Annotated in this window: 78 protein-coding genes; 31 read left to right on the top strand and 47 right to left on the bottom strand. The window is 46.1% G+C overall.

Translation table 11 applies throughout. The features are described 5' to 3' along the window. Positions 1–182: 182 nt before the first annotated feature. Complete coding sequence (locus IKW96_RS11655) at positions 183–1,838, bottom strand: FAD-binding protein (RefSeq protein WP_296574937.1); 1,656 nt, start codon at positions 1,836–1,838, stop codon at positions 183–185. Between the two features lie 155 nt (positions 1,839–1,993). Between IKW96_RS11655 and IKW96_RS11650 the strand changes: the two genes are divergently transcribed. Continuing rightward, positions 1,994–2,437, top strand: a complete 444-nt coding sequence (locus tag IKW96_RS11650) for a flavodoxin (RefSeq protein ID WP_296574933.1) — start codon at positions 1,994–1,996, stop codon at positions 2,435–2,437. Positions 2,438–2,469: 32 nt separating this feature from the next. Beyond that, positions 2,470–3,372 carry an alpha/beta hydrolase fold domain-containing protein gene (locus tag IKW96_RS11645; RefSeq protein ID WP_296574931.1) on the top strand — a complete coding sequence of 301 codons (903 nt, stop codon included), beginning with the start codon at positions 2,470–2,472 and terminating at the stop codon, positions 3,370–3,372. A 111-nt stretch (positions 3,373–3,483) separates the two neighbouring features. On the opposite strand, the gene IKW96_RS11640 is transcribed toward IKW96_RS11645, so the two are convergent. The 6 genes from IKW96_RS11640 to IKW96_RS11615 form a co-directional block, all read right to left on the bottom strand. Then, entirely contained in the window at positions 3,484–6,351 is a 2,868-nt protein-coding gene (locus tag IKW96_RS11640; RefSeq protein ID WP_296574928.1) for an immunoglobulin domain-containing protein, read from the bottom strand. Between the two features lie 277 nt (positions 6,352–6,628). Further along, the gene (locus IKW96_RS11635; RefSeq protein WP_296574926.1) at positions 6,629–8,782 is read right to left on the bottom strand and encodes a glycoside hydrolase family 11 protein; all 2,154 of its coding nucleotides are present in this window, start codon (positions 8,780–8,782) and stop codon (positions 6,629–6,631) included. Between the two features lie 285 nt (positions 8,783–9,067). Further along, entirely contained in the window at positions 9,068–9,220 is a 153-nt protein-coding gene (locus IKW96_RS11630; protein WP_296574923.1) for a cyclic lactone autoinducer peptide, read from the bottom strand. 20 nt (positions 9,221–9,240) lie between these two features. Beyond that, positions 9,241–9,825, bottom strand: a complete 585-nt coding sequence (locus IKW96_RS11625) for an accessory gene regulator ArgB-like protein (protein ID WP_296574920.1) — start codon at positions 9,823–9,825, stop codon at positions 9,241–9,243. 256 nt (positions 9,826–10,081) lie between these two features. Next, positions 10,082–11,350: a sensor histidine kinase gene (locus IKW96_RS11620; protein ID WP_296574918.1), complete on the bottom strand. Its 1,269-nt coding sequence runs from the start codon at positions 11,348–11,350 to the stop codon at positions 10,082–10,084. After that, positions 11,350–12,057 carry a LytTR family DNA-binding domain-containing protein gene (locus IKW96_RS11615; RefSeq protein WP_296574915.1) on the bottom strand — a complete coding sequence of 236 codons (708 nt, stop codon included), beginning with the start codon at positions 12,055–12,057 and terminating at the stop codon, positions 11,350–11,352. The genes IKW96_RS11620 and IKW96_RS11615 overlap by 1 nt, the downstream gene beginning before the upstream one ends. 349 nt (positions 12,058–12,406) lie before the next feature. Between IKW96_RS11615 and IKW96_RS11610 the strand changes: the two genes are divergently transcribed. Next, positions 12,407–13,366, top strand: coding sequence for a glycosyltransferase (locus IKW96_RS11610; RefSeq protein ID WP_296574911.1), 960 nt, complete (start codon positions 12,407–12,409; stop codon positions 13,364–13,366). Between the two features lie 293 nt (positions 13,367–13,659). Next, positions 13,660–14,715: a hypothetical protein gene (locus tag IKW96_RS11605; protein ID WP_296574908.1), complete on the top strand. Its 1,056-nt coding sequence runs from the start codon at positions 13,660–13,662 to the stop codon at positions 14,713–14,715. 140 nt (positions 14,716–14,855) lie between these two features. Here IKW96_RS11605 and IKW96_RS11600 read toward each other — a convergent pair whose 3' ends face one another. The 6 genes from IKW96_RS11600 to IKW96_RS11575 form a co-directional block, all read right to left on the bottom strand. Continuing rightward, positions 14,856–15,395 carry a hypothetical protein gene (locus tag IKW96_RS11600; RefSeq protein WP_296574902.1) on the bottom strand — a complete coding sequence of 180 codons (540 nt, stop codon included), beginning with the start codon at positions 15,393–15,395 and terminating at the stop codon, positions 14,856–14,858. A gap of 206 nt (positions 15,396–15,601) precedes the next feature. Continuing rightward, complete coding sequence (locus IKW96_RS11595; RefSeq protein WP_296574899.1) at positions 15,602–16,756, bottom strand: proline-rich domain-containing protein; 1,155 nt, start codon at positions 16,754–16,756, stop codon at positions 15,602–15,604. Between the two features lie 63 nt (positions 16,757–16,819). Beyond that, positions 16,820–17,734 (bottom strand): PP2C family serine/threonine-protein phosphatase, encoded by a 915-nt coding sequence (locus IKW96_RS11590; RefSeq protein WP_296574894.1) that lies wholly within the window; start codon positions 17,732–17,734, stop codon positions 16,820–16,822. 40 nt (positions 17,735–17,774) lie between these two features. Next, on the bottom strand, positions 17,775–18,650 hold the full coding sequence (locus tag IKW96_RS11585) for a VWA domain-containing protein (RefSeq protein ID WP_296574891.1): 876 nt from the start codon (positions 18,648–18,650) through the stop codon (positions 17,775–17,777). Between the two features lie 44 nt (positions 18,651–18,694). Beyond that, on the bottom strand, positions 18,695–20,038 hold the full coding sequence (locus IKW96_RS11580) for a serine/threonine-protein kinase (RefSeq protein ID WP_296574887.1): 1,344 nt from the start codon (positions 20,036–20,038) through the stop codon (positions 18,695–18,697). A 20-nt stretch (positions 20,039–20,058) separates the two neighbouring features. Then, positions 20,059–21,102: a leucine-rich repeat protein gene (locus IKW96_RS11575; protein ID WP_296574884.1), complete on the bottom strand. Its 1,044-nt coding sequence runs from the start codon at positions 21,100–21,102 to the stop codon at positions 20,059–20,061. A gap of 524 nt (positions 21,103–21,626) precedes the next feature. Here IKW96_RS11575 and IKW96_RS11570 point away from each other — a divergent pair. From IKW96_RS11570 to IKW96_RS11550, 5 genes are all read left to right on the top strand, one after another. Then, positions 21,627–22,991 carry a substrate-binding domain-containing protein gene (locus IKW96_RS11570; protein WP_296574881.1) on the top strand — a complete coding sequence of 455 codons (1,365 nt, stop codon included), beginning with the start codon at positions 21,627–21,629 and terminating at the stop codon, positions 22,989–22,991. Between the two features lie 15 nt (positions 22,992–23,006). Continuing rightward, on the top strand, positions 23,007–24,206 hold the full coding sequence (locus IKW96_RS11565; RefSeq protein WP_296574878.1) for a GGDEF domain-containing protein: 1,200 nt from the start codon (positions 23,007–23,009) through the stop codon (positions 24,204–24,206). 141 nt (positions 24,207–24,347) lie between these two features. Further along, a complete protein-coding gene (locus IKW96_RS11560; protein WP_296574875.1) occupies positions 24,348–24,926 on the top strand; it encodes a hypothetical protein in 579 nt (192 codons plus the stop codon). Between the two features lie 198 nt (positions 24,927–25,124). After that, entirely contained in the window at positions 25,125–26,213 is a 1,089-nt protein-coding gene (locus tag IKW96_RS11555; RefSeq protein ID WP_296574873.1) for a plectin, read from the top strand. Between the two features lie 43 nt (positions 26,214–26,256). Beyond that, positions 26,257–28,011, top strand: coding sequence for a [Fe-Fe] hydrogenase large subunit C-terminal domain-containing protein (locus IKW96_RS11550; RefSeq protein WP_296574870.1), 1,755 nt, complete (start codon positions 26,257–26,259; stop codon positions 28,009–28,011). A gap of 60 nt (positions 28,012–28,071) precedes the next feature. Here the strand turns inward: IKW96_RS11550 and IKW96_RS11545 are convergent, their stop codons facing one another. From IKW96_RS11545 to IKW96_RS11525, 5 genes are all read right to left on the bottom strand, one after another. Further along, on the bottom strand, positions 28,072–29,583 hold the full coding sequence (locus IKW96_RS11545; RefSeq protein WP_296574868.1) for a DUF4153 domain-containing protein: 1,512 nt from the start codon (positions 29,581–29,583) through the stop codon (positions 28,072–28,074). Positions 29,584–29,650: 67 nt separating this feature from the next. Continuing rightward, positions 29,651–30,073 carry a hypothetical protein gene (locus IKW96_RS11540; protein WP_296574852.1) on the bottom strand — a complete coding sequence of 141 codons (423 nt, stop codon included), beginning with the start codon at positions 30,071–30,073 and terminating at the stop codon, positions 29,651–29,653. Positions 30,074–30,205: 132 nt separating this feature from the next. Then, positions 30,206–30,412 (bottom strand): helix-turn-helix transcriptional regulator, encoded by a 207-nt coding sequence (locus tag IKW96_RS11535; protein ID WP_294750186.1) that lies wholly within the window; start codon positions 30,410–30,412, stop codon positions 30,206–30,208. A gap of 14 nt (positions 30,413–30,426) precedes the next feature. Next, positions 30,427–30,894, bottom strand: coding sequence for a DUF2975 domain-containing protein (locus IKW96_RS11530; RefSeq protein ID WP_296574849.1), 468 nt, complete (start codon positions 30,892–30,894; stop codon positions 30,427–30,429). Between the two features lie 166 nt (positions 30,895–31,060). Next, positions 31,061–32,254: a glycoside hydrolase family 5 protein gene (locus IKW96_RS11525; RefSeq protein ID WP_296574846.1), complete on the bottom strand. Its 1,194-nt coding sequence runs from the start codon at positions 32,252–32,254 to the stop codon at positions 31,061–31,063. 272 nt (positions 32,255–32,526) lie between these two features. Between IKW96_RS11525 and IKW96_RS11520 the strand changes: the two genes are divergently transcribed. Together IKW96_RS11520 and IKW96_RS11515 are read left to right on the top strand one after the other, a co-directional pair. Then, a complete protein-coding gene (locus tag IKW96_RS11520; RefSeq protein ID WP_296574843.1) occupies positions 32,527–33,630 on the top strand; it encodes a metallophosphoesterase in 1,104 nt (367 codons plus the stop codon). A 4-nt stretch (positions 33,631–33,634) separates the two neighbouring features. Further along, positions 33,635–34,432 carry a TIGR02452 family protein gene (locus tag IKW96_RS11515; protein WP_296574840.1) on the top strand — a complete coding sequence of 266 codons (798 nt, stop codon included), beginning with the start codon at positions 33,635–33,637 and terminating at the stop codon, positions 34,430–34,432. Between the two features lie 90 nt (positions 34,433–34,522). Here IKW96_RS11515 and IKW96_RS11510 read toward each other — a convergent pair whose 3' ends face one another. The 7 genes from IKW96_RS11510 to IKW96_RS11480 all read right to left on the bottom strand — a co-directional run bounded on the left by IKW96_RS11510 (position 34,523) and on the right by IKW96_RS11480 (position 39,643). Continuing rightward, the gene (locus IKW96_RS11510) at positions 34,523–35,269 is read right to left on the bottom strand and encodes an exodeoxyribonuclease III (protein ID WP_296574837.1); all 747 of its coding nucleotides are present in this window, start codon (positions 35,267–35,269) and stop codon (positions 34,523–34,525) included. Between the two features lie 120 nt (positions 35,270–35,389). Continuing rightward, positions 35,390–36,754, bottom strand: a complete 1,365-nt coding sequence (locus IKW96_RS11505; protein WP_296574834.1) for a hypothetical protein — start codon at positions 36,752–36,754, stop codon at positions 35,390–35,392. Then, entirely contained in the window at positions 36,741–37,238 is a 498-nt protein-coding gene (locus tag IKW96_RS11500; RefSeq protein ID WP_296574831.1) for a sigma-70 family RNA polymerase sigma factor, read from the bottom strand. The genes IKW96_RS11505 and IKW96_RS11500 overlap by 14 nt, the downstream gene beginning before the upstream one ends. 216 nt (positions 37,239–37,454) lie before the next feature. Continuing rightward, entirely contained in the window at positions 37,455–37,772 is a 318-nt protein-coding gene (gene trxA / locus IKW96_RS11495; protein ID WP_296574828.1) for a thioredoxin, read from the bottom strand. 17 nt (positions 37,773–37,789) lie between these two features. Further along, on the bottom strand, positions 37,790–38,236 hold the full coding sequence (locus tag IKW96_RS11490; protein WP_296574826.1) for a GNAT family N-acetyltransferase: 447 nt from the start codon (positions 38,234–38,236) through the stop codon (positions 37,790–37,792). A gap of 2 nt (positions 38,237–38,238) precedes the next feature. Then, the gene (locus tag IKW96_RS11485; RefSeq protein ID WP_296574823.1) at positions 38,239–38,442 is read right to left on the bottom strand and encodes a ferredoxin-thioredoxin reductase catalytic domain-containing protein; all 204 of its coding nucleotides are present in this window, start codon (positions 38,440–38,442) and stop codon (positions 38,239–38,241) included. Positions 38,443–38,485: 43 nt separating this feature from the next. Beyond that, entirely contained in the window at positions 38,486–39,643 is a 1,158-nt protein-coding gene (locus tag IKW96_RS11480) for an FprA family A-type flavoprotein (protein ID WP_296574821.1), read from the bottom strand. A gap of 192 nt (positions 39,644–39,835) precedes the next feature. Between IKW96_RS11480 and IKW96_RS11475 the strand changes: the two genes are divergently transcribed. Further along, on the top strand, positions 39,836–39,961 hold the full coding sequence (locus tag IKW96_RS11475; protein ID WP_367112959.1) for a DUF3789 domain-containing protein: 126 nt from the start codon (positions 39,836–39,838) through the stop codon (positions 39,959–39,961). Between the two features lie 167 nt (positions 39,962–40,128). Here the strand turns inward: IKW96_RS11475 and serS are convergent, their stop codons facing one another. The 12 genes from serS to rpmH all read right to left on the bottom strand — a co-directional run bounded on the left by serS (position 40,129) and on the right by rpmH (position 51,568). Beyond that, the gene (gene serS, locus IKW96_RS11470; RefSeq protein ID WP_296574815.1) at positions 40,129–41,421 is read right to left on the bottom strand and encodes a serine--tRNA ligase; all 1,293 of its coding nucleotides are present in this window, start codon (positions 41,419–41,421) and stop codon (positions 40,129–40,131) included. A gap of 12 nt (positions 41,422–41,433) precedes the next feature. Beyond that, positions 41,434–42,285: a ParB/RepB/Spo0J family partition protein gene (locus IKW96_RS11465; protein ID WP_296574810.1), complete on the bottom strand. Its 852-nt coding sequence runs from the start codon at positions 42,283–42,285 to the stop codon at positions 41,434–41,436. A 17-nt stretch (positions 42,286–42,302) separates the two neighbouring features. Further along, complete coding sequence (locus IKW96_RS11460) at positions 42,303–43,130, bottom strand: ParA family protein (RefSeq protein ID WP_296574807.1); 828 nt, start codon at positions 43,128–43,130, stop codon at positions 42,303–42,305. Between the two features lie 156 nt (positions 43,131–43,286). Further along, a complete protein-coding gene (locus IKW96_RS11455) occupies positions 43,287–44,102 on the bottom strand; it encodes a ParB/RepB/Spo0J family partition protein (RefSeq protein ID WP_296574804.1) in 816 nt (271 codons plus the stop codon). Between the two features lie 119 nt (positions 44,103–44,221). Continuing rightward, positions 44,222–44,926 (bottom strand): 16S rRNA (guanine(527)-N(7))-methyltransferase RsmG, encoded by a 705-nt coding sequence (rsmG, locus tag IKW96_RS11450; protein WP_296574801.1) that lies wholly within the window; start codon positions 44,924–44,926, stop codon positions 44,222–44,224. Further along, positions 44,916–46,805, bottom strand: a complete 1,890-nt coding sequence (gene mnmG, locus IKW96_RS11445) for a tRNA uridine-5-carboxymethylaminomethyl(34) synthesis enzyme MnmG (protein ID WP_296574797.1) — start codon at positions 46,803–46,805, stop codon at positions 44,916–44,918. Before mnmG ends, rsmG begins: the two co-directional genes overlap by 11 nt. 33 nt (positions 46,806–46,838) lie before the next feature. Continuing rightward, positions 46,839–48,200: a tRNA uridine-5-carboxymethylaminomethyl(34) synthesis GTPase MnmE gene (mnmE, locus tag IKW96_RS11440; protein ID WP_296574794.1), complete on the bottom strand. Its 1,362-nt coding sequence runs from the start codon at positions 48,198–48,200 to the stop codon at positions 46,839–46,841. Between the two features lie 237 nt (positions 48,201–48,437). Beyond that, positions 48,438–49,541, bottom strand: coding sequence for an RNA-binding cell elongation regulator Jag/EloR (jag, locus tag IKW96_RS11435; protein WP_296574791.1), 1,104 nt, complete (start codon positions 49,539–49,541; stop codon positions 48,438–48,440). 21 nt (positions 49,542–49,562) lie between these two features. Further along, on the bottom strand, positions 49,563–50,708 hold the full coding sequence (locus IKW96_RS11430) for a YidC/Oxa1 family membrane protein insertase (RefSeq protein WP_296574788.1): 1,146 nt from the start codon (positions 50,706–50,708) through the stop codon (positions 49,563–49,565). 12 nt (positions 50,709–50,720) lie between these two features. Continuing rightward, the gene (yidD, locus tag IKW96_RS11425) at positions 50,721–51,002 is read right to left on the bottom strand and encodes a membrane protein insertion efficiency factor YidD (protein WP_296574785.1); all 282 of its coding nucleotides are present in this window, start codon (positions 51,000–51,002) and stop codon (positions 50,721–50,723) included. Then, a complete protein-coding gene (gene rnpA / locus IKW96_RS11420) occupies positions 50,999–51,367 on the bottom strand; it encodes a ribonuclease P protein component (RefSeq protein WP_296574781.1) in 369 nt (122 codons plus the stop codon). The genes yidD and rnpA overlap by 4 nt, the downstream gene beginning before the upstream one ends. A gap of 66 nt (positions 51,368–51,433) precedes the next feature. Further along, a complete protein-coding gene (gene rpmH / locus IKW96_RS11415) occupies positions 51,434–51,568 on the bottom strand; it encodes a 50S ribosomal protein L34 (RefSeq protein ID WP_009986162.1) in 135 nt (44 codons plus the stop codon). A gap of 537 nt (positions 51,569–52,105) precedes the next feature. Here rpmH and dnaA point away from each other — a divergent pair. The 10 genes from dnaA to IKW96_RS11365 all read left to right on the top strand — a co-directional run bounded on the left by dnaA (position 52,106) and on the right by IKW96_RS11365 (position 63,232). Beyond that, positions 52,106–53,476, top strand: coding sequence for a chromosomal replication initiator protein DnaA (gene dnaA, locus IKW96_RS11410; protein WP_295084834.1), 1,371 nt, complete (start codon positions 52,106–52,108; stop codon positions 53,474–53,476). 462 nt (positions 53,477–53,938) lie between these two features. Beyond that, entirely contained in the window at positions 53,939–55,042 is a 1,104-nt protein-coding gene (gene dnaN, locus IKW96_RS11405; protein ID WP_296574779.1) for a DNA polymerase III subunit beta, read from the top strand. A 31-nt stretch (positions 55,043–55,073) separates the two neighbouring features. Next, positions 55,074–55,283 (top strand): S4 domain-containing protein YaaA, encoded by a 210-nt coding sequence (yaaA, locus tag IKW96_RS11400; RefSeq protein ID WP_296574777.1) that lies wholly within the window; start codon positions 55,074–55,076, stop codon positions 55,281–55,283. Beyond that, positions 55,280–56,428, top strand: a complete 1,149-nt coding sequence (locus IKW96_RS11395; protein WP_296574775.1) for a DNA replication/repair protein RecF — start codon at positions 55,280–55,282, stop codon at positions 56,426–56,428. Before yaaA ends, IKW96_RS11395 begins: the two co-directional genes overlap by 4 nt. After that, a complete protein-coding gene (remB, locus tag IKW96_RS11390) occupies positions 56,406–56,666 on the top strand; it encodes an extracellular matrix regulator RemB (RefSeq protein WP_296574773.1) in 261 nt (86 codons plus the stop codon). Before IKW96_RS11395 ends, remB begins: the two co-directional genes overlap by 23 nt. A 1-nt stretch (position 56,667) precedes the next feature. Next, the gene (locus tag IKW96_RS11385; RefSeq protein WP_296574770.1) at positions 56,668–57,027 is read left to right on the top strand and encodes a transposase; all 360 of its coding nucleotides are present in this window, start codon (positions 56,668–56,670) and stop codon (positions 57,025–57,027) included. A gap of 173 nt (positions 57,028–57,200) precedes the next feature. Further along, entirely contained in the window at positions 57,201–59,171 is a 1,971-nt protein-coding gene (gene gyrB / locus IKW96_RS11380) for a DNA topoisomerase (ATP-hydrolyzing) subunit B (RefSeq protein WP_296574768.1), read from the top strand. 12 nt (positions 59,172–59,183) lie between these two features. After that, positions 59,184–59,756 (top strand): YcxB family protein, encoded by a 573-nt coding sequence (locus IKW96_RS11375; RefSeq protein ID WP_296574765.1) that lies wholly within the window; start codon positions 59,184–59,186, stop codon positions 59,754–59,756. Between the two features lie 38 nt (positions 59,757–59,794). Further along, on the top strand, positions 59,795–62,425 hold the full coding sequence (gene gyrA, locus IKW96_RS11370) for a DNA gyrase subunit A (RefSeq protein ID WP_296574762.1): 2,631 nt from the start codon (positions 59,795–59,797) through the stop codon (positions 62,423–62,425). A 6-nt stretch (positions 62,426–62,431) separates the two neighbouring features. Then, positions 62,432–63,232 carry a metallophosphoesterase gene (locus IKW96_RS11365; protein ID WP_296574759.1) on the top strand — a complete coding sequence of 267 codons (801 nt, stop codon included), beginning with the start codon at positions 62,432–62,434 and terminating at the stop codon, positions 63,230–63,232. A gap of 2 nt (positions 63,233–63,234) precedes the next feature. On the opposite strand, the gene IKW96_RS11360 is transcribed toward IKW96_RS11365, so the two are convergent. After that, the gene (locus tag IKW96_RS11360) at positions 63,235–63,849 is read right to left on the bottom strand and encodes a manganese efflux pump (RefSeq protein WP_296574757.1); all 615 of its coding nucleotides are present in this window, start codon (positions 63,847–63,849) and stop codon (positions 63,235–63,237) included. A gap of 358 nt (positions 63,850–64,207) precedes the next feature. On the opposite strand from IKW96_RS11360, the gene IKW96_RS11355 reads away from it, so the two are divergent. Genes IKW96_RS11355 through IKW96_RS11345 form a run of 3 tightly spaced genes read left to right on the top strand, consistent with a single transcriptional unit; the run spans position 64,208 to position 65,875 of the window. Further along, positions 64,208–65,011 (top strand): sugar phosphate isomerase/epimerase, encoded by an 804-nt coding sequence (locus IKW96_RS11355; RefSeq protein ID WP_296574754.1) that lies wholly within the window; start codon positions 64,208–64,210, stop codon positions 65,009–65,011. Beyond that, the gene (gene nrdR / locus IKW96_RS11350; protein WP_296574751.1) at positions 65,008–65,499 is read left to right on the top strand and encodes a transcriptional regulator NrdR; all 492 of its coding nucleotides are present in this window, start codon (positions 65,008–65,010) and stop codon (positions 65,497–65,499) included. Before IKW96_RS11355 ends, nrdR begins: the two co-directional genes overlap by 4 nt. Positions 65,500–65,503: 4 nt before the next feature. After that, the gene (locus IKW96_RS11345; protein WP_296574749.1) at positions 65,504–65,875 is read left to right on the top strand and encodes a DUF4870 domain-containing protein; all 372 of its coding nucleotides are present in this window, start codon (positions 65,504–65,506) and stop codon (positions 65,873–65,875) included. 1 nt (position 65,876) lies between these two features. Here the strand turns inward: IKW96_RS11345 and IKW96_RS11340 are convergent, their stop codons facing one another. Then, positions 65,877–66,281, bottom strand: a complete 405-nt coding sequence (locus IKW96_RS11340) for a DUF4830 domain-containing protein (protein ID WP_296574746.1) — start codon at positions 66,279–66,281, stop codon at positions 65,877–65,879. Between the two features lie 82 nt (positions 66,282–66,363). On the opposite strand from IKW96_RS11340, the gene IKW96_RS11335 reads away from it, so the two are divergent. The 3 genes from IKW96_RS11335 to IKW96_RS11325 all read left to right on the top strand — a co-directional run bounded on the left by IKW96_RS11335 (position 66,364) and on the right by IKW96_RS11325 (position 69,803). Beyond that, on the top strand, positions 66,364–67,140 hold the full coding sequence (locus IKW96_RS11335; RefSeq protein ID WP_296574743.1) for a pseudouridine synthase: 777 nt from the start codon (positions 66,364–66,366) through the stop codon (positions 67,138–67,140). A 115-nt stretch (positions 67,141–67,255) separates the two neighbouring features. Beyond that, positions 67,256–68,374 carry an ABC transporter ATP-binding protein gene (locus IKW96_RS11330; protein ID WP_296574740.1) on the top strand — a complete coding sequence of 373 codons (1,119 nt, stop codon included), beginning with the start codon at positions 67,256–67,258 and terminating at the stop codon, positions 68,372–68,374. 127 nt (positions 68,375–68,501) lie between these two features. Next, positions 68,502–69,803, top strand: coding sequence for a Sapep family Mn(2+)-dependent dipeptidase (locus IKW96_RS11325; RefSeq protein WP_296574737.1), 1,302 nt, complete (start codon positions 68,502–68,504; stop codon positions 69,801–69,803). Between the two features lie 346 nt (positions 69,804–70,149). Here the strand turns inward: IKW96_RS11325 and IKW96_RS11320 are convergent, their stop codons facing one another. Next, positions 70,150–70,509 (bottom strand): hypothetical protein, encoded by a 360-nt coding sequence (locus IKW96_RS11320; RefSeq protein WP_296574733.1) that lies wholly within the window; start codon positions 70,507–70,509, stop codon positions 70,150–70,152. 417 nt (positions 70,510–70,926) lie between these two features. On the opposite strand from IKW96_RS11320, the gene IKW96_RS11315 reads away from it, so the two are divergent. Then, the gene (locus IKW96_RS11315) at positions 70,927–71,679 is read left to right on the top strand and encodes a DUF2461 family protein (protein ID WP_296574731.1); all 753 of its coding nucleotides are present in this window, start codon (positions 70,927–70,929) and stop codon (positions 71,677–71,679) included. A gap of 226 nt (positions 71,680–71,905) precedes the next feature. Here IKW96_RS11315 and gpr read toward each other — a convergent pair whose 3' ends face one another. Beyond that, complete coding sequence (gpr, locus tag IKW96_RS11310; RefSeq protein ID WP_296574729.1) at positions 71,906–72,751, bottom strand: GPR endopeptidase; 846 nt, start codon at positions 72,749–72,751, stop codon at positions 71,906–71,908. Between the two features lie 227 nt (positions 72,752–72,978). Here gpr and rpsT point away from each other — a divergent pair, with 227 nt between their 5' ends. Then, positions 72,979–73,239 (top strand): 30S ribosomal protein S20, encoded by a 261-nt coding sequence (gene rpsT, locus IKW96_RS11305; RefSeq protein WP_296574726.1) that lies wholly within the window; start codon positions 72,979–72,981, stop codon positions 73,237–73,239. Between the two features lie 113 nt (positions 73,240–73,352). On the opposite strand, the gene IKW96_RS11300 is transcribed toward rpsT, so the two are convergent. From IKW96_RS11300 to IKW96_RS11275, 6 genes are all read right to left on the bottom strand, one after another. Further along, on the bottom strand, positions 73,353–73,559 hold the full coding sequence (locus tag IKW96_RS11300) for a hypothetical protein (protein WP_296574721.1): 207 nt from the start codon (positions 73,557–73,559) through the stop codon (positions 73,353–73,355). A 97-nt stretch (positions 73,560–73,656) separates the two neighbouring features. Beyond that, the gene (locus tag IKW96_RS11295) at positions 73,657–74,166 is read right to left on the bottom strand and encodes a flavin reductase (protein ID WP_296574718.1); all 510 of its coding nucleotides are present in this window, start codon (positions 74,164–74,166) and stop codon (positions 73,657–73,659) included. Between the two features lie 93 nt (positions 74,167–74,259). Next, positions 74,260–75,015 (bottom strand): sporulation transcription factor Spo0A, encoded by a 756-nt coding sequence (spo0A, locus tag IKW96_RS11290; RefSeq protein WP_296574715.1) that lies wholly within the window; start codon positions 75,013–75,015, stop codon positions 74,260–74,262. Positions 75,016–75,203: 188 nt separating this feature from the next. Beyond that, positions 75,204–76,511, bottom strand: a complete 1,308-nt coding sequence (locus IKW96_RS11285) for a hypothetical protein (protein ID WP_296574712.1) — start codon at positions 76,509–76,511, stop codon at positions 75,204–75,206. Beyond that, positions 76,508–78,163, bottom strand: a complete 1,656-nt coding sequence (locus IKW96_RS11280) for a glycosyl hydrolase (protein WP_296574709.1) — start codon at positions 78,161–78,163, stop codon at positions 76,508–76,510. Before IKW96_RS11280 ends, IKW96_RS11285 begins: the two co-directional genes overlap by 4 nt. Before the next feature lie 18 nt (positions 78,164–78,181). Continuing rightward, positions 78,182–80,500 carry a glycoside hydrolase family 95 protein gene (locus IKW96_RS11275; protein WP_296574707.1) on the bottom strand — a complete coding sequence of 773 codons (2,319 nt, stop codon included), beginning with the start codon at positions 80,498–80,500 and terminating at the stop codon, positions 78,182–78,184. 346 nt (positions 80,501–80,846) lie between these two features. On the opposite strand from IKW96_RS11275, the gene IKW96_RS11270 reads away from it, so the two are divergent. Further along, positions 80,847–82,187, top strand: a complete 1,341-nt coding sequence (locus tag IKW96_RS11270) for a hypothetical protein (protein WP_296574705.1) — start codon at positions 80,847–80,849, stop codon at positions 82,185–82,187. Positions 82,188–82,325: the final 138 nt, after the last annotated feature.

The raw sequence follows: 82,325 nt of genomic DNA, 5'->3' as shown, positions 1-82,325 counted from the left end.
CAATTACTCTCTGACAAACGTATTTATAGCTCTTGCAGCATTCATGATGATTATTTTTGGTGCGGCAACCGCTAAATCCTCAAGAGTTTTTGATATTCTCAGAAATATCGGAAAGTAAATAACAAAAATGAGCTCTGTTGCTGAAACAGAGCTCATTTTATATCCGATGCCGGATCAGTATTTTATTTAAGCATTCTCAGTGCGTGCTTTGCTGCTATCATTCCGAATGTGTAGCAGCGACCGAGCGATAGTCCCGTCTGGTGGAACGGATAATCAGCTCCGCCGTAGAACGGACCTCCGAGATTGCCTGCACAGTAAAGTCCTTCTATCGGCTTGCCACCGGAATCGAGAGCCTGTGCGTTCTCATTGGTGATAACTCCTGATACTTCGGCAGAAACACGGATATGCTTCCTTGCTCCCCAGAAGGGAGCTTTTTCAATTTTATGCATATACTTCGCCGGCTTGCCGAAGTCCGTATCGCAGCCCTTTTCGCAGAGCTCGTTATACCTGTCTACCGAAGCCTTCATCTTATCATACGGAATGCCAAGCTCCTTTGCGAGCTCCTCAAGAGTATCGCACCTGTGAAGGTCGATGAGGTTCTTGAAAACGCCCTGAGGCTCCTCGACAGCTCCCGGGATAAACTTCTCCATAACGAAAGGCGGAACGCAGCCGTCCACGAACTCGTCCTTGCTCCATTCGGTGTAGCTGCTGTCATAAACAGCGCAGTACCAGCCCTTTGAACCGTCCTTGTGGTCTGCGTCCAGCATCGTTCCCTTGAATTTCGGCTGATATTTCAGCAGATTTCCCATATATACGAAGCCTGTGTACTCGTTTGTAAAGCGCTCACCGTCCATGTTGAGGTAGAGGAAAGGCTCCTCGAACATAAGGGCAGAGTCAAAATCGTGCATCATTTTTGTATGACCAAGGTTCTCCATTTTCGCACCTGCGCTTATGGCAAGGATATGTCCGTCGCCCGTCTTGCCGAACTGCTTCTTGTCAAACTCTGCGATATCCGGACACCAGCGCCTTACCATAGCGGCGTTGTTTGTATAGTCGCCGGTAGCGAGTATGACCGCCTTTGAGGCGTTGAACTGTATATACTTTCCGTCCCTGTCTCTTGCGATAACACCTGCAACTCTCTTTCCGTCCATGACCAGCTTTACCGCAGGCGTTGAGAAATAAGCGCGGAGATTGTCATGCTTTGCCATTATGTTATTGAGGACATTGTGAAGGGCATTTCCCACGTTGAGAGGCTTGGGACCTATCCACGGAGCCCAGAAATAGCAGTGGTCGTCACCGTAATCGTAGCTGTTCATGCGGTCTCTCCACACGCCTGTGAAGTCGCCGCTGGTACTTCTGAAAGCACAGAGCTTGTCCCCGTCGTTGAGGAGCTTTGCGCTTTCGGCGTTGTTGTCCACCTTGCTGCCGTCGCCGTATTCGGTCTCCTTTGTAAGTCCCGCACGGTTGAGGAACCACATCATGGCTTCCTCGGAATACTCGACATATGCGCGGAGCTGCTTCGTATCGGCTCTCCAGTCGCAGAGGCTGTTGGTATGGTGTATCCACTTGGAAATACCTGCCTCGGTGGAGCGCGACTTTATAATAGCAGAGCCGCAGTTGCCCTGTGATATGACAGTTGCTTCCTTTTGCAGGAGCACGGTATCGGCACCAAGCTCAGCCGCCCAGCCTGCCGCAGGGACTCCCGAAGCGCCTGCACCTACGACTACTATTTCGTGGCCTTCCGTGCGGTCGGGGACTATATTTCCCAGTTCGCAGCAGGAATCGCCTACTTCCGCCGCAGTTATTCCATCAGGTACTGCAAATGTTGTATTATCCATGATATATCATTCCTTCCGTAAAAAACTGTATGATTAAATTATACCACTTCTGACCGAAAAGTCAATTCATTTATGAAAACACCTTGAAATAAAAACGCAGTTGTGGTATAATCATTCCATAAGATACCTATTTTTCTGAAAGGCAGGGATACACCATGAAAACATTAGTAGCATATTTCAGCGCAGAAACAGGCAAGACACGAAAGATAGCAGAGGAACTCGCGAAAAAGCTCGGCGCAGATATCCACGAGATAAAGCCTGTTGAACCCTACAGCGCTGCCGACCTCAGGTGGATGAATCCGCTTGCGCGCTGCAACCGCGAGAAAATAGGCAAAAAGGACGTTCCCGTCGCCGACAGGGTGCAGAACTGGGAAGAATACGACACTGTTTATCTCGGCTTTCCCATATGGTATTATGCAGCTCCCAATGTGGTCAATACCTTCTGCAAGGACTATGACTGGACAGGCAAGACTATCCGCATTTTCGCCACATCGGGCAGCAGCGGCATCGGAAAGACTGCCGAGAAGCTTGAACCCTATGTCAGGGGCGGAAAGATAGAGGACGCAAAAAGAGTCACCTCCGCTGATGAGGTGCTCTGATATCAGGAAATTCTTACAAAAGGACGCTATTCATGAATTTTATATTAAAAAAGCTGATACGTTTTTCCATGAGGGACTTCATCGCGCTTACAAAACTCGATAATCCCGAATTTGCCGAAGGACTTGCAAAGCTGAAAAAAAAGCTCCCTCAGAACTCTGCTCCGCCCAAAAGCGTAAAAGCAAAAATGGACATTAAAAAACGCAGAGTAAAAGGCGGTTTATACTACATAGTAAGAGACAAAAACAACAGGAGCAATAAAAAGGTCCTGTTTATACACGGAGGAGGTTTTTTCCTCGAAGCCCTGCCCCTGCACTGGAGACTTTGTCAGCGCCTTGCAAGAGATACGGGCTGTGAGATAATATTTCCCGAGTACCCTATGGTCCCCGAGAGCAACGCCAAGGAGTGCCATATAATGCTCATGGAGGTCTACAGGGAACTCATGAAAAACAGCCGTCCCGAAGATGTGACCATAATAGGGGACTCCGCAGGCGGAACTCTTTCCCTTTCCTTGTCAATGCTCGCAAGAGACAGGGGACTCCCACTTGCAAACGAGATAATTCTTATCTCTCCGGGCTTCATAATCGGAGAAATGAACGAAAAAGAGCAGAAAAGGGCGGAATATATAAAAAAGAACGACGCTATCCTGGGACTCTTCCCCGTAAGCAAGATAAGCGAGCTGTGGCTCGGCGACCTGGACGTGAGCGAATACAGGGCTGACGCCACAAAGGGCAGTATCAGGGAGCTCCCGCATATAACAATGTTTTCTGGAACTCATGATATGATGAACATTCCCGCAAGGCGTTTTGCCGCAAAAATGAAAAAAGAGGGACACCCTTTCACTTATTTCGAGAAAAAGGGCGGAGCTCACGACTATGCTTTATTAAAAAAGAGCCGTGAGGAATACGACATCATGGTATCGAAGATAAAAGGTTAATCAGCAAATACGCATGATATATCGCCCTTAGGCAATAATACAGCTAAAGACATAAAAACCTCTCCCCGGACCATTGCGGTTCGGGGAGAGGTCATTATTGCTGTTTGATTATCAGTTGAATATGCTTGTGCTTACATAGAATTCCGAAGTTTTTACAGTCGTACCTGTTGCATCTGTTATTTCACAAGTGTACAGGTCAAAATTATCAGCTTTATAGGATTTTTTTCCGTAATCCCATATCGAATTGAAGTAATCTACGTAATATGTATATGTTCCCGATGTTGTCCTGCTCTTATATACCGTGTAGTTGATAGTTGAGATATCGTTTGCGTAAGTTGTCGATATAAGCTTTGCCGCCTTGTAGTTTTCTCTGTCCTCCGCAGTTCTCTTGTACCACTTGACGGTATAAGGACCGAAGCCTTCCTTGCCATTTACTGTAAGGAAACCGTATGTGCTGCCGAACCATGTCTTTGTTGTAATAGTCATAGGATCGGCAATGTATACTCTTGGTCCCCAGAGATATGCATATCCGGGTTCGTAAGAATGCTCGCAGGTAATGCAGCATCTGTAGATATCACCCTTTGATGTGCCTGCATATACGTAGAGCTCGGGGTCGTGACAGTCTGTGTATACCCACTCATTCGTGCCTGCTGCCATTTTCTGCCAGTAGTAGTAATAATAATTACCGGAGCCGCCTGCCGCACTTGCCTTGAGGTGGTAGTAATTGCCTTCTCTTACTGCATATACGGGGAAAGTGTTTGTAAATCTGAGGTAATCCTTTTTAAGTGTAACTGTGTCGCTTGTGAGCGTCTTGCCGTCTGCGTCAACGATAGTGCAGTAGTACTTACCAGGCTCATATGCTGTGAGGCCAGCTGTATTGCCTATATAGCCGCCGTCCTTTCTCCATGTGTACTTATACGGAGTCTTACCGCCTGTTACTCCTACTGAGAGCTTGTAGCCCTTGTCGGAAGCGATAACGCCGCTCTTAGGCTGTGATGTGATACGGTATGTGATAACTGTTACTGTCTTGTTTGCTGAATATACTGTCTGATTTGCCTGGTCTGTTATCTTGCAGTAGTATGTTCCTGCCGTACCTGTGGTGTAAGTTCTTGATGTAGCGCCGCTTATAGCCGTACCATTGCTCTTGTACCACTGATACTTGAGAGTTCCGTAGCCGCCTGTCATGATAACTGAAAGTGTAGTACTGCTGTCGCTGTTGATACTTACGTTTCCTGACTGTGAAGAGATAGCAAGCTTGTTTACTACGGTGATATTGCTTGAATACTTATACTGTCCCAGTTCGTCCGTTATCTTGCAGTAATATATGCCTGCCGCTGTTGCGCTGTACATATAGCTGTCAGCTCCGCTTACAGCTGTGCCGTTGCCCTTGTACCACTGATACTTGAGAGTTCCATAGCCGCCGCTTGCATATACCTTGAGTGAAACTGTTCCGCCCGGTGAAAGTACGGGGTAATTCTGAGTCTGTGATGTGATGGATATAGCGTTTGCAACTGTAACTATAGCTGTATTTGTAGTAATGCTCTGTCCTGAAGCGTCCTTGATAAGGCAGTAGTAATTGCCCGAAGAAGAAGCATTGTAAGTACTTGAATTTGCTCCGCTTACAGCCGAACCGTTCCTGTACCACTGATATGTATAAGGTGTTTTGCCGCCGCTTACGCTGACTGAGAGGGCAGCTGTCTTTCCGCTAACCACTGTCCTTGACTGAGGCTGTGAAGTAACAGCAAGCTTTGCAATGACCTCGCAGGTCCTGCTCTTTACGGACTGTCCCAAATTGTCGGAAACGATACAATAATAGCTTCCTGCTGTTGTAGTGCCGTAGCTCTGACTTGTTGCTCCGCTTACAGCTGAACCGTTCTTGTACCACTGATAGGAGTATGTTCCGTATCCGCCCTTTGCAGCGACCTTTAGCACTACTCCGCTTGCAGGCATGATCTCCTTATCACTGAGATCGGTGGTGAGGACCAGATCCTCGGCAACATAGACCGTTCCGTATCTTCCCGTTATCTCCTGACCGAGGGAGTCAGTTACCTTGCAGTTGTACCTGCCTGCGGCTGTAACGGTATATGACGCGGAATCGGAATCGGCTATCTCTGCGCCGTCCTTGTACCACTGATAGGTATACGGAGCAAGTCCGCCCGATATCTCTACCGACATCTCTCCGCTTCCGCCCTTTGCGATGAAGATATCATCGGGAAGCTTTGTGAATGACAGTGTTGATACGATATTGACAGCCTTTGATGTGGCTTTGAAGCCGATATAATCGGTAACCTTGCAGGTGTAACTGCCGACCTCTGAAGCTGTATATACTGCGGAAGTCGCGCCCCTTACCGCCGAACCGTCCTTGTACCACTGATAAGAAAGTGTACCGAAGCCGCCCGTTACTTCAACGCCGAGCTCCACGGACTCGCCGTATTTCAGTATGTACGCGTCCTTATCATTGGTAACGCTTACAGAAATGTTGCCTTTTCTTCCGACTATCTCAAGCTCGTAATCACGGGAAAGGATAGTGGCAATCTTTTCTGCGTCAGCTTCTGTGACACCCACACAGAAGAGAACAGGACCATTTTCGAGAGCGGCGTCTATCTGATTGCACAGCTCTTCATATTCTTTGGTCTTTTTCTTTCCTAAGCCTGCCTCATGCTCTATCTCGGGTTCAAACTTCTGCTTCTTCTTCCCTGTTATAACGATAGCGTAAGGACCTCTTTCAGCGGAAGACGGCATTGTGAAGATAGGCTCCGTGTTCAGACCGTTTACGGAAGAAGGTCTGATACCGCCATTTTTGAACAGCATCTGTTCGTCCTCGGAAAAATCAGGTTCGGTTTCTTCAAATGCGACTGTTCTTAATTCTGATTGGCGTGAAATTGTTTCAGCTGCACTTGCCGAAACAGTTGTGATACCATTCTGCAGAGTCATAGCTCCCAGTAATAATGCCAGCATTTTCTTTGAATACTTTTTCATAATAACAACCTCCGTTAAAATAAATTTTTGATATCCACCTGTGAACGTTACCGGATAACAGTTACCCCCTGAGTTTTCACCTCCTTTTTTGAATTTTGTTATCCGTGTTCTTCACTGTCATTATGATATCACATACGGAAGCCGTTTGGAACGTGTCATTTGTCACTTTCTGCGTGAGATTTGTCACCTATCAAGTGAGTATTGTCACTATCAAAAGAAAAAAGGCATAAAGAAGTAAATTCTTTATGCCTTTTCCCGGTATAGGGTAAATTATGTCTTATAAGCTTTTGATAATACCAAGCAGGAACTGCTGTATCTTGAGAGCGTCATTTGACGTAAGTCCCTTGGATTCGGTATAAACGTCACCGTTTACCTTGCCCTGCTCTGTGAGAGCGTTCTTGTCAGTACCGCCTACGCCGTACTTGTTGGGGTTTGCAAGTGACTGCATGATGAGGACTGCGTCGCCCATATCGAGCTCGCCGTCGCAGTTTACGTCGCCTGCCTTTGTCATCTTTAATTCAGGCTCTGCTGTAGTTGTAGTAGTTGTTGTTGTAGGTTCTGCGGTAGTTGTGGTAGTAGTTGTTGTCGTTGTTGTAGTTGTAGTGGTAGTAGTTGTGGTTGTAGTCGTAGTAGTTGTTGTTGTAACTACAGGTGCAGAAGCTGCTACATAATCCTCGATGACTCCTGCGAAGAAGTTGCCTATCTTCTTGTAGCCGCCGCCGTTGGGGTGGAGCTGGTCGCCGCCGATATCGTTCATGCCGTCAAGACAGCCGTGAACGTCTGCGAACTTTACGTTCTTGCCCTTGCCTGCGTACTCCTCAGCAACCTGCTTTACGGTGTTGTTGTAGTTGCCTATTTTCTGAGTATTTCCGCCGTAAGCTGTATGCTCGGGAACTGAGCAGAGGAAGATCATGCCGTCAGATGGCATATCTGCAAGCATATAATCAAGCATTGCGCGGAGGTCGGAAGCACAAGCGTCCATTGAGCGGTTAGCTGTCAGGTCGTTTGTACCGATCATGAGAAGTATGATATCAGGCTGAGCCTGTTTAACAGCATTGGCGTTCTTGAGCTCGTTGTATAAGCTGCCCTTGCCGCCCTGCTGCTGTCCCCAGCTTGGAACTTCCTTTATCTGATATCCGCTGTAGCCTGCGTGATTGTCGTCATATGTGATTCCGTTGGCTGAAGCGCTGTTTCTGCCGTTGGGACCTACCATATCTATCTTATAGCCCTTCTTTGTGAGAGCGTCGTAGAGGTACTTTCTGTAACCGCCCTGCTCTCCGTCACCGTTGGTGATAGAGTCGCCGACGGGCATTATCTTTATGAGCTTGTCTGTAGCTGCAGCACCGCCGCCGTTATTGCCGCCCTGCTGCTGGCCGCCGTTGTCGCCGCCGAAGCCGCCCTGCTGGCCGCCTCCCTGTCCGAAATCAAAGCCGCCCTGCTGACCGCCGCCCTGGAACTGGCTCCAGTCGAAGCCGCCTTGCTGGCCGCCGCCCTGTCCGAAGTCAAAGCCGCCCTGCTGACCGCCGCCCTGACCAAAGTCAAAGCCGCCTTGTCCGCCGCCGCCCTGGAACTGACTCCAGTCGAAGTTGCCCATGTCGAAGCCGCCCTGCTGGCCGCCGCCTTGTCCGAAGTCGAAGCCGCCCTGTCCGCCGCCTGCATTGCCGCCGCCCTGAGACTCCTGACCCATCTGGTCATCGCCTGCATTCGTGGTAACTGTTACGCTCTTGACGTTAGCCTGTCCGTTTGATCTGTAACCCTCGATATTGAGAGATACTTCGTAAAGAGTACCTGACATATCAAGTCCTGCCTGCGACCATGCGTCGAAGTGCTTGGATACGTCGATAGTGCCCTTCATATAGTTTGTCTGATTATTTGCAGAACCGCTTGTGGTCCTTATGCTCCAGTACTGAGGGAAAGTAGCTGTACCATCGAGAGAGGGCTGGTTGTAACGCATTGTCTTGGCGATCTCATATGTGTTGCCGTTGAGGGTCACGTTGCCTTTTCTCTCGCCGTCGTTTCCGGGTGGACGCCAGTCGCCCCAGCCTTCAACTATGTAGTACTCCATGAGAGGGTTCCTTGTCCAGCCGTATACGCACATATATGAGTTTCCGCGAGGTGTGTACTCAACGTCGTAAGTGAGGACAATGTTTCCGAAAGCCTTGTAATTTTTCTTCTGGCTGTCGAAGTTCTTGCCCATACGTGCAAGGAAGTTCTCAATGTTGCTCCATGAACAGGTGAAAGAGCCTGCCGAAGGATTCATCTGAGCGTTGCCCTGACCGTTCTGGTTCCACATTTCGTAGTCATAGCCGCCTATGTTTCCTCTTGTCTGCTGATCGGCAGCATTTACTGCTGTAGCTGCAGGTAAGCTTGCTGCGACCATAAGCGCGGAAACTGTGCCGCTGACTGCCCTTTTAAAGTTTTTAAAATTCAAAAAAATCACTCCTCATTATACATTTGTCTGTTTTCTCTTTGCCTATCAGTGTTTTGGGCTTTCCTCCTTTTTTAGTTAAAGTAAGATAAAAAATCTCCCGTTTTCCCGTTCTATATTATTCGTTTTCAACTACAATATACACCATTTGTACAGATTTGTAAAGATTATACAGTGAAAAAAGCAATTTCTGTACACAAAAAAGCAATAATTGACAAGTCAAAATATCAACTCAACCCAATAAACCTTATAAACAAAAAATGCGCGGATCAATTCCGCGCTTTTGCTTTATTCTTTTATGTATTTCTTCATACTTTCGGGAACCTTAGGCTGATTGAAAATGAACCAGCAGGCTTGATTTGCCGCGTATTTTCCCGTTGTGAGTGCAGCGACTGCGATGATTGTACCGTATTTCAACATGAACGATCTCAACAATTTCATGATCATGACCTTCCTTCCAATTATTTTTCTCTCATCAATGACACTTTTATCTTTTCAGCAAGCATTGAAGCAGCTGAAAGTGAAACTCCCGACACTGTATAAAACGCCAGACCGGGACGTATAAAAAATAATAAAATACAGAGCGCAGACCATATACACAAAAGTATAATTGATCTTTTCCTGAGTTTATGTCTTGATTTGTTGGAAAGAGGATTGTTGGGATGTTCAACGGGCGCAAACTTGAAAATGATAATTATGGAGATGATCAGGGACATCGCCGCTGAAATAGTCTTTGCAGTGGCAGGCATGAACCTCAGCGCCGCTATATACAAAAGAAGCGCCGCAACGAGCACTGCAGTACAGCCTTTATGAGTCTTTGCGTGAAATCCTCCCGCATTCAACCTGAAAGGTATGAATGAAGCAAAAAAGACCGCAAATGCAAGAAATTCCCTTGTGAGTACCGCAACAGCAAGCACCACAGCAAAATTAATGACAGTGGAGAACAGTATCTCCAGTCCGAAAGCACAGGCTTCCACATCATCTGAATCGATGATCCTGTTATTTGAAAAGAAAACCGCAGTTTTCAAGGCTAATTTCTCTATCACGGATACTCCTTCTTTGTCAGCAGGGGTGGGGTAGTTTTCCCGATGACAATACCGAAGCTCCGCGATAATAAGCGGAGTATCCACGGCATTTGCCGTGGATAGATGTCTGCATTCAGACGGAGCAGACTACTTCTAATAATATCGTATCGGGGCGTTCAAATCAAGATTAAAGCGTGAAATGTGATTTTTTAGACGTGAAATGCGATTTTTGTTCATATTTTGTTAATACTTTGTAACAGAATGTGCAGATTTCATATTATTTGTATGCTATCATGATATCAGCTGTAAATATACCGTTAGCCCACTTGAAGGAGAATATCCCGTCAAGCTGCTTCACCGCCTCTTTGACGCTGTTTACGCCGATACCGTGACCAAAGCCGCTTTTCTTTGTTCTCAGATGATCCGCGTCCACCTCGTCTGAGGAGTTCATAACGCAGATACGCAGCTTGTTGCTGTTCTGAATAAGGGCGATATACACGAATTTATCCTCCGCCGAGGAGTTTTCCGCGCCCTCTATGGCGTTATCGAGGAGATTTGCGATTATCCTGCACAGCAGGAGCTCGTCTATGTCCATTTTGTCGGGGAATACCACCTTGCAGGTAAAGGGGAGCTCCAGCTGGAGCGAACGGTCCCATTTCATATTGACGATAGCGTCAATGGAGGATATTCCCGTATAGCAGACGCCGCCTGCCGACATTACCGAGGAATAAAGCTTGTCCAGATGATCGAGAGCCTCGGGACTTTCGCCCTGACTGAACATTCTCTTGGCGGCAGCAAGCTGATTGCTGAAATCATGCTTGAGCTGGCGTATCTCGGTATATTTTTCCTCTATGAGCTTGTAGTTCTCTTCCTCCGACTTCAATCGCTGCTCCATGAGCTGGAGCTTGATAGTATTGGCATAGGTGTCGAAAAAGTCGAAAACGAATATATTCAGCAGTAATATTCCTGCAACCGACACCAGATATATCACGGTTTTACGGGGATCAAGCTCTTTTGAGACATAAATGCCGTTGAGCGTGATAATGCTAAGAAGCGGAACAAATATGATAAGAAGCCAGTTCTTGAAGGGGATCTCCCTTTGTTTTGGCTTGAGATACTCGGAAATGTACATTGCTATCCAGAAGCAGAAGAGCTTAGAGGCAGCCATGCCGATAATACGCCCCATGCCCAGTATAGACACATTGCCGAAATTCAGCAGCATAAGGGCTCCTGCCGCCAGTACCTCCGCAGCTATGATACCTATGCAGAACAGGAGGGAATAGAAGATGACGTCCCGTAATCTGCTCTCAAACAGTATCAGCGACATGATTATCATTGCCACCAGCGTTATTCCTATACTCACCCATTCGTTGGTTCCGAGAAGGGTAATACTGTTTATGATTCCGAACATAGCGGCAACAGCAAGCGCCAGGAACACAGGCTGATACCTGAACTTGTGCTTCATGATCTTATAAAGATAAAAAACGATTATTCCTGCCTCGCAAAGCGAATTAACAGATTCAATGATTATATCCGCTATTTTCATCAGCTCCACCTGCTTCTGCTGTATTCCATAAAACACTGTTTTATGTTTTTTATATGGTTACGGCTCGCAAACAAGGTAGTACCATTGGTGAGTATAACTTCATTTTTCCGTATATAGTCTATATTTGCGATATTGACAAGACTGCTCTTGTCAAGCCTTACAAACATAAGATCGGCAAGTTGTTTTTCACACTCGGAAAGAGTACCTTTGGTGAAATAATCCCCGTTTTTCGTATGTATCAGCAGCTTGTGCGAAAATACCTCTATGAAATACACGTCGTCTGTGGAGAGCTTTTCCTCCTTATCGCCGTCCGAGGCGATGATATACCGCGTGGTCCTGTAGCATTCGCGTACTGCGTCCTCGAGCTGCTTCATGTAAACGGAGCGCGGCTGATTTTTCAGTATATACCTGAAAGCTCTTACCGCATAGCCCTGACAGGCGAATTTTTCATATCCCGTAAGGAAAACTATGATGACCTTTTCATCGATGTCGCGCAGGAACTCGGCGGCCTCAAGGCCTGTCATGCCTTCCATTTCGATATCGAGGACTATGATATCATACTTTCCCTTGTAAAAGTCTTCAAGCAGATCCTTTCCGCTGCTGAATTCATCGAAACTGAATTCGTTCTCATAGGACTGTAATGAACAAAGCTCTTCCTTAACTTTGGAAATATACTTCTGTTCATCATCACATATAGCTATATTCACAGGCCGTCCCCCCTGACTGTCATCATGTTTTTTACTCGGCTGACTATGTTTCGGATGTTGAACGACGTATTATTGCGGCTGCTTGAACATATCATTGCTATTTGATTATACTATATTATTCATAATTTGTCAATCGGTTTTCAACTATTTCTAATAATAAAATGAATAAACTATGAACAAAATTAGGCACTTCGCGCTTTTTTTTTACACTTTACGCATTTTTTGTTGCATTTATCCGACCAGTATATTATAATAAAAATATAGCGCAGGGTATGCACCTCCTCAGCGAGCAGGTGCGCCTTAGAGCGCGGTATGGGATATTAGGTTTCAAAAAGGAGAAGGGAAAAGTATGAAATGCAGTGTTATAATTCCCTACGCCTTTTCTACTGAAAGGGCAGTAAGACTTTTTCATTCACTGGAAAACCAGGACTTCAGCAAAAGCGATTTTGAGCTTATCTTCGTAAATTACGGCAAGCAGGACAGCTTTGAGGAGTATATCGAAAAGAGTTCGCCTAATCTCAGAGTCCGCTGTATACCGTTCTACGGCAAAAGCGTGGGCGAGGCAAAAAACCTCGGCATAAGAAAAGCTTCGGGAGAACTGGTGATATTCTTGAACGGCGACGAGATCGCCACAAGAACTTTTATATCCGGTCATTACAACACCTATAAGGAAGTCGGCAGGCCTGTAATGCAGTTTGGTCTCACAAAGCAGGTCTTTGAGGACAAAACAAGAACCTCAGACGACAATTCCGATATTTTCAGGAACGGTATCCGCTACTGGCTCACAGAGCCCGAGAAATACGGTCTCGACAAGAACAAGAGCTATTACTACATAAAGGATATCCGCATAAAGATGATGGAGCCCTACCGCTATGAATTCGATAAGGTTCATTATAAGATGATATTCGCTCAGACCTCTAACCTCTCCATTCCTATGGAATGTATCAGGCGCTTCGGTGGACTTGACGAGGAATTCTGCGGACAGGAGATAGAGGACTGGGAGTTCGGCTACAGAATGATGAAAAACGGCATTGAGCTCATGTATAATCCGCAGGTTGCAGTGCTGAAACTCTACGAAAAGGAAAAATTCGACAACAAGCGCTACAGCGAGTGGAAAACGAACCTCGAAACTCTGCTCACAAAGTACAACGACAGGCTTCTTGACGGACTTACCGAGTTCAAGACCTTTTTCGACCCTGTTCGCAGGGAACGCCTCAGAAAAGCCGAACCTGGCAAGAATATCTGGCTTGAAGTATACAAGCATCTTGAATTATCCGCAGGAAAGAATTCCTTTGCGGAAGCTAACTAACGCTTTCCCCCCAATACAACCTCCTGTCCCTTCCCTGTGTTCATGGGGTTAGTATTCTTCATTAGTAAAAGTCTGGGGGAGTTATCTCTCAGACTTTTACCTCTCTAACAAACGCTCCGTAAACCGCTTTGATAAGCGCAGCTACGGGGCATTTTTTATTGATATGTGAAAGGTTTGTCTGTCCCTTTTGTGTCTGATACCGCAAAAAGGGACTTGATTTTTTTATTGGATACTGATAAAATGAAATCAGCAGCTATAGTCTGAACGACCATAATAAGACAGGAGGCTAATAAATGATTGCTAAGCTACAGGAATATATGAACGGCAGCCGTATCCCACTGTTATTTCGCAGGAGGAATGGTATTGTTTACTTTCAGTCGCAGATTGAAATAGCAAGAGAAGATGGTTTATGTGCAGGAAGATATTGCGAATTTGATAAAATAAGCGCTGACGCTCCTCTTGAAGAAATAGGCATGATCGCTAAAAGGATGCTCGCTCGGTTCCATGAGCTGTCTGACCTTACTATTGACGAATTCAAAGCACTTACGGGCTGTGATGATATTGAAGCTTTTGAAGATGAGCAACGTCAGCAAATATGCCGGTTCATCGGCGCTAAAAATGGCAAAGAGCTTCGTCTGAGCTATGATGAATGTTCTGTTGATTACCTGGTCGTAAAGGATCATTATGCTTTCGTTCTTGATTATGTCTATCAGGAGGGCAGAAAGAAATGGAACGACAGCTCGCTGTCAACAGGTGAAAAAGGCGTACTGACATTCAGCGCCCCCCTTGAATTTGACAATGATGTTGCTCCTGAACGCCTCGGAGAAATGATATTGGAAGCCTTTGACAGAAGCCGAAAAATGGCTGAGGTAAAGTCAAGCGGAGTATGCCCGCCAAAGGAGATCGATCTGTTTGAAGGTACCATAGTCGAGGTCACTCCGCCAAAAGACAAGCATTTTGCGGATTACGACGACGCAGGCGTTGGCGAGATATACCAGGACTATGCGTACATAGCAAGGGAAGGCTCCGAATCATCAGCGGACTTCTTATTAACGGCAGCTCCTGAAATATATGAAGACCTAAGCTGTGATAATATCCGTTCCGCATGGCTCGAAGCTTTCGGCAAAGCCGACGAGCTTGATGTAACTGAAACGGAATATGGCATATTCCGGTACCGTGCAGAGTTCAGAAACAAGAAGATGTACCGCATAGCATACTTCCGCGAACTGAACGACGGTACTGCCCTCGAATGCTGTTTGGAGCTCACGTCACCTTCAAAGAAGAAGAAACTGACAGAAAAGCTCCCCGAAATATTTGAAAAATTCGCACTTGACTGCAAAATAAAGTGAGTTTTATCCCATGACGCTCAAACGCCCCTTCAAGCCGTAACTTGAAGGGGCGATGTATTACTTCCTAAGCTATAAGGGAAAGTGCGTAAAGTGTTATTATGTGATGAAGCATAACGTTTTACGGTATGAAATAGGGGTGTTTATTCAAAAACTACGCCCCAGCCTGCACTTACCTTTCGGTAAAGGCGCATTTTTTCCTTCTTCTTCTGGACCTTGAGCAGATAAACAGCTCCGATAAGCACAAGAAGAGTAAGGACAGCACCGATTATGATTCCGATAATAAGATTATCCTTGAACATAAGCAGAGCCAATACTACCCATATGATAATTGCAGCTATCAGAATGATAGGAAGGCAGAATGAAGCAAAGTTCCTGTTCTTGACCTTTATGTAGTGCTGTATATCTCTTATACTGAAGCATTCATAATTTCGAGCGATGAAGTTGTCAGGCTGACACCACTTACAGAACGCAGAAAGATTTTCAAACTTTGCTGTATAGTCCTGATAATCGTGGAATTTTTCATTATATCTTGTAACTCGGTAATATACTATCACAGCCTGTCCCTGCTGCTCGGCGTCCATTACATGGATAATTGTGCCGACCTCAGCCTGACCGCGCATTGCCTTTGTTACAAGAAACTTTCGGTCAACCGCTTCATCAATATTGAGCAAATAATTCATAGCTATCCCTTTCCTTAACGCAAAATATATTCTGCTGCACCCTGGGAGTGTGCAGTGTCCGTTCAAAGTAATGGTTTAAAGTACTGTCGCAGTGATACAAAGTAATTATAACACATAAATACAGAAAATGCAATACCCAAAACTTTGGTAATAATTGCCAAGCATTAAGACCGTTTGTCATTAAAATGACCAAAACAAATCAAATCTTATTTCTTTAAGTTGAGATTTGCCTTTGCGATCTTCTTTCTGTCCTTTGCCTGCTTGAGCATATCTTCTTTAGACATACCTGCGTCAGCGGATGAATCTGCGCCTGTTGACATATCATCATCGTCTGTGTCAAGGAAGTTGCTAAGTCTCTTCTTGAAAGCGCTTTCTCCGCCCGGCTTTGAGGTGAGAGTAACGCTTACGCTCTGGGACTGCTGATACACGCTATTTCTGATAGGTGCTGCACCGCCATGAACTGAATGGCCTGTATATCCCTGTCTGTAAGGAGCAGCATTCATGCCCTGCGGGAAACCGCCCTGCTGTGGATAGCCCTGCTGCGGGTAACCCTGCTGCGGATAGCCCTGCTGTGGGAAACCGCTCTGCTGAGGATAACCCTGCTGCGGGAAGCCCTGCTGAGGATAGCCCTGCTGCGGGTAACCCTGCTGCGGATAGCCCTGCTGTGGGAAGCCCTGCTGCGGATAACCCTGCTGTGGGAAGCCCTGCTGCGGATAGCCCTGCTGCGGGAAGCCGCCCTGCTGTGGATAACCCTGAGGGTAGCCGTGCTGCTGGTTCGGGTTGATGTTCGGAAATCCGCTTGCTCCCTGCTGCTGAGCCTCCTCGGGATGCTCATAGAGAGAATTCGGAACGCCGTCCTGACTGCTTGTCTCATTATTGAACGGGTTAGTGGAATCAACGTCTATGCTGTTTGCAAATTCGGCAGGTGCGCCGAGCTCAGCCTCGTCGTAGCCGCTGAGGAAATCAGGTGCCTCTGAAGCGGGAACAAGACTTGCGGCAGTAACTGCCTCTTCGGGTGAGAGAACGACCTCACAGCTGCTGTTGTCGACGCTTGAATTAACGAGAATGCCTAATGCCTCGTCATCGGGTCTGATATAGATGAAATCGTCAAGTGAGATGACGATAAGCTGCTTTGCGATAACGTGCTTTGCAGTAGCGATGGACATTACTGCAATCTTTTCAGCTGAAACGTCCTCAACTGCGCCTTCGTTTATGGATACAGTCGATACGCCTGAAAAGATATCCCCCGTATCTGCGATGATAAGGCAGAGATTTGCGTCATACTGTGTCAGCTCCGGCCTCTTCTGCTTTAAAGTTTCTGCAAAGTTTTTGGCTGTATTATATAATGAGCCTATTTCCATAAAAAACACCACTTTTCTTTAAATATTGAACGCAGTTAATGCGTTTTAGCCTGATTATCGAAGTTATTCGACTTCGACCTGCTTGCTGAGAGCAGCCGCCTTTCTTTCGGCAGCCGACTTCTTGTTTTCAGCTACGCGCTGATTGATAAGATCCAGCTTTTCTTTGAGAAGAGTGTCGTCATAGATACAAGCGAGGGATATATCGTCCTCTGTACCGAAATGCGACCTCTTGCTGAGATTGTTTTTTATGACTGTCTTGAATGTCTCAAGATTTACGAGCTGACTTGTGATTATGGTATGATAATCGAGGAAATCATGCTCGCTTCCGAATGAAGTATAAAGTCCGTCGGTAGAACCATAGAGCGCTATGAGCCTCTTGTTGGGAGCGTAGAAGCTGCTGAACATTCCCGCCGCATTTGAATTGCACACGGAAGCTGTTACGTTTGCAGGTGCAGCCTCGTTATATTCCATTGGCATTACCGCCTTGCCGTCCTCAAAGATAGCTACAAGGCTTCCGTCACCTATCTGCACGCCGAAGGTATAGCCCTCGCCTGCAACAGCGACAACGAGAGTAGAGCCGTAGTAGGATTCGGGGAGTATAGCCTCGAATTCCTCCTTTGTGAACTTACTCTTTTCCTCTTCGGTAACAGGATTTTCCGCAAGGTGCTTTTCGATCTTCACATTCCAGTTTGAAATGATCTGCTTCTCTATATTCTTCAGTATTAATTTGTAGTTATCGGGAAGATTAGCTTCCAGTGCCTCGCGGTCCTCATAATATCTGTCTACAGCCTCTATAGCGGCTTCGACAGCGAATTTTGAGCCAAGGTGACTTCTGAAGTGCTTTTTGCTTCCGTGTCCGTCGGCAACGACAGCGATAGCATAATGATCTTCTGCCTTGAAAGCAGAACTGTCCTGACAAACCAGGTTCGTTTTTTCATGACTTGCGCCCATTACCGAATGGCTGAAGCCGTTGAACATATTATTTCAGTCCTCCTCAGGAATAATTTCTGATAGTTTATTACCAGCCTGTATCGAACGGTACATCGTCGCCTTCGCCGTTGGTATTTACGAGCTCCTGGATCTGCTGACCGAGAAGCTTCTGCTTAGCGGCGAATACATTTTCTTCACCGAGCTCCTGTCCTGTATCATCAGAGAGCGTCATACTCTTACTGCCTATCTGAGCTGATGTTACAGCGATGATCTTGATCATCTGAGCAAGCTGACCGCCTGAGTATGCGTGAACGACTGTATCCTTAGAGCCTGTGAACTCTGCAAGGATATTATCGTTTGCTTCCTGACCGATACCCAGTGCAGCCTTGAGGCCGAACTTGTACCAGCTGTTCGTCTGGAGCTCTCTGAGGCCTTCCTTGTAATCATCGGAAGGATATCCGTCTGTCATAAGGAATATAACAGGTGCGAATGAGAGTGAAGGCGAATTGAGGAAGCTGTTTCTTGACATTCTGTGGTTGAGCTCCTTGAATGCAGCGCCCATGCTGGTAACGCCGCTCGCACGGAGCCTTGCCCACTCGAAATCCTCTATCGGGATAGGATTTGAGTACATCCATCTTACCTCTGTAGAGAAGGTAAGAACAGCGACTTTTACATCTGTATCAGCTTCGCCGACTCTGCGTATCTCGGGGATGAGCTCTTCCATAACGGTATTGAGCTCGCCCATCTTCTTTCCTTTCATACTTCCCGAAGTATCTATCAGGAAGAATACTACAAGGCTCTTTTTGGAAACGCTTGTAGCGCTGAGGGGATCGTCGTCAAAATCGAGAATGCTGTCGTCTGTTTCAGGAGCTGAAGATACAGATACATTGTTATTCAATTCATCCGAAGGAGTAACGCTCTGGTTCTCATTTACTTCGGGTTCTGTAAAACGTTCATTGCTCATAATTTACATACATCCTTTCAGTATTACTGCTCTGGCTCAGCAGATTATATCTGTGCTTTAACTTCGCCGAAATCGATCTCGAGCCCCTGCCATACGGGGAAGCCCTTACCGGGAGCGATATCGTAGAAAACTCCGTCAGGCATCTTTGCCTTCCACTGTCTGTCGGAGCAATTCTTGATTCCGAGGACGCCCTGCTTGACTTTATTCTCAACAAGCTCGCCTGCAACAGACGTGAAGTCGTCGGATTCGGGAACTATCTCGCAGGTGTAGAATTTACATCCGAGATAGAGGGGCGTGCGGTATTCGCGGTTGCTGAAACCTATCGTTACAAATTCCATTCCGCATTTCGGACACTTGAACGTCTTTTCGTTATGCTGGATGAACATCGAGCTGAAATTCGTTCTTCCGCAGCCGCACTGGATTATTTCTGCTCTGAGGCGTATGAACAGCTTTTGCCATTCGTTCTCGATGATACGCTTTGTAGGATCGGTAACGCCCGTTGTAAAGGAACGTATGAAAGCGTCCTTTATGTAATCGGGGTAGATCCTCCAGAATTTGATGATGTTGTCATGGATACCTCTTACGGGGCGGTTTGAATCGTCGTTGGGGTCATATACGAATACTGCGTTCTGACCGTAGTGCTTTAGCTCTGACGATTCTGTAAGGCATACGTCCCTTACGACCTTTTCGCCCTCCATCGGGTCTCCTCTGAAGAGGAGCTTGAAGAGTACGACCGCAAGAGAATACTTATCTGTCTGTACGTTCGGCTTGGCGATTCCTCTTACGACTTCGGGAGCCATATATCCGGGTTTACCGCCGATACCGAAGTTGCTTCCGTCAGGTGCGATATTATCACAGTCGCAGACGAGGACAGCTCCTGTATTCACATTGATGAAGAAGCCTCCGTCGTTAAGATCCTGATAGCTCTTACCTGCACGGTGGAGCTGTCGGAAAGCGTTTACGATATTGATGACGCAGGTCACCATAGCGCTGAGAGTGTTGAACTTGACGGGACGTTTTACACCGCGTCCCGTGAGCGGATCAATCTCAAGCTTATAGGTATTCAGTATATCAACGAAGGAGTCGAAGCCCTCGGGCTTGAGCTCCATGATATATCCGAAGGTACCGTCCTCCGCTTCTTTTGTAAGGTATTTCGGCCACAGAAACTTATTGCTCGGGGGGCCGTCGTTTATATTGTTCTGGAGATTCTTGCGGAATGCGGCAGGCTTGCTCATCTTATTGATGTCGTACCATTTCAGCGCCCATTTCTGACCGTTGAAACGAACGAGGTAAACGATACCCTGACCACCGCTGCCAATGACGCTGAGTACCTTGGCTTTGCCGCCAAATTCCATCTCGACCTCCTGACCTATTTCAAGCTCTATCATATGATCTCATCCTTTCTTTCTTAGTCAAGCTCATATTCTTCAGCCGAGGTCACGAGGATGAACCTTATTCCAGTGGCTAAACAGTATTTATGAACGTATGAATTTTCAATGCAGTAGATTACAAGATTGGGGCAGTATGAGAAAGCGTTCGCGTCGATGAACTTGATGCTTTCGGGGAGGAAGAGCTTTCTGAGCTTATCACAGCCCGAGAACGCCTCCGCGCCTATACTGCTGACGCTCGGCGGTATCTCGATGACTTCGAGGCTTGTACAGAATGAGAATGTACTGTCCTCGATCTCAAGAACGCCGTCCGGTATCTTAACTACCACAAGGTTTGAACACTGACTGAATGCGCCCTGCTTGATTATCCTCAGTCCTTCGGGGAGCTCAAGTCCTCTCAGTCTCTTACACGAGGAGAAGGCATATTCTCCGATAGCAAGGAGGGTAGAGGGCAGCTTGATAGTTCTCAGCGAACCAAACTTATCGAAGCAGAAAGCTTCGAGCTTGGTATATCCGTCGGGAATGACGATATTTCCGCTGAGTCTGTATCTCAGAGCGTTACGCGGCATGAACACCATCTCGTTGATATCCACAGGTCTCTTCTTGGCGTTTTCTTCCTTCCTGTCCGCGTCGTTCTCGTCCTCGGGAAGGACCTTCAGATGCGATTCGTAGGGCCAGCCGAGAAGGTAGGTATAGCAGGCAACTACAAATTCCGAAGCGCTTTCCGAGAGGAAAAGGTCGCCGAGCATGAAGCTTTTGGCTTTCATTATGGATATTTCATGGTTTTTGTCTTCAAGAAGTATCTTGAGGATACCCATTTTGTACATATTAATAAGAAGCCGGCGCTCCTTATCGTAATCCGGTATATGATCGCTGAGCAGACCTATAAATCTGTCCTGATTGGCTACAGCGCGTGTTCCGTCATTTACAACGATCGCACGAAGCTCATGCTGAAACTCCATTGTATTCTCAAATCCCTCGATATTCTGCGGAACAGGGGCACCGCAGTTGGGGCAGGCAGACAGCTTCGGGTCAAGTGGTGCGTTGCATTTTTCGCATTGCATGGTCTCTCCTCCTGACATAAGAATATAGCAGCGCAATTAAAATATTTGCGTATTTATATTGTTATCACGATTAGTATAACACTTTTCCATATTGATGTCAAGGGAAAAAAGGGGTGTTATACAAAATTGAATTATCTTTTACAAAAACAGCGTACTGTATTTGTGCAAATTTTTTAAGTTCATTACAGAGCGTAATATCGGCAAAAAATATCAGCGGCAGATTTGGTCGTACCAATTTTTGTATACTTGATTTTCGATTAAACCACAGGTATAAAATTGATTAAAATGCATAGATTTTTTTGATTAATTTTGTTTATCACGCGGACTATTGATTTACAAAAAGTTGTTGAAATTCTTAAAGAAATGTGCTAAAATGAATTATGGATATCAATAGTGGACTTGTACAGGGGTAATGCCGCAGGCTTACGGTTCATGATACATGAATTACAGAGACATGAAAAAAGAAGCGTTTGCAGATATCCGGCGGCAGTATAAGGTCTAATTGATCAAAGGAGGTTCGAATAATGAACAGAAACAAGAAAAATGGCGTTTTCAGAACCGTCGCTGCTTGTACGCTGTCAGCTGCAATGCTTCTGAGCGGCGGTTGTGGACCACAGGGAGGCCGGCAGGGCGGAAGACCGGGCGGCGGAAAGATCGCAGTTATCACCAAACAGCCGATCGCATTCTGGGATGACGTAAAGCTGGGTGCTATGGACGCAGGAAAGGAACTCGGCTATGAGATCATTTACAACGTTGCCGAGGGCGATAATGATTACGCTTCACAGGTAGACTATATCAAACAGGCAATGAATGCCGGCGTCAGAGCGATCGTTATCGCACCAAACAGTCAGACAGACCTCAATGATGTTCTTCAGCAGGCTGTTGACAAGGGTATCAAGGTAATCGCTATCAACTCTAACGTTATATCGCCTGATTCCAACAATCCTCTTACACTTTCACTGATAAATTCGTCAGACTTTGACGGCGGCGTAGCTGCTGCAAGAAACGTTGTAAAGGGCTGGAGAGAAAAAGGCAAGGACGTAGCCGATATCAAGAAGATCGGTATCATCGGAAGCACAGCTTCCACATCTGATATGCGTGTCCTCGGATTTACCGATACTCTCAAGAGATCCATCGGTAAGACAAGAGGCGTTGAATTTGACGCACTCAACATGATGGCTATCATCATGGGCGGCGCAGGTGCTGCAATGGGCGGCGGAGCTCCCGGCGGTGAAGGCGACTGGGGCGGAGCTCCTGACGGTTCAGGTGCAGAAGGTGCTGCTTTCGGCGATGCAGAAGGTGCAGCCGCAGGCGGAGACGCTGCTGCATACGGTGCTGACGGCGCAGCTGCAGCCGAAGAGCAGAACACAGAAGAACTCACACCTGCTGAGCTTGAGCTTCTCGCAAAGCAGAAGGAAAAGGACGCTGCCGATGAGCGTATCCGTCAGGATATCATGATGAGCTTCGTACAGTCCGAGCCATGCTCAAAGCGTAAGGAAGCAAAGGAACAGGCTATGAAGCTTCTCGGAACCGACGGAAACGGTTTCTCTGTCCTTTTCGGCACAAACACCAATTCAACACTCGGTATCTGTGACGCTATCAATGAGCTCGGCCTTTCAGGCAAGGTATTTGCTGTAGGCTTCAACTCCGATGACGAGATCATCAGTAACATCAAGAACGGCGTCCTCTACGGAACTGTTGTACAGAATCCTTATGTTATGGGATATGTTGGCGTTAAGTTTGCTACAGCAGCCATAACGGGCGAGCAGCTGACCAATCACCTGAATACAGGCGTTTCATTTGTTAAGGCCGACAACATGAACGATGACTTCATCAAGCTCATGCTTGATCCGGCGTCGGCAAGTTCGTCTGCAGGAAACAATTCATAATGGAGGTGCGGATATATGGCAAAGAATAAGAAGAAAGGCGCCTCGAGCGGATATGTATTTGCTGCGATCCTCGTTGCGATAATCTATGTTCTGGATACTATCCTCGTTTGGAACATCTACAGCAACAATATGGATCTTAACAACATGACTTCAACAGCTAACCGTGCTATAAACAGTATCAACGGTGAGCTACAGAAGGTAAGTACAAACTCTGTTGGTCTTGCTGCCAACCTTTATGATAACCCCCTTGAAATAGTTGCCGATACAGAGCGTATCTACGCAAATATCGAAGCAAACGAGAAACTGTTTGAAAGCCTTGACCTGCCTGAGTCGGTCATGACCAGATATAACTATGCTAAGTCTATGATCGCTACTTTCAGAACAAGACTTGAGTCCCTCGGTACCAACCAGCTCGAAAGCGGCGACGAAGCAACAATGACTGAAACACTTAAACAGGACCTTTACCCTCTGCAAATAACGGCTGCACAGATGCTTACAGCTACTATAAGCATCGTTAATGCAGAAACTCAGAAGCTCCTCAGAAGAAACGCTATGAGAGCTTATATCCTTATGGGACTTATGGCGCTCATCGCTATCCTCTCCGAGCTCGCTATCTGGCTCTTCGCACGCAGAGCCAAGAAGGCAAGAGCAGAACTCGAAGAGCGTGAGTTGCGTCTTGCCGAGGTTGACGCTAAGCTCAAGAATACACGTCAGAAGGCAAGCGACCTCGCTGTAACAAACGTTCTTACAGGTATGAAGAACCGTTACGCTCTCGATAACGATATCAGCGAAAGACTCGAATCAGGAAGATTCCAGATCGCAGTATTCGATATGGATAACTTCAGAAGTATCAACGATACCTACGGTTATGACTTCGGTGACGAGTACCTTGCTGCTGTTGCTGAAAAGCTCAAGGAAGAGTTCGGCGATGTTGCAGAAATCTACAACATCACAGGTAACGAATTCTGCTTCGTATTCAACAAGAATATCTCCGAGAGCCAGGCATCAGGCATCGCTCAGAACATCCAGCGCGTAATGAGCAGTCCTTACGAGGTACTGAACCTCAACGTTCAGCTTCCTTGCTCAGGTGCGGTATACCACTACCTCCCCGGCGACTGCCTCAACGTAAACTCACTGCTTGTTAAACTCGATACAGCTATGAGAAATGCTAAGATGAACGGCGGAAACATGATCAACAATGTTATGAATATGTAATATTGTAAAAATATGGCGGCTGTCAACACTGACAGCCGCTTGTTTTTATGGCAAATTGCAGAAAAATAAAGATAATAATTGACATTACGTAGAAACTGTGATAAAATATACCTATGTTATATGAAAGGTAGGTGTTCCGGAGTGAAGAGAGCAAAGAAGAAGAAAAAGAAATATGCAGTCTACAAGTCCTCAACAGGCTCCTACTGCTATCTCTACGTCGATACTCCCGAAGCCCTCGAAGGCACAGGCTTTGAGGACATAATCTCCGAAGAACAGCTCCCCGTAGTCTTTGACGGACGCGGCGGCTACTACCATTTCAGAGAGAACGATTACGGTTTTCTGCGTATAATCGAGTCAGATAAGGAACAGCCCCTCTCCCTTGAGGAGATGTTCGACAAGAATTCCCCCGATTTCAAGCTCGGCTGGATATCCCCCGACGGCGATACCTACTCCTGCGCGTTCACAAATCACAGCAAATGTGCAAAAATGATCGTTGAGAAGTTCTATCCCGATTCAAAATATCCCGAAACAGAGCTCGACAGACAGGGCTGGTTACAGGTAATAGACTCCTGGAACGGCACCGAACAGCACCACGGACAATTCGTATTCACAGATCAGGGAAAAATTACCAGCAAACAGGCTGACCGCCTCTTCGATCTCGGGCTTTATGAGAACGAGGAAGTAAAAAAGCTCATCAAAGACAGCGAAAATGACTGGTAATTATTGTAAATGTCGATACTGCACGATAAGATTGGGTGATTTACATAAAATCGCCCTGTTTTTTGTGCAGTTTTTTTATTGACTATATTCCATTTATGGTGTATAATAATTATGTATCAGTACACGATAAAAACATTTATTTTGTCTTGATCGGGTGACCGCTGACCGCGGTCGGTTGTTTATAAGGAGGATATAAAGATGGCTGAACCAAGATTTATCAAAACCGTGACTTTCGGCGGCTATGACAAGGAAGCCGTTATAAGAAGATTTGAATATCTCAACGAACAGGTGCATGATCTCAGGAACGAGCTGAGAGTGACCAAGCTTCAGCTGGAAGCTTACAAAAAGGGAACAGATCCCGAAAAAGCTCTGGAATCGGTTCTTTCGGAAGAACGCGCAAAGCTCACGCAGATCCAGGTTCAGAACAATACTCTAAGCCTCAAGCTGAAAGCAACAGAAGACGAAAACACTAATCTCCAGGAAGAGATAAAGAAGCTCAAGGAAGAAATTGCAGGGGTCAATGACAAGCTCAAGAACGCCGAGTCAAAATGTGCTGCTCTTATGGCTCAGGACGAGGCTATGGCTCTCAGCAACGTGTTCATCGAAGCTCAGAAGTCATCTTCCATGTTGGAAGGTACAGCCAAATCAAAGGCTGCGGAAATAGAGTTCAAAACAAAGAAGCTCGCCGAAAGTATAGTTTCGGAAGCAAATACGGAAGCAGAACAGATAATATTCGAGGCTGAAAGAGAAGCTGCCGAAAAGATCGCCGAGGCAAAGAACAAGGCTGAGGAAATGAACGTTGCTTCAAATAATCTCAGGGCTTCTATCCTCGAGAACGTCAATACGCTGAAGAGACATATGGGTCTGGTAAGAGATTCCCTCGAGGGCTTCCGCAAAGACGGTATAAGCCGCCTTATCGAAGCAGACGAGTGCCTCAACAAAACGGAGGCTACTATCAAGGAGGGCGGAGTCCCTGTATTCAAGCAGCCCGAGGTCTTCGAGCCCGAGATCCCCGAGAGACCTACACTGCTCTCTGAGAAAATGAAAAATGACGACGAAAAGCGCAAGCAGCAGGAAGAGCTCGACAAGCTCAAGCAGATGGCTGAATCCATAGGCGCTAAGAAGGACGACGAGAAGAAGGACGAAAACGACAGGGACGACGAGAAAAAAGACGAAAACGACAGCGAACAGAAAAAGAGCGACGCAAAAAATGAAGGCGGCGAAAAGAAAGGTAAGATAGACCTTGCCGCTCTTGCAGCAAAGGCTAATTCTATCGGAAAGAAATAAAGCAGAATAAGTTTCTTAAATGCCATAAGGAGTTTTTATAATTATGAGTGAATTGATCATTGTAAAACCTGAAAAATGCGTGGGATGTAACGCTTGTGTAAGAGAATGTCCCGCACCCGAAGCCAATATGACCAAGCAGCTGGAGGACGGCCGCTTTATCACTATGGTAAACCCTTCCAAGTGTATCGCCTGCGGCGAATGCGTTAAGAAGTGCAACCACGGTGCAAGAGATTATATCGACGATACTGACGAATGTATCACCGACCTCCTCAAGGAAAAGATCATCATTATGGCTTCTCCTGCTATCAAGACCATTCTCCCCACAAAGTGGAAGGGCGTTCTCGACTGGTTCAAGAAACAGGGATGTACTATATTCGACGTATCCCTCGGTGCTGATATCTGCACATGGGCTCACGCAAGAACTATCGATCAGGACAAGATCGGCAATATAATCACACAGCAGTGTCCTGCCATAGTTAAGTATATCGAAACATACCAGCCCAAGCTGCTCCAGAACCTTTCGCCTATACACAGCCCTATTGCGTGCAGCGCTATATACATAGAGAAGTATCTCCGCAGAAATAACCCCATAGCTGTTATTTCTCCATGTATCGCCGAGGCTTATGAGGCAAAGGATACGGGTCTCGTAAAGTATAACGTTACTATCAAGAAGCTTCTCGAATACTTCGAGAGAAACGATATCATCATCCCGATAGACACTTCCGAGAATTTTGAGTACAAATTCGACGATATGCAGGGACAGCTCGGCTCCATATACTCACGTCCCGGCGGACTGAGAGACAATATCTGGATGCAGGATCCGGATGTCAATATCACAAATTCCGAGGGCGTACACAAGGTTTTCGGAGAAATAGATATGTACGGAAGAATGCCCGAATCCAAGCACCCGAAGGTATTCGACGTGCTCTCATGTGAATTCGGATGTAACATCGGACCCGCTTCGGGTACAAAGCAGACTGTTTTCGATGTAATGGCTACTTCAAGAGCTATCGAAACAGAGGCAAAGAGCCGCCGCAAGTCAACAGGTATCATGGGACGAGGCGACGACAAGCTCTTCAAGAAGTTCGACGATGAGCTCCGTGTTGCTGACTTCCTCAGAAACTACAAGCCGTCAATGCCCACACCTGTTCCGAATGTGGCACAGCTTGTGCCTATCTTCGAGAAAATGGGTATGCATACAGAAGAGGACCGCAGCTATGACTGCCATGCCTGCGGATACAATACCTGCCGTGATATGGCTACGGCTATCTACAGAGGTCTCAATACTCCCGATAACTGTATCGTACACGCTAAATCAGTCCTCATCGCAAGACACTCTGCCCTCAACAGACAGAATGAACAGCTTGCCGAGATCACCGAGGAAGTTCTTGCTCTTTCCGAAAAGCTCAAGAGCAATGTTTCAAATATCACCGAGAATATGGAGAATATCGGCGAGTCCACAGCTGCTACCAGCGAAAGAGCTGCTGTAGTTAAGGACCTCCTTGAGAATGTCGTTTCGTTCTGTAACGATAACTCCACAATGGACGCTGACAGCGTTTCACAGCTCACATCTATCCTTGAAACTACCATCAATGCGTTCAGCGCTCTTGATGATAACGTAACTATCACAAACGAGAGCTCAGAGACTATCAACAAGTCCATAAACGATATCATTTCCCTTGTCGGCGATATCAATAATGTACTCGTTAAGGCTGAGCAGACCGAAAAGGTTGATATTTCCGACGTTACAGGCGTAAAAAAGCCCGCTGAGGAAAAGAACCCCGAGGAAAAGAAGTAATAATAACGAAATTGCCCCGCGTCCGGTATCGGACGCGGGGTTTCTGCAATATATTTTCGGTCATTCTGTCTTGCTGTCAAGTATCATGGCTGAAAGGTTGTACTTTCTGTAGCAGTAAGGCTCATATATCCTTTTCTTATTCCTGTTGACCTCTTCAACGGTTATGGCATCCTCGTTGAAGGCTGCAAGGAGTCCGTCGTCGGACATTCTTAGTATCGCGTCTGTATCCAGCTCTTCAAGATGTCCCGACCTGTACATCTCTATGTTGTACTTGGCAATAAGAGCTTCGGGGCGTGAAAAGCAGAGGACCGCAAACAAAAGTGTGAAAATAACTGCAAGATGCTTTGTGAACTTCATATCATAACGGAACTGCTTTATGATAACAAGCACGAATATCAGCGCAAGAAGCACCATGAACCAGCTTGTATACACTCTGAGCTCAGTAAGACCGTAATTGTCGATGTACATTACCATTTTGCTCATAGCTGTTGCAATGAGGATAAGAGTGAAAATGCTGAGCACAACGCTGTAAAGCTTGAGGGCAAAAGGCTTTTCCTTGCCTGCTTTCTTGGAAAAGAGACTGATGAAGCAGAGTACAAGAAGGTTTATCACTGCAACTGCAAAGAGCTCGAAGAATCCCTTTCTTGCGTAGTCAGCATAGGTAAAGCCGTTAGGTAGCTCGCCGCTGAACGCGGACAGGAAGTAGCTCGCCTGTGAGAAGAAAAACATCACATAAAGTATGCAGAGGGGAGTTACGGCTGTATACATTACAAGGTTGCTTATAAAACGCATACTGAAAAGAGTCTTTATGCAGTTCTGCTCTTCAAGCGGACGAATCTTGTCGCGGTGAGTATTCGCGTAAAGCATTCCGAAAAGATACATCGAACATGGAACAGCTAAACAAAGCTGCAAAATGATCTCCCATATCTCATCGCTGAATATCCTGTAAAACATATCCGTGAGCATTTCCTCCAGCCCGTCATCTGCGGACATAAGAAGCGATGCAACTACAGCTGTGACAGGGATAGTGATAAGCAGGCCTATTATTATGTACTTAACATTTGAGCCTGCCTTTGACTTTGAAAGGCGGTCCTGAGTTATAGCTGCCTGCTTGCCGAAATGTGAGAACGGGTACTCGAATATCGCCTTGCATACAGCAAACGGCAGATAGCGCTCGATATCCTTGTTTCCTGCCGAAGCAGAGTACACAAGGTAAGCTCCTGCGCCGAAAAGGAATATAGCATTAAGGTCCTTGATGAAGTTGTTTGCTGTTATCGAGAATACAAAGCTGAAAATATAGAGTACAGCTGCATTTATCTTATTGAAAGCCGAGAATTTGCAGCCTTTTTTCTTCATGTAGACTATTGCCGCGGTAATAATGGCAATAAAAACTCCCGTAGTGAAGAACCCCATAACATAGTACAGGACATATCTCACGAAAGCGAACGCGGCAATTATCGCAAACACCGAAAGAACGACCTCAGCCTTTGAGTATTCGGGCTTTTCCTTTACCTTTGCCACAGGCTGCGGTATATAATGAGCCTGTGTTCCGTTATAAATATTGTTATTCATGACGTTTACTCCTTTTTAATTTTATAAAAGCAATTTTAAATGGATACGGCACTGTCAGTAACGTTTTTCACTCCCAATGATGTAATACTATCAGATAGCCTCCTTTTTCAAGCTCAGTTATCTTCATATCTGTGCGGGAATTTACATACTTATAAATTATTTCACTGTCTCCACGTCTTTCATCAGACTTCAGAGCGGCATTTACATTTTCTGCAATGAACCTCTCATAATCATCTGTTTCCAGCTCAAGTCTCTGATCTATCGCAATTAGTATACTGTCATCTGAATATCGTTTCAGTTTAACATTATCATCAACGTTTATATCGAATATATGCTCCATGATTGCAGTTCTTTCAGCATTAAAATGCGTATAATGCTTGTCAAAGTAATCATAGACAGCTCCTATTCTAAATATTATAAATGGCAGAGAAAGCAGAAGTACAAGCTCTAAAACGGAATTTCTCAGCACTTTTTTAAGTTCTGTATCCATTAAGCACCGCCTTTGATTAACTTACTATAAATATGTGTATAGTAAGTATTGCATTTGCTCCGGTTGGTGGGGGAGCATTTCTGCTCCCCTGTATATCATACCCCTGTATCATGGTTTACCCCATGCATTCGTTTATTCTCTCTGATATTCCAGTATATCTCCCGGCTGGCAGTCCAGCTCGTCGCATATCCTTTCAAGGGTCGAAAAGCGCACCGCCTTTGCCTTGCCTGTTTTCAGTATCGAAAGATTAGCGGTAGTAATGCCCACCTTTTCTGCAAGATCCTGCGAGGACATCTTCCGCTTTGCCATCATAACGTCAAGATTTACTATAATCGGCATGGAAAACACCTCCATTATATTGTAAAGTCGTTTTCCGACTTTATTTCTACTGCCTTTTCAAATACGTTTTTCAGAACGCGCATGATAAGTCCGAACATCAGCGCGCACATTCCGAAGAATATGAATATCGAGCTCCACAGTCCGAAAATCATCATCATCACGCCTACTCCCATACATATCCATGATATCCGACGCAGGCAATTGGTATTTTTCTGTATGAACACCTCGTCCCTGCTGATATTCCTGAGAAGCATATGCAGGTTCCACAGCGCCGCAAGAGCAAGTGCGTCGCACACGTACAGAGTAACGCACATGGGAATGAACATGGTGCTCCTGTCAAAAACGCTGTTCGCCTCGGCAGCCATTTCAAACTGGTACCATTCCGATATGGCAGGTATAAAGACCGCAACTATTATGGCTGCAATAGCCGCTGCAATAGTAAGAATACGCGAAAGAATAAGTGATTTATCCTTGTTCCACATAAGTCCGCTCTCCTTTGTATTGTTTTACTGTGACTATAGTATAACACATAAAATATCATTTGTCAATAGAAAATTATCGTTTTTCAATAATTTTTTTCTGTTTTTCAAACAGCCGGAGATTTTATAAAAAAAAGCTGTAAAGATTTTATCTTTACAGCTTTTTTCGTCAGCCTGTGTATCTGTCGATATATGCGCTTCTGCCCGACATGGGGTCCTTGTTCTTCACGCCGCATACTATAGCCTCGATAAGCTCGGGCTGAGTCTGTGTGAGCTTGCGGCGGTCAAAAAGTCCGAAGCCGTTTGGTCCGTTGTAGCCGTTGTCCCAGTACACGGGAGTTATTCCGTTCTGAGCCGCAGTTCCTGCCAGAAAGCCGTCGTAATAAGCGCGGTTCTCGGCTATCCTGTCGGGAAGCTCGGAGTGCTCGAGGGTCTTGTCGATACAGCCGAACTCGCCTATTACTACAGGTATGCCCTTATCCACATACCTTTCCTTGAGCATCGAGAGCTGAGCCTTTATGTGCTCCTCCTCGCCCCAGTCTGCGTCGTAAATGGGGTCGATATTGGTCATTTCGATTATCTCCTGACCCTTCTGTCCCCAGAGGAATATCTTTTTCACATCGTCGCCGCAGTACTCCCACGGGTCATAACAGTGTACCGAAAGCATAAGTCTGCCCTCGTCCGCGGTATTGCCCCTGTCCTCGGGGAACCTGAAGCCGTAATTGCCGCAGGTATACTTTATATCCGTATTCCAGCCCGCAACCAGCAGCCAGCGGTGAGTATTGCAGCCCCCTGCGCTCCTGACGGTATCAACGAATATCTGATCGTAATCGTTTATATTCTCATAGTATTCGGGAACAGGGTCATGATATACCCCGTCGAATACTTCGTTCATGCACTCGAAAATAAGGTGCTCGTCGTGGTCTGCGAAACGGAGAGCGACCTGTTTCCATACAGCGGCAAACTTAGCTTTAACGTAGTCCTGATCCTCGCTGTCGCAGAGAAGCCAGCCGCCGTTTATAGTATGGTAGCCGTCGCCGTGCATATTTATAATAACGAACATTCCCCTGTTATAGCAGTAATCCACGACCTCTGCTATCCTTTCGAGCCATGCATCGTTTATTTTAAAGCCGTTGCTGTCATCTATCATACTGAGATAGGAAATGGGTATCCTGACTGTATCAAAGCCTGCCTCTGCAACTGCGTCCACCATCTCCTGCGAAGCCTTCGGGTTTCCCCATACCGTTTCGTCGGGAGTTCCGCCGAAATTCGCCTCGAGTGTATTTCCGTAATTCCAGCCTGCGCCCATTTTTTCCGCTATTTCATTGGCTGATATGATGAATTTTCCTTTTGTTCTTTCCATTGGGAGTTCCCCCTATTTTATTTCTGACCAAAAAACAATATCCTACCGTAAAATCTTACACATATTATATCACATAAATCCCCATATTTCAACCATATATAAAGCAAAGAAGATTATTTGCAACAAAGAAGCTGTTTTTTTCCCCATAGCTTGACATTGCAACACAAAACTGTTATAGTAATTACAAGACATGAAATAACAATCTGATATGATACACAGCCATATCTTTGATACCTCTATATAAGTATCAAAAATATATCAGGGGGAAATATATGAACTGGATTTTACTTTTTGCAATACTGCTTTTAATGTCCGTAGGCGGCACTGTCTATCTTATCACGCGGTTTCACCGATTCAGCTTCATCGAAAAGCTGGGCGGGAAACACAGGCTTCTCTCATGGCTTGCAAGCATACTGCCGCTTGGCGGGATAGCCTGCCTCGGCTTCATAAACTTCTACAGCGTTATCGTTGTGATACTTCATCTTATAATATTCTGGCTCATTGCCGACCTTTTCGCATTTATCGTGCGGAAAGCCGCAAAAAAAGAACGCCGCCGCAACACCGAGGGAGTATGCGTACTGCTGTTTACGGCGGTATATCTGTGCATAGGCTGGTACAACGCTCATAATATCATAGTTACGCCCTATTCGGTAACTACCGATAAAACCATAGACGGCGGAAGTATAAAAGTAGCCGGCTTTGCAGACTCTCATATCGGCATAACTCTCGACGGTGACGGCATGGCACGGCAAATTGAGCGGATACAGGCAGAAGATCCCGATATTGTCGTTATTGCGGGAGATTTCGCAGACGACGACTCCAAACGCAGCGATATGGTCAAAGCCTGCGAGGCGCTCGGAAAGCTGCATACTACCTACGGTGTTTACTTCGTAAGCGGCAATCACGACAAGGGCTATATGCCTGACAGCCGCGATTTCACCATAGAAGAGCTATATTCTGAGCTCGAAAAGAACAATGTTACAGTCCTCGAGGACGAAGCTGTAATGGTTACGGACAATTTCGCAATAATAGGCAGAAAGGACAAGCATGACGAGTCACGGAAGGCTGTAAGCGAACTCACAAAGGATATACCTTCATCTGTGTACACACTTGTACTCGACCACCAGCCCAACGACTACAACAACGAAGCCGCAGCGAATGTTGACCTTGTCTACTCGGGACACACTCACGGCGGTCATATATGGCCATCAGGCTATGTGGGTCTGTGGATAGGCGCCAATGACTTCGTTTATGGTCACACAAAACGCAGCAATACGGATTTCATCGTGACTTCGGGCATTTCGGGCTGGGCTATCCCTTTCAAGACGGGAACTGTATCCGAGTACAATATTATCAATATCAAGGGCAGGGAGTGAAAATATGAATAATATCGCAATTGCAAACGAGACTATAAAAATAACCGCTGACGGTTTCTACGAAAAAGACGGAAAGCGCATGGAGCTGCCAAAAAACGACTTTACGGCAGTTATTGTATATTCTCCCGAAAAAGGCGCAGAGCTGCTCAAAAACACGGTAATTCCCGACGGTAAAATGTGTGAGTTGACCGTTACTACCGAGGATTCCTTTACCGCTGCGAGCCGCTTTGAGAAGCCTTTCGTCATGAATTTCGCCAACGCCCACAAAGCAGGCGGCGGCTTCAGACTCGGAGCAAACGCTCAGGAGGAAGCTCTGTGCAGGTGCAGCACTCTTTACGCCTCAATAACCTCCGACGCAGCAAAGGAGATGTACCGCTTCAATAACACTCATCTCAGCTCCGTAGAGTCCGATTATATGCTCTATTCTCCTGATGTATGCGTCTTCCGCGATCATCACTGCGAGCTGCTCGATGAGACTTTTACGGCGGCTGTGATAACTGTTCCCGCGCCAAACAAACGCGGAGCAGCACTGCTTGCTTCGGGTAAAAAGACAGCGGAAACAATGACAAGACGCATACGCATAATGCTTGCGATAGCTGCGGAAAACGGCCATAAAAACCTCGTTCTCGGCGCCTGGGGCTGCGGAGCCTTCGGCAATAAACCCGATGAAGTATCGGAATATTTCAGGAAAGTCCTTATGGACGAAGGCTTCGGAAAGCTTTTCGATAATGTCTGCTTTGCAGTCTATGGCAAATCAGACGGACGGAATTATCTCAGCTTCAAAAAAACTTTTGGCAGTTAATTTGTAAGGGCGGTGTATGCATCATCTCCTGCACGGTTTTAGAGAATTATTATACACACAAAACGGGTACACATATGTGTACCCGTTTCTTTATTTTATCGTCAGCATCACAGGACAGTGGTCGCTGCCCATTACATCTGTAAGTATCTCAGAGTTCACCACGCGCTCCATAAGGCGCTCTGAGACCACGAAATAGTCTATACGCCAGCCTGCGTTCTTCTCGCGGGCTCTGAAGCGGTACGACCACCACGAATACGTAACGGTATCGGGATAGAGCCTGCGGAAAGTGTCCGCAAATCCTGCACCGAGAAGCTCCGTGAACTTGCCGCGCTCCTCGTCGGAAAAGCCTGCGTTGCCGCGGTTTGTTTTGGGATTTTTCAGGTCTATCTCCTCATGAGCAACATTGAGGTCGCCGCAGTAGATAACGGGCTTTTTCTTGTCGAGCTCCGAGAGATACGCTCTCATATCGTCCTCGAACTCCATGCGGTAGTCGATACGCTTGAGACCGTCCTGAGCGTTGGGAACATAGCAGCACACGAAGTAAAAGTCCTCATACTCGCAGGTAATTACTCTTCCCTCGTCGAGATGAGTACCGTTTATACCGTAATTAACTGAGACCGGCTCTGTTTTGCTGAAAACAGCCGTTCCCGAGTAGCCCTTCTTTATGGCGCTGTGAAAATATATGTGGTAGCCTTCGGGCGTGAAGTCCGCCTGATCGGGCTGCATTTTTGTTTCCTGCAGGCAGAATATATCAGCGTCCGCAGCCTTGAAGAAGTCCTCAAAGCCCTTTTGCAGACAAGCGCGAAAGCCGTTTACGTTCCATGAAATGAGCTTCATTGTTATACCTCCGAAAAAAATCTCTCCGCAGTCCTGACAACTGCGGAGACTTTATAACATTATATCATAGAATATCTAAAAATGCAACTTTCTATTGTTACTATTCCTTTCAAATCCGGCTTATTCGCTCTCTGTTTCCTCAAAACCGTCCATGAACTCGTCAAATATGCTCCTGAACTCTGCCTTGTCGCTTTCATTTTTCAGCTTGTAGCATAAATTTGACCTGTTTGCAGGAATGATAACTCCCTCACAGTCGATGAGACAATCCTTAACTGTTAAATCAGTCATACTGTGCTCAACTTTTGAACAGGTCTCCCATTCAAGAGAAGAAAGCTTTTCCTTAAAGTTTTCAAAATCACTTTCATTATATTTATAGAAAGTGTTTTTAAACTCTGATTCATCGAAAAACTGCGCTTTATCCTCAGGCATATCCTTAAAGGCATTCCGTATATCTTCCTCAGAAACAGCTTCTCCGAATTCCTTTTTGATAAGATACTTTTTCAGAACAGCGTTGTAAGCTTCAAGGTCACTGTCGTTTTTCAGCTTGTAAGTTCTTCCGATACCAAACTGCATATAGCCGTCCTCTGCTACAACAAAACCAATAGAATAGCTGTTTACATCGCCGCTTCTTATAGAAGCTCTTTCCCATTCAAAATCCATGAGCTCATAAGCAAGATCTTCTCTGCCTGTAAGAGTATATTCTTCCTGCCTGTTTTCGTCTGCTATATAATAGTACGCTTTGTCATATGGATTGTTCTTGAAGCCGTTGCTTATCTCGTTTTCAAGCTCCTTGTTTGTAACCTTTTCAAACTCTGCAATAGCTTCTTCATCATCTACGAGCATATACAAAATGTCGTTAAAGACTCTTTGACCGTCAATGTAGCTATGGTAAGAAACACGCTCCTCACTTTTTACTTTTTCGGTCAGTCTCAGTTCACCGTTGTCGAACAGTTCAAAGCTATAGGTAACGCCTTTTGCCTTGCTGTCTGTGCCATTGAAAAATATCTTTATGCCTCTCAAAGTAGATGTAAAATCATCAGCTTCTATTCCTTTTGACATATCAAAATGGTCAAGATACTCAAAGATCTTATCCTTGTCGATATCAGATTTGCTGTATATATCGCCGCTGAGGTCTTCCCATAATTTTATTTCAGCATTATAGCTGTCCTTATTAGCTTTCAGCTTGCTGTAAACCGAAGCTTTCTCGTCTGTATTTATATTTGTACTTTCTTCTGTTTTGAAGTTATAGCGCGCAAGCTGATAAGCTCCGCCGCCCACAGCTCCGCAGACAAGGGCGAAAGCCGCTGCCATTGCTGCTATCCTGCCCCAGTTATGCCTTGAAGTGATAACGTCCGTACCGCTTACGCTTTCCTCATACTCATGCACCTCTATAGTGGGAGCTGAGAGCTTTTCCTGCATACGGCTGCGAAAATCGTCGCTGCACTTCACTTTGCGGAGAAAATTGTTATATTCATCTCGTTTCATAAATGAAACCCTCCTCTTCAAGCTCTGTTTTCAGTTTCTTTCTTCCGCGCTGCAAAAGCGAGCTGACCGTATTCTCATTCTTTCCGATGAGCGAAGCTATCTCCTTTATGGTGTACTCCTCATAATAATAAAGGAATATCACCGATGAATATTTCTCGGGGAGCTTTGCTATCCTGTCGCGTATCTCGCTGTCTTTCGGAGTAAACTCGCAGCTGAGAGTATTTGCGGTCTTCTCGTCAAGAGCGGTATTCCTGAGTATACGTGCGCTTTTTCTGTAGTTTTTGCAGCGGTTTATGGCTGAACGGAGCAGCCATGCTTTCAGATGTTCATCGGACTCAAATCTCTGCGGCTTTGCATGGAGGGAGAGAAATATCTCCTGAGTGATGTCCTCTGCCTCGGAATAGCTTCCTGTCATGGCAAAGGCAGCCCGCAGAACAGTGTCGCCGAACTTATTAAACGCATACAGCGCCGAACTGTCATTCATGGCAATTCCTCCTTTCTGTCGGAAGCGTCGCTTCATAAATATAAACAATCCTGAGGAGCATTTTCGTGCATTAAAAAGGAAAAAATTTGTATAGGCGAGTTCCGCTCGCCCGAAAATTATCTGCGGACGCTCGGAAAGCCACCTACAAACTAAAAAGCCCACTGTTTTTCAGTGAGCTTTTCGTAACGCCGCCCTCGGCGTTCTCTGCAATTATTATTAAAGTTCCAGCATATCCAGTATATCCTGCTTTGGACGAAGTCCCTCAGCTATCTTGACAGGGATACCGTCCTTTACTACCGCGAGCATGGGGATATTCTCAACTCTGAAAGCTGCCGCAAGCTCGGGCTGCTCGTCAACATTTACCTTGCCGACCTTTATCCTGCCTGCGTATTCGTCCGCTATCTGCTCGATAACAGGTCCGAGAGCCATGCAGGGTCCGCACCACATTGCCCAGAAATCAAGAAGAATGGGCGTGTCCTTATAGTTCAGGACTTCTCTCTGGAAGTTTTCCTTTGTGATAACTACTTCTCTCATATTTTACCTCCTGTTTATTAAAGTTCCTTTGCGTAAAGGCGGTCGGTTCCGCCGCCGTAATTGATTATGTCATGGATATATTCATATCCGTAATGCTCATAAAGTCCTGTATATTCCGTGGGAATGTAAGTCTTTTTAAATCCAAGCTCCCTCACGTATCCGTTAGCGAAGTCTATGAGCTGTCCGCTGATACGTTGTCCCCTTGCGCTCTCCGTGACGAAGATGCAGGATATCCACGGATATATATCGGGCAGAGGGTAATAGTCCGTTTTCATTATGGAAGCCATACCAACTATTTTTCCGTCCTGAATCGCGGCAAGCATACACTCCCATTCTGTGAACTCCCACGACCTTAGCATATCAGCGATGTGCTCCTTAACCTCATGCCATGAGCATTCCTCAACGAATTGCAGGAGCTCCTGAGCAAGCGGAGTGTCCTTATATACCTTACTTATGGTCAGCATATTTAGTCTTCCAGTGATTTGTAATAGAGCATACAGTGACAGAAGCCCTCAAATTCCGGGTCTGCTATCTGGTCGCGGAACTCCTTGCACATACACTTGTTTTCGGGAGTTTTTGCCAGTCTGCACGGACAGTAGCCGTCCTTCAGTTTAAGTCCCTCTTTTATTCTGTCAACTACTTCTTTGTCGGGATTGAGTGTTACTTTCATAATCAGTCCCTCCTTTATTTTTCATACAGACAAGCTGTATTCTTTATTTCATAAGCTCGTCTGCAAGAGCCTCTATCTGAGCGATATTTGCAGGCTTTAAAGCTGATTTGATAGATACGGTTGTATCTGTCCATGTGATGTTCTTGGACTTCTCGAACATTGCCTTTACGGTCTTTGCAGCGAGAGGAGCCCAGCTTCCGTTTTCGATGATACCGATAGTACGGTTCTGATAGTTTCTCTCGGTAAGGTCGAGAATGAAGTGCTTCATGAACGGGAAGATATCGGCATTATATGTTGTCGTAGCGATAATAAGCTTTCCGTAGCGGAATGCGTCCTCCACAGACTCAGCCATATCCTCTCTTGCAAGGTCGGCGATAGCTACCTTCGGGCAGCCCTTTGCTTCAAGCTTCTCCTTGAGGAGCTCGGCAGCCTTCTTTGTATTGCCGTAAACCGATGTGTAAGCGATGAATATACCCTCAGACTCAACACCATAGCTTGACCATGTATTGTAAAGTCCGAGATAGTATCCGAGGTTCTCCTTGAGAACAGGTCCGTGGAGAGGGCAGATAGTCTGAATATCAAGAGCTCCTGCCTTTTTCAGTACAGCCTGTACCTGTACGCCGTACTTTCCGACGATACCGAAGTAATAGCGGCGAGCTTCGCAAGCCCAGTCCTCCTCAACGTCGAGAGCTCCGAACTTTCCGAAAGCGTCTGCTGAGAAGAGCACCTTGTCTGTGCTGTCGTAAGTGAACATTACCTCAGGCCAGTGTACCATAGCAGCGAATACGAATGAAAGCTCATGCTTTCCGAGAGAAAGCTTCTCTCCCTCCTTGACTTCCAGCTTGTTTGCTATAGCAAGACCATCGAAGAAACTGTCTATCATGCCGAAAGTCTTTGCGTTGCCAACAACTGCCGTATCAGGGTACTTTTTGAGGAAGTTTGCAAGATTTGCGGAATGGTCGGGCTCCATATGCTGAACGATGATATAATCGGGAGCCTTGTCCCCAAGCACTTCCGAGATATTACCGAGCCACTCGTCTGTGAAATTTCCGTCAACAGTGTCAAAAACAGCTGTTTTTTCATCAACTATAATATATGAGTTATATGCCATACCATTAGGCACATCATACTGTCCCTCAAAGAGGTCGACCTGATGATCGTTGACTCCGATGTAGTAAATGTCATTTGTTATTTTATTCATGGTAATTACCTCTTTTCATTATTTACGCTTATGCGCTATGGGATAATTATACCATAAATACAGAGCCGTGAAAAGTGGCATTTGCAACAAATTTAAAGATATTTCTTTTATTATGTCTTATATTACACAAAAATATTCACGCTTTCCGATGATTATGCAGCCGTAAAAAGCGCATAATATATTCAGGACAAAATGAAAGCGAGTGATAAAATGGTAAGTTTTATATTAGGTACAATGTTCGGCGGGACTATTGGTGTAATAACAATGTGTCTCTGTACAGCGGCAAAGTGGGGCGACGAGCATATAAACATCCATTAGCCTTTAGCTGTTAGCCTTTAGGGACGCCAAATTGGCGTCCGCAAATCAAAAAAAATGCAGGTGGGTAATGTAAACATCGCCCACCTGTTTTTTCATATATATTTAACGGGCGGATAATATCCGCCCCTACATTGTACAAAAAGGGCGGCAAAAGCCGCCCTAACTGATTACTTCTTCTCAGGAACCTTTATGATGTCCTTGCGCATATATGGCTGGAGAGCCTTTGGAATGCGGATAGAGCCGTCCTCGTTGAGGTTGTTCTCGAGGAATGCGATGAGCATTCTCGGAGGAGCAACAACTGTATTGTTAAGTGTATGTGCAAAGTATTTGCTGCCGTCCTCAGCCTTTACTCTGATACCAAGACGTCTTGCCTGTGCGTCGCCGAGATTTGAACAGCTTCCCACCTCGAAGTACTTCTTCTGACGGGGCGACCATGCCTCAACGTCGATAGACTTGACTTTAAGGTCTGCAAGGTCTCCCGAGCAGCATTCAAGAGTACGTACAGGTATATCAAGTGTGCGGAAGAACTCAACTGTATAGCTGTAGAGCTTATGGAACCAGTCCATAGACTCCTCGGGCTTACATACAACGACCATTTCCTGCTTTTCAAACTGGTGGATACGGTAAACGCCGCGCTCCTCGATACCGTGAGCACCTACCTCCTTACGGAAGCATGGAGAATAGCTTGTGAGAGTCTTTGGAAGCTCCTCCTCGGGAACGATAGTATCAATGAACTTGCCTATCATAGAGTGCTCGGAAGTACCGATAAGGTAGAGATCCTCGCCCTCGATCTTGTACATCATGCCTTCCATTTCTGCGAAGCTCATAACGCCTGTAACAACGTTGCTTCTTATCATGAATGGAGGAATGTAATATGTGAAGCCCTTGTCTATCATGAAGTCTCTTGCGTAAGAGAGTATGCAGCTCTGGAGCTGTGCGATATCTCCGCAGAGATAATAGAAGCCGTTTCCGCTTGTCTTACGTGCGCTGTCGATGTCGATACCGTTTAACTTTTCCATGATATCAACGTGGTAAGGAACTTCAAATGCAGGAACAGCAGGCTCGCCGAAACGCTCTACCTCGACGTTCTCTGTATCGTCCTTTCCTATCGGAACGGTCTCGTCGATGATATTCGGGATGACCAGCATTATCTCGCGGATATCAGCTTCGAGCTTTACCTCGAGCTGCTCCTTTTCCTCGAGCTCCCTGCCCATTGCAGAGACCTCAGCCTTTATCTTTTCAGCCTCGTCCTTCTGACCGTTCTTCATAAGTCCGCCGATCTCTTTGCTCTTTACGTTACGTGTATTTCTGAGGTTATCGCAGGCAAGCTTGGTCTCTCTGTACTGCTTGTCAAGCTCTATTACCTTGTCAACGAGTTCGAGCTTGTCGTCCTGGAATTTCTTCCTGATGTTTTCCTTTACCATTTCCGGGTTGGTTCTTATAAGCTTGATATCTATCATAATATATTCTCCTTAGTCCTCTTTTGCAAGCTTTTCAGCCAGTGCTGCGAGGTCGTTTTTATCATAAAATTCAAGGATCAGAGCGCCCTTGTTCTTACCGTAGTCGACCTTGACCTTTCTGCCGAGTCGCTCGTTAAGAGAAAGCTCCATTTCCTTAAAATAATTATCAATTTTTCTGTTTGTCTTTGCAGCAGCTTCTTCCGTATGCTCTGCGGATTTCTGAGCAGCCTTTTCAACCTGACGAACGGTCAGTCCTCCGTCGGCAGCCCTTAGAGCTGTAGCGATAAGCATTTCCTCGTCCTCAAATCCGAGCAATGCCCTTGCATGACCTGCGGAAAGCTCGCCGTTCTCCACCATTTTAAGCACTCTGTCGGGAAGTGAGAGTATTCTCACGGCATTTGCAACTGCGGAACGGGAACGTCCCACCATTTTTGCGACTTTTTCCTGTGTCATGCCGAATTTCTCAATAAGATCGTTATAGCCTGCGGCTTCTTCGATAGGGTTAAGATTTTCACGCTGCAGGTTCTCAATAATCGCGATCTGCATCGTTTCCAGGTCACTGAGCTCGCGGATCGTAACAGGTACTTCATCAAGGCCTGCCATTCTTGCAGCCCGCCATCTTCTTTCGCCTGCAACTATCTGATAGCCGCCCGAGCTTATCGGACGTACAAGTATCGGCTGGAGCATACCGTGCTCGCGGATAGAGTCAGCAAGAGCTGTTATTGCCTCGTCGCTGAACGCCTTACGGGGCTGATCGCGGTTAGGCTCTAATTCAGCAGTACGCAGCGTCTTTTTCACCTGTACCTCATTGGCGTTGTCAATGAAAAGCGCGTCAAGACCTACGCCTAAACCACCTTTTGCCATAGTTCAAACCTCATTCGTCAAGACGAACGTTTTCCTTTCTTTGTTTTTTTGAAAGAAAAGATCTTTTTCTTTGCAGGGAGCTCCAGCGGCTCGCCAAGAATCTCATGGCAGACAAGCTCGTATGACTCTGCGCCCTTTGAGCCCTTGTCATAGTACATTACCGGCTTTCCGTGGCTGGGAGCTTCGGAAATACGGACATTTCTCGGTATCCTTGTCTTGAAGACCTTGTCCGGGAAGTACTTCTCCACCTCAGAAACAACATCGTTTGCAAGATTGAGCCTTCCGTCAAACATGGTAAAGAGGATTCCCTCTATTTCCAGCGCCGGATTATAATTATTTTTAACTATTTTTATAGTATTCACCAGCTGAGAAAGTCCCTCGAGTGCATAGAACTCTGCAAGCATAGGCACGATGATACTGTCGCAGGCAACAAAACCGTTGATAGTAATTGTTCCAAGTGCAGGCGGACAGTCGATGAAAATGTAATCAAATTCTTCCTTACAGGTGAGAAGCTGCATTTTCAGTCTGTTGACCCTGTTTTCAAACTCCACAAGCTCTATCTCACAGCCTGCAAGATTTTCCGTTGCAGGTATAATTGAGACATTCTCAAACTCAGTTGTATGTACAGCTTCCTGTGCCCGAGCCTTGCCCGTTATAACATCGTAAGCTGAAACGGTCACTGACTTCTTTTTAATACCGAAGCCCGTTGTGGTATTACCCTGAGGGTCCACGTCCACACAAAGGACATTGAATCCGCGTGAACCGAGATATGCTGCGATATTTATGACGGTTGTTGTTTTTCCTACGCCACCTTTCTGGTTGGCAACAGCTATTATCTTGCCCATATTATCTTCCTTTCAAGATTTACTTCTAATATTATAGCACTTTTGAAGCGTATTGTAAATAAGAAACTGAGATTTTTTTGAAATTTGTTTCACGTGAAACACTCTGTAACAAAAAAACACATGAAACATAAAAATGTTTCATGTGAAACAATTATATCAAGACTTCTTCTGAATAGGAATCCTGACGCGATATTCTATGTAGTCCTCGCTCTGTATCTTTCTGGAGTCAGCCGAAATACCTGCCGCCTGCATAGTTTCTATAGCTTTATTAATAGTATTTACAAAAAGCTTGACATTCTGAAACACAACCGAGCGTTTCTTATAACTTACCTTGTCCTTCTTACTTCCAATGAACTCGTCGATAAGCTTTTCCGAGCGCTCCACGTTCAGGTCGCTTTTTATTATTTTGTCAAGTATAAACAGCCTGTCCTCAGCACTTCCAAGGCGGAGAAGTGCTCTCGCATGGCGCTCAGTCAGTCCGTACTGCGTGATAAGCGTCCGTTCCTTCTCGGTAAGCCTTAAAAGTCTCAGCTTGTTTGCAATAGTACTCTGAGCGCGTCCCAGCTTTGAAGCTGCGTCCTCCTGAGTCATGCCGTAAAGGGTTATGAGCTTCTCGATTGCAGAAGCTTCGTCAAAAAAAGACAGATCCTGACGCTGGATATTCTCAACAAGGGCAAGCACAGCGGAATGACGGTCGCTCACATCATGTACAATACACGGAACAACAGGGAAACCGCATAGCTTCGCAGCACGAAGTCTTCGCTCACCTGCGATCAGTTCATACTTCGACCCCTTCTTTCGTACAGATATAGGCTGCAAAATTCCGTTCTGTGCAATGGACTCCGCGAGCTGTGATATATCGTCCGAAAAGTCCGACCGAGGCTGATTTGGGTTAGAAATTATGTCGTCTGTTGATATTTCTACGACTCTATTTATGAGCCGCTCCTTGGTAAAGTTCAAAAATCCTGCCATTATTATGACCTCCGATCAAATTTATAAATCTATTATAATACCTGTCGGAAATAATTTCTATAAAAAAAATCCGCCGTTTTTCACTAAAACGACGGATCATTTGACTTATTTATCATTTATCAGAGCTGTTTCTTCTTGATCTGACCGCTGTTTCTCGGGTATTTTGGCGGAGTCTGCGATATTTTCTTTACATCGACTATCCTGCGCTGCTCGCCAAAAAGCTCGTACTCAGCAATACTCCCGATCTTGCCGCCAAGAAGCTTCACAGCGTTTTCGCCCTCTGACAGATCTTCTGACGGTCCCTTCATGGAAATGAAGCTGCCGCCTACCTTTACAAAGGGAATGCAAAACTCACTGAGAAGAGAAAGATTGGCAACTGCACGGGCACATGAAAAATCAAATTGTTCCCTGTATTCGGGAAGTTTTGAGAAGTCTTCGGCACGTCCGTGAATAAAATCAGCCTCTATACCAAGCCTATCACAAAGCTGACGTAGGAACTCCACACGCTTGTTTAGGCTGTCAAGAAGAGTTATCTTTATATCAGGACAAAACAGCTTTAAAGGTACCGACGGAAATCCCGCACCCGTTCCGACATCAATAAATGTCGAATTTTCGGGAATTTCTACATATTTGCTTAGAATTATACTATCTATAAAATGCTTTTTCAGTATCTCGGAACCGTCTATAATAGCCGTAAGATTTACCTTTTCATTGTACTCAACAAGAAAATCTGCGTATATATCGAGCCTTTCATAGAGTTCCTGCGACAGTTCCAATCCCACGGACTGAAATTCGGAACAGCATAAATCAAATTCAGGAAGCATTGTTTTCTCCCTTCTCGTGCATGAGCCAAACAGCAAGCATTGACACGTCGGCAGGCGAAACACCAGAAATTCTGGACGCCTGACCTATTGACAAGGGCTTTATCTTGTTCAGTTTCTCCGCAGCTTCGAGCCTGAGACCGTATATCATGCTGTAATCAAGGTCCTTCGGGAGCTTTTTCGACTCCATTTTACGCATTTGCTCGATCTGCTGAAGCTGTTTCTGAATGTATCCCTCGTATTTAATCTGAAGTTCCACCTGTTCCGCAACATCGGGCGGAAGTTCAGGTCTTTCCTCATCAAATTCGCTAAGATCATTGTAGTAGATCTGCGGACGGCGGATAAGATCAGACATTTTACAGCCCGTCGCAAGAGGGGAAGTTCCATGTGCTTCAAGGAACTCATTAAGCTCCACAGACGGCGAAATATTTAGCTTCGAAACTCTCTCGATCTCCTCTGCAGTGAGCCTTTCCTTCTCAAGCAGCGCGTCATAACGCTCCTGAGAGATAAGTCCGAGCTTGTAGCCGATAGGCGTAAGTCTCTGATCTGCGTTATCCTGACGAAGAATCAACCTGTACTCGCTTCGTGAAGTCATCATTCTGTAGGGGTCTGAACAGCCCTTAGTTACAAGATCATCGACCAAAGTGCCGATATAAGAGCTCGCACGGTCAAGTATCATAGGCTCTTTACCCTTTATTTTCAGTGCAGCATTGATTCCCGCAACTATTCCCTGAGCAGCTGCTTCTTCATATCCCGAGCTTCCGTTGAACTGACCGGCCCCGTAAAGTCCCTCTACGTTTTTGAATTCAAGGGTCGGAAGAAGCTGATTCGGGTTGCAGCAGTCATACTCGATTGCGTATGCAGGTCTCATTATCTCTACGTCTTCAAGTCCGTCTATTGTTCTAAGAAACGCGAGCTGCACGTCCTCAGGCAGTGATGATGACATTCCCTGTAAATAGTACTCTTCTGTACTCATTCCCATGGGCTCCACAAAAAGCTGATGTCGGGGTTTGTCTGAAAATCTCACTATCTTGTCCTCGATTGACGGACAGTATCGTGGACCTACTCCCTCTATTCTACCCGAGTATAATGGTGACCTGTCAAGGTTTGCAAGTATGACTTCATGGGTTTTACTGTTGGTATATGTCACAAAACAGCTTACTTTATTATCAAGCTTGTCAGGATCCGTTTCAAATGAAAAGGGGACAATTTTTTCGTCACCGTCCTGTCTTTCCATTATATCAAAATTAATACTTCTCTTGTTAACACGACACGGAGTTCCTGTCTTGAATCTGCGGAGCTCAACGCCGCTTTCAATAAGACTTTTCGATAGTAAATTACTGGGTAACGCAGAATCAGGACCGCTTTCATATGAAACTTCGCCTATGTGAATCTTACCTTTGAGATAAGTACCCGTTGCGATTATGACTGCTTTCACACGATACTCAGCTCCGAGTTTTGTCCGCACACCTGTAATTTTATTATTATCAACAAGTACGTCTGATATTTCCGCCTGCTTAACATACAGATTTTTCTGCTTTTCACAGACATTTTTCATGTACTTATGGTACTCAACTCTGTCCGCCTGAACTCTCAGACTGTGTACTGCAGGACCCTTTCCGCGGTTTAGCATACGGCTCTGAATGAAGCATTTATCGGCAGCTTTGCCCATTTCTCCGCCCAAAGCGTCTATTTCACGGACCAGGTGACCCTTTGCAGTTCCACCGATTGAGGGGTTGCAAGGCATATTAGCGATCTGATCCAGCGATATAGTAAACATGACAGTTTTACAGCCGAGTCTTGCGGCGGCAAGAGCCGCCTCCACTCCTGCATGACCTGCACCGACTACCGCTACATCAAATTCACCCATTTCGTAATTCAAAAATATCCCTCCTTTAATGTTTCACATGAAACATTATTTTCCCACACAAAAACGTGAAAAAACTTCATCAACAACAGCGTCGGTAACTTTCTCGCCTGTAAGCATGAGAAGCGACTGCTCAGCCTCATCAACGAGAATATTGACAGCGTCAAGCATTTCACCGATTTCAAGTGATAAAATAGTACTTTCAATACCTTCAAGCGCCTTGTCGATACACTTTTTCTGTCGCTCATTTGCAGCTGTTGCAGTATCAAAATCAGCTTCATTAAGTTTAAAAATGGTCTGGATCTTATCGTAAAGTTCATCAACACCTGTGTTTTCTTTAGCTGAAAGATATACTATATGTTGTATTTTCTGTTCAAGAAGGGAAGTGTCCAGCAGCTGCTCAACATCATTTTTATTGATGACCGCGACTGTATTATCTTTATTAATTTTATTAATTAAATATAAATCGTCCTCGGTGAGCGGACAACTTCCGTCAAAAACTGCAATTACGAGCTCCGACTTTGATATCATTTTTTCAGCCATTTCCACGCCGATACCCTCGATAACATCATCGGTCTCATGGATACCCGCCGTATCAGAAAGCCTGAGAGTTATATCGCCGATACGAACCGACTCCTCAATGACATCTCTCGTCGTGCCTGCGATCTCCGTAACGATACTTCTTTCACAGCCGCTAAGACAGTTGAACAGCGTGGACTTACCCACATTCGGGCGGCCGATTATCGCCGTAGCCACACCCTCGCGAAGAATACGTCCGCTGTCGTAATTTGCGATAAGCGACCTGAGCTCGTCACGAACGCCTTTCAGTTCCTCGGACAGCACCTCGGGACGGACCTCGGGGATATCCTCCTCGGGATAATCCGCCCAGGCAGCAAGGTCGCCGAGAATTTTCAGCAGCTTGTCCGAGCATTTCTTAGCCTTTTTGAAAGCTGCACCCTCGCGTAGACTTTCCGCCATTTTCAGCTCACGCTCGCCCTTAGCGGAAATTATATCCATAACGGCTTCTGCCTGTGTAAGGTCAAGTTTTCCGTTAAGATACGCCCTTTTTGTGAACTCGCCAGCTTCCGCATTGACTGCTCCGTTTGCAAGAGCCGCCCTGAGGACCTTTCTTGTAACGTAAAGTCCGCCGTGACATGAAAGCTCCGCAATATCCTCGCCAGTGTAGCTGTGAGGAGCCCGGAACACAGTGAGAATACAGTCGTCAAGGCGCTCGTTCCCGTTATGAGCGATCCCGTAAGCGCAGGTATAGCCCTCCATTTCCGAGACCTTTTTACTGCCGAAAGGTGAGAATATCTTCTCCGCAACTTCTATCGCACCCTCACCTGAGATACGTATAACAGCGATTCCGCCTATAGCATTCGGAGTCGATATCGCAGCTATTGTTGACATTAAACCACTCCTAAAAAAACAACGGCGTATATGTATATAAATAAGTTTTGTGTATATTTATTGAGGAGACCTCTTTTTAAAAAGGGTTTCTCCTCAAACTCCTCTCCTAAAACTTTGGATTAAAAGTCTTTGGAAAGGGGTTCGGGGAAGAACCTTTCCTCAGAAAGGTTTTCCCCGATAAATACCCATAAGCCTTTATTTTATATAACATTTAAAGCCGTTGTTTCAGATATTCGATTAAAGCTCTATCTTTCCGTAAAGACCGCCCTGGATCTCGTCCTCAGGCTTTGGTCTCTTATAGTCTTTTTCAAAGCTTGTTGAGAGGTTAACGCTTCTGCGCTCCATATTTACCTCTCTGTCGCGGTTTCTCTGACCGCCGTTTCTTCTGTTGTCATTTCTTCTGCCGCCGTCGCGTCTGTTATCGCGTCTGCCGCCGCCTCTTCTCGGGTTATTTGAAGAAATGATTATCTTTCTGTATGGCTCTTCGCCGACTGAACGTGAAGAAACTCCCTCGATATTTGAGATAGCAGAGTGGATAACTCTTCTCTCATAAGGATTCATAGGCTCGAGTGGCTGTGAACGGCCTGTTCTGAGAACGGACTTTGCAACCTTTGCAGCGAGCTGCTCAAGAGTATCCTTTCTCTTGTTCCTGTAGCCGAGGCAGTCGATAGTGATCCTGTAATAATCCTTATCGCCCTTATTTGCAATGATAGAACAGAGATACTGGATAGAATCGAGAGTCTCACCGCGTCTGCCGATGATAGTACCGTTATTATCGCTTTCGAGATTGATAACAGCGCCTGTCTCGTTCTGATAAACCTTGAATTCAACGTCAACGTCCATAGCTCTGAGTATGCTTGTGATATAATCCATAGCGAGCTTTACCTTAGGATTGATAAGAGCTTCGTCCTCGATAAGAGTGAAGTTGTCAAGTGAATATGCCTCTTCATCAAGAGCCTCGGGAGCATTTTCAGCTTCGCCGGCAGCATTTTTCTCGGTTTTTTCTGCCTTTACAGGCTCAGATGCTTTCTCTGCAGCCTTTGTTTCTGTTGTTACAACGGACTTTTCAGCTGCAACTGTCTTTGTTACAGGCTCAGCCTTCTTTTCAGGAGCTGTTGTAGTCTTAGGAGCTTCGGGAGCAGCCTTGGGAGCTGTTTCCTGTACAGGAGCACTGTCTGCAACAGTTGCCTTGACTTTTGCTTCTTTTGAACCAATTCCGAAAAGACCCTTTTTGCCTTCGTCAAGAATTTCAAATCTGATCTCACTGATCTTTTTTCCGAATTTCTCAGCGGCCATTTCCTTAGCCTCTTCAACGGATCGTGCTGTGAAAATTTCTGTCATACTTTATACCTCCCTGAGGACTCAGTCCTCTTCATCATTATCATCTTCGTAAGAATCTCCATACTTTTCAGCCATACGTCTTCTTGCTTCCTTGAGCTTGTCGCGGTTAGCCTTGTTCTGTTCTGAACGTGAAACGCCGCTTGACTTGCCAGAAGAAGAACTGCCCTTCTGCTGTTCTTCGAGAGCAGCCTGCTGTTCAAGCATCTTCTGCATGAAAGTCTTCTTATTCGGATGTTTTTCTGCATAAATTCTTGCTTTTTCTTTTTCCTGCTCATTTATCACCTTAACGCGCTCGGGAGTAAAGTAGCAGTTAAGCGCAAAGGTTATAATGAATGAAAATACTGATGACCATATCCAGTAGAAACCGATACCTGCGGGCACCTGGAATGCAAACCATATCGAAAGGAGCGGAAGTACATATATCATAACTGTCATGCATCCGCCGCCGGGCTGTGTAACAGGATTTGTTTTCTTCTGATGTATCTGACCGTAAACAGATACGAGAAGCTGTGAAAGACCTGCAAGGAAAGGGATCATAACGAGTATTATCGCTTCCTTTGTCCAACCGCTCTCCGGACTGAAAGTAGGGGTTTTTCCGAGATTTGCACCGAAAAGTGTGAACTTCTCGCCGAATTCGCTTACCTTTGATAAGAAATTCTCTCCCAGGGAAGCGTACTTTTCCCCGTTGTCCCTGAGATTTTCCATAGTCATGAGCTCACATCTGAGGTTTGACATTGTGAGGTTCTTATCGCCTGTGATACCTTTTGCAATATCGACAGCGCTTTCGATAACGTTCTTGGATATGTTAAGGATATGGGTTATCGGCTTGTAGATAACGTCGATAACGCCAAAAAGCAGGAACATCTGTATAAATGCGGGGAGACATGAACCCATAGGGTTTACGCCTTCCTGCTGATAAAGCTTCTGTTGTTCCTCCTGAAGTCTCTGAGGATTGTTTGCGAAGCTTTTTCTGAGCTTTTCAAGCTTTGGGTTTAAAAGCTGCATTCTTGCAGCGCCCTTCTGTGTCTTATAGTTGACGGGGAAGAGCAGTATTCTCGTAACTACCGTAAACAGTATGATTGCCACGGCATAGTTATTGCATAACGAGTAAATAAGTCTCATCAGATAGCCGAAAGGCACACCGATAATATCATAAAGTGCGTTCAATATTCATCCCTCTTAAATCTTATTATCATCATCGCCGTAATCGGGATCGATGAAGTCGTACTTTTTCACCCTGAAAGTGAATTTTTCGGGAACGTAGTCTATGCCGCCCATTGACCATGGATTGCAGCGGAGTATCCTCCACACGGCAAGAGCCGAACCTCTCACAGCGCCGAAGCGCTCAACAGCTTTCAGAGCGTAGGTGCTGCAGGTGGGATAATATTTGCATTTAGGGGGAAAAAGCGGAGAAATGAATTTCCGATAGAATTTAATGATCCCCAGAACAATATATTTCATATACGTTTATTCTTGACATCAAAGCTTCTGAACATCTTATTTATGTCATTAAGACCGTATTTTTCGATATAGCCGCAGTATTCGTCTGATTTTATGCTGCATATGGCAGCTCTTGCCACTATGACTATATCCATGCCCACGGGCATATTTACCTCAGAATTGCGATAGGCGAGGCGGATAAGTCTTTTGGCGCGGTTGCGGCAGACGGCATTTCCCACTTTTTTCCCTGCGGTAATACCGAGGCGGTTGAAAGGTCTGCCGTTAGGTCTGACATAAATCACCGAATATTTCGAGGCAACGTATCTGCCCTTCTTGTAAAGGGCGAGAAAGTCCTTGTTATCGTTCAATATTTCCGTATAAAGCATATTTGCACCTGCATACAGCGTCCTAACAAAAAAGACCACAAAATTTATATTTTGTGGTCAGCCTCGTCAGTGAGTTAATCTTGCTCTGCCCTTAGATCTTCTACGAGCTAAAACCTTTCTGCCATTCTTGGTAGCCATTCTCTTCATGAAACCGTGCTCCTTCTTTCTGTGGAGCTTCTTAGGCTGATATGTTCTTTTCATATTCAGTGTCCTCCTCTCTTCGGATCATATACAAGAGCCGTTCAAACAACAGCTCTGATTATCTTTTTTTGCGTACAGAGACAACTCGCCCTGCATTACACTAAATCATTATATATTAAAAAAGCTTCTGTGTCAAGCAATTCGGGAAATTTTTTTGCGCCTGATATCATTTTCAGTTTTTTTACCAATATATCTTGAATATTAAACCTTGAAATTTCAACACATTGTCTGATTTTTATTTTCGGGCAAAAAATATCACATATGTGCTGCAAAAAGTTTTAAAGACTATTTCACAGTCATCATTCAACTTTTTCACAGGCTGAAAATAGGGCTCAAAAAAATAAATTTTCTGTTGATTCAACACAGTTTTCAACAATATGTCAATTTACGTGTTAAAAAACCATTCATTTTTTAAATACTTGACAGTGATTTTTGCTTGCATTTCAACACTGTTTATGGTATAATGGATTTATATATTAATATAGGAGAGTATCGTATTTTTTCTCCATCAAAACTTACAATCATTCGGAGGTTTTTATGAATTCATTTGACGAGGTTTTTGAAACAGTAAAGAGCTACTGTCTCGAAAACGGAAAAATACCCGAAATAGGAATCAAAACATGGATTGATCCGCTCGTTCCTGTCAATTTCAACGGATCGGAAGCTATTTTCAGCGTACAGACAGACTTTCAGAAAAATATCGTAATGACTACATATAACGAGATATTAAAGGACGCCTTCTTCAACGTCCTCGGACTTAACGTCAATATCGTTATAAACGTCCAGTCTGACGAACCCGAAAAGATCAAGGTGCCCACAGACGCAGAACTCGAACAGAAGCACGCCGAGTTCGAGCAGTCCTATAAATTCGCAAATTACGATTACACATTTGACACCTTCATCGAGGGAAGATCAAACGAGTTTGCACTTGCCTGCAGCAAGTCCGTGGCTAAAAACTGCGGCTCAAAGGCAGTTCCCGATTATAATCCGCTTTTCATCTACGGACCGTCGGGAATGGGTAAAACTCACCTCATCACTGCTATTGCAAACGAGGTAAGAAAGAATCATCCTGATTTCAATATCGTTTACGTTACCAGCGAGACCTTCGGCAGCGACCTGGTAAGCGCTCTCAACAAGAGCTCCATATCCGATTTCCACGACAAGTACAGGAATGCGGATATACTCCTCATCGACGATATCCAGTTCTTCTCTGGCAGAGAACGTATGCAGGAGGAGTTCTTCCACACCTTCTACAAACTCCACCAGGAGGGCAAGCAGATAGTTATCACCTCCGATAAGCCGCCAAAGGAGCTGCTCACCCTTGAAGAGCGTCTGAGAACACGTTTCGAGGGCGGTCTCATAGCTGATATCTCAGCTCCGGACTACGAGACAAGACTTGCTATCATAAACAGAAAATCCGAGCTCCTGGAGCTCAAAATGCCCAGCGAAGTCGCAGAATTCATGGCTAACCGCCTGAAATCCAACATCAGACAGCTTGAGGGCGCAGTTGTACGCTTAAAGGCTCTCAACCACTTCGCAGGAAGTCCCATAACCATATCAATGGCTCAGAGCGTTATACGCGACGTCCTCACAGACGAGCAGCCTATCCCGATAACAGTTGAGAAGATCATCTCGGAGGTATCAACAGTATACGGCGTATCTCCCGACGATCTGCGCTCCAGCAAGCGCTCCGCGCAGATATCCACAGCCCGTAAGGTAGCTATCTACGTGGTAAGAGAGATCACACAGATGCCTCTTGCTTCGATCGGTACAGAGTTCGGCGGCAGAGACCACTCCACTATCGTTTACTCTGTCACAAGCGTTACAGAGTCAATGGAAAAGGACAACAACCTCAAAAACCTCGTAAACGACATCATCAAGAACATCAAGGACAAGAGCAAGGTTTGAACTGTTTATAATGTTGAAACCTGATCTTTAAACACAGTTTTCAACACAATGTTTAAAACTGTGTTGGCACTGCCAATAAGATTTTGTCCTGTAATTGTTTGATATCAGACCGCCCCTGCATGAAAGTCAGGAACTGATTTCAACATCATAAATTTTCAACACTTAACAGCTTTGTGAAATAAAACATCAAAAAGAATTACAAAATATCCCTTTCCACTTTTTTCTCAACTTTTTTTCCATTTCAACTCAACACTGATAAACCATTTAAACACAAAATTCTTCCCAAGCTCCCTTATTTCACAATTTCAAAAATTTCACAACAGCTGACTGTGGACGAGTTATGCGGCGTATATCTTCAAATAAAGCCTGTCCTAACTTTTCCACCGCTCCAATAACAACAACAATATAATTATTCTTATCTTAGCTTATCTTTTCATGTTAAGCTCAAAGGAGTCACATACAATGAAATTCATTTGCGATAAAACAGAGATCAGCGAGGCAATAGGAAATGTCTCCAGAGCAGTATCACAGAAATCCACCATACCCGCTCTTGAAGGAATAAAGGTACGTGTATCACAGGGAAGTGTAGAGCTCACCGCTTATAATCTCGAAATGGGCATACGCACCTCTATCAATGCAAATACAGAGGGTGAAGGTGAATTTGTTGTAAGCGCAAGACTTTTCAGCGAGTTCACAAGACGTATGTCAGGAGACGAGATCACCTTCGACGTTGACGAGAACCTCGTTATCAGCATATCATGCAGCGCTACGGAGTGCAGCTTCCCTGCAATGTCCGCAAGCGAATATCCCGAGCTTCCGAAGGTGGATTCCGCAAGAAGCTTCTCTGTAAAGCAGAGCACTCTCAAATCAATGATAAATATGACAAGCTATGCTGCTTCCCTCAATGAAAGCAAGCCCGTACTCACAGGCGAGCTTTTCGATATCGAGGACGGCAGCTTCAATATGGTAGCCATTGACGGCTTCAGACTGGCGATCAGGAATGAAATGACAGACTGCACCGAGAAGTATCATTTCGTGGTACCGAAAAAGGCTCTTCTCGAGGTATCAACCCTTATCAAGGACGATACCGATAAGCTCTGCACTGTCTGCACCAATGACCGCCACATTATTTTCGAGATAGGAAATGTTTTCGTGATATCAAGACTTCTCGAGGGCGTTTTCCACAATTACAAGTTAAGTATACCCAGCGGCTGCAAGACAGAGGTCATAATCAGCAAGAGAGATTTCTCCACCTGTCTCGAGCGCTGCTCGCTGCTTATCGACGACAAGAACAAGTCGCCTATCCGCTGCGAAGTTGGAAACGGCGTTATGAAGATAAGCTGCAAGACGGGCATAGGTAAGATCAACGACGCTATTTCTGCCGATATTTCAGGTGAAACTGTTACTATCGGCTTCAATAACAAGCTTATCCTCGAGGCTCTCAGAGCCGCAGAGGGAGATAAGGTCCGTGTTCGCTTCAACGGCGCAATGAAGGTAATAGAGATACTTCCTCTTGAGGGAGAAAGCTTCATATTCCTGGTAATGCCCATACAGCTCAAGAACTGACGCATAAAAAGCTATTGAAAGGCTGGTCATCATGGCTGAAAAGATAAAGATCACTACCGAGTTCATAAAGCTTGACGCTCTGCTGAAATTTGCCTCACTTGTCGGCTCCGGCGGAGAAGCAAAGCAGCTCATTCAGAACGGAGAAGTCTTCGTAAACGGCGAGGTCTGCACAATGAGGGGCAAAAAGATACGTCCCGGCGACAAAGTGGAGCTCGGCGGACAAGAGGTAACCGTAGAGTGATAATCACTTACGCAGACATAGACGGTTTCAAGAATTTGAACGGCATATCCTTTGCTCCCGATCCGAAGTATAATATAATCGTCGGACCGAACGCGCAGGGAAAGACCAATCTTCTTGAAGCTATGTGGATACTTTCGGGCTGCAAAAGCTTCCGCGGCTCAAAGGAAAAGGACTATATCTGCCTTGACGGGAACCGCATGGAGTCGAAAATAAAGCTCCTTGACAGCGTCCGCGAACAGAAGATATCCTTTGAGATGACGAAAAGCGCTGCAAATCCGAAAAATATACACCTTAACGGCGTGAAACAGAAGGGTACGAGGGCTTTATTCGACGTTTTCAAGTGTATCGCGTTCATTCCCGACGATGTTGACATAATAAAGGGTTCTCCCGAAAAAAGGCGTAATTTCATAGATATGGCAGCTTCTCAGCTGAATCCGGTATTTGTCATGCATCTCAACAAGAACAATGCCGTAATGAATCAGCGAAATGCTCTGTTAAAGGGCATAATGCAGGGAAATACCGACAAAAGCATACTTGAGATATGGGACAGGCAGGCTTCAAAGGAAGGAGCCGTCATATCCTATATGAGACATGAATATATCGAGAGATTCAACGGGATATGCGGCAGACTTTACCGCACTATCTCGGGAGGAACGGAAGAGCTTGAGCTGGAATACAGGTCCAATGTCTATAAACCCGAGGACTTTGCCAGGCCCTGCGGCGAGGAGGCATACGAGCAGTATTACAGAAAGCTCTCGGAGACTTCGGATTATGACATCAGAACGGGAAGCACCCATGCAGGCGTCAACCGCGACGAGATACTCATAAAGATAAACGGCGTCAGTGCCAAGGATTATGGTTCCCAGGGACAGATAAAGAGTGCGGCTCTCGTGATGAAGCTTGCACAGGCTGAGATATATATGCAGAAGTCGAAGGACGCACCTGTCATATTTCTTGACGATGTTATGGGCGAGCTTGACGAAAATCGTCAGAGGTTCGTGTTTGATATCATCAAGGATATGCAGGTATTCATAACAACTCCGAATGAAAATGCGCTTCTTCCTGAAATAAAGGGAAAAGTCCTGCATATCAGCGGTGGGAGCGCTGTTGAGGTGGAAGAAGATGTATCTTCACATAGGGAATAATTATACTGTTGATATAAGAGATGTGGTGGGAATTTTCGACATTGAGAACACAACTGTTGAAAAGTGTACCAAGAAACTGCTTGAAAGAGCAGAAAAGGAGCACCACTGTATCTATACGACCTACGAAATGCCGAAGAGCTTCATAATAACCATGAAGAACGGCAGAGAGAGGGTATATATATCATTGCTGTCGGCAGCAACGCTGAAAAAACGCCTGAAAAACGGCGGAGGATTCTGATATGAAAGGGCAGACGCGAAAAAATATCAGATTGGAAAATTACGATTATTCGTCTAACGGATCATATTTTATAACCATATGTGCCAAAAACAGGACACGTTATTTTTCTGAAATAACTGAGGATACCCCTGTAGGGGAGGCCGCCCTCGGCCTCCCGAATATAAAATTGACGGATATTGGAAAAATTGTAAATAACAATATTCTCAAGACAAATGAGATATATAAATATGTTTCTGTGGAAAAATACGTTATAATGCCTGACCATATACACATGATATTGTTTGTTTCAGATTATGATACAGAAGACATCGGGAGGCCGAGGGCGGCCTCCCCTACAAAGTCTGTTAATCTGATAATATAAACGGTTTAAAGACGATATCAACAAAACAAATAGTCTTTTCGGTATGGCAAAGGTCTTTTTACGACCACATAATCCGCAATGAAAAGGAATATATCGAAATTTGCGATTACATTGACAATAACCCCATAAATTGGGTAAATGACATATACGACCAAAATCATTGGAGGTAAATCATGAGTCAGCAGAACAACAACTACGATGAAAACGACATACAAGTTCTCGAGGGACTTGAAGCAGTCCGCAAGAGACCGGGTATGTACATCGGTTCAACAGGACCAGGCGGACTTCACCACCTCGTTTACGAGATAGTGGACAACTCCATAGATGAAGCCCTTGCAGGCTTCTGTACCGAGATAACTGTTGAGATACTTGAGGGCGACGTTATCCGCGTTTCCGACAACGGACGAGGAATACCTGTAGGTATCCACCCGAAGGAAGGAATATCTGCGGCGACAGTCGTATATACCATACTCCACGCAGGCGGTAAGTTCGGCGGCGGCGGATATAAGGTATCAGGCGGTCTCCACGGCGTCGGTGCATCTGTTGTAAACGCTCTGTCAGAATGGCTGGAGCTCACCGTAAAGGACGGCGAGCACGTTTACTTCCAGCGCTTCCAGCGCGGTCACTACGACGAGGAGCTGAAAGTCATCGGCGATACCAAGGAAACAGGTACTACCGTAATGTTCAAGGCTGACGGCGAGATCTTCGAGAGCACAGTCTATGAGTACGAAGTCCTTCTGAAGAGGCTCCGTGAACAGGCTTTCCTCAATGCAGGAATAAAGATAGTTTTCACAGACAAGCGCAACAAGACCGAGACTATTGGCGAAACTCTCCACTATGAGGGCGGTATCCGTCAGTTTGTCGAGCACCTTAACGCAGTCCGCGGAAATGAAGCTATAAGCGGAGATGTAATATACGTTTCGGGTACTCAGGGCGACGCTTTTGCCGAGATAGCAATGCAGTACAACGACAGCTACAACGACGTTGTTTTCTCATTTGCAAACAATATCCACACAAAGGACGGCGGAACCCATGAAACGGGCTTCAAAAACGCTCTCCTGAAAGTTATAAACGAGTACGGAAAGAAATTCGGCAAGTTCAAGGAAAAGGACAGCAATAAAAAGGGCAAGGACGCTTCGAAAAAAGAGATAGAGAGCCTCAGGAAAGAGGACGTTTTAGAGGGACTTACCGCTATCGTTTCCGTAAAGCTTACCGAATGCGAGTTTGAGGGACAGACAAAGGGACGTCTCGGAAATCCCGAAGTAAAGCCTTTCGTTGAGAAGCTCGTGACTGAGAAGCTCATGAACTTCCTTGAAGAAAATCCCGATACCGCAAATATAATCTTTGAAAAGTGCCTTTCAGCTTCAAGAGCGAGAGAAGCTGCAAAGCGCGCAAGAGAGGCAGAGCGTAAAAAGAACGCATTCGGAAATAATTCCATGCCCGAAAAGCTGGCTGACTGCTCCGAGCGCGATGCAAGATATACAGAAGTATACATCGTCGAGGGAGATTCTGCGGGCGGCAGCGCAAAGCAGGGACGCGACAGACGCTATCAGGCTATACTTCCTCTTTGGGGAAAAATGCTCAACGTTGAAAAAGCCCGTATAGACAAGATATACGGCAACGACAAGCTTGAGCCTGTAGTTACGGCTCTCGGAACAGGTATCGGCGAGGACTTCGATATAGAGAAGCTCCGCTACGGCAAGGTCATCATCATGGCCGATGCCGATGTTGACGGTATGCACATCAGAACGCTGCTGCTCACATTCTTCTTCCGTTATATGAGACCTCTCATCACCAACGGAAACGTATATATAGCTCAGCCGCCTCTTTTCAAGGTCGAGCGCAAGAAGAATGTACGCTATGCATTTTCCGACGAAGAGAAACTCAGGTACATCGCAGAGCTTTCTGAGGACGGAAAATATAATGACGTTGCTGTACAGAGATACAAGGGTCTTGGTGAAATGGATCCCGAACAGCTGTGGGAGACCACTATGGACCCCGAACACCGTACTATCGTAAGGATAGGCATGGAGGACGCCCTCAAGGCTGACGAGACATTCAGCATACTCATGGGCGACAAGGTAGAGCCGAGACGTCTTTTCATAGAGAAAAACGCTAAATTTGCACAGGATCTCGATATATAAGGGTCGGAAAACATGGAAGAGAACTACAAGCTCGAAAAGGAATACAAGGTGCCCGTAATGGTATTCAGCGAGGCTTACCGTGCGTTCCAGAAGAAATTCGTATACCCGAAAAGCTATATCTATATGGCAATATTTGCAGTAATAGCCTTTGTATTGTTTATTTTCGGGATCTTAGCAATGAACGACGCTTCAAAAAGACAGAAATATATAACATACCTCGCATTTCTCATGGCTTGTGCATTTGCTTTCCGCGAGTGGTACAACCCGAGAAAAAAGCACCGCAGTCTTACGGACTCCGTAAGGTCGCTGGGCGAACCTGTCTACAAGATAGGCATAGCCGGTAAATATGTTGATATATCCACAGTTTCTGACGATATGAGCGACCTTTCAGAGGAAGACAGGATAGCTTCAGAGAAAGATGATCCGCTCCCGGAAAAAACAAGGATAAATATTGATGAAAAGTATCAGCTTCTTGAATATGACGGCTTTTTCCTGATATTGTCGGGAAAGGAAAGCATATATATACTTCCGAAGGACGGTTTTTCCGAGGAGGAGCTGAATACGGTCAGAAACACTCAGAAATGAAAACAGCGAATTAAAATATATTCTCTCAGGAGGAAAAAATGCTTTACACAGACAACTCAAAGGTAATAAATACCGAACTTGTCAATGAAATGGAAAATTCCATGCTGAATTATGCCATGTCGGTAATTGTTTCCAGAGCGCTCCCCGATGTAAGAGACGGTCTGAAGCCTGTACACAGAAGAATACTGTATACGCTCCATGAAAACGGACTTACTCCCGAGAAGCCGTACCGTAAATGCGCCGATACAGTTGGTGCCGTACTGGGACGTTATCATCCGCACGGCGACGCTTCGGTATATGACGCACTTGTAAGACTTGCACAGGACTTCTCTATGAGATATCCTCTTGTTGACGGTCACGGAAACTTCGGCTCCATAGACGGCGACGGCCCTGCGGCTTACCGTTATACCGAGGCAAAAATGGCAAAGCTCACGCTGGATATGCTCACTGATATCAACAAGGAAACTGTTGATTTCGTATCCAACTACGACGACCGTCTTAAAGAGCCTTCGGTGCTCCCGTCCCGTTTCCCGAACCTTCTCGTAAACGGTTCTGTAGGTATCGCCGTAGGTATGGCGACAAATATACCGCCTCACAATCTCGGCGAAGTCATAGACGCTCTTCAGCTTCTTATCGACGACCCCGACTGCACACTTGAACAGCTCATGGAGCACATACAGGGACCTGATTTTCCTACAGGCGGCATAATCATGGGCAGAGCCGGCATACGTGCGGCTTATGCTACAGGAAAGGGAAAGATAACTCTCCGCAGCCGTACTCATTTTGAGGAGATAAAGGGCAGAAACTGTATCATTATCGACGAGATACCTTATATGCTCCGCAAGGAGAGGCTTCTCAAGAGCATAAACCAACTCGCAAGAGACAAGCGTATAGAGGGACTTTACGACCTCCGCGACGAGTCTGACAAGGACGGTATGAGAGTAGTTATCGAGCTGAAAAAGGACGCTGTTCCGAATATCGTCCTCAACAAGCTCTTTGCTCTCACACAGCTTCAGGACACAGTGGGAATAATCATGCTGGCTCTCGTTAACAACGAGCCGAAGATACTCACTCTAAAACAGATGCTCCAGCACTACCTTGATTTCCAGGTAGACGTAATACAGAGAAGAACACGCTTCGACCTCCGCAAGGCACTTGAAAGAGCCCATATTTTACAGGGCTTCGTGCTTGCAGCAGACAATATCGACGAGGTTATCGCGATAATCCGCTCCAGCGCAACTGTACAGGAAGCAAAGGACCGCATGATAGAGCGTTTCAAGGACGTTGATATGTCCGCTCTTCTTGACCGCGCCCAGTACGACCTTACAGGACTTCATGTCGAAGACCAGACAGGTCTTTCACAGGAACAGGCTGAGGCTATCGTTCAGATGAGATTAGGACAGCTGACAGGTCTCGAAAGACAGAAGATAACCGACGAACTCTACGGACTTCTCACAAAAATATCCGATTTTGAGGATATACTCGCAGACGTTAACAGAGTTTACGCTATTATCCTTGAAGACCTCAACACTATCCGCAAGAAGTTCAGCGACAAGCGCCGCACTGACATCGAAAATGTCAGCGGTGAAGTTGATATCGAGGACCTTATCCCCGAGGAGGACTGTGTCGTAACTCTTACGAACAACGGCTACATCAAGCGTATGCCGCTTACGGAGTACAAGACTCAGCACCGCGGCGGACGCGGAATCACAGGCATGAAGCAGCGTGAAGAGGACTTCGTTCAGGAGATGTTCATCTGTGGCTCACATGACAATATCCTGTTCATTTCAAACAAGGGTATAATGTACAAGCTGAAATGCTATGAGATCCCCGACGGTTCAAAGGCTTCAAGAGGCTTCAACCTCATAAATCTGCTTCCTCTCACTGAAAACGAGAAGATAGCGGCAATGATAAAGACCACCGATTTCGGCGAGGATAAGTTCATCACAATGGTCACCAAGAACGGCAAGATCAAGAGGACTAACCTTTCTCTCTACAAGAATGTCCGCAAGAACGGTCTTATTGCTATCGGACTTGACGAGGGCGACGAGATAGAGGGCGTCCGCATGACAGACGGCAATGCACAGCTCTTTGTGGCAACAAGGAACGGTATGGCTATCCGCCTTGAGGAAAGCAAGATAAGAGCCCTTTCACGTTCGGCTCACGGCGTAAGAGCTATCAAACTCCGCGACGGAGACTACGTTGTAAGCATGGCAAGAGTCCGCGAGGGAGCTTCGCTCCTGACCGTTACCGAAAACGGCTACGGCAAGAAGACAGACCTTGACAGCTATCGTATACAGAACCGCGGCGGCTACGGACTTACCAACTACAAGGTCGACGATGTCCGCGGACACGTATGCGGAATCAAGATAGTTGACGAGGAGGACGATATAATCCTCGTATCGAGCGACGGAATCATCATAAGGATACTCGCCAGCGATATCCGTATCATGGGACGTATCGCAAAGGGCGTCCGCGTCATGAGAGTCAACGAAGGCGCAAATGTAGTTGCATTCACCCGTGCCGAGCACGACGATAATGCCGAGACTGAAAAGGTAGAGCAGCTCACAGACGAGCAGATAAAGGCTGCGGAAGAAGAAGCTGCACTTGAAGAGCAGAACGAGGTTGTTGTAGAAGCTGAGCCCGACGAGGACGACAGCGAAGAATAATTTGTTATGATATATTTTGTAATAGCTGTTATTGTTATCTTTGCAGTTTATGCAGTATATGAAAACGTTTTCTGTCTTAAAGTAAGGCATGAAAAACTTGGAAGCGGCGTGAAAGTCGCTCATATTTCCGACCTTCATCACCGTAAATTCGGCAGGGACAATATAAAGCTGGTAAATAAGGTAAGAGCAGAGGCTCCCGATCTGATAATAGTGAGCGGAGACCTCATTACCCGTTATGATACGGATTATTCGCCTGCCGAGGCTCTTCTGAAAGGGCTTCACGGGATAGCATCCGTTTATGTTATATACGGAAATCACGAGCAGAGCGTACCAAAGGAAAGACGCGCCCAGCTCGGAGCCATGTTTGCTAGAAACGATCAGACAGTGCTGAAAAACAGCTGCGCGGAGCTCCTTGTGGGTGAGCGCGTCCTGAAAATATACGGACTTCTTGAGGATTACAGCGTGTACAAGAAAAACGGCGGCTACCGTGACCTTGACGTTATAACCGAAAAGGACATAGAGAAGCTCCTGGGAAAATGCCCCGGGGGAGAGGTGCTGCTTATAGCGCATAATCCCTTTTTCGGGGAAGAATACGCAAAATGGGGAGCAAAATACACCTTCAGCGGCCATGTTCACGGCGGTTCCGTAAGACTGTTCGGAAAAGCAATGCTTTCACCCGAGAGAAGATTTTTCCCGAAATACTCAAAGGGAGTATTCGATTTCGGCGGAAAGAAGCTGCTCGTGTCGGCAGGTCTCGGAAAGCTGAGATTGTTTGATCCCCCCGAGATAGTAATATATGAAATATGAGTCTATGCCGTGAAAACGGCAAATAATATGAGAAGTAATCCTCCCGACCATGAGAGATCGTGGCGCAGGGAGGATATTTTTCTGCCCGTGAGAGGTCCGAGAGTCAGGGCGGCAGCTCCGCAGATACAGGTGGCTGAAGCCGCGTATACTGCGGAAATATCCGTACCGCCGCAGCTGAGGCCCGTTGCGGCAGCGTCAAGAGAGCCTGCAAGGGCAAGGAAAAAAGCTTCACCTGCTGAGAGCACCTTCGAGCTGTCGATATCTGCGGCAGCGTCGTCGAGACAGAGCCGCACGAACATGGAAAGCTCTCCCATTTTCAGTGTAAAACCGCCTTTTTCGGAAATACGGCGCATGATATTGCGCAGAAGGCTCTTTGTGATATTCAGGGAGCCTAAGGCAATAAGCACCACAGTTCCGACAATATGGCAGGTATCTGAGGTTATGAATCCCGATATGATATCGGAAAGGCTCACGGAAAAAAACATAACAGCCGCCGAAAAAAGGTCAATGATAAATGCTGACCTGAAAGGTATCCTTATGCCGCTGTTACAGCAGGCGGCAGAAGCAAGGTATATGTCGATACTTACGATAAATGCCAGTAAAAATTCTTTAAGCAAGGTAACACCCCCACTTGCATTATATTCATCGGTGCATGACAGAGTGATTAGTATGACCGAGTTATCATCGGAAAATATACAACACTCACAAGAACGTATATTTATATTTGTGCAATGATACAAAGTTCAGGATTATTTTTTCAATATTAAACGGTTTTCCGTTTAATAACAGCAGATTTCAGCCCTTTATTGAAAGACACTTTTTATCCCTCCGCGTGAGATGAGAAAGTGTTTATTCATTGTCTGAAGGCTGGCGGCTGAGAAGATTAAGGCGGTTAAATTATCATTTTATTATTGACAATCGGGGAAAATATGTTTATAATAAAATTATATTGATAAAGCGCGAGGAGGGGTATTTTTGATAGCAGGTGTTTCTACAGCTTGCCTGTACCCTAAACCTATTGAGGAAGCCCTCTATGAACTTGCGCTGAACGGCGTTTCCTGCGTTGAGCTTTTTGTAAATACTCATTCCGAGCTGAAAAAAAGCTTTGCTCACGGCATGGCAAATCTGCTGAAAAGATTTGAAGTAAAATGCCCCTCGGTACACCCCTTCACCTGCGAGATAGAACCGCAGATGTTCTTTTCCGAGTACGAGCGCAGGATAAGCGATATGCTTGAATATTACAAGCTTTACTTTCGTTTCATGAATATTGTGGGAGCTGATATTTTCGTCTTTCACGGCGGCAAGCCATCCTCCACCTGTACTGCCGAGCGCTACTGCGAGCGCTATTCGCGGCTTTACAGACTGGGCAGGGAGTTCGGAGTCACCGTTGCTATCGAAAATGTCTCACGCTGCAAAAGCGGTTCTTCCGCGTTTATAAAGGAAATAAAAAATATGCTTGGCAGCGAGTTTGCGTTTGTGCTCGATACAAAGCAGGCTCTGCGTTCAAATGAAAATCCCGTAAGCTTTCTCGATATCGTCGGGGATAAGATATCCCATGTGCATATCAGCGATTCGGGAGAAATGGGCGACTGCCTCCTCATTGGCAGGGGCAGGTTCAATTTTAAGCAGTTTTTTGAGAAGCTCGCAGGCTATAATCCAGATTGCAGCGTCATTCTCGAGCTGTACAGGAGCGGCTTCAAGGGTATAAGCGATCTTATTTCAAGCTATAATAAACTTACACGCATGACTGAGCCTTATGGCAGGGAGCTTAAAAAATGAAATGTCCATACTGCGGATTTGAAGAACTGAAGGTTATAGATTCACGCCCTGTCGATGACAAGACAAAAAGGCGGCGTGAATGTGTGAGATGCGGAGAAAGATTCACCACATATGAAGCTGTGGAGGTACCGCTTCTCATGGTCGAAAAGAGGGACGGGAGCGTCCAGCTCTTCGACAAGGCAAAGCTCATAAACGGCATAGTTTCGGCAATAAAAAAGAGACCTGTCTCAGCAGAGAAGGTCACGGAGATCGCAAATTATGTCGAGAATTACTACGCGAATGCACTCAGGACAGTGGCAAGATCAACTGAAATAGGAGAACTCGTGCTTGACAGGCTCAGAGAGATCGATCCCATATCCTATATAAGATTTGCGTCGGTATATAAGGACTTTACAGATATTGACAGCTTCGTCGCCGCAATAAGCGAATTTGACAGAAAAGACTCAGAAACGGAAGAGCTTTCCGTTATAAATAAATCGGAGGTATAAAAAAATGATGGATTTACTTGAAAACTTTAACGACCTGAATACGGAGCAGACCTTTAATCAGCCTGAGGTTGACAAAAACAAACCTCTTGCCATTATCGCGTACATTCTTCCTATTCTCTTCTTCCTGCCGATACTCGGCGACAAAAATTCTACATACTGCAAGTTCCATGCAAATCAGAGCCTTACATGGCTCATCGCGCTGGTAGCTCTCAGCATTATAAGGCTCATACTTGTATTTATACCGATCCTCGGTATTCTCTGCAATATAGTTATATGGCTCGCTATCATCGCAATGCTGGTAGTTTACATCATCGGCGCAGTAAACGGCAAGGCTTACAGAATGCCATTCGTAGGAAAACTTCTCAACGTATTCTGATTCAGCTCACAGGCATTCTGAGACTTCCTCCGTCCTCACTGTATACCATTGAGGCAACTGCGATATCGTCGCATACGAGCAGCTCTGCAAGCATTTTCATGTTGTCGGGAGAGTAATTCTTTATCTCGTACACGAAAAGCTTTGCGGCTCTTCCTGCGTATTTCCGCAGAGGAAGTTCCTGTTTATCCTGCATACGGGCGTATTCTTCATAGACATCGGGAAAATCCGCGGGGATAGTTATATCCTTTTCGGATATCTCCTCCGCCTCCCAGCCGTGAGAGGCGAAGTATCCTATACGCTGAGCAACGTCGCCGACAGCCGTAACAGTTGTCGGCGCTTCTTTGCTGTTACAGGCAGCAAGCGTCAGGAAAGCGGCTGAGACCGCTGCAAATAAGTTTTTTTTCATGCTTTATTGCTCCTTTTCGGTAAAATCGGGATCATTAGAGCTTATTCAGTACATGATATGAAATATACCGAAGGGAGTTGCAATGGCACAGATAAGACTTGATAAGTTCATCTCCGAAAGGACTGAATATTCAAGAAATCAGATAAAGGAGCTCGCTGCAAAGGGCAGGATAACCGTTGACGGAACAGTTGTAAAGCGTCCGGACGTAAAGGTAGACGATACGTCGGCAGCAGTTACGGTATGCGGTCAGGAGATAAGAACGCAGCGTTTCAGCTATCTGCTCCTCAACAAGCCGCAGGGCTATGTGTGCTCAACGGACGACAAGGACGGAGAAACAGTGATGAAGCTAATCCCTCCCGAATTGCGGAAAAAAGGGTTATTTCCCGCGGGGCGTCTCGATAAGGACAGCATGGGAGCACTTTTGCTTACAGACGACGGAGAGCTGGCGCACAGAATGCTTTCACCAAAGCATCACATTCCGAAGGTCTATATTGTGCAACTTGGCAGAAAATTTGAAAATAATTATATTAACAAATTTGCAGAGGGTATTACCCTCGCAGACGGAGAGACTTGTCTCCCCGCAAAGGTCAGACAGTCGGAAAACAGCGATAAACTCGCATTTGTGGAACTTTATGAAGGAAAATATCATCAAGTTAAAAGAATGTTCGCAGCTGTGGGAAATCACGTTGAACTTTTAATGAGAATTTCTCTCGGAGGCCTTGTTTTGCCCGAAAAACTGAGAATAGGAGAGAGTATGGAGATAATGCCGAACGATATGTTTAAAGAGCAAAATTTTGACCTCTTTTTTGCCAAATATTCGGCATTTTATTCGGCAAATCTAATAAAGTATATTACGTAACTTTGGCGATTTAGCAACTTGCAAAATTGCAAAATATGTGTTATTATATTATCATAGCTGATGATGGAAAAAAATAAATCGGCATTAAATTATTTACTGGAGGAATGGATTAAACATGGCAGGCTTAGTACTTAAAAACATCTATAAGAAATATCCTGGCGGAGTAGTAGCCGTTTCGGATGTTAATTTAGAGATAAGAGATAAGGAGTTCATCGTTCTCGTTGGACCTTCCGGATGCGGTAAGTCAACAACTCTCCGTATGATCGCAGGTCTCGAGGAGATATCAGAAGGTGAGCTTTATATAGGCGATAAGCTCGTTAACGATATCGCTCCAAAGGACAGAGATATCGCAATGGTTTTCCAGAACTATGCTCTTTATCCGCACATGACTGTTTTTGATAACATGGCTTTCGGACTCAAGCTCCGTAAAGTTCCTAAGGATGAAATAGAGAGAAAGGTTAACGAGGCTGCAAAGATCCTCGACCTTACACACCTCCTCGACAGAAAGCCTAAGGCTATGTCAGGTGGTCAGAGACAGAGAGTTGCCCTCGGTCGTGCGATCGTTCGTTCACCAAAGGTATTCCTTCTCGACGAGCCTCTCTCAAACCTCGACGCAAAGCTCCGTGCTCAGATGAGAACCGAGATCGCTAAGATCCACAAGAAGCTCGGTACTACATTTATCTATGTAACTCATGACCAGACTGAGGCTATGACAATGGGTGACAGAATCGTTTGTATGAAGGACGGTTTCGTTCAGCAGATCGATACACCTCAGAACCTCTACGAGAACCCTGCTAACAAGTTCGTTGCAGGCTTCCTCGGTTCACCTCAGATGAACTTCATCGACGCTACTCTCAAGGAAGAGTATGGTCAGTATATAGTTGAATTTGGTAAGAATACAAAGTATCAGATCATCGTTCCCGAGTCAAAGGTAAACGAAGACCTCAACTCATACGTAGGCAAGGAGATCACTCTCGGTGTTCGTCCTGAGTCTATCCACGATGAAGAAATGTACCTCTCAAATGCTTCTACAGGCGTTATCGACGCTAACGTAGAAATTACCGAAATGATGGGTGCTGAGACTTACCTCTACCTCCTCTGCGAGGGTATTCCGCTCACAGCAAGAGTTAGCCCGAGATCTACAGCTAAGTCAGGAGACGATATCAAGGTTGCTATCGATCCTAACAGAATCCACATCTTCGATAAGGAAACTGAGAAGACAATTGTTAACTGATTAATTCTTTTCATATTTATCCTTTCTTTCTTGGTACATAGCGTCGCGAGACGCTGTGTACACGCAAATCACCGCAGTAGCTCTACTGCGGTTTTTTGTTTTTGAATAATTATCACAGGAGAAAACAATGTCAGAGATAAAAGATTACATTTACGACCATAAACAGGAAATGATAGACTTTCTCGCGGAGCTCGTCGCAGTTCCCAGCGTGCAGGGCGAAGCGGAAGAAGGAGCTCCTTTCGGAAAAGAGCCTGCAAGAGCTCTCGATATTATGCTAAAAAAGTGTGAGGAGTTCGGTTTTTCCGTGGAAAATACGGACAATTACGCAGGCTCTGCGGACATAAACGGACTTGCTCCCGAGCTTGCCGTGCTCACTCATCTGGACGTAGTTCCCGTAGGAACGGGCTGGACTTCCGACCCTTTTGTGCTTCGTCATGAGCCCGAGACCGATAAACTCGTCGGCAGAGGTACTATCGACGACAAGGGACCTGCTGTTGCGGCTCTTTTTGCGGCGAGAGCCGTTAAGGAGCTTGGACTTCCGCTGAAAAAGGGTATACGCCTTATCTTCGGCACGAATGAGGAGAACGGTTCCGCGGACCTTGCCTACTACCGAAAAAAGCATGAATTACCGTCTATGGTATTCACTCCTGACGGTGAGTATCCCCTTATCAATGCGGAAAAGGGTATGCTGAGGGTCTATTTTTCGGCAGCTGTGCCCGAAAACGTATCAGTTGAGGCAGGAACAGTTATAAATGCCGTGCCTGCAAGCTGTAAATTCCAGTTTGTGAGGGCAGAAAAGAACGGTCCTACGGCTTTTTTCGGTAAAACTGACGGCACTTCCGCACACGCTTCAACTCCCGAAAAGGGCGAGAATGCCATAACAAAGTTTCTTGCGGACTACGGTAACGAAGAGCCGCTGTTGAAAGCTCTTGCGGAGCTCTTCCCTCACGGAGAGCTGAACGGAAAGAGCTGCGGACTTGGCTTCAGTGACGATATTTCGGGCGATATGACCTGTGTACTGTCGCTTCTGAACACCGAAAACGGACGTATCAAGGGCGGTATCGACATTCGTTTCCCACTTGACCGCAAAAAGGCTGAGATAAGCGATATTATCTGTGGAAAGCTTCGCAGCGCTGGCTTCGAGGTGGATTCCTGCGAGGGCGTCGAGCCCCACTGTACCGACGAAAACAGCGAGTTTGTGCAGACGCTTCTGAGGGTCTATGAGCGGGTAACAGGCGATAAAGGCCGCTGTATCGCTATCGGCGGCGGCACCTATGTACATGAGATAGAGGGCGGAGTCGCCTTCGGTGCTGAGTTCCCGGATACAAACTGCAATATGCACTGCCCCGACGAGTTCATTACCGTGAACGACCTGCTGAAAAATGCGGAAATAATGGCAGAAGCAATGGTGGAGCTGTGCGGACAGTAAGTTTATTCCGCTCACCGTAACTTATATGTAATTGTCGGGGAAAACCTTTCTGAGGAAAGGTTCCCTCTGACGGAGGCGCGACCCTCTGTCCTGCGGACATCTCCCTGTACTACAGGGAGTACCCAGAACCCCTTTCCAAAGACTTTTAACCCAAATTTTCCTAAACAGGACGCCCCCTGCAAGATGTGCAGAGGGCGTTACTTTTAGGTGGGCGTCCTGTTTAGGAAAATTTAAGCTGAAAGTTTTAGGGGAGGAGTTTGAGGAGAGACCCTTTTTCAAAAGGGTCCTCCTAAATAATTACGCATAAAGCTGCAGTGAGTGAAATAAACTTACTGTTCGCCTTTAGTTATCTGTCGTTCTTGTGGGTTGTGGTAGTATTGGTTTCTTTTTCGCCGTCCATGCCGTCGATGACGTTATCAACGGCGTTCTGTGCACCGTCAATGAGGTCTTTTCCGGCGTCGCCCACGCCGCTTACGATATCTTTGCCTGCGTCGCCGATTCCGTCGGCAGCGTCCTCGGCTCTGTCCTTAACGGAGCTTTCGCGCATTGTAGTAGTAGTGCTCTCATGTTTTACAGTCGTAATTGTCTGGTCGATAACTGCGCCATTTCCGTCGTCGGTATAATGGCCGCTGTTGTTATCGCCGCAGCTTGTAAGGGCTGTACAGACTGTAAAAAATATGGAGCATATTGCTAAAAGCTTTTTCATACAAATCATATCCTTTACAATGAATTGTTGCGGAGTCTTTTTCCACAACATATTTTTATTGTTTACTTATTTTCCCCGTTTATCCACAGGGTTTTCAACTTTTAGGCACTTCCAAAAAGTGTATTCTACGTTGTTTTCCACATTTTCAACATAGTTATCCACAATCTAACATATGACTCCACAGCTGTTTCAACACAATGTTGAAAGTTATTTCACCACTGTGTGAAATAAAATTAGTACTATATTGCTGTAAAAATATGGAATTATGATATTACTCCTTGAATAATGCCGTAAACTGTGATATAATTTCTAAGTAATCAGTAATCAGTAATCAGTAATCAGTAATCAGTAATCAGGGACGGCTTGACGCTTTGTATGGACGTTCAAAGGCCGTCATTACGATAACAGGAGAATACTATGTTCAATGGATTTTCAAATGAGGCGCTGGAGTTCCTCCTCGGTGTAAGACATAACAATAACAAGGACTGGTTCGAGCCGCGTAAGGCGGTCTATACGGAGAAGGTCTTCGAGCCAATGAAGGCTCTCGGCGAGGAGCTTTTCGCGCCGTTTTCAGATATCGACGGCATGATGTACAAGGTGGGCAGGATTTACCGCGACGAGAATTTCGCGCCATATCTACACTACCGCGACACTTTGTGGATATATGTCCGCTATGACGCATGGTACTGGAACAAGACTCCCACCCTGTATTTTGAGCTTTCTCCCGAGGGAGCGGAGTTCGGTTTCCGCATATCCAAGCCCGAAGCCGCTGTTATGGAGCGTTTTCGCAGCGGACTTCTTGAGGACTCCGAGCCGTTTATCAACATGGTCGATGAACTTGTTGAAAAGTACGGGCTGACGCTGGGCGGTGAGGAGTACAAGCGGAAAAAGTCCTGTCCGGTTCCCGAGCTGGAGAAATATTTCGTGAAAAAGGGACTGAGCCTTTACACAAAGGTCAGCGGTCCCGAGGAGCTTTTCTCCCGAAAAATAGCGGAGCACGCTGTTGAAGTTTTCAAGGTGCTCCAGCCCGTAAACGATTATTTCCACGAAATTGTGGAAGTGGAGGAGCTTGCAAAGGCTATCCTGAGGGAAGAAAAGGAGCAGCAGCTCTCAGAGCCCGAGCCCGAGATACACATGGTAAAAGCTCCCGATGTTGAATTCATGTGGTGACGAGCTGAGCCAGCTCGACCGCAGCCACGTTGTCGCTCGTAAACTCGCTCACAATGATTAAAACCGATACCTGTACATCGCTTACGTCACATTATTTTCTGTTATTTGCGGAATGTATGGGCTGCCTTTGGCAGTCCGCGCCTAACGTAACAAATGTAATTAACTAATTAACCGAAAAATTAACGGGCGAGCGGAACTCGCCCCTGCAATAATTATGAATTACGCATCAGAACAGCCCTCTCACGTCCTCAAATGTCAGAGTCGGCTGCAAAGCAAGATTTATCCCGAATGCAAGGAGCTGCGAGGCTCTTTCGGTAAGGCGGTCGATATCACGGGGAGTTACCATCATATTTGGCAGCTCCCCGTTTATTTTCTTCCCTGTTAGGCTTTTCACGATAGTGTGCATATCCACAACGGTGGGAACTCCCACGGCTATGACGGGAACGCCGAAAAGCTTCTCCGAGAGCTCCTGCCGACGGTTGGAAACGCCGCTTCCAGGGGAAATTCCCGTGTCCGTGAGCTGTATCGTCGTACCGAGCCGGCTCACGTCCGTACAGGCGAGAGCGTCAATAGCGATAATGGCGGCAGGTCGGAGCTCCGCGGCAATAGCTCGGACTATCTCGGCGGTCTCGATACCCGTTTGTCCCATGACTCCACCTGCAAAGGCGCTGACGCGGCGGAGCGATGTGAAAAACTCCTCCCCGAAGTCCTCATCGCTGCTGAGATGCCTTGTAGCAAGCACTTTTGCGGCAGTCTGCGGACCGATAGCGTCGGGAGTTATATCGTTGTTCCCAAGTCCCACCACAAGTATATCCCCGTCAGGCAGAAGCGCGGAGAGCTCCTGTGCAAGCTCCTGCGCCATGAGCTCGTAATCCTCGGAAAATCGGCTCAGACAGCTCCCCTCGAGAGTGATATATCGTCCCCTGCCCCTGCCTATGGAGTCAAGACAGCTGTCGTCGTCAATGACTATCTCGGTAACGCGGAAGGCTTTGCCGCGAATGCGTATGTGAACGCTCTCGGGTAGCTCCTCTGCGGAGAGGCTTTCAAGAGCGAGATCTGTGCGAATATCCATGATTTCCTCCATATTGTGCATTATGCTTTAATTGTGGAAAATATTTATAAGGATTATTTCACTTTTGACTATTGAAAATACTGTTGAAAAATGCTATAATTATATTTGTCTCAGTATGACAGCTGTGCGTTGCAGCTGCCAGGGAGTGAACTAACCCGTGTTTGCTCCTATTATCTGTTAAATGCGGGCGATTATACGGTTCGCATAATTCAAGGAGGTGTAACAAAATGCCAAACATTAAGTCTGCTAAGAAGAGAGTAAAGGTCAATGCAACAAAGGCTGCTGCCAACAAGGCAAGAAAGTCCAATCTCAAGACTATCCTCAAGAAGGCTGACGCAGCTGTAGCAACAGGCGCTGCTGACAAGGTAGAGGCTATCAAGGTTGCTATCAAGAGAGTTGATCAGGCTTGCGCTAAGGGTCTTATGCACAAGAATAAGGCTGCAAGAAAGAAGTCACAGCTCGCTAAGAAGCTCAACTCTGCTGAATAATCGGTCTCTTTGATAATATAAGAATCGAAATCCCCTTGCGGACAACTCACGGTCGGCAAGGGGACGTTTTTTATAAAAAGTAAACCCCTCTGTCGGAAACAGGGGGGATTATTTTAATTCATATTCGCTTTGGCAAGCTCCTTGAGAACGTGTGCAATAACTTCCTCGGGAGTAGGGACCTTTCCGTTTCCGATACTGTTTATTGGAGCATTGGGGTCCTTGCAGGCCTCGGCTATTGATTTTTCGATCTCGCTTCTTACTTCTTCTTCGGTCACACCGTGCTTGCGGGCAACCTCCTTGAATATATCGTCGTTTTTCATTAATATCCCTCCGATGGATAGAATAGTGGATTTTGCTCAGTGTTTATAAACAATAAAATAGAAAAGGTATTATCTGTCTTTTTTTATATCTGTTGTATCATTCCTTTACGTAAACTCCGGTTATTTCGGATATATACGCTCTGTGATACGGATCGCTGCCGAAGAACTGTGCAGGGATACCGTCGTCTGTAAGGAATCCGCTTTCCTGCAGGTCATAGCTGTAAAGCTTGCGGCATACAAGTACGAGTTCAGCCTCTGCGAAGCTCATACAGCCGTCTATCTCAGCAGGAGTAAGACCTGTCTCTTTAGCCTTGTCGCAGTCTCTGCCCGAATGTGAGCCGCAGAAGGAAAGAGCTTTTCTGTATTCCTCTCCGAAAAAGCTTGCCGTGAAGCATTCCTCTTTTTCGATGAAGCTGTAGGTATAGCGGTTAGGTCTGATATAGCAGGTCAGCACGTTTTTGTTCCATAGAACACCGAGCTGTCCCCATGAAGCGGTCATAGTATTGTATTTTTCACTGTTTCCGCCTGTCAGGAGCATCCATTGTTTGCCTATCTTATCGAAGGGATTGAATGAGAGCTCGCTGATATCGATTTTCCTGAAAGCCATGATAAACCTCCTTTTTGATTATTAGCAGCCGTGCATTATCATGAAGTGCGCGGCTTAGCTTTTTTCGGTGTTATCACAGCTTTCACGGAGATATCAGTGAGCTCTGAGAGCGCTTTTGTAGCGCAGACGGAGCTTATCAGTGATAAGTGCGATAAATTCCGAATTTGTGGGTTTGCCCTTTCCCGTATCTACGGTGTAGCCGAAAAAGGAATTTAATGTGTCAACGTTGCCTCTGTCCCAGGCTATTTCTATAGCGTGGCGTATAGCACGTTCAACGCGGGATGAGGTGGTATCGTAGATATCTGCGACAGTAGGATACAGGAGTTTTGTAACGCTGTCCAGAAGGGTCTTATCCTCGATGGAATAGAGGATGGCCGTCCTGAGATAGTGATATCCCTTGATATGAGCGGGAACTCCCAGCTGATGTATCATGTCGGTAACAACTACCTCCATGTCGTCACTGAGACTGCTGACCCTGTCGCCGAGAGCGGAGTTTATAGCGGTACACAGGTCGTCGGCGCTGCATGGACGGAGCATGAACCTTGAAGCTCCGTTCTCAGTCACCTGACGCTCGATGAACTCGTTGTCATAAGAAGATGTTATGATGAATACAGGCGGTTTTATGCCTGATTCCTTAACACTTTTCATAAGCGATATAACATCGCCGTTCTGTGACGAGATATCGAGTACGGCTGCGTCGGGGGGATCCTTTTTTATGGATTCCAGTATCACGCCGCAGTCCTTGCGTCTTGTGTACGCATACATACCCTTTTCGCGCAGCTTATTAGCCACGCTTACGCCTGTCTCGGCAGAATCGTCGCCGATAAGTACTTTTACCTTGTTATTCATATTTTATACCTCCTTTTGTTCAGCGGTTTTCGACCGCTTAATAATGATATCACATCACAAAAGGAGCAGCAACGGGATTTTTTAGTATTTTACAGGACTTTTTCGCAGGAAATGTATCAAGACAGTTCCGCCATAAAAAGCCGTCGAAATAAGCCGTCGCAAAAATATGAATATATTGGAAAAAACTGTTATTTGCGCTTTTTTCTTGTGAGAGCGCCTTCGGACATCTCCCTGACCTTTGTTCCCTGAGGGAAAAGCTTGTCGGCGAGCTTCTGAAGAGCGTTCTTTTTGACTGCTTTTGCATGGACAGGCGCAAGTTTGGGCTCGCTTTCTGCCCTGCCCCATTTTTTTCTGCTGCTATCGGAAAGAAACGGGTATATCCTGTTCCTGTCGCCGATATAGCTGTGTTTTTCGAGAAATTCCAGCCCCAGATGACAGCCTTCGCCGCCGTATTTCCCGATGAAATCCCCAAAATGATGATACAGCATATTACGGAAATCGAGCTTGCCGTTCATTATATTCTTGTTTTTCTCCATAGCTCTTATGAGTTCCGCCTGCATATCCGTAGGCTCAAAGTTCTCGATAAAGCACAGAGGACCAAGTATAATGAAGCCTATCATGTACTCGTCGTCGCAGAAATCGCTTTTGGGCTTCTTGTTCTGCGGAGCGTCAAAGCCGTAGGCTGCATACAGCGCAAAGGAGCACCGCAGAGCCATGAACTGCTTTTCCTCGATGTCGTAGAGATGTTTTTCCTCCACATATCCGCGAAGCCTGCCCGACCTTACCATAAGGGGCAGCACGGGCTGGAGCATAAGGGCTTTCATGCCCTTTCGTATGGGAGCTTCCACATCATTGGAAAGGTCTCCTCCTATGTGGAGCACATTGTCAGGGTCAAGTCCCGACTTCTTTACGACTGCGTCGAGAAAACCTGTTTTTGCTGAATCGGGGATATTCAGCTCTGACGGTATGACGACGGAGCTGTAATCGCCGTAGCCGCAGTCGCAGAGTATCTTTACGACGACGTCACGGGGATAATATGAATCCGATACAACGATAAGCTTGTTATTGCAGCGCTTTGCCTCATCGAAGAGGAGCTTTCCCAGTTTTCGCGGAAAGGCGAAATGATGTATAAGGTCGCATTCGCGCATTATGAGCTTTTCTCTGCATGAGGGAGAAACTCCGCTTATCTTAACGAAGATATCGTATATTTTTTCAAGAGTAACATTGCCTTTAAGGGCATATTTTTTTTCCGCAGCCTTCTGCGCCTCCATACGGAGCTCCGTAAAGGTCTTTTTTCCCGTATTGTACATGGAGAAATCGTCCTCCATGAAGAGGAATATGTCCTCGGGCTGAGAAAATGGCAGAAGTACAAGAGCGTCCCACATCTTGAAGCTTACGGCAGCGTGGTCGTTACGCGCTATTTCTTTAAGCATTTTTTCGGTGAGCTCTTTTTGCGTTTCGGAATCGGGTCTCAAGAGAACAAGGTCGCCGCTCATCTTTCCTCCTTTTTTTCTTCTGCGTCGGGGCCGGGCTCGTCAAAGCCGCGGAGCTTCCTGTATTCGTCAAGGGTAAGCGCTCCGTCGGAGTTATAGGCTCTTATGAGCGCTTCCTTATTGGTGTATTCCTCGTTGTATTCGCCGTTATCGGTCTGTACGTACTTGCCGTACCACACTCCGAAGAAGGACCACACGGCATTGTCGCGGAAAGCCGCGTCCATATCGGGAACGCTTCCGCATTCGCTGATAGCGAGTATCTTGTCTGTGCCGACGAACTTCTGAACGGCGGCAAATTCCTCGTAATATCTGTGACCGTAGTCCTTCTCGTTGTTGAGGTAGAGGTCTACGGAGGCAATGTCAAAGGTACGCCTGTCCACCATGGAGCTTTCGCTCTGACCGTTCCATACCCAAATAAGGTTGTCCAGCTCGAAGTACTTGGTGAAGCGGTCGTATATCAGCTGCCACAGCCATTTATAGGGCTTTTCGCCCTTTGCGCCCCACCAGAACCAGTCGCCGCAGCCCTCGGGGAGAGGTCTCCACAGAACGGGTACGCCGCGGTTTTTGAGGGAGGTCAGCTGTCCTGCCATATTGTCTATATCGAGTATGAGTCCGTAGCATTCTTTGGAAATATTTCCTTTGCTGTAGAGCTCGCGTATCTCCTCTTCCGTGAGCTCGGCAAGCTTCTGTGTGGTAACGGCTTTTGAGATATCGAAATCGGTATCCGCGGTATGGATGCTGCTCTTTGCGTCCGAAGGAGCGTTCCAGTACCAGCTTAGACAGGATATACCGCCGTTTAAGTACCATTCAGCCGCCGCGTCTATCTCTTTGAAGCTCTCGTCGAAGCTCTCATCGGGTACGTCTGTTGTTGAGAAGCGTATAACGGGATATTTGCCTGTAGTACGGTATATAAGGTCGAGCTCCGTGTTCTCTCCGCCGTAGGCGTACTGACCTGTTATCATGTGCTTTCCGTAGTTTTCGGAGAGGAACGACATGAGCTCCTTTGCGGACTCGCCTGCGTTCTTGTTGACGAGCTCGCCCTTTGCGTCGTAGCTTATATCGCTGAGTGAGGTATTGTTCTCGATTTTAAGGTAATCAAGGCACATATCCCCGTTTTCGGGAGTTATTTCGAGCTTCTGCTTGCCCTTTGTGAGGAAAACTCCGTAAAGGGTGATGTATGTGAATTTTCCGCTGTCATTCGTCCTGAATACGGTGAGCTGCTGGTCGCCTAAGGTTATGCGGCAGTCCACAGCCTTGTCCGAGGATATATTGAACGACAGGTCGTAGTGCTGGTTCGTGGGAACGTCTATCTCGAATGCAACGGAAGCCTTTCCTTCGCTGCCGAAGCCTGTAACATAGCCGTCGCCGCTGAATTCGGGAAGATCGAAGGCAACTCTTGCACCGCCCTTGAGCTCGCCGCTCTCAGCTTCGTAGAGATTGCCTGCGGTCTGTTTTTCTATTTCTGGATAGGTAACAGGATAGTCGGGGAAAGTCTCTACAGGTACGGTCGTAGCCGGCTCTGTAGTGGATTCAGTGGCTTTCTCCACGATTATAGGCACGGAAGCTGTCATTTTATTCTTTTTGTCACAGGCTGTAAAAGCCGAAACAGCGGCTGCCGCAGCAGCTGCAAGAGCTATGGGTCTGCGAATGTCCATTTAATCCTCCCAAGAGATCTATGCTTTTATGGTATAGGTTTTGCCCTGCTGCGTCGCGAAAATGACAAGACCCTCCTCCGTGCGGAGGTCAACAGGCTCTCCGTCGCAGGAAACGCTTACCGCGCAGTTGGCGCGCAGGCGCAGCTCTCCGCCGAGCTCTGAGCTTATCTCGGCGCGTGTGAGTTTATTTGCGGTCCAGTAGATATCGGCAGTAAATCCGCCCTTTGCCCTGAGACCGCATACGTGACCGTTGTTCCATTCGTCGGGCAGCGCAGGCAGAAGATTTATCTCTCCGCCGCAGCTCTGCATGAGAGCCTCCGCAATGGCGGCGGTACCGCCGAAATTGGCTTCAAGCTGCAAAGCGGGCTTGCATTCGGTCATGTTCGGATTTGTATAGTGTGAAAGCAGGCGCATGAGACTTTCGTATACCATTCTTCCGTCGAAAAGTCTCGCCCACATATTTGTCATCCAGGCGCTGCTGTAGCCCGTATGTCCGCCGCCGTGGATTATCCTGCGGACAAGTGTGGCTCTTGCGGCGTCAGCAAGCTTCGGCGTTCTGAGGGGCGATATGAGCCCTGCGGGATAGAGCGCGAAAAGCTGAGATATACGTGTGTGACCGATATCGGTCTCGTCGTAGTTCTCCGACCATTCCATTATCTGTCCGTACTTGCCTACCTGGGGCTGGGGCAGCTTCTGGAGCATACCTGCCAGCTTTTCGGCAAAAGCGGCGTCTTTCCCGAGAATATGTGCAGCTTTTATGACGCAGCAGAAAAGTACGGTGAGTATCTGCGAGTCCATTGCAGGTCCCATGCATATACTTGCCTGAACTCCGTTGCCATCGATGTAGGTATTTTCGGGAGAAACGGAGGGTCCCGTCACAAGTCTGCCCTTGCTGTCCTCAGTGAGGTACTCGGTGAAGAACTCGGCGGCTTCTTTTAGTATATGGTATTTCTCGGCAAGGAACTCCTTGTCGAGAGTGTATTCGTAATGCTCGAAAACATGGATAGCGAGCCATGCTCCGCCCATAGGCCATATGCTTGATGTGGTATTCTCGCCCTGAGGTGCGGAATCTCCCCATATATCGGTATGGCTGTGACATACGAAGCCCTTGTTTATGCCGTACATCTCCTTTGCGGTGACTCTGCCGTTGCCGCATACGCGCTCCAGCAGGTCGAAAAGAGGGAGATGACACTCGGAAAGGTTGCAGCTTTCAGCCAGCCAGTAGCTCATTTCCGTATTGAGGTCGAGGGCATAGCGGCTGCCGTTGGGAGGTGACATGAGGTCGTTCCATATTCCCTGAAGGTTTGCAGGCTGAGTGCCTGCGCGGCTGCATGATATCATGAGATATCTTCCGAAATTGAAGTAAAGCTCGATGAGCTTATTGTCGTTTATAAGTCTGCGGCAGTCCGTATTGTCAAGCTCGTCGCCCTTGATACGGTCTATACGCTCGAGAGTTGAGAGGAGTGTGAGGTCCTCGCCGCTGTTGTCGTTGAGAGTGAGTTCAACGCGGTCGAAAAGCTCCTTGTAATCGTTTACGTGGCGGTAGTAGAGCTCGTCGTAATCGCATTGCAGAGCCATTTCCGCGTCCACCTGTGCGGACTCCTCATACATCTGACTGTAGAAGCTGGTGCGTACAGAGAGGACAAGCATCACCTCGTCCGCATTCTTTACGCATATCCTGCTGCCAACGGTCTTTATCTCGCCGTTTTTGGCGGAAGCTCCCAGGCAGGCGGCAAAGAAAATGCCGTCGCGGCTGCCTGTGCCGCCGTTGAAGAGTATCATATTATGTGCGCAGGGGCGGTTGTCGTCGTAGCAGTCGTCGCGTCCGCCGATACCGCATGAAAGGTTGACCGAGGCAGGTTCGGAGGCGTGGATACGCACAACGAGCACCTCGTCGGGAGCAGATACGAAATATTCCTTTGTGTATACAACTCCGTTCACGGAGAAGGTAGCGTCTGCAACGGCGCTGCCTATATCGAGGCTTCGTGAGTATTCACGGGCTTTGCCGTCAGCCTCGAGAACGATGTCGAGCTCGCCGAGAGGCATATATCGCCTCATATTTGGCGTAACGCCCTGCATTTTGCTCATTGCTGCCTCTTCTGCTTCGGCAGCCTTTCCCTCGCTGAGAAGCCTGCGGACCTCCGCAAAGCCTTCCTTAGCGTCGGGATTTATTCTGTGGCGTAGACCGCCTGACCAGACAGAGTCCTCGTTGAGGACGATAGCTTCGTTTAAAGCTGTACCGTAGATCATTGCACCGATACGTCCGTTTCCGATAGGGAGAGCTTCTTCAAAAGCTTCTGCTGGAGAATCATATTTCATTAAAGTTTCAGTACTCATAATAAATTGCTCCTATTGGATTAAGTCGTCGTTTGCTGATGGGATACGTTAAGGCGGCGTTTTTATACCACCCCGATTATCACACATTATATCACAAATTGCTTTTTTTTGCAAATATGTGCATATCTTGCCGTGAATTTCCAAACAAACGGCATATTATTACACATTTTTCTGCTTGTTTCAGAGAAAATGCACTAAAGCTGATGCTGATCCCCGGTTATTTCCGATTATTATTGACACTCTGCTTTAAAAAATGTAAAATATTATCAGAGCGGACTTATCCCGTTTTAACGTAAGAACAGCATTGACACCTCACATATATATTATACGCAGGAGGAAGAGAAAAATGAGACGTATTGCCACGATCTTTGCCGTAATATTGCTGACTGTAAGCTGCTGCTCATGCAGTAAGAACGATGACGGAAAAAATGAAAAAAAGTCTGGAACGACAGCGGAGACCACTACTGAAGAGGTCACAGAGGAAAAAAACGATAAAAATACAAAAACGACAAAAGACGTTGGAAATGTTCAAAATACGACACCGGTATCAGGTGAAAACGGCTCCGGAGAGGCAGCTGAGAGCATTTCCGGGGAAAAGCCCGAGAAAAAGAAGAGGTACATCGACAGTGATTTCAGGGAGATAAACGTTAAGGTAACCTTGACGCAAAAACAGCTCCCCATTGATATACAGACCATAGATGTAAACGACCTGAATATGGGAGAAAGGGTGCCTGTATACAACAGACCCGAGTTTATTGAGGAGGCCTACAAATCCCTGAGAAAAAAGGAAAACTGGCGCGAGAGGGAGAACAGCCCTGAAAAAGCCCGTGTCGTAAGAACTTACCGTCAGGGCAGAAAGATATACGTTGCTGCCTGCTATGGCGTGAGCCAAACGGATTATTACCAGCCGACGGAGCTGTTCTATGAATGGGCGGTCTTCTCCTATGATCTTGATACCAAAAAAAGTCAGGAGATATTCAGCTGGTCGTCTGATTCAATAGATAAAAAATGTAAAGGGATCGAATTCTGCGCGGGAAAGCTATTCTTTACTGTTTCAGAGCCGGAAAAAAACTATATGTATTCAGTGGATCTGAGCTCACGAAAGGAAACGACCGTTTGGGAAACGGATTTAGACATAAAATATATGCAGTCATACGAAGAAAGATATATGATACTGTTTAATGATAAAGGCGAAAGTTTTTATAACATAGAAGAAGATAAATTTATGAATGGAAGTGAGTATACAGCAGAAGTGGAAGACGAATACGCAGAACTGAATGAAGAAATAAATGCAAGAGGACTCGATTCGATAGGATCTTTTTATGCAAATGATGATTACTATTTCATTTCGGAAGAATTCATTGGTGTAACAATGTACGCTGAAAAAGACCGGTTGATTTTAAGCTTGGGCTACAGGATCGATACATTTGATATGGATAAAATGGAGCATTATTACAGCAGTCTTGACAATATAGGCATACCCTGGTTTGCAGGTGACGGCAAGGTATTTCTGTTTGGTGAATATGGCGATGTCAAGTGCCTTTTTCCCGATACGGGACTGGTTTATGATGTGCTTGGAAAAGGGAAATATGATAATATGGAAGCAATGAATGCAGGTATCATATGCGATTACACCGAAGGAAATGAGAAGCTCTATGTTCTTGAGCCGGAATATATGAATATGTGAGTCTATCCTAAAATTTGTGTAAACCTCCAAAGTAGTGTATAATAGAAGAGACACTACTTCGGAGGTTTTAATTATGAGCAGAAGGCGAAGAAACGAAACAGATGAGCAGCGTGCAAGAAGAGAGCTAATAAGCGATTT

The sequence above is a fragment of the Ruminococcus sp. genome (assembly GCF_017549005.1).
Classification (GTDB): domain Bacteria; phylum Bacillota; class Clostridia; order Oscillospirales; family Ruminococcaceae; genus Ruminococcus.
Note: the sequence above shows the minus strand (reverse complement) of the source record. Positions and strands in the feature narration are given on the sequence as shown.

Excerpts from the sequence above, each read along its gene's own strand:
- IKW96_RS11655 (WP_296574937.1), bottom strand. The coding sequence starts at position 1,838 with ATGGATAATACAACATTTGCAGTACCTGATGGAATAACTGCGGCGGAA.
- IKW96_RS11650 (WP_296574933.1), top strand. The coding sequence starts at position 1,994 with ATGAAAACATTAGTAGCATATTTCAGCGCAGAAACAGGCAAGACACGA.
- IKW96_RS11645 (WP_296574931.1), top strand. The coding sequence starts at position 2,470 with ATGAATTTTATATTAAAAAAGCTGATACGTTTTTCCATGAGGGACTTC.
- IKW96_RS11640 (WP_296574928.1), bottom strand. The coding sequence starts at position 6,351 with ATGAAAAAGTATTCAAAGAAAATGCTGGCATTATTACTGGGAGCTATG.
- IKW96_RS11630 (WP_296574923.1), bottom strand. The coding sequence starts at position 9,220 with ATGAAATTGTTGAGATCGTTCATGTTGAAATACGGTACAATCATCGCA.
- IKW96_RS11620 (WP_296574918.1), bottom strand. The coding sequence starts at position 11,350 with ATGAAAATAGCGGATATAATCATTGAATCTGTTAATTCGCTTTGCGAG.
- IKW96_RS11610 (WP_296574911.1), top strand. The coding sequence starts at position 12,407 with ATGAAATGCAGTGTTATAATTCCCTACGCCTTTTCTACTGAAAGGGCA.
- IKW96_RS11605 (WP_296574908.1), top strand. The coding sequence starts at position 13,660 with ATGATTGCTAAGCTACAGGAATATATGAACGGCAGCCGTATCCCACTG.
- IKW96_RS11600 (WP_296574902.1), bottom strand. The coding sequence starts at position 15,395 with ATGAATTATTTGCTCAATATTGATGAAGCGGTTGACCGAAAGTTTCTT.
- IKW96_RS11595 (WP_296574899.1), bottom strand. The coding sequence starts at position 16,756 with ATGGAAATAGGCTCATTATATAATACAGCCAAAAACTTTGCAGAAACT.
- IKW96_RS11590 (WP_296574894.1), bottom strand. The coding sequence starts at position 17,734 with ATGTTCAACGGCTTCAGCCATTCGGTAATGGGCGCAAGTCATGAAAAA.
- IKW96_RS11585 (WP_296574891.1), bottom strand. The coding sequence starts at position 18,650 with ATGAGCAATGAACGTTTTACAGAACCCGAAGTAAATGAGAACCAGAGC.
- IKW96_RS11580 (WP_296574887.1), bottom strand. The coding sequence starts at position 20,038 with ATGATAGAGCTTGAAATAGGTCAGGAGGTCGAGATGGAATTTGGCGGC.
- IKW96_RS11575 (WP_296574884.1), bottom strand. The coding sequence starts at position 21,102 with ATGCAATGCGAAAAATGCAACGCACCACTTGACCCGAAGCTGTCTGCC.
- IKW96_RS11570 (WP_296574881.1), top strand. The coding sequence starts at position 21,627 with ATGAACAGAAACAAGAAAAATGGCGTTTTCAGAACCGTCGCTGCTTGT.
- IKW96_RS11565 (WP_296574878.1), top strand. The coding sequence starts at position 23,007 with ATGGCAAAGAATAAGAAGAAAGGCGCCTCGAGCGGATATGTATTTGCT.
- IKW96_RS11555 (WP_296574873.1), top strand. The coding sequence starts at position 25,125 with ATGGCTGAACCAAGATTTATCAAAACCGTGACTTTCGGCGGCTATGAC.
- IKW96_RS11550 (WP_296574870.1), top strand. The coding sequence starts at position 26,257 with ATGAGTGAATTGATCATTGTAAAACCTGAAAAATGCGTGGGATGTAAC.
- IKW96_RS11545 (WP_296574868.1), bottom strand. The coding sequence starts at position 29,583 with ATGAATAACAATATTTATAACGGAACACAGGCTCATTATATACCGCAG.
- IKW96_RS11540 (WP_296574852.1), bottom strand. The coding sequence starts at position 30,073 with ATGGATACAGAACTTAAAAAAGTGCTGAGAAATTCCGTTTTAGAGCTT.
- IKW96_RS11535 (WP_294750186.1), bottom strand. The coding sequence starts at position 30,412 with ATGCCGATTATAGTAAATCTTGACGTTATGATGGCAAAGCGGAAGATG.
- IKW96_RS11530 (WP_296574849.1), bottom strand. The coding sequence starts at position 30,894 with ATGTGGAACAAGGATAAATCACTTATTCTTTCGCGTATTCTTACTATT.
- IKW96_RS11525 (WP_296574846.1), bottom strand. The coding sequence starts at position 32,254 with ATGGAAAGAACAAAAGGAAAATTCATCATATCAGCCAATGAAATAGCG.
- IKW96_RS11520 (WP_296574843.1), top strand. The coding sequence starts at position 32,527 with ATGAACTGGATTTTACTTTTTGCAATACTGCTTTTAATGTCCGTAGGC.
- IKW96_RS11515 (WP_296574840.1), top strand. The coding sequence starts at position 33,635 with ATGAATAATATCGCAATTGCAAACGAGACTATAAAAATAACCGCTGAC.
- IKW96_RS11510 (WP_296574837.1), bottom strand. The coding sequence starts at position 35,269 with ATGAAGCTCATTTCATGGAACGTAAACGGCTTTCGCGCTTGTCTGCAA.
- IKW96_RS11505 (WP_296574834.1), bottom strand. The coding sequence starts at position 36,754 with ATGAAACGAGATGAATATAACAATTTTCTCCGCAAAGTGAAGTGCAGC.
- IKW96_RS11500 (WP_296574831.1), bottom strand. The coding sequence starts at position 37,238 with ATGAATGACAGTTCGGCGCTGTATGCGTTTAATAAGTTCGGCGACACT.
- trxA (WP_296574828.1), bottom strand. The coding sequence starts at position 37,772 with ATGAGAGAAGTAGTTATCACAAAGGAAAACTTCCAGAGAGAAGTCCTG.
- IKW96_RS11490 (WP_296574826.1), bottom strand. The coding sequence starts at position 38,236 with ATGCTGACCATAAGTAAGGTATATAAGGACACTCCGCTTGCTCAGGAG.
- IKW96_RS11485 (WP_296574823.1), bottom strand. The coding sequence starts at position 38,442 with ATGAAAGTAACACTCAATCCCGACAAAGAAGTAGTTGACAGAATAAAA.
- IKW96_RS11480 (WP_296574821.1), bottom strand. The coding sequence starts at position 39,643 with ATGAATAAAATAACAAATGACATTTACTACATCGGAGTCAACGATCAT.
- IKW96_RS11475 (WP_367112959.1), top strand. The coding sequence starts at position 39,836 with ATGAAAGCGAGTGATAAAATGGTAAGTTTTATATTAGGTACAATGTTC.
- serS (WP_296574815.1), bottom strand. The coding sequence starts at position 41,421 with ATGATAGATATCAAGCTTATAAGAACCAACCCGGAAATGGTAAAGGAA.
- IKW96_RS11465 (WP_296574810.1), bottom strand. The coding sequence starts at position 42,285 with ATGGCAAAAGGTGGTTTAGGCGTAGGTCTTGACGCGCTTTTCATTGAC.
- IKW96_RS11460 (WP_296574807.1), bottom strand. The coding sequence starts at position 43,130 with ATGGGCAAGATAATAGCTGTTGCCAACCAGAAAGGTGGCGTAGGAAAA.
- IKW96_RS11455 (WP_296574804.1), bottom strand. The coding sequence starts at position 44,102 with ATGGCAGGATTTTTGAACTTTACCAAGGAGCGGCTCATAAATAGAGTC.
- rsmG (WP_296574801.1), bottom strand. The coding sequence starts at position 44,926 with ATGCTTCCTGAATTTGATTTATGCTGTTCCGAATTTCAGTCCGTGGGA.
- mnmE (WP_296574794.1), bottom strand. The coding sequence starts at position 48,200 with ATGTCAACAATAGCTGCGATATCGACTCCGAATGCTATAGGCGGAATC.
- jag (WP_296574791.1), bottom strand. The coding sequence starts at position 49,541 with ATGACAGAAATTTTCACAGCACGATCCGTTGAAGAGGCTAAGGAAATG.
- yidD (WP_296574785.1), bottom strand. The coding sequence starts at position 51,002 with ATGAAATATATTGTTCTGGGGATCATTAAATTCTATCGGAAATTCATT.
- rnpA (WP_296574781.1), bottom strand. The coding sequence starts at position 51,367 with ATGCTTTATACGGAAATATTGAACGATAACAAGGACTTTCTCGCCCTT.
- rpmH (WP_009986162.1), bottom strand. The coding sequence starts at position 51,568 with ATGAAAAGAACATATCAGCCTAAGAAGCTCCACAGAAAGAAGGAGCAC.
- dnaA (WP_295084834.1), top strand. The coding sequence starts at position 52,106 with ATGAATTCATTTGACGAGGTTTTTGAAACAGTAAAGAGCTACTGTCTC.
- dnaN (WP_296574779.1), top strand. The coding sequence starts at position 53,939 with ATGAAATTCATTTGCGATAAAACAGAGATCAGCGAGGCAATAGGAAAT.
- yaaA (WP_296574777.1), top strand. The coding sequence starts at position 55,074 with ATGGCTGAAAAGATAAAGATCACTACCGAGTTCATAAAGCTTGACGCT.
- remB (WP_296574773.1), top strand. The coding sequence starts at position 56,406 with ATGTATCTTCACATAGGGAATAATTATACTGTTGATATAAGAGATGTG.
- IKW96_RS11385 (WP_296574770.1), top strand. The coding sequence starts at position 56,668 with ATGAAAGGGCAGACGCGAAAAAATATCAGATTGGAAAATTACGATTAT.
- gyrB (WP_296574768.1), top strand. The coding sequence starts at position 57,201 with ATGAGTCAGCAGAACAACAACTACGATGAAAACGACATACAAGTTCTC.
- IKW96_RS11375 (WP_296574765.1), top strand. The coding sequence starts at position 59,184 with ATGGAAGAGAACTACAAGCTCGAAAAGGAATACAAGGTGCCCGTAATG.
- gyrA (WP_296574762.1), top strand. The coding sequence starts at position 59,795 with ATGCTTTACACAGACAACTCAAAGGTAATAAATACCGAACTTGTCAAT.
- IKW96_RS11365 (WP_296574759.1), top strand. The coding sequence starts at position 62,432 with ATGATATATTTTGTAATAGCTGTTATTGTTATCTTTGCAGTTTATGCA.
- nrdR (WP_296574751.1), top strand. The coding sequence starts at position 65,008 with ATGAAATGTCCATACTGCGGATTTGAAGAACTGAAGGTTATAGATTCA.
- IKW96_RS11345 (WP_296574749.1), top strand. The coding sequence starts at position 65,504 with ATGATGGATTTACTTGAAAACTTTAACGACCTGAATACGGAGCAGACC.
- IKW96_RS11340 (WP_296574746.1), bottom strand. The coding sequence starts at position 66,281 with ATGAAAAAAAACTTATTTGCAGCGGTCTCAGCCGCTTTCCTGACGCTT.
- IKW96_RS11335 (WP_296574743.1), top strand. The coding sequence starts at position 66,364 with ATGGCACAGATAAGACTTGATAAGTTCATCTCCGAAAGGACTGAATAT.
- IKW96_RS11330 (WP_296574740.1), top strand. The coding sequence starts at position 67,256 with ATGGCAGGCTTAGTACTTAAAAACATCTATAAGAAATATCCTGGCGGA.
- IKW96_RS11325 (WP_296574737.1), top strand. The coding sequence starts at position 68,502 with ATGTCAGAGATAAAAGATTACATTTACGACCATAAACAGGAAATGATA.
- IKW96_RS11320 (WP_296574733.1), bottom strand. The coding sequence starts at position 70,509 with ATGAAAAAGCTTTTAGCAATATGCTCCATATTTTTTACAGTCTGTACA.
- IKW96_RS11315 (WP_296574731.1), top strand. The coding sequence starts at position 70,927 with ATGTTCAATGGATTTTCAAATGAGGCGCTGGAGTTCCTCCTCGGTGTA.
- gpr (WP_296574729.1), bottom strand. The coding sequence starts at position 72,751 with ATGGATATTCGCACAGATCTCGCTCTTGAAAGCCTCTCCGCAGAGGAG.
- rpsT (WP_296574726.1), top strand. The coding sequence starts at position 72,979 with ATGCCAAACATTAAGTCTGCTAAGAAGAGAGTAAAGGTCAATGCAACA.
- IKW96_RS11300 (WP_296574721.1), bottom strand. The coding sequence starts at position 73,559 with ATGAAAAACGACGATATATTCAAGGAGGTTGCCCGCAAGCACGGTGTG.
- IKW96_RS11295 (WP_296574718.1), bottom strand. The coding sequence starts at position 74,166 with ATGGCTTTCAGGAAAATCGATATCAGCGAGCTCTCATTCAATCCCTTC.
- spo0A (WP_296574715.1), bottom strand. The coding sequence starts at position 75,015 with ATGAATAACAAGGTAAAAGTACTTATCGGCGACGATTCTGCCGAGACA.
- IKW96_RS11285 (WP_296574712.1), bottom strand. The coding sequence starts at position 76,511 with ATGAGCGGCGACCTTGTTCTCTTGAGACCCGATTCCGAAACGCAAAAA.
- IKW96_RS11280 (WP_296574709.1), bottom strand. The coding sequence starts at position 78,163 with ATGGACATTCGCAGACCCATAGCTCTTGCAGCTGCTGCGGCAGCCGCT.
- IKW96_RS11275 (WP_296574707.1), bottom strand. The coding sequence starts at position 80,500 with ATGAGTACTGAAACTTTAATGAAATATGATTCTCCAGCAGAAGCTTTT.
- IKW96_RS11270 (WP_296574705.1), top strand. The coding sequence starts at position 80,847 with ATGAGACGTATTGCCACGATCTTTGCCGTAATATTGCTGACTGTAAGC.